Genomic DNA, 115343 nt, shown 5'->3' with positions numbered 1-115343 from the left:
CCCTGGGTTCGGTGGTGGCCTTGAAATCCCGCTTCTGGCGATAGGTCTTCAGCGTGGCGGGCATGGTCAGGCCGCCTTGCGAGCGCGGGCCCCTGCCTTGGCGGCCGGTTTCTTCGCCGTCCGCTTGGCGGGCGTCTTCTTCGCGGTCTGCTTGGCGGCCGGTTTGCGCGCCGCCTTCGCCGATGCCCCCCGCTTGCCCTTCAGGCTGCGCTGCAGCAGTTCGGTCAGGTCGATGACGTTGTCGCCCTCATAGCGCGGCGTCTCTTCCTGCGGCTCGATCACGGTCTTGGTCTTGCCGGCCTTCACCTTCTTGTCCACCAGACTCATGATGGCTTCGCGGAATTCGTCCTTGAAGTCCTCCGGATTCCAGTCGCCGGACATGTCGTCGATCAGCATGCGCGCCATCTTCAGTTCACTGGCGCTCGGCGCCATGGCCCGGGCCCCGGCGCGGGGCAGATCCAGGTCGGATACCGGCTTGACCTCGTCGCCCCAGCGCATCAGGTTCAGGATCAGGGCATCGCCCGACGGCACCAGCGCCGCCAGGTGCTGCTTGGTCTGGATGACGACCTTGGCGATGCCGATCTTGCCGCTCTTGGCCAGCGTGTCCCGCAACAGGGCGTACACCTTGTGGCCTTTGTTGATCGGTTCGATGTAGTAGGGGCGTTCCAGATACACGAAAGACACCTGCGCCGCCTCGACGAACATCTGGATCTCGATGGTCTGCGTGGTGCGGGGATAGGCCTGCTCGATCTCTTCGGGCGAGATGATGACGTACTCGCCCTTTTCGTACTGGACGCCCTTGACGATGTTGTCCCGGTCGATTTCCTTGCCGGTGCGCTTGTTGATCCGCTTGTAGCCCACCGGGTCCATCGACCGCTTGTCCAGCCAGTCGAAGTCCACGCCCGATTCCGTGGCGGCCGTGTGCAGGCCGACCGGGATATGAACCAGGCCGAACGAGATCGCGCCTTTCCAGAGGGTGCGGGTGGCCATCGTGTCCTCCAATCCTGACGGGGCGTATAGGGGGACATTCAGTCAGCAATCGGCGTGCCTGGCCGCGCGGCGTGGACAGGGAAAATGGGGCGGCCGCGCCCAGGGCGGTACGTTATGCTCGAACGATCCACCCCGCGCCAGGACTCACTCAAATGGATATGCGATTCCGCGGCAACAAGACTCCGGACAACCCGTCCGGCGGCCTGTGCGACGAATACCGGATCGGCGGCATCGGCAGCCTGGACGAACTGGTGGCGGCCTACCGCCAGATCGCCGCCCGCCATCCTGCCTGCAAGCCGCTGTTCTCGCTGGATGACTTCCCGCAGGCCTGCTACACCTCGGGCCACGCGCGGGGCCGTTTCGCGCTGACCGACATCACCGGCCTGGATCCCGCCGGCATCCCGGAGAACTGCTTCCAGGACGGCGTCTACGTCGGCGATCTGGACTCCAAGGCGGAATTTCCGGTGTGCGCGCATGGGTTCGCGCGCTTCGCGTCGCACGCCACTTTCGAGCAGGCCTGCGCGCATGGACTGACGCTGGATACGCAGGCGCTCCAGGAATGGACCGCCTTCCAGGACGATCCGGTGTCGCTGCTGGACCAGCCGGTATCGGCGCTGCTGGTGCCGGTGGCCTATACCTACGATGCGATGGCCGCTTTTCCCAACGGCTATTTCACGTGCGACCTGGGGCCGGACCAGACCTTCGCGGTGGCGCGGCACTTCTGCCGCGAGCATGGCTATGACCTGATCGGCATCGGCGCGTCGTACCTGGGGCTGTTGCGCGACGCGCCGCCCGATGCGGCGCGGGCCGAGGCCATCGCCGCCGACGCCTGCGCGCTGTACAACGCCCGCGGCCACGACCGGCAGGCGCTGGCGGCCGCGGTGATCGAAGGCGTGGCGGGGCGCAGGCATCTCTGGCTGCGCTATACGGAATGACGGTGGGGGCGGCGGGCAGGGCGCGGCCGGGATGCCGGCCGGCCCCGCAGGCGATAGTCAGTAGCGATATCCCAGCGTCATCATCGCCGTGCGGCCATCGCCCAGCGCGATCGCCTGCGCCAGGCCGCCCGAGTAATAGTCCTTGTCGAACAGGTTGCGCACGGTCAGCGCGGCGCGCCAGTGCGCGGCGTTGTACGCCACGCCGGCATCGAACACCGTGTATCCCGGGATCTGGTAGCCGTAGGCATGCCGCGTGCTTTCGCCGCGCAGTCCGCCCGTGAACTCCCAGCCCAGCGCCTGGCCGCGCGGACGGAAACGGGCCGTCAGGGTGTAGCTGTGGCGCGGCACGTTGTTCAGCCAGTCGCCTTCGGTCGAGACCGTCTGGCCGCCGTCGTCGGTGATCACCGCCGCCGTGTAGGCATAGCCGCCCATCAGGCTCAGGCCGTCGCCCAGGTCGGTCACGATGCCGATCTCGCCGCCGCGCGTGCGCTGCTCGCCGACGGCGATGCTGAAACCGTCATTGACGGGATCGGACTGCAGCACGTTGCGCCGCCGCAGGTCGAAGGCCGCCACGGTCAGCGAGGTGCTGCCGTCGCCCAGGTCGATCTTCATGCCGGCTTCCCATTGCGAGCCCTTTTCGGGGTCGAAGAGGTTGCCGTTGGCATCGGTGCCGCTGTTGGGATAGAACGACGAGGCGTAGCTGAGGTAGGGTCGCACGCCGGGCAGCCATTCGTACATCACTGCCGCCGAACCCGTGGTGGCCTGCGACGGGTTGTCGCCTCGGCTGCCGTCCAGATGGTTGTCCGTGTAAGTGGCCGCGTCGTCGCGGCGCAGGCCCGCCACCACGCGCCAGCGTTCGCCCAGGCGCATCTCGTCGCGCAGGTACACGCCGACCGAGCGCACTGTCGTCGCACTCTGGGTGCGCGGCGTGGCCGGGCAACGGATGGGCGAACCATAGACCGGCTCATACACGTCCAGCGAGGCCAGCGTGCAGTTGTACTGCAGGGCGTTCTCGCGGGTGCGCAGGTAGTCCGTGCCCACGGTGATCGTGTGCTCGCCCAGCGCCGTATCGAAGCGGCGTTGTGCATGGGTGTCCACGGTGAACGTGTCGCCGTTCCAATACTGGTCCTGGGCGCTGCGGCGCAGCGTGCGGTGGTCCGCGCCCAGCGCCCCGTTGGTCGCAAGCTGGCCGGTCATCGAGAACTCCTGCCAGCGCAGGTTCTGGTTCACGGTCCAGCCGTTGTCGAACCGGTGGGTCAGGGCGTAGCCCACGCGGGTCTGGAAGGCGCGGTACGGATCCTGTCCCGGTTCGCCGGTGAAGCGCCGGCGCGGAATGTCTCCCAGCGGGTTGGGCAGGACCGAACCGGCCAGCGGCAACCCCTGCTGGCGGATGTAGCGGCGTTCCTGATAGCTGGTCAGGATGGTGAAATCGGTGCGCGCACCCAGGTCCAGCGACAGCGACGGGGCGATCCAGCGGTTCTTGAACCACACGTAGTCGGTGGCGTCATCCGAGTTCATGGTCAAGGCGTTGAGCCGGAATGCCGCGCGGCCGTTGTCCGACAGCGGCGTGCCCATGTCCACCGTGCCCTGGTAGAGGCCGTGGCTGCCCACGGTGACGTCCGCATTGGCGAAGGCGTCGGCCCGCGGGCGCTTGCTGACCATGTTGACCAGCCCCCCCGGCAGCACCAGGCCATACAGCATGGATGCCGGGCCCTTCAGCACTTCGACCTGCTCCAGGCCGAACAGCTGCTCGGCGACGCGATTGGAGGCCGCGGTGCGCAGGCCGTCCAGGTACAGCGAATCCGATGCCACCTGGCCACGGATGATGAGATCGTCCCAGCCACGCCGGCCGAACTGGTTGCTGACCACGCCGGGCACGTTGTGCAAGGCATCGGCCAGCGTCTGGGCCTGCTGGCTGTCCAGCACGGCGCGCGGCACCACGGTGATGGACTGCGGGGTTTCCGACAGCGGCGCCGAGGATTTGCCCACCCGAGGCGGCTGCACGGGATTGAAGGTGTCGGGATCGCCGCCGGCCGTCACCTGAACGGAAGGCAGTTCGGCGATGGGGGCCGCGGATTGCGCCAGGGCCAGGGCGGGAGGAAACAACGACAGGCCGGCGAGGGCGCCGCGCAGCAGAGGGGAGGGCATGGGAGGAAACGGCAGCTTATTCAAGGACGACGGGCCCGCCGAGCTGCGGGCGAGCCGGCGGCGGGAAAACCAGGCATTTTATTGGTAATGGTTATCGTTTGCGTTATTTTGTTGTTGCGTCGCAACAATATGATCGCCGGATAGGGTTTTCGCGCGGCGCAGGCATGGGCCTTGCGGAAGAAAAACCTCCCAACCCGGAGCACTTTTCCATGAAGAACGACCATTCCAACCAAGCGGATTCCCAACACCGTCCGAAGCCCGCCAGCGGGGCTCATCAGAAGGACCGGAACGAGCGCATACGCAGCCGCAGCGCGGATCCCGGGCAAAGCAGCTATGGCGGATTCAAGGGCGAGGACACGCGCCGACAGGCCCAGGATCTGGGCAAATCCGGCCACGGCGAGCACTGATTTATTGCGGAGTCCCTACAGGGAAAATACTGCTCTGTCCCTGTAGCGGTACTGCGACATTCGTGCGTTTATGACGGCCATTGCGCGGTATGCTCGACGTCAGAGAGGACGTCCGAGTGAACCAGAACAATTTGATTTACAAGGGTTATCGATTGACGGCCAAGGTCGTCAGAGGTCCCCTTGAACCGCTGGCCGAAGCGCCCAGCGGTCCGGTGTTCAGCGCCACGGTAGTGGTCGTTCCGGCCAGCGCGGTGCAGGATCCGGGCGACGAATATCCGGTGCCTTGTTTCGACAACGGCGGTTTCGTCTACAGCCCGCGCGAGGCGGTGCATGCGGCCGTATGCCACGGCCAGCACATCGTCGACGGGATGATGGGCGTGCAGTCCTAGTCCAGCCGCGTCGCCTACAGGCGCTGCGCGCCGAAGGTGTCGCACTGGCTCAGGTCGCCGCTGTCGTAGCCCCGCTTGAACCAGCGCACCCGCTGCGCGGAACTGCCGTGGGTGAACGCATCCGGTACCACAACCCCCTGGCTGCGCCGCTGCAGCGTGTCGTCGCCGATGGCGCTGGCGGCATTCAGGCCTTCCTGGATGTCGCCGTCGTCCAGGATGTGCCGCGCCTGGTCTGCGCGCCGCGCCCACAATCCCGCATAGCAATCCGCCTGCAGTTCCATGCGCACCGACAACGCGTTGGCCTGTTCGGGATTGCGCTGGCGTAGCTGCGCCACGCGGTCGGCGGTGCCCAGCAGGTGCTGCACGTGGTGGCCGACCTCATGGGCGATGACGTAGGCCTGCGCGAAGTCGCCTGGCGCGCCCAGCTTGCGGGACATCTCGCTGAAGAAGCCCGTGTCGAGGTAGACCTTGCTGTCGCCCGGGCAATAGAACGGCCCCATGGCCGACTGGCCGGTGCCGCAGGCGGTCGGCGTGGCGCCACTGAACAACACGAGCGTGGGCGGACGGTATTGCCGGCCGAGCTGCTGCTGGAAGATCGTGCTCCAGGTGTCTTCCGTCTCGCCCAGCACGCGCGCGACGAACTTCGTCTGCGGATCGGTGGCCGTCGGCTGGCGCGGCTGCTGCACGGCGGGGCCATCGGCCATCTGCAGCACGATGGACGGATCGACGCCGAAATAGGCCGCGACCAGCGCCAGGACGATGGTCCCGATGCCGATGCTGCCGCGGCCCAGGCGGGGGCCTCCGCCGCCTCGGCGGTCTTCGATGTTGCGGCTTTCCCGTGAATCGTCCATGCGCATGATATGTCTCCGGGCGGAATGTCGCCCCCTGGGCGGTGTTAGCATAATCGCATGGCTCTGCTTCTTTCCATCCATCCAGAAAACCCGCAGCCGCGGCTGATCAAGCAGGCGGTCCAGTGGCTGCGCGATGGCGGCCTCCTGGCCGTGCCCACCGATTCCAGTTATGCGGTGGTCGCGCGGCTGGACGACAAGGCCGCCGCCGACGCGCTGCGCCGGCTGCGCGGGCTGGACGAACGTCATCATCTGACGCTGCTGTGCGGCGACCTGGCCGAGATCGGACAGGTCGCGCGCGTCGACAACCAGCAGTACCGGCTGCTGAAGGCCGCCACGCCGGGCCCCTGGACCTTCATCCTCGAAGCCACGCGCGAGGTGCCGCGCCGGGTGTCGCATCCCTCGCGCAAGACCATCGGCATCCGCGTGCCCGACCACAAGGTGGTGCACGCACTGCTGGCCGAGGCCGGCGAGCCGCTGCTGTCGACCACGCTCATCCCGCGCGGCGAGGAAGATGCCCTGAACGACCCCGAAGACATCGCCTCGCGCTACGCCCACGAGCTGGCCGCGGTGGTCGATGCGGGCGCCTGCGCCCAGTCGCCCACCACGGTGATCGACCTGACGGGCGCTACGCCGCAAGTCGTGCGCGTGGGCCGGGGCGACCCCGCGGCGCTGGGGCTGGCCGCTTGAGGCGCCGCGCCGTCTCGGCTTTCCTGTCCGTTTCCCGAATCGTTGCCAGGGCCACGCCGTCATGGGCGTGCCTTGGCCGCGCACTACAATCGCGCTCGCTATGAACGACATCATCCAGACCATCGCGGTCTATGCCATTCCGGTGATCTTCGCCATCACCCTGCATGAGGCCGCCCACGGCTATGTGGCGCGCATGTTCGGCGATCCCACGGCCTATCAGGCCGGGCGCGTCAGCCTGAATCCGGCCCGCCACATCGATCCCATCGGCACGCTGCTGGTGCCGGCGCTCATCCTGCTGACCTCCAAGGTGCTGGGGGGCGCGGGCCTGCTGTTCGGCTGGGCCAAGCCCGTGCCCGTGGATTTCGGGCGGCTGCGCCGTCCAAAGAAGGACATGCTGTGGGTGGCGCTGGCCGGGCCCGCCGCCAACATGGTGATGGCGCTGCTGTGGACCTTCGCGCTGCGCGCCTATCTCGAAAGCGGCACCCAGGAGGGCTTCTGGTTCGAGATGGCCATGGCCGGGGTCAACGTCAACCTGGCGCTGATGGCGCTCAATCTGCTGCCCGTGCCGCCGCTGGACGGGGGACGGATCGTCTACAGCCTGCTGCCCAATCGCGCCGCGTATCAGTACGGCCGCATCGAGCCCTATGGCCTGGTGATCGTGCTGGTGCTGCTGGCCACCGGCACGCTTTGGGTGGTGCTGGGGCCGATCCTGGCCCTGGGCCGGCAGGTCGTCACCTGGTTCCTCTAGCGCCGGTTTTCATAGGGAGGGGGCGGATATCCGCCCCGGACAATATCCGGTAAAATCTTCCGTTTAATTGGTTCAGCCTGGGGCCGCGTGTGCCCGGGTGGTTCGGCCAGGTGGCGGGAAATGGGGTGCGGCATCGCCGTATCGCATGGGCGCCAGCCAGGTTGGTCATGGTCAAGCCGGGGACGACGTATCCCTGGTGTTACGCCGGGAGCGGTAGGTTCCCGGATGCGGAGTTACCCCGAATGGTCTCTACTGCTCGCGCTGCGGATCCCGTCTTCCAAGGCAGCATGGTCGCATTGGTCACGCCGATGCGTCCGGATGGCAGTCTCGATGTCGACGCCTATCGCGCGCTGATCGACTGGCATGTCGCCGAAGGCACCGATGCGCTCGTCGTGGTCGGCACCACAGGCGAATCCCCCACCGTGTCGATGGACGAACACGCCGAGCTCATCCGCATCGCGGTCGAGCACGCGGCGGGCCGCATCCCGGTCATCGCCGGCGTGGGCGCCAACTCCACCGACGAAGCCATCCACCTGGCGCGCCATGCGCTGGCCGTGGGCGCGCACGCCGGCCTGTCCGTGGTTCCGTACTACAACAAGCCCACCCAGGAAGGCATCTACCGTCACTTCCGCGCCGTCGCGGAAGCGGTCGAGCTGCCCACGGTGCTGTACAACGTGCCCGGCCGCACCGTGGCCGACATGAGCAACGACACCGTGCTGCGCCTGGCGCAGGTGCCCGGCATCGTCGGCATCAAGGACGCCACCGGCGACATCGCCCGCGGCGCGCTGCTGCTGCGCGAACTGCCGGACACCTTCCAGGTCTTCAGCGGCGACGATCCCACCGCCGCCGCCCTGATCCTGCTGGGCGGACGCGGCAATATCTCGGTCACCGCCAACGTGGCGCCCAGGCTCATGTCCGAGCTCTGTGCCGCCGCTTTGGCTGGCGACGTGCCGCGCACGCGTGAACTTAATGCGCGCCTGGCCCGTCTCAACAAGGCTTTGTTCGTCGAAGCCAACCCGATCCCGGTCAAATGGGCGCTCGCCCAGATGGGCCGCACCGAACTGGGCTATCGCCTGCCGCTGGTCGAACTTGGGGACGCACACCACGCTACGGTGCGCACCGCCCTTCAGGAAGTCGGCCTGCTTTAATACGTGAGGACTTGTATGAACAAACGTCATGCCGGCTTGTCGGCATTGATGGTCTTGACCCTGCTGTCGGGCTGCAGCGAGGTCAATCAGGTGCTGGGCACCGATGAAGCGATCGACTACAAGAGCACGCAGCGCGGGCAGCCCCTGAGCATTCCGCCCGACCTGACCCAGGCCGCGTCCGATCCGCGCTATCGCGCGCCGGCCGGTGCGCCGACCACGTATTCGCAATACCAGCAGCAAGGCCAGGCCCAGCAGCAGGCCGCCGCCACGCCGCAAGGCTCGAACGTGCTGCCGTCCCGCGCCGACATGCGTGTCGAGCGCGACGGCAACGTGCGTTGGCTGGTGGTCGATCGTCCGCCCGAGGAAGTGTTTCCCAAGGTGGTCGACTTCTGGACGGACACCGGTTTCGCGGTCAACCAGAACAACCCGCAGGCTGGCCTGATCGAGACCAACTGGGCCGAGAACCGCGCCAAGATCCCGGAAAGCTGGCTGCGCCAGGCCCTGGGTTCGGTCATCGACATGGCCTTCGATAGCGGCGAGCGCGAGAAATTCCGCACCCGCGTCGAACGCGTCAACGGCCACACCGAGATCTACATCAGCCACCAGCAGATGCTGGAGAAGCGCTATGGCGCCGATCAGGGCCAGGTCGAGTGGCAGCACGGCAAGGAAGATCCGGGCCTGAACGCCGCCATGCTGGCGCGCCTGATGGTCTACCTGGGCACCGACACCGATCGCGCCCGCCAGTTGCTGCAACAGGCTGAAGCGCATCCGCAGCAGGCCGTGGTGCAGCAGGAAGTGCGCGCACAGGGGGCTCAACTGGTGGTCGACGAGTCCTTCGAGCGCGCGTGGCGCCGCGTCGGCATCGCGCTGGATTCCGGTGGCTTCACCGTGGACGACCGCGATCGCACCGCGGGCGACTATTACGTGCGCTATCTGGACACGGACACGGGCGCCAAGCGCGAAGATCCCAACATCTTCAGCCGCATGTTCGGCGGCAAGCCGGCCACCGCGCCGCAGTACCGCATCCACCTGTCGTCCAGCGGTTCGCAGACCCAGGTCACGGTGCTGGACGCCAATGGCGCGCGCGACACCGGCACCACTGCCCAGCGCATGCTGAGCGTGCTGCGCGACAAGATGTTGTAAACCTCCAGCCGCTGGCCCGCTTAGGCGGGCTGACGGCGGGCAGCGCGGTCGTCGCCGCGTTGCCTGAAAAAAACCGGCGAGCATTGCGAAATGCTCGCCGGTTTTTTTTGTCTGGTGAGGATGGATACGGCCCGGCATCGTGAGGCCGTGTTCGCCCACCGTTCAGATGTGATGCAGCTCTTCTCGCAAGATGCGCCGAAGTGCACTTTCTGTCAGTGGCGCGGAACCTGCCGCCAGAGCTCGCCGCAGGAGGTCGTTTATCAGCGTTTGGTAGCCCATGCCTTGTTGTGCTGCCTGGGCCTTGGCGGCATCGATAACCTCGGCGTCCAAGCGGATCGTGACGCTGACTTTTCCCGCCTTCATCACCCGGGCATGGCTGAAGTCTTCTTTTGCCCATTCTGGATTTTCCGGATCCGCAGCAATTCCTCGATTGATGGCTGCATCTTCTTGTTCGGTCGGGGATATGTGGCCGGGTTTAAGCTTCGGCATACAGTCGTTCCTCACGTCTGTTGGCTTTTCGCAAGCTGATAACGCGACGACTAAGGGCTCGGTCCGTAAAGATCACGCAGTCGATCACCGATGTAGTGGCTTCCGACAAAGGTAGCGCCTACTCTTCTGCCGAAGATTCGAGCTTGCGATCTTTCAGACGGGATACCCCCTGGCGATGGTGGCCGCCAAGGTCCGTTGCCTTGCAGATGAAAGGGTGTCGGCAGATATCAATGCAGGCCCACAAATGATCAGCCCGCGTGTCGTGTGGACACGCGGGCTGATCGCGAGATGGGCGCGGAGAGGATGCTCAGGCGGAACCGGCGTGGGGGTCGCGGTGACTCTGATACGCGTCACCGGTCCGTGCGTCCTGGCATCCAGCCTGCCGATACGTGGCCTGCAGGCTGGGAGGACGATTACGACGAAGGCGTCGTCGAACCGCCCGAGCCACCGGTACCGCCGGTGCCGCCGGCGGGAGCGGGCGTGGAAGGCGCCGGGGTCGACGGAGCAGGGCTGCTGGTGGACGGGGCCGGGGTGCTGCTGGCCGGGGGAGCTGCCTCTTCACTCTTCTTGCAAGCGCTCAGCGAAACGGCGGCAACCATGGCGGCGGCGAGAATCAGCGATTTGCGCATCATCATGTCGAACTCCTCTTTGATTGAGATATATATGGGCCCCTAGGGGAAACCATGATCCAGACTACAGGAATCCGTCAGACGCGACCGTTTGGAAATTAAAGCGGTGGCATCCCAATCGCAACAAATCTTGCGTGTCCGTGTCTTGGATGTGGAAATGTCACCGCCGCTTCAGAGTCGCTAGCGTTCTGTGGGATGCGGACACGCGCAGGTGTCAGGATGCTACGAAAACGGCTTGTGACGGCCGTTCCGTGTTGTTTTCGCGCCGCAAGGGCTGTTTCAGGCGCCTCAGGCGGGCCGGTAGTGCAGCCAGCCGTCGTCCAGCCATTGCGTCAGCAGGTCGCGGGCGTCGTCGTCCAGCTTGCGGCATGCCGGGTCGGCGCAGTGCAGTTCGCGCGCATCGGCCAGGGCGCGCAAGGCCGCCGAGGGGGCAATGGGCGCGGTCTCGCCGTTGATGAAGAGCTGCTTGCCGCGATACAGCATGCGGGTGCGGCGGTCGAGCACCAGGCGGCCGGCGTCGGGCCAGTCCTGCGCCAGGTCGGGCGCGTCTTCGCCGGGACCGTCGAACACGCTGATGCTGTTGGGCTCGGTCAGCCAGCAGCCCAGGAAGCGGGCCGCCAGGGCTTCGTCGAAGCGCAGCTTGTCCAGGGTGTCCAGCGTGGCCTGGAGCAGGGCGTCGGGCAAGGCGGCCGGGGTCGCCGTGGCCGGCTGGCCGGGATCGCGGTACAGGCCGGCGGGCGCCGGGCCGGGCAGCGGCGGCTCGCCGTACGGACCGCTGGGCTGGCCCAGCCGCGCCATGGCCTGGTCACCCGCGGCTTCGAGCAGGCCGCGCACCAGCGTGGCCATCGTGGGGGCGCGGAAACCGATCGAGATGGTCATGCAGTCGTCGTCCAGCGCCACGCCGTCGTGCGCGGCCTGGGGCGGCAGGTAGAGCATGTCGCCGGGTTCGAGGATGTGTTCTTCCTCGGGCTCGAAGTTGCCGAGGATCTTCAGCGGCAGGCCGGGCTCCAGCGACAGGTCGCGCTGGCGGCCATAGCGCCAGCGGCGCCGGCCGGATGCCTGCAGCAGGAACACGTCATAGCTGTCGAAATGCGGGCCCACGCCGCCGCCGGTGGAGGCCAGGCTGATCATGATGTCGTCCAGCCGGGCGTCGGGCACGAAACGGAAGCGCTGCAGCAGGTGGCTGGCGGCATCGTCGTGCAGGTCCACGCTTTGCACCAGCAGGGTCCAGTCGGGCTCGGCGGGCTTGGGCAGGCGCGCGAAGGGGCCGTTTTCCATCTGCCACTGGCCGTCCTCGCGCCAGATCAGGCGGGACTCGACATCGTCGCGGCGCGCCATGCGCTTCAACGCGGCGGCGGGCACCGGCGGCCTGAAGCCGGGGATGGCCTGGCGGATCAGCAGCGGCTTGCGCTGCCAGTAGCGGCGCATGAAGGCCTCGGGCGTCAGGCCGCCCAGCAGCGCGTTGGGCTGGTCGGGCGCCGGTGGCATGCGGGGAGCGTCGGACTGCGGGGCAGCGGTGCGGGAGGGTCGTTTCATGCCAGGTGGGCCTTCAAGCGGTACAGGGCGTCCAGCGCTTCGCGCGGGGTCAGGGTGTCGGGGTCGATGCCGGCCAGTTCGTCGCGCAGGGCGTCCAGCGCGAAGGCGGCGTCCTGGCGGTCGGTCTGGGCCTGCGCCTGCGCGTCGGCATCGATGGCGGCGGCGAACAGGCCCAACTGCGGCGTGGGCGCGCCCTGGGCTTCCAGGCGCTCGAGTTCGCGCGAGGCCTGGCGGATGACCGCGGGCGGCACGCCGGCGCGTTGCGCGACCTGGATCCCGTAGCTGCGGCTGGCGGGGCCTTCGCGCACTTCGTGCAGGAAGACGATGCCGCCGGCCGATTCTGCGGCGGCCAGGTGCACGTTGGCGGCGGTGGGCTGCTCGGAAGGCAGTCGCGTCAGTTCGAAATAGTGCGTGGCGAACAAGGTGAGCGCGCGGTTGTGCGACAGCAGGCGGCAGGCGATGGCCCAGGCCAGCGCCAGGCCATCGTAGGTCGAGGTGCCGCGGCCGATCTCGTCCATCAGCACCAGGCTGTGCGGCGTGCTGGCCGACAGGATGGCGGCGGCTTCGGTCATCTCCATCATGAAGGTGGAGCGCCCGCCCGCCAGGTCGTCGGCCGCGCCGATGCGGGTGAAGATGCGGTCGATGGCGCCGATGCGGGCGCGGGCGGCGGGCACGAAGCTGCCGGTGCGCGCCAGCAGCACGATCAGCGCGGTCTGCCGCATGTAGGTCGATTTACCGCCCATGTTCGGGCCGGTGATCAGCAGCATGCGGCGCGTGGCGTCCAGGCGGCAGCCGTTGGGCGTGAAACGCTCGATGGCGTGCTCGACCACGGGATGGCGGCCGGCTTCGATCTCGATCTCGGCGTCGTCGGTCAGCTCGGGCGCGATCCAGGCGTGGCGGCGCGCGTGCTCGGCCAGCGCGGCCAGGGTGTCCAGCTCGGCCAGCGCCACCGCGCACCAGGACAGCGGCATCACGTGGCGGGCCAGCGCGTCCAGCAATTGCTCGTACAGCCATTTCTCGCGCGCCAGCGAGCGGTCCTGCGCCGACAGCACGCGGTCTTCCCAGGTCTTCAGCTCGGGCGTGATGTAGCGCTCGGCGTTCTTCAGCGTCTGGCGGCGGCGGTAGTCGTCGGGCACCTTGTCGGCCTGGCCGCGCGTGACTTCGATGTAGAAGCCGTGCACGCGGTTGAACTCGACGCGCAGGTTGTGGATGCCCGTGCGCTCGCGCTCCCGGGCCTCGATCTTCATCAGCACGTCGCCGCCGTCGGTGGCCAGGCCGCGCAGTTCGTCGAGTTCGGCGTCATAACCCTGGGCGATGACGCCGCCGTCGCGGATCTGCACCGACGGTTCGGCGGCGATGGCGCGTTGCAGCAGGGCGGCCAGTTCAGGATCCGGACTGAGGTGGCCGGCCAGTTCCTGCAGGCGCGGCGTGGCGGGTTGCAGTTGCCCCAGCAGGGTATGCAACGCGGGCAGCGCAGCCAGCGCGTCGCGCAGGCTGGCCAGTTCGCGCGGGCGCACCGAGCGCAGCGCCACGCGCGAGGAGATGCGTTCCATGTCGGGGAACGGATGAAGCGCCTGGCGCAGGGAGTCGAGCAGTTCGTCGGCGCCGAAGGCCTGTTCGGGATGCAGGCGGGCCTCCAGCAGCGCGGTGATGGCCTGCTGGCGGGCCTGTGCCGGCGCGTTCTCGCGCAGCGGATGATGCAGCCAGCGGCGCAGCAGGCGGCTGCCCATGGGGGTGCGGCAGCCGTCCAGCAGCGAGAACAGCGTTGGCGAGTCTTCGCCGGCCAGCGTCTGCGTCAGCTCCAGGTTGCGGCGCGTGACCGGGTCCAGCACCACGTATTGGCCGGGACGTTCGGCCGTGATCAGTTGCACGTGCGACAGGGCCTGCGACTGCGTGCGCGCCGCGTAGCGCAGCAGCGCGCCCGCCGCGCAGATGGCCGCGGGCATGTCCTCGATGTCGAAGCCGCCCAGCGTATCGGTCTTGAAATGCGCCAGCAGGTGCGCGCGGGCGCCGTCGCGTTCGAAATGCCAGTCGGGCACGCGCGACAGGGCGCCGTCGAAACCCGCGACAGCGTCGGCGCCGTCTGCGCAGATCAGTTCGGCCGGCGCGATGCGGGCCAGTTCGGATTCGAGCTGCGCGGGCGCGCATTCGGTGACGCGGAATTCGCCGCTGGCCAGGTTCAGCCAGGCCAGGCCCACGCGCGGATCGCGCGCCTTGCCGCTGGCCCACACGGCGGCCAGCGCGCGGTCGGCCTTGGCGGGCAGGAGGGCGTCGTCGGTCAGCGTGCCGGGCGTGACGATGCGCACGATGCGGCGTTCGACAGGGCCCTTGGATGCGGCCGGGTCGCCTATCTGTTCGCAGATGGCAACGGATTCGCCCAGGGCCACCAATTTCGCCAGATACGACTCCATGGCATGCACGGGCACGCCGGCCATGGGGATGGGCGTGCCGTTCGATGCGCCGCGCTTGGTCAGCGTGACGTTGAGCAGGCGCGCGGCGCGTTCGGCGTCTTCATAGAACATCTCGTAGAAATCGCCCATGCGGTAGAACAACAGCAAGGGACCTGCCTCGGCTTTCAAGGCAAGGTATTGCTGCATCATGGGAGTATGTCCAGACACGTCTAGTTTTTTCATTAACATCAATGGCTTAAGGATTTCTACGGCTTCGTGGTGCTGTTTGGGCGTGGATTCGGGCCACGGGGTTCATGTCCATGCATCACGCGCTGACGGTGGCTCCGTCTGCGTCTGCATGCGGTATGCGCATGGCGGGCGCGCCTGGACATGATGAAGAAGGCGCGGATTCAATGGCCGCGCTTCTGGACACCTGTGCAGCCTGCATGGGTCGTTGCCCGCGCCATTTGCCTTGCCTCATGTTGAATCGTCATGGTTGCGGTCGAGCGCCCATTGATTGGTCTTGAGCATGAACAGCTCGAACAACCCTGGCGGCATGGCTCGATCCCCAGCCTCCCATTGCTGCCAGCCGCGCAGCGAAGACCGGACGACATTGGCGGCTTCTGCTTGCGTGAGCCCCACGACGAGGCGGGCATGACGGATGGCATCGGGTTTCGGGGTATGAGGTTTCGCGGCGTTCATGGTGCCGATAGCAAGGCGCGCTGCGCGGAAGCGATCAGGGAGGTTCTGCGGGGCAATGTTACGCTCATTGCGCGTAATCGTCCATGCCGGCTTCCGCGCCTATTTTCGTGCTTCTCAGCGAACGGGTAGGGGTTTAGGATTCCGCTGGACGCAACCGGACTGAGGCACGCGATGGAGCATCCCGATCTGAACCTGCTGCTCGCGCTCGACACCCTGCTGGAAGAGGGCAGCGTGGTCGGCGCGGCCAGGCGCATGAACCTGAGCCCGCCGGCCATGAGCCGCACGCTGGGCCGCATCCGCGAGACACTGGGGGATCCGGTGTTCGTGCAGGCGGGGCGCAAGCTGGTGCCGACGCCGCGGGCGTTGGCGCTGCGCGAGCAGGTGCGCGCAGCGCTGGAGCAGGCAACCCAGGTGCTGGCGCCCACCCCTGACATTGATCTCAAGGCACTGGAACGGCGCTTCAACGTGCGGGCCAACGACGTATTCGTAGGCTTGCACGCGGGCCGCCTGCTGGAGGCGCTGGCGGCCGAGATGCCGCGCGCCGTGCTGCGCTTTTCGCCCGAGGAAGACGACGTGGACGATGAGGCGCTGCGCAGCGGACGGATCGACCTGTTCATCAGCGCGTCACGCAAGCTGGGCCCGGAAATCCGCGTGCAGCCTTTGTTCACCACCACCTTCGTCGGCATCGCTCGCCAGGACCATCCGATCTTCGAGGACGACATCACGGCCGAGCGGCTGACGCGCTGGGGCCACATCGGTGTGTCGCGGCGCGGCAAGTCTTCCGGCCCGATCGATGCCGCCCTGGAGGCCCTGGGCCTGCGCCGGCACGTCGCCCTGGTCGTCTCCACGCCGTTCACCGCCTTCTTCGCGTTGCAGGATTCCGACCTGCTGCTGCCGCTGCCGGAGCATCTGGTGGGCAGTGCGCTGGCGGCAGGCCTGCGCATCCGCGCCTTCGATCTGCCCATCCCGCTGGAGACGGTGGTGTTCACCCAGGCGTGGCATCCGCGTTTTCAGAACGACCCCGCGCACCAGTGGCTGCGCCGCACGATCCGTGATCTCTGCAATGACGCTGAAGCCCTGGATTCCAGGCGCGGCAAGGCCAGGGCGTAGGATCGGATCGCGCGTTCGATCAGTGCGTCGTGTGCAATTGTGGACTCAGATAAAGTCACTTTTCTGAATGGTAGGTCCGCCCTACAGTGATGCAAAGAATCACTGCAGGAATGCATCATCGTGCGGCCAGCGACAGTATCGCCGGTGCCTTCGGGCACTCCCATTTCGGCCCGTGGCCGGCTGATCGCCGCGCTTGCGGCTGGGCTGGCGCGGCTGGATTTCACCACGCCGCGCGCGGCCTATGTCCTGCGCTCGACGCTGGCCGCGTTGCTGGCGCTGACGGTCGCCTATTCACTTGAACTGGAGATGCCGTACTCCGCGGCGACGACGGTTCTGCTCGTGCTCAACCCGCTGCAGGGGGCCGTCATCGGCAAGGGCAGTTGGCGATTGCTCGGTACGCTGGTCGGCATGGTCGCGGCCCTCGCGCTGATGGCCGCATTCGCGCAGATGCCGTGGCTGTTCGTGCTGGCCGATGGCTTGTGGCTCGGAATGTGCGTGGCGGCCATGAGCCTGCTGCGTCACTTCCGAGCCTACGGCGCGGCGGTGGCGGGTTACACGATTGGCTTGGCCACGCTGGGAGCCATGCAGCATCCCGAGCACGCGTTCGAGCAGGCCGTGGGCAGGGCGGCCACCGTGGCAATCGGCGTCATCTGCCTGGGGTTGGTGTCCGCGCTGTTCAGCCGGCGCAGCGTGCGGGGCAAGCTCGAAGCACTCGTTGGACGGCTGGCCGCCGGGACGGCAAACGCCATCGCGTCACGGCACGACACCTCGAACGAAGGCAGCGGCGCCGGCACGTCTGCACGGACTGCGCCGGAACAGCGCAGGCTCATGACCGAAATCTATGGCGTCGACGATCTGCTGGCGCTGGGCAAAGCCGAGTCGGCCGACCTGGCGCAACGCGCCGTGGCCGTACGCCATGCGATGGCATCGCTGTTCGCCGCGCTGGTCGGCGGGGCACCGCCGTTGCCGGCACACGGCGCCAGTACGCGGGCATGGCGCACCTTGCAGCCGGCACTGGAAAACGCATGGCGGACGGCGGAACAGGCCCTGGCGGGCGGCGCGCAAGGAATCGATCCGGCGATAGCGCAATTGCGCCAGGCCCGCGCGCGCCTGACCGCGGCCCTTGACGAGTCGACCCTGAATGACCCCGCGCAAGAGGCCGCATGGCTCATCGTTGGCGACCGGCTGGTCGAGCAGATCGACGACTATCTGGCCGCATTGGCTGGCATCGCCGCGCTGCATCGCCCGAGCCCGCGCGGCGCGGCACGTTCCGTACGCTTTCACCGGGACACGACGGCGGCGCTGGAGAACGGCTTGCGCGCGATGCTGGTGATGGTGTCGGCAGGCGCGCTCTGGATCGCAACCGGCTGGCCCGCCGGGGACGTCATGGTGTTGATCATTGCCCCTTATTGCGCGCTGCTGTCGCCATCGCCCAATCCCGCCGCGGGTGCCGTTCAGTTCTTGAAGGGAACCCTGTACGCCATCCCCGCGGCGTTCCTGTGCGCGTTCGGCGTGCTGCCGCATACAGAGGGGATGCCGCTGCTGTCGGTCGTGCTGGCCCTGTTCTGGCTGCCCGGCATCTATGCCACGAGCGTTCCCGCCCACACCCTGGCGGGGCTTGCCTATCTCGTTGGGTTCAATACGCTGGTGGCCGCGGACAATCCCATGCATTACGACCTTGCGCGGTTCATGAACTGGTCGTTGGCCTGGTTCGTCGGCACCGCGCTGACGCTGCTGGGATTCAGGATTTTCCTGCCGCGCGATCCGGTTCGCGACATCGAGCGGCTGCGCCGCCGCATCCGTGACGAGGCCTTGGCTCTCTTGCGTGGAGCAGCGGCCGACCGCCGCCTGTGGCAACTGCGCCAGCAGCATCGCATGGCACAGCTCGGCGCCATGCTCAAGGCCCGGCCCGCCACGATGGACCATGCGATTGGCGACGCGCTGGCAAGTTTGCACCTGGGCCGCGAACTGCTGCGGTTGCGCCAATGGCTCCGGCAGGCGCCGCCCGCATCGGCCATGCGCCCGTTGGTGGCGGCTGCGCTGGACCGGATGGCTCGCCGGGCGGACGCTCCCCTCAAGGCCGCCGGCCACGCACGCCGCGCCGCGCTCGGCCTGCGCCGAATCGTCATCGACGGCGCCCCGGGCGGCGACCGGCACCGCCTGGCCGCCGCGCTGACCGACATTGCCGCGCTGCTGGAAGCCCACGCCGGCTATTTCTCCACGCTATCCCGGGGGCCTGCCCATGCTCAGTGAAGTCGCCGTGGCCGGCATTTATCTGCCGCCATTCCTTGTCTACGCCTGCATTGCCGTACCGCTTTTCCTCGGGCTGCGTTTCCTGCTCGCGCGCACCGGCGTGCTGCGCTGGGTCTGGCATCCCGCGCTGTTCGAGTTTGCCCTTTCACTTTGCCTGGTTTCGCTGCTGATTCTGTATGTCTAGTGCCTCCTCCCTCTTGAAGCCCGCCGCGAAGGCGGCCCTGACACTGCTGGCCGTCGCCGCCGCCGTGATACTCGTCACCGCGCTCTGGCGGGCCTACGTGCTCGCCCCCTGGACCCGCGACGGCCGTGTGAGCGCGCAGATCGTGGGCATCGCCCCCGAGATAAACGGCACCGTGATCGAGGTGCCGCTGATGGATGACCAATACGTCGAGCGCGGCGACGTGCTCTATCGCATCGATCCCGAGCGTTTCGAGCTCGCCGTCGCCCAGGCCGAGGCGCAACTGGCGGCGGCCACGGCCGCGCTGAGCCAGAAGCGGGACGATGCGCAGCGCCGCAAGGGCATGGATGGCCTGGTGCCCCGCGAGGACATCCATCACGCCACTCAGGCCGTTGCCATTGCCGAAGCCGAGCAGCGCCGCGCGCGGGTCGCGCTGGACGTGGCCCGCCTGGACCTGGCGCGCACGACCTTGCGGGCTCCCGTGGATGGCTACGTGACGCACCTGCGGTTGCGCCAGGGGGACTACGCGGTCGCCGGGCATCCCAATATCGCCTTGCTCGACGCGCACAGCTTCTGGATCACGGGTTACTTCGAGGAAACCAAGCTGCACGGCATCCGTCCCGGCGCGCCCGCACAGATCCGCCTGATGGGATTCGACGACCTGATACATGGGCATGTCGCCAGCATCGGACGCGGTATCACGAACGCCAACGAACTGGCCGATGCCCAGGGCCTGCCCAGCGTCGAGCCGAGTTTCAGCTGGATACGCCTGGCCCAGCGGATTCCGGTCCGGGTCGAAATCGATCACGTGCCCGCAAGCATTGTCCTGGCCGCCGGAATGACGTGCAGCATCGGGGTCGGCCAGCCGGGACAGGACGTCGTGCCCGAAGGGCGCCTGGCCATGCTGCTGCACCGTTGGTTGTAGGCCGTCGTCATGAAATCCCCATTCTCGTCATCCTTGCGCGGCGCAGCCTCGCGCCGCGCCCGGTTGGCCGCGCTTGCCAGCGCGCTGCTGACGGCCCTGCCAGGCTGCACGACGGTCGGCCCGGACTATCGACCGCCCCAGGTCGACGTGCCGGCGCGGTGGACCGAAACCCACGGGAATTTCGCGGTGGCGGATCGTGCGCGCCTGCGGACATGGTGGCGGGCATTCGGCGATCCGATGCTCGATCGCCTGGTCGATCAGGCGTTGGCCAACAACCAGGACCTCGGCATCGCCCAGGCGCGGCTGCAACAGGCGCGCGCCGAGCGCGTCCAGATAGCCTCCAATCTCGAACCGAGCCTTTCGGCCGGAGGCACTGCGGATGCTCTGCGGTCCAGCAAGGCCCTGGACTGGCCGCCGGGGATCGGTCGATCCCGCACCTGGCGCGCGGGCTTCGATGCGAGCTGGGAGTTGGACGTGTTCGGTGGCGGCCGGCGGGCCGTGGAAGCGGCCGACGCGGGTATCGACGCCCTGTCCGATGACTTGCATGCCTTGCAGGTGAGTCTGCTGGCCGAGCTCGCGGCCGACTACGCCGAGCTGCGCACGGCGCAGGCGCGCCTGGCCATCGCCCGCGACAACATCGGCAACCTGCGCGAAGGCGAACGCCTTGCCGAGCGGGCATTGCGGGGCGGGCTGGGCACGTCGGCCGAAGTGGCCCAAGCCCGTGCCGAGCGCGAAGCCGCGCAGGCGCAGCCTCCCGTGCTGGAGGCCGCGATTGCGCGCCTGAGCCACGCCATCGGCGTGCTGGCCGGCGGATTTCCCGGCGATTGGCGCGCCGCGCTGGCCGAGTCCGCGCCTGTGCTGCCCGTGGCGCCGGCCTTGCCGCTGGCATTGCCGTCAGAGGTGATCCGCCAGCGTCCCGACCTGCAGGCCGGCGAACGGCGCCTGGCCGCGGCCACGGCGCGGATCGGGGTGGCCGAGGCCGCACGGCTGCCTCACTTCACCATCCCGTTGAGTCTCGGCACCACCGCCAGCCTGTTGCACGACCTGTTCTCCGGCGCGAGCCTGGCATGGTCGGCGGGTGTGCAGGCGGGCCAGACGCTCTACGACGGGGGCCGGGCACGCGCTGGCGTCGCCGTGGCGCAGGCCGGCGCGGCCGCGGCGCGGCTGGCCTACGAACGTGACGTGCGGCTGGCGCTGCGCGATGTGGAAGACGCCTTGACCACACTGAACAGCGAACGTCAGCGGCAAGCATCGCTGATGGCCGCGGTCGACGACAGCCAAAAGGCGCTCGATCGCGCGACCCGGCTCTATCGCGGTGGCCTGAGCGCCTATCTGCCGGTGCTCATCGCCCAGCGAGCGGCCAATCAGGCCCGTGACGCGCTGGCGCTGAGCCGGGCCGGCGAAGTGCGCGGCGCCATCGCACTCTACAAGGCGCTGGGCGCGGGCTGGCAGGACACGCCGATGGTCCGCTCCACCGGCGCTTCCGATTCATCCGGCCAGCCTGCCGTGGCGCACACGGCTGCCGGCCTGTGAGCACCTTCCCTTTGCGCCAAGGAGAGTCCCTCGACATGAGCCTCGATCCGAGTATCTTCGCCGTTCACGACATCCGCGAGTTTCCCTTCGTGGTTTTCGACCAGGCCGCGGCAAAGCCGGGCCATGCGCTTCAGTGGGAAGCGGAAATGGTGGCCCTCATGCGGCACGCCCAGCCGTTCGTCGTGGTGTACGACCAGCTCGACACCGACGAGACCCACGAAGATCGCAAGCACCGTGGCGTCTGGCTCAAGCGCAACAAGGAACCGCTGGGCCTCGTCTGCAAGGCGCTCATCAGCATCGAGCCGGACAATGAGCGGCGGGCCGGCATCCAGGCCAAGTCCGAGGGCACCGTCAAGGCCTTCGGAGCCGTTGCGACCGGCTGGCAAACGGTGCAGTACGGCAACCCGGTGGCGTGCGGCTCAAGGTCGAGACTTGCTCTGGATCGGCGGATAACCATACTTGCGTGAAAACGCGCGCGAAAAGGCGGCTGGGCTACCGAAGCCGACCATTGCCGCCACCGCCTTGACGCTGCGCCCGGACAGTAGCCTGGCGCGTCCCAACGCCAACCGCCATCCGTTCAGGTAGGCGCCGGGCGATCGGCCGACGGTCTGCTTGAAGGCTGCGATGAACTGTCCGCGCGACATGTCCGCCAGGGCCATCAAATCCGCGATCTGCCAGTTGCGCGCAGGATCGTCATGCATCGCAATGAGGCTGACATGCAGCTTGGGATGGGCAAGCCCCGCCAGCAACCCGGCATCGACCGTGCCAATCGCGATGGCCTTGCGGATGGCCAGCACCACGACGACCTCGCACAGCCGCGCCCGGATCGAACCTGCCCCGCAACGGGCCACTTTCACTTCCGCCACGATCAGCTTCGACAACTCGCGCAATGGCAAGTCGTCAGCCAGCGAGAAACACAATTCATCAGGCAAGGCGCCGACAAGCGGATTGGCATTGCCCCCGAAATCCACTTTCGTGGCCGCGCACAGGGCCGCGACGTCCGGCAGCGTGGCAGCGGAACGCGCCCGATAGAGCAAGTGGGTGGGTTCCCCCGAATGCTCGGCATCGACGATGAGGAGATTTGCCTCGTCCACGCTGTCGCAATGCGTGGCGCTCAGGGAAAAGGCATTCAGGAATGCCACGAGCCGGTCATGCTTTCGCTCGATTTTTGAACTTTCGATCATGCATATTCTCGATATGTTGATCGTAAATCTTTTATCATGATGAGCAGTGGCGCGCTAGCCGCCCACGAGGCAAACACACCATGCAAGAGGCTGTATGACGCAGAGTTCCGCCAGCAAATTCGATGCTGCCCGCGCAGGAGAATATGCGTCCCAGAGCCGGATCGCGCTCGCTGGTTATGACGCTTGCCACGAACTCTCCGCCTGCATGCTGTCGGCCGTCCTGGGCGCAGGAAAGCCCGCGCGGGTGCTGGTGATCGGCGCCGGCGGCACCGCGGGTGAAATCATCACCGCCGCGCGGCTGGAGCCAGCCTGGTCGTTTGTCGCTGTCGATCCCTCGCCGCCGATGCTGGAACTGGCGCGCGCCTATCTGGACGACGCGGGTGTCTCGGATCGGGTGCAAACCGTTCCGGGGACGGCGCAAGAGATCGATTCAACCCCCTCGTTCGATGCCGCGATCATGATCGGCGTGCTGCATCACCTGCCCGGCAATGAGGCGAAGCAGGAGATCCTGGCGCAGATTGCCGCGCGCTTGCGGCCCGGCGCCCCGTTGGTCATCGCCGGAAATTATCGGCCTTACGCTTCGCAACCCTTGCTGATGGCGGCCTGGGCCGCGCGGTGGCGAATGAACGGTGCGGCGCCGGACGAAGTCCAATCCAAGATGAACAAGATCCTGCACGGGGCGCAGCCGCCCGAGTCGGAAGAGGCGGTGATTTCCCTGCTCGGGCAATCCGGTTTCGTGACGCCTCTGCGCTTCTTTGCCAGCCTGTTCTGGGGAGCGTGGCTGGCTCGGCGTACTTCAACCGCAACGTGAACGGTCAGCGGCGTCTGGTCGCGCGATGCGGACTGCAATGGCCTCGACGAGGCCTTGCCTCCCACCCAAGTAACGAGAAGGAAAGCAGTCCATGAATGGCCAGAAAATTCTCAAGCACGCGCTGTTCAGCGCCGTCCTTTCAACCAGCCTGTCGTTGGGCGCGGTCTTGCCTGCCGGGGCAGCGACAGTCGATCCCTCGATGGTCGGCACCTGGACGTTGGTCGCTGCCGACGTGCTGCACCCCGATGGCTCGCGGGCACGCGACTACGGCGCCGCGCCCAAGGGCATGCTGGTCATCGATGCGCAGGGACACTACTCGCTGCAGATCTTCAAGGCCGAACGCCCGCGATTTGCCTCCGACGACAAAAGCGCGGCGACACCCGCCGAGTACAAGGCGGCCGTCATGGGCTCCAGCACGCACTTCGGCACCGTCAGCATCGATCCGGCCAGCGCCACGCTGGCCTTCCATATCGAAAACGCCTCCTTTCCCAACTGGGAAGGGCAGCAGCAGAAGCGGAACTACGAGCTCAAGAACGACGAGCTGAGTTATCGCGTCGTCCCGCGGCCCAATGGGGATGTGCCGATCTCTGTGTGGCGGAAAGTCCACTAGGAACGGCGAAGCCAGGAGCCGCATTCGCGATAGCCTGTGCATGGGCGGTCATGGTGTGATCGCCCCTGCCATGCGGGCAAGCCGCGCTCCTTCGCGGGCGACCCTGGCCACGTCGTGGCTGAGCGCCAGCTCCGACGCCTCCAGCGCATCGAGTGCAAACCACTGCGCGTCCAGCGCATCGTCGCCGCCAACCGGCTCGCCGCCCAGGTAACGGCACAGTACGGCCACCAGCAGAAAATGTTGGCGAAGCTCGCCAGACAGGGCGTGGTCGAAGACATCGACCGCCGTGAAAACCCGTTGCGCTTCGCCGCGGACACCCGTTTCCTCCAGCAGTTCGCGCTGCGCTGCCTGCTCGATGCTTTCGCCGAAGTCGATCTTCCCTCCCGGGAATCCCCAGCGGCCTGCGTCTGGCGGGTTGGCGCGCCTGACCAGCAGAACCTGGTGGGCGCGGATGACGACGGCAATCGCCGCGGGAACTGGACGACGCCCCGGGTTGAGCGCCCTCGGCAATCGGGCCATTGGATATTCTCTGCAGGGAACAGGGGTTGCGCGATGAACTATGGGGAATGGCGGGTATCGGATGAAGACGAACCGTCAGCCGTGCGCCGTTCGAGGGCGCGGATGACTGCGATCATGTCTTGGGTTCCCAGGCCCAGCGCTTCCGTTTCGCCGTAGAGCGCATGACAGACGTCCAATAGCGGCGATGCGATGCCCAGGTGCCGCGCGGATTCCGCAACCAGGCGGCTGTTTTTCAACACATCGGTAATGGCCGCCTGCACGGAAAAATCCTGCGTGGCGAGCTTGCCTATCTTCACGCGCGATACGTCGCTTGCCATCGGGCCGGCATTCAGCGCGTGCGCATACTGCGCCAGGGGGATGCCGTGGCGTTGAGCAAAGTGCGTCGCTTCGGCCAGTCCCGTCACCATGGTGATGAGAAACAGGTTGACCGCGAGCTTCATCGTCAAGGCGTTCGGCACGTCGCCGCAGAGCACGCTCTCCCGATACAAGGGCCGGACGAGGTCTTGCACCGTCCGCACAGGTTCCGGCCGGCCTGCCAGCATCACGACCAGCTGCCCGGTTTCCGCCGGCTTGCGGGAGCCCGATACCGGCGCCTCGACATAGTTGCCATTGTGGGCCTCGATCTCCGCGGCCAGCGACCGCGAGTACTCGGCGGAGGTCGTGCTCATGTTGACGATCAGGTGTCCTCTGACCAGATCCGCAAACTTGGGCGTGCCTCTGCCCAGAACATCGTCTATTGCTCCTTCGTTGGCCAGCATGAGCAGAATGGTCTCGCACTGGGAGGCCAACGCTTCAGGGCTGTCGGCAACGCTGGCCCCCGCTTCGCGCAGCGTGTCGTACTGCGTGCTCGATCGGCTCCACACCATCAAGGGTATTCCGCCATGCGCCAGATTGAGCGCCATGGGAGTCCCCATCACGCCCAAACCGATGAATCCGACATTCGTATGCATCTCGCGGCTCCAGGAAAAGTGGAATCAGACCGATCCGGATCAACCAGGCATGGCGGCTCATGGGCAGCCCGCTGATTGATTGCAGTTGCAACCGTCAGGGATGCAATTCTAAGTCCGATACAATTGCAAATGCAATAGAAAATAGGGAAGGAACTTGCCATGACGAAGGGCGGAACGGATCTCTGGTTCTCGTTTGTGCGTGCCCATCGTTTGATGATCCGCGAGGTGGAGCGTCGTCTGGCGGCAGCCGGGTTGCCCGCCTACGCCTGGTACGACGTGCTTTGGGGCCTGGAAAGCGGGCCGGACGGAACGCGGCGCATGCACGAGCTCGCCGACGCCCTGGCGATAGAACGCTACAACCTCACGCGTCTGGTCGATCGCCTGGAACACGAGGGGCTGGTCACGCGTGCGCGCTCGGCCGAGGACGGCCGTGCCGCGTATGCGACGATCACGAAAGAAGGGCGCGCGCTACGCAGGAAAATGTGGAAAGTCTACGAAGGCACGGTTGCAGAGGTCTTTCTGAGCCAGTTCAGCGCCGATGAGCAAGAGAGGGCTTCCGAGGCGCTGGACCGGGCCGCCGCGGCGGCGCGTGCCCAGTAAGTGACGCGCCCCATAGGGGCGTGACCGGATTTCAGGCCAGTGCATATCGCTTCAAGGCTTCCCCTGCCCGCCGCGTGGGCAGGCGGCCCTCATCGCAGAGCGCCTTGATGGCGGCAGCCACCATCCACTGAACGCCACGAAGGCCGCTCGCTGCCTGGTGGGAGTCCGCCCCCAGGGCAATGAAACGGGCCGGGACGAAGCCGCCGATCTGCTGGGCTATGTGTTGTCCATATCCCGTGACGGCCAGTGCAGGCAGTGGCTCCGGTCCAAGGCAATGCTGGAGATGAGACGTCTTTTTCGCCGAGAGGGGATGAAGCATGTTCCAACGCTGGACTTCGTAAGCTTCCCGGGCCAGGCGGGTATAGCTCGGGCAGCTCCAGACCTCACAGGCTACGCCCCAGTCTTCTTGCAGCAGATCCGCGGCCTGGATCACTTGTCCCAGGGCCTTGCCGGCGCCCAGCAATCGGATGGCGGGGGCATCGGGTCCGGATGCTGCCGTGATCCGATACATTCCCTTGTAGGCATCATGCACATCGGCTTGCGATGGCCGGGGGAGGTTGCCGCCGTCATCGTGCAGGGTCAAATAAAAGAACCCCGGCTTGTTGTCCACGTACAGCGCTTGCAGGGCCGCGCGCAGAATGGCGAGCGCTTCCTGGCCCGATGCGGGGTCGTAGGGAATGCCGTTCAGGCCGCTGGCCAGCCAGAGGGGAACGGCCGGCTGGACGCTCTTCGGCCACTGTGACGCAGTGGTCTCGGCATCGTTGCACAGGATGCCGCGATCGGCCGTTTCGTACATCGCCGCACGCAGTCCGGCGACGGACTCGCATCGCAGCAGGTACAGCAAAGGAACCTCGAAACGGCCTGGCCCCTCTCGAAACCAGAGAGGCCAGGCGCTGATGTTGCGCGGTGCGATGGCGAGGTCGCCAGCCGAAGAGGCTTCTGCCGTCGGTGCTCCTGGAGAGGCCTTCACCAACCAGACGTTGCCGGTGGGGGCTTCGTCTTGAGCCAGGCGCCGGGCGATGGCTTGGACGGCGGTGTAAGGGGTGGCGCCGCGGCACGCCCGTTCGAGATCTTCCACTGCGAGTTTTTCAAGGCAGGCAGCGGCCGCCCGCCGCGTCTGCGGTGTGGGCGCGGGCGGACGCAGGCGTTCCCAATTCATGATCGACCTCTGCGGTTGGACTGATTGCACGACCTGGCTTCGTGCCTTACGATTGCATATGCAATGATTGCAATTGCAATTCAATTCGTCAACGGGGATGACTATGACGCAAGGCCGCGATCTCGCCTTTTATACGGCGGACACGCCCAATGGGCAGAAAGTCAGCATCTTTCTCAAGGAGGCCGGACTGGCCTATGAGCAGTTCGACCTCGATCTCGACAGGGGCGACCAGCATCGGCCGGATTTCCTGAAGATCAACCCGAACGGCAAGATTCCAGCCATTGTGGATCGGGAGGCCGGCGTGACCGTCTTCGAGTCCGGCGCCATTCTTTCCTATCTTTCGTCGAAGACCGGGTGTCTGCTGCCCGCGACGCAAGCCGAGAACACTGCCGTACAGCAATGGCTGCATTTCCAGATTGGCGGCATCGGCCCGATGCTCGGGCAGCTATGGTGGTTTCTGCACGCCTCGAAAACGGGGAATGCCGAGGCGATACAGCGATATCGGAACCAGTCGCTTCGTCTCTACCAGGTGGTGGATACCCGCCTGGGCGATTCCGCCTTCATCGCCTCGGATCACTACAGCATCGCCGATATTGCCGCGTTCACCTGGCTGAGGACCTGGGGCGAGTTGAACCTGGACATCACGCCCTACTCGCATGTGCGGCGCTGGCTCGATGTGATCGCCGCACGGCCGGCGGTGCATGCCGGGCTGCTGGCAAACCAGCCGGCCTGCAGGGCCGCCGCTGGCCGTTCAGCTTCCGGGGAGGATTGAGACCGTGGCGTGGCTGTATCTGCTCATTGCCGCGGCCCTGGAGATCGTGATGGGCCTTTGCCTCAAGTTGAATGCGGGGTGGACTCGGCCGGGGCCGAGCCTCGGCGCCGTGATCGCCGGGTTGGGCAGTATCTATCTGCTGGCTTTGGCGTTGCGGTCATTGCCTGTCGGGACGGCTTACGCCATCTGGACCGGCATCGGCACGGTCGGGCTGGTTCTGGTGGGGGTGTTCGTATTTCGAGACGAGATGAGCTGGCTGCAGGCCTTCTTCCTCGGCCTGACATTCATCGGCGTCATCGGATTGCGCTTCTGCGCAGCGGCGGCATGACACCGCAGGCAGGCGTACGTTTCGGTTCGCACCCGGCTGTGCGAGGCTCCTTTTAGTGTGAACAGGCCCTAGGCCGCCGAAGCGGGTTGCGCTTCCGCCCGCTCGTTGTCCACCGCGCCCTGCACCATTTCTTCGGTCACCCGCAGCTCCACCCCCACCGGCGTCATCTGCGCGGCCGAGGCGAACGGCGCCACGGGGGTAGGCGGTGCATACTTGCTGCGCTGGCGGATGAAGGACGCCAGCAGGGCCACGTTGAGCATCGCGAACGACAGGAACAGGCCGCTGGCGCCCACCTGGTCCATCAGCCACGAGATGGCCAGCGGGCTGGCCGCCGAGCCGATGGAGTTGATCAGCAGCAGGCCCTGGATCATGCGCACCAGTTCGTCCGCCGGGGCGCGGTCGGCGGCGTGACTGACCGCCACCGGATAGACCGCGAAGATGCCGCCGCCCAGCAGGAACAGCAGCACCAGCAGCAGGGTGGGCGAGGGCGGCAGCGCGACGATGGCCAGCGACAGCGCCAGGCAGAAGGCCGCCAGGGCGATCAGCACGGTGCGGCGGTCGCGGCGGTCGGACCAGCGGCCCACCGGATACTGCAGCACCATGGCGCCCAGGATGGTGGCGGCCATCATCTGGCCGATCTGCTCGACGCTCATGCCGATGCGTTGCAGGTACAGGGGCAGCAGGGTGTAGACGGCCGCGATGGCGATGCCCGAGCCGAAGCAGCCGGCCACGCCGGTGGGCGAGGTGCGCAGCAGCATGCGCGGCGACAGCGGCTCGATGCGCTCGACCAGCGGCGACACGCGCGGGATGATGACCATGGGCATGACCGACAGCGAGGCCAGCATGCCGGCGACCATGAAGGGGGCGGCGTCGCCCCAGCCGTCGATGGTGCCCAGCTTCAACTGGCCCAGCATGCCCGAGCCGTACAGCACGATCATGTAGACCGCCAGCAGGCGGCCGCGCAGTTTCTGGTCACCCGCCAGCAGCAGCCAGCTTTCCACCACCAGGAACACGCCCACGATGGCCCAGCCGCAGATCAGGCGCAGGATGAACCAGGCCGTGGGGTCCAGGTACAGGCCCTGCAACAGCACGGTGACGGCGATCAGCGAGGCGAAGCTGCTGTAGGCGCGGATATGGCCGATGCGCACGATCAGGCGGTCGTTGAAGACGGCGCCCAGCGACAGCCCGATGAAGTACGAGGCGGACACCATGCCGATGACGGTGGCCGAGACGCCCGCGGCGTCCAGCCGCAGGGTGGTCAACGAGGAGATGAACCCGTTGCCGATACAGACGATGAACAGCCCGAGCAAGGGCCCGAGCACCAGGGCAAGCAACTGCCGTGACATAGCGTTCCAGAAGCGAGGAATGGCCGCGGAAAAGGCTCCGCGCGCCGGATGGTTCCCCCTGGCAACGCCCGCATCGGATTCTTGGTGCCGGTGCTGGAAAATTGCGCCGCGAATTTTACTCTCAAGAGGCGCTCGGGAAGGAGCGGCATGAGTGCGGCTGTTGCGGCGATGCCGCAGTAACGGATCGGGCCACGCGTGGTGGCCCGGTCGGTAGGCAAAGCGGGCCGGCGCGATGGCCGGTCTGGCTTCGCAGCGGGGGGATTACGCCTCGGGGGCGGCTTCCTGGGCGGCGGCCGGCTGGATCTGGTTGATCAGGGCGGGCCAGGTATTGATCGACAGCAGGTGGCAGTAGACCAGCGGCAGCCAGCCGTTGGCGCGCCAGCGCAGGAAGGTCTCGTCCGGCAGCTTGTTGAACTTGGCTTCGTCGATGACCTTGAAGCCCGACATGGCCAGGCGCTCGCCGCCGGGCAGGGTGATGTCGGCGCGGTTCTCGATCAGCAGGTCGGCTTCGGCCAGCGCGCGGGCGAATTCCAGCGTATAGGCGTGCTGGTTCTGGTAGTCGCGGCAGAACTCCAGGGCGCTGCGCGCCATGGCGGTGGGCTCGCCGGCGTCGTCGAAGAACGGGTTGTCACGGCCTTCGACCACCGAGGCGGCCTTCTCGTCCACGCACAGCGTGAACTGGCTGCGGTCTTCGTTCTCCATGAAGATGAAGGGATAGCGGCGGACGTAGGCCGGGATGTAGGTGCCGGCGCGCCATTGGCCTTCGGCATCGACGAACAGGTTTTCCTGGCCGCGCACGCCCAGCACGGCCACGGGCGTGGGCTGGTCGCCGTCGGTGAAGACGATGGGGAAGTGGCGGCACGCCGTCGGCAGTTCGGTGGCCACCAGCGGCACCGCGTTGGTCTTGGCGGCGTAGGCGAAGCCCGTATTGCCGGCCAGCGACAGGTTGGCGTGCACGCCGGCAGCCAGAGGACGGGGTTGCTCGTAGAACAGCGGAAGCGAAGTCGAAGTCATTTCTGGGTATCAGAGAGAGCGTTGGGCATCGGTCTGGCTGCTTTCGTCGTCGGACGATTGCGAGCCATTGCCGGCCGGTTGTTGCGACGATCCCGTCGGCGCCTGCAATACCGAATCGTTGCCCGCGGGCACATTCAGCATGTTGACGTCGCCGGCGGGCAGTTGCCACTGGGTGGTGTCGGCGAAAGCCACCGTCAGAACCTGCGGATCGAGATAGGCGCCGAGCGCATCAGGACCATAGGCATCAGGTGTCACCGTACCACGGAACAGCGAATCGGCCGTGGGCTTGGACGGCGCGATCCAGCGCGGCGCCGTCACGGCGGCCACGCGGTTGACGATGTCGGTCGGGCCCCAGACGGCGCCGTTCATGAAGAACGGCGATCCGGCCAGCGAGCTGGTGACCAACGACGCGGCGAAGGCGCCGGTCTTGGTGGCCAGCGTGCCGTAGACCTGGGCCGAGCCGGCGGAGGGCACGGCCAGGACGGCGACGTCGAGCTTGTGGCTCGGGTCGGCGTCGTTCAAGCCGATGGCCAGGTTGCCGGTGGCGCCCAGGGCGACGTTCAGCGTGGCTTGCGGTCCGATGATGCCGGTGGCCGTGAGGTCGCCGTTGGTGCGGATGACGGCGCTGTCGCCCTGGATGCGCGCGACGGCGCCCAGGTTGATCGCGCCCTGGTCCACCAGCAATTGGGCCGGCAGCAGCAGGGTGGCGCCGCCGGTCTGCGAGAAACCGGTGGCGGCATGCACGGTGGCGTTCTGGGTGAAGGTCACGGTGCCGGCGTCGTCGGTGTTGACGATGCGGATGGCGCCGTTCTCGGCACTGACATCGCCGCCGAAGGCCAGGCTGCCGCCGGCCAGATCGAGGCTGTCGGTGGCGGTCAGCTTGCCCTGGTAGGTGGCCGACTGGGCCTGCAACTGCTGGACGCGGTAGGCGCTGACGTCGCCGTTGAACACGATGGTGTTCACGGCCTGCAGGGTCAGCACGCCCAGGCCGGTGGCGTTGCCGGCGACGCGGATGTCGCCGTTGGCGCTCAGCGACAGGTTGTTGCCCGCGCCGTCGAGGGTGCTGCCGAACACGATAGAACCGTTGCTGCTGGCCAGGTCGCGCGCACCCGTCAGGGCCACGGCGCCGGAGTAGGCCTGGTTGCCGGTGGTGGCGACCGAACCGGCGTCCATGGCGGTGGCGCCATCGACGGTCAGGTCGCGCAGCGCGGCGACCGCGCCCAGGTTGCCGCGCACGTCGGCGTTGCCGGCGATGCGCAGGCCTTGCTGGCCGGCCTGCGTGGCGTCGGCGCCGGACAGCAGCGTGACGGTGGCGCCGGTCAGCACCGTGTCGGCACCCAACACGGCACGTTCGCCGTAGGTCTGGTTGCCGGTGGTGTCGACCGAGCCGCCGTTGATCTGCAGCGTGCCCGCTTCGCTGGTCGCGACCGACGCGGCGCGGACGGCGCCGTCGAAGCGCGTGTCGCCGCTGGCGTCGATGACCAGCGCGCCCAGGCGGTTGGCGGTGCCGATGGTGTCGGCGAAGGCGATGTCGCCGCCGGCCTGGACGGAGAAGTCCGCCGTGCCGTCTACCGGGCCCTCGAAGCCGATGTCGCCGTTCGCGCTGGCCAGGGCTTGCGCCGCCGTCAGGGTGACCGCGCCCAGGTAGGACTGGTCGCCCGTGGTGGCCAGGCTGCCGCCGTTGAACGTGGTGGCTCCGCTGACGGTCAGGCTGGACAGCGGGGCTGTGGTGCCGAAGGCGCCGGCCAGGACGGCGTCGCCGTCGATGACCAGGGCGTGTGTGCCGTCGCCACCGTTCAGCAGGGCGACCTGCGTGCCGGTCAGGGTGGTGTCCGCGCCCAGCAGCACTTGGCCGTCGTACTGTTGCGTGCCGGTGGTGTGGACCATGCCGCCGTCGATCAGCGTGGCGCCATTGCCGAGCGTGGCCACCGATGCCGCGTAGACCGCGCCGCCGACGCGCGTCGTGCCCGACGTGTCGACCGTCAGGTTGCCCAGGGCCGCGCCTTGCGCGCCGACGGCTGCCGTGAATTCGACGTCGCCGTCCTGCGTGGCGATGCCGAGGTCATGGCTGCCACCCAGCGTGTCCGCGAAGACGATGTGGCCGCCTTGCGTGGCGAGCTGCTGCGCGCCGGCCAGGGTGACGGTGCCGTTGTACGACTGGTCGCCGGTGGTGGCGATGCTGCCCTGGTTCAGCGTGGCGTCGCCGTTGATCGTCAGGCTGGCCAGTGCGGTGGTGGCGCCGAAGGCGCCGCCCAGCATGGTGTTGCCGTTGATCGTCAGCGCGTGGCCGCCGTCGGCGCCGGCCGTCAGGCTGACGCCGCTGCCGGTCAGGACGGTGTCCTGGCCCAGCGTGACATGGCCTGCGTACCACTGGCCGGCGGTGGTCAGGATGCTGCCGCCGTCGATGGCAACGCTGCCCGAGCCGGTCTTGGACAACATGGCTGCCTGCACCGCCGCCGAGAAGGTGGTGGCGCCGGTGGTGTCGATGGTCAGGTTGCCGATGGCTTCGGCCGCGCCGATGGCGCCGTCGAACGAGACGTCGCCGCCGTTGGCCGCGATGGCCAGCGCGTGACCGCCTTCCAGCGTGCCGCCCAGGTGGACATCGCCGCCTTGGGTGGCCAGCGAGACATCCTGGCCCAGCGTGACCGCGCCGTCATAGGACTGGTCGCCGGTGGTGGCGATGCGGCCGGTATCGATGGCGGTGGCGCCGGTGACATCCAGGGAGGCCAGCGCGCGGTTGGCGCCCAGATTGCCGCCGAGGGTCGCGTCGCCGTCGATGGTCAGCGATTGCGCACCGGCCGTTGCGGCGTCCGCGCCCTGGGACAGGTTCACGGACGACCCCTTGAGCGTGGTGTTCGCGCCCAGGACGGCCAGTTCGCCGTAGGTCTGCGTGCCGGTGGTGTCGACGCGGCTGCCGTTGATGGCCAGCGTGCCGCCGACGTTGGTATCGACCGACGCGGCGTAGACCGCGCCGCCCAGGGTGGTGGCGCCGGTGCTGTTGATGGCCAGCGCGCCCAGGCGGCCGGTGGTGGCGTTGCCCACGGCCTGGGCGAAGGTGACGTCGGCGGCGCCGGCATTGACCGTCAGGCCACTGCCGGTGTTTGCGGCGCTGGTCACGGTGCCGCCGAACCCGACATCGCTGTCGGTGGTGCCGATCAGCAGCGCCTGGCCCAGCGTGACGTTGCCCTGGTAGGACTGGGCACCGGTCGTCTGGATGGCGCCCGTGTTCAGGGCAGCCGTGCCGGTGATGGTCAGCGCGGCCAGGGCGGCGTTGCTGCCCACGGTGCCGCCGATGTGGGCGTTGCCGTCGATGGTCAGCGATTGCTGGCCGGCTGCCACGCCATCGACACCTTGCGCCAGCGTGACGGTGGAACCCTTCAGGGCGGTGTCGGCGCCCAGCACCGCGCGTTCGCCATACGACTGCGTACCCGTGGTATCGATGCGTGCGCCGTTGAGGAACAGCGTGCCCGGCGCATCGGTGGTCACCGAGGCAGCATAGACGGCTTGGTCGAAAGTGGTGGCGCCGCTGCTGTTGACCACGACCGCGCCCAGGCGGCCGCTGCCGGCGTCGCCCAATGCTTGCGAGAACTGTGCATCGGCGCTGCCGGACGAAACCGTCAGGCCATGGCCGCCGTTGGCGGCGCTGATGACGGTGCCCGAGAAGGTCACTGCGCTGTCCACGGTGCTGGCCGACAGGTCGTCGGTCAGCGTGACATTGCCTTCGTAATGCTGCGCGCCGGTGGTGGCGATGGTGCCCGCGCCCAACGTGGCGGTGCCGGTGATGGTCAGCGAGGCCAGGGCGGTATTGGCGCCCACGGCGCCGTTGACCACGCCGTCGCCGGTGATGGTCAGCGCATGCGCGCCGTCCGCGCCGGCCAGCGTGACCGTCGTGCCCGTGAGCTGCGTATCCGCGCCCAGCACGGCCCGTTCACCGTAGGACTGGGTTCCGGTGGTGTCGACCAGGCCGCCGTTGATGGCCAGGGTGCCCGGCGCGTCGGTGGTGACCGATGCCGCGCGGACTTCGCCATCGAAGGTGGTCAGGCCGGCGGTGTTGACCGTCAGGTGACCCAGGCGGGTGGGCAGGGGATCGATCGAGCGGGTATAGATGATGGCGCTGTTGCCGACCTCGTTGAAGGTCACGTCGCCGGCTTCGGTGGAGGTGACGGTCAGGTCGTACTCGCCGCCCAGCTTGGCGGCGAAGGTGACGTTGCCGGTCGTGGTGCTCAGCGTGTGGTCGTCTTCCAGGGTGACGTCGCCGCCGTAGACCTGGTCGCCGGTGGTCTTGATGGTGCCGCCGCTCAGGCGCGCGTCATCGTTCAGGGCCAGCGAGGCGAGCGCCGCGTTCGCGCCGATGGCGCCGCCAATGAAGGCGTAGCCGTTGACGGTCAGCGACTGGGCGCCCGCCGTGGCCGCGTCGGCGCCCTGGCTCAGCCTGACCGAGTTGCCGGTCAGCGTGGTGTCGGCGCCCAGCACGGCGCGTTCGCCGTACGACTGGCCGAGGGTCGTGTCGACCAGGCCGCCGTCGATGGCCAGCGTGCCGACGGCATCGGTGGTGACCGATTGCGCGTAGACCGCGCCGCCGAAGCGGGTGAGTCCGGCGGCGTTGATGGTCACGTCGCCCAGGCGGTCCACGCCGTTGCCGCCGATGCCGCTGGCGAAGCTGACGTTGCGGGTACCGGCGTTCACTGTCAGGCCGAAGGTGCCGCCCTTGACCGCGTCGGAGAACGACACGTTGCCGCCGCTGGTCAGCGTCAACGAATGGCCCAGCGTGACTTCGCCCTGGTAGGACTGCGTGCCGGTGGTGTCGATCGAGGCGGTGTCCAGCGTGGCGTCGCCGGTGATGGTCAGCGAGGCCAGGGCGCGGCCCGCGCCGATGGCGCCTTCGATCACCGCGTTGCCATCGATGGTCAGCGACTGCCCGCCCTGCGTGGTGGCATCGGCGCCGGCCGCCAGGGTCACTTCGGATCCCCTCAGCACGGTGCCGGCGCCCAGCACGGCCAGTTGTCCGTAGCGCTGCGTGCCCGTCGTGTCGACCACGGGGCCGTTCAGGGCCAGCGTGCCGGTGCTGCCGGTATCCACGCTGGCGGCGTACACCTGCCCGTTGAAGGCGATGGCGCCACCGGTGCTGATGTCCAGGTCGCCCACGCGGTTGGGGCCGGACGTCCCCAGTCCGTTGACGAACGTGACATTGCCCGAGGTGCTGCCGATCGTCAGGCCATGACCCTGATCGATGTCGCCCATGATGGCCTGGTCGAAACGGATGTCGCCCGTGGTGCTGGTGAGCGCCACCGTGTTCGACAGGCTGGCGGTGCCCTCGTACGTCTGAGCGCCCGTGGTGGTGATGTCGGCGCCCAGGTTGGAGCCGCCCGTGACGGTCAAGGCTTTCAGGGCCACGTTGCCGCCCAGCGCGCCCTGGATCAGCGCGACGCCGTCTACGGTCAGCGATTGCTGGCCAGTGGCCGTGCCATCCACGCCGCCGATCAGGTCGACGACGTCGGACGTGAACGTGGTGTCCGCGCCCAGCGTCACGTGCCCGTAGTAGCTCTGCCGGTCGGTGGTGTCGATCAGGCCGCCATTGATGGTCGTGTTGCCGGACGCGCTGGTGGACAGCGACGTGCCGTACACGCTGCCGTTGATCGTGGTGGCAGCGCTGCTGGAGAGCAGGATCGCGCCCAGGCGCGCATCGCTGCTGCCCAGATCCTTGGCCAGCAGGATGTCGCCGGCGTCGGCCAGGATGCGCAGGCCGTACGCGGTGTCGGCGTCACCGATGACCTTGCCCGACAGGGTGATGCCGTCGCGATAGGACGACATTTCCAGCGAGCTGGCCAGCGTGATGTCGCCCTGGTAATCCTGGGCGCCAACGGTCCGGATGGTGCCCGCGTCCAGGGTCGCGTCACCGGTGATGGTCAGCGACTCCAACGCGAAGCGGGATCCCACCGCGCCGCCGATCGCGGCGTCGCCGGAAATCAGCAGGGTTCGGTAGGCATTCGAAGACGAGTCCACGCCCGCGCTCAGGGTCACGGCCGTGCCCGTGAGTTCGGTGTTCGCGCCCAGCACGGCCCGTTCACCGTAGGACTGGGTTCCGGTGGTGTCGACCAGGCCGCCGTTGATGGCCAGGGTGCCCGGCGCGTCGGTGGTGACCGATGCCGCGCGGACTTCGCCATCGAAGGTGGTCAGGCCGGCGGTGTTGACCGTCAGGTGACCCAGGCGGGTGGGCAGGGGATCGATCGAGCGGGTATAGATGATGGCGCTGTTGCCGACCTCGTTGAAGGTCACGTCGCCGGCTTCGGTGGAGGTGACGGTCAGGTCGTACTCGCCGCCCAGCTTGGCGGCGAAGGTGACGTTGCCCGTCGTGGTGCTCAGCGTGTGCTCGTCTTCCAGGGTGACGTCGCCGCCGTAGACTTGGTCGCCGGTGGTCTTGATGGTGCCGCCGCTCAGGCGCGCGTCATCGTTCAGGGCCAGCGAGGCGAGCGCCGCGTTCGCGCCGATGGCGCCGCCAATGAAGGCGTAGCCGTTGACGGTCAGCGACTGGGCGCCCGCCGTGGCCGCGTCGGCGCCCTGGCTCAGCCTGACCGAGTTGCCGGTCAGCGTGGTGTCGGCGCCCAGCACGGCGCGTTCGCCGTACGACTGGCCGAGGGTCGTGTCGACCAGGCCGCCGTCGATGGCCAGCGTGCCGACGGCATCGGTGGTGACCGATTGCGCGTAGGCCGCGCCCTTGAAGGTGGTCTTGCCACCGGTGTTGACCGTCAGGTCGCCGATGCGGCCGGTACTGGGGGCAACGGACGCCACGAACGTCGGCAGCACTTCGGCGCTGCCGATCTGGCCGAAGGTGACGTTGCCGTTGCCGGTGGAGGTGACCGTCAGGTCGTAGGGGCCGCCCACCTTGCCGTCGAACGTGACGTTGCCGTTCTGCGTGGTCAGCGCCTGGTCGCCATTCAGCGTGACGCTGCCCTTGTAGTGCTGCGCACCGGTGGTGGCGATGGTGGCGCCTCGCAGCAGCGCCGCGCCGTCGATGGTCAGGCTGCTCAGCTTGGTGCCGGCGCCGATGGCGCCGCCGATCGTGGTGTCGCCCACGATGGTCAGGTCCTGGTTGAAGTCGTGGCTGTCGACGCCGCCGTCCAGCGTCACGTAGCTGCCGCTCAACACGGTGCCCGAGTACAGGATGACCTTGCCGTTGTAGTACTGCGTGTCCGTGGTGGTGACGCCGCCGCCGCCGATCAGCGTGATCGTGCCGGTGCCGATGCTGCTGAACGAACCGACGTCGATTGCGCCCTTGAAGAGCGAGTCGTTCGTGGTGTCGAGCGTCAGCGCGTGGGCGCCGGTGACACCGGTTTCGAAATCGATCGTGCCGGCGCCGGTGGAGATCATCACGTCGCCGCCCAGGGTCGCGCTGCCCCACAGCGTGAAAGAGCCGTCCTGGGTGGTGTAAGTGCCGTCCAGCGTGACGTTGCCGTTATAGCCCTGGCCATTGCGGGTCGTCACGTTGGCCAGCGAGATATCGCCGCCGACGACGTCCAGTCCGCTCAGGCCGACGACATCGCCGTTCAGCGTCACGCTGCCCGTACCGGCCAGCAGTTGCGTATATGCATTGCCGCCGGTGACCGTGCCGTCGATCTCGATGTCGCCGTTCTGGGCTGCCACGCTCAGCACGTGGTAGTAACCGGTCAATGCCAGGTCGCCCTGGATGTCGACGCCGCCCGCGGTCAGGCTGCCGTTGAGCGTCACGTCGCCCACATAGACCTGATTGCCCGAGGTATCCACAGAGCCGAGCGTGATGTTCTGGCCGGTGAAGGTGACGCTGGTGGCGTCGGTCTCGGCGATGTCGGCGGCGGCCGTGAGGTCGCCATCCGTGGCGGTCAGCGAGATGTGGCCGCCCTGGCCGAACAGCGGGTCGGTGACGTCCCGCGTCTTGCCGGCCTTCAGCGCGCCACTGACTGTCAGCTCGTCGGCGGCCACCACGTACACGTCGCCGTTGGCGGTGGTCGCACGGTTCAGCGTCAGTGCGCCCAGGCCCTCCAGGTAGATGCCACCCGTGCCGAGCACGTTGGCGCTGACCTGGGTCGCACCGGTGGTGAAGTAGGCGTCGGCGGCGCCGATGGCGCCCCAACTGGTCAGTTGCAGCGTGGCGGCGGTGATGCCGGCGCCGTGGGCCGTGTCGAGCAGGCTGCCCTGCGCGGCGTTCAGGACGACCGTGCCGGTCGCGCCGCTGTCGATGCTGCCGACGGCGATGTCGCCGTTCTGCGCCGTGACCGTGATCGTCCTGCCCGCGCCGGTGCTGGACACCGACCGGGCGTCGACGCCGCCCGTGGCGGTCAGCGTGACGTCCGCCGCGCTCTGGACGTCCGTGGCGGTCAGGTTGCCGTCGGCGTGAACGTCGAGGGCGCCTTGCCAGTCGGCCGTCGCGTCGAGATCGCCGGTGTTGGACACCGACAGCTTGCCCGTGCCAGTGCCGGTCTGGGTGGCGTCCAGGCTGGCCACCTGGGTGTCCAGCGTGGTGTCGCCACCCGCGGTGCCGCTGTTGAACGACAGCGAACCGGCCTTGACCGACAGCGCGCGCGGCTCGGCGCCCGCGGCGACCACATCGGCCGTGCCGGTCAGCGTCACCGCGCCGGCAGCCTCGATGCCCGTGGCCGCCAGCGTCAGCGTGCCGCCGGAAACCAGCGACAGGTTGTTCTGGCCGGTCTGCAGGTTGGTGGCATCCAGGTCGCCGCGGCTACGGACGTAGGCCGAGCTGTCGGCGCCGGTCTGGGTCAGGTGATCCAGCGACAGGGCGTTGGTGTTGATGTTGTACAGCGCGATCACGCCGTTCTCGCCGGCCGAACTGATGTTGCCCAGCACCGAGACATTGATGTTCAGTTCGCTGGCGGTCGAGCCGATGCTGCCGCCAGCCGAGGCGTTCAGGGTGCGCGCGCGGATGGTGCTGTCGTAGGGCCGCAGCGCGGAGATGTCACCGCCGGCCTGCAGCGTGACGTCGCCTTGCAAAACGCCGTCGATGTAATTGACGATCAGGTCGCCGTCGGTGGCGATGGAGATGTCGTTGCCCGCCGTATTGGTCGTCACGCCCACGTCGTAGGCGATCGTGTCGCCCGCGGTGGTGATGCCGATGGGACCGCGGTAGGCCTGTATCGAGGTCAGCGTGATGCCGCTGGCATTGTCGTCGTCGATGTAGATGGCGCCGTCGCCGGTCACGGAGGCCGACAGGTTGCCCGTGGTGGTCTGCACCGTGTCGCGGCCGCCGGCGACCGTGCCGCCGATGCCGGCGCCGGATCCCAGCACGACCGCATTGCCGACGATGCGCGTGTCGGCGTTGCCGTCGTCGACGATGGTGCCGCCGGCCTGGCTGTACTGGAGCGTGACCATGCCGCTGCCGGCGTCGATGTTGCCGACGGTCAGGCGCTTGTTCGCCGTGCTGGCGTTGCCCACGACGGAGATGTCGCCGTTGCTCGCGATGGCGTTGGCGATCTGCAGGTTGCCCTGTGCGATGACGTCGATCGCGCGGCCCGACACGTACGCGAACACCGTGTCGCTGGTGTCCGACTTCAGGTACAGCGTGCCGGATTGGCTGCGGGCGTCCACGTGCTGCCCGCCCAGCGTCAGGCGGGCCGCGCTGTGGCCGATGTCGCCCGTGGCGGCCACGGTAACGGTGTTGGCGCGGATCGTGGCGTCGCTGCCGTCGACGTAGATGTTGCCGTTGCCCGCGGTCATCGAGATGCGGCCATGTTCGGCGCCGGCGGTGACGTTGCCGGTGACGATGTAGCCGCCCACGCTGACGGTGATGTCGTTGCCCGCCGCGTCGGTGAGCGACTGCGCGCTGGCCAGCACCAGATTGCCGGTCGAGGTGATGACCGTGGCGCCGTTGTTCACCGAGGTCGTCAGCCTGCCGAGCAGGTCGCCCTGGTTGGCCAGGTACAGCGAGCCGTCGCCGGTCACCGTGGCCGTCACCTGCTTGTTGCCGCCCTGGATCAGCAGCGCGGCGTCGCGCGTGCCGATGCCGTCGGACGCGGTCAGCGTGATGCTGCCGCCGCCGCTGCCGCCGATCGCGGCGGGATTGGCATTGCCCTGGATGCTGCCGGCGTCGGCCAGCAGCGTCAGGGCATTGTTGGCGCCGTACTGCAACTGGCCCACCAGGATGTCGCCGCTGGTGGTCCAGACCGACAGGCCGCCGCCCGCCTTGACGTTTTCCAGGTCGAGGGTGCCGTTCTGCTTCAGCCAGATGCTGCCGCCCGCGGTCGCGGTGATGCTGCCCACCTGGGTGTAGAGCGGGCGCAAGCCGTCGCCGATGCCATACAACGCCGATTCCCCCGCATCCAGGACCAGCTTGCCCGCCGTGATCAGCGAGCCGGTGCCGGCGGCGCCGATGCCGCCCGCGCCGTCGGCCGTGTCCGGGGCCGCGCCCGCGGTCAGCGAGACGGTCCCCGTGTTGCCGACATTGACCTGGTCCACGCGGATGCCGCCATTGGCCACCAGCGCGAAGTTCAGGCCGGTGGTGTCGGTGAGCGTGGTCAACGTGACGGTGCCGAGATTGTCCGTGCCGTCCAGGACGATGTGATCGCCGGTGATGCTCAGCGTGCCGTTGCTGCCGTTGCCTGTCGGCGTGCTGGTGCGGTCGATGACCAGGTCGGTCAAGTCGGCCACGCTGTCGAGGTAGAAGCTGCCCGGCGTGCGCACGGTCAGCGAGGCCGTGTCGACGTTCAGGCGGTTGCCGCTGTTGCCGATGCTGCGGAACGAGTCGTAGCCCGCCTGCAGGCTGACGCTCTGGCCCTTGACCAGATTGGACGTGCCGGCGGCATTGATGTCGCCGCGTTCGGACGACAGGGCGACCGCGCCGCCTGCCGTCACGTTACCCACCGTCAGGTTGGCCTGGACGTTGCCAATGTCCGCCTTCAGAGTGACGTTGCCGTCGGCGGTGACGTTGGTCGCATTCAGGCCGTACTGTTCCTGCAGCGCGATGCTGCCGTCCGCGCCGTTGGCGGCCACGGCCGTCAGCGTCACCGTGGTGGTGCCGCCGCCGTAGGCGTAGGTCTGGATGGCGCTGTCGTTGCCGATCGAGCCCGCGGCCTTCAGCGTGACGTTGATGGTGTCGCGGATGATGCCGCTGAGGATCGAGCCACCCTGGTTGTCGATGTCCAGCGAGTAGCCGTTCAGGTTGATCGAACCCAGGGCGATGTCGCCCACGTAGTTCACCAGCGAGCTGTCGCCCCGGCCGGTCAGGCCTTGCAGCGAGGTCGTGCCGTTCAGCGTGATGTTCACGCCGCCATCGCGCGAGTTGGCGGTCAGGCTGTCGACCTTGCTGTCGATGCCATGGCCGGCGGAGCCGATGCTGGTGTCGCCGGACAGGCGCAGGTTGCCCGCCAGGATGCGGGTGTCGGCGTCGCCGTCGTCGACCAGCGAGCTGTTCTGCGCGTACAGCGACACGTCGTCGTTGCCGACGTCGATGGCGCCCACCTTGATGCCGCGCGAGCTGGTGACGTTCAGGGCCATGCCGTCGGCGTCGCCGGCGTTCTTCAGGTACAGCGTGGAACCGTCGTCCTCGGCCTCGAAGGCCAGGCTGCCCAGGCCGTCGCGGGTGGGGGCGTTGATGCCGTAGCCACGCGCGTCGCTGCCATACGCGTAGAGCGTCAGCGAGTCCAGGTGCGTGTTCGAATCGACGTAGACGTCGCCGGTGTTGTTGATGGTCAGCACCGGCGCGGTGATGCGCAGGCCGGCGCCATCGGCGCCGATGGCCGAGCCGCCGGTCGCGGTCAGGTTGACCTGGGCGGCGGTGATGCGGTCCGTGCCCAGCGGATCCAGCATGGAAATGCCTTGGCTGGATTCCAGGTTGACCGTGCCGCTGGTCAGCACGTCGATGTTGCCGACCCGCAGGGCGTGCGTGGAGCGGAACGTGAAGTTCAGGCCCGTATCGTCGGTGACGTTGCTCAGCGTCGTGGCGGTGCCGTCGTCCGTGGCGGTGAACGCCAACTCGGGGGCGGTGATGCCGTACGACACGGCCGTGCCGGGCGCAGCGTTGGCCCGCACCGACAGCGACAGCAGGTCGCGGTCGTTGGTGACGTACGCGCTGTTGCCGGCGTTGATGGTCAGGTCGCGCGTGGCCGTGCTGATGGCCGAGCCGGACGTACCGATCGCGCCGGTGGCGGACAGCGTGATCTTGTCGCCGCGGATGACGGAGGCCGGAGAATTGTAGTTGTTGATCTCCGTGCCGCTCAGGGACAGCGAATGGCCCGCGCCCACGTCGATGGGGTTCATGCGCAGGATGTTGTCGCTGCTGAGCGTGAAATCGATACCGGTGGTGTCCGACAGGCCGACGAGCATCGCCACGCCGTTCGAGTTGTCGCCGAGATCGAGCGACAGCCCCTCCGCCGTGACGCTCAGATACTTGTCGCCCACCGTGGCGTGCGAGACGCCGACGTCCAGGCTGAACAGGTTGCTGGCGTTCTGCACGGCCAGGCTCTCGCCGGTGCGCGTGGTCAGGCGGCGCGTGTCGGTCAGGATGGCCGCGCCGGCGGTGCCGATGGATTGCTGCGCGCTCAGCGACAGCACCGGCGCGACGAAGCGGCCGGTGCCCGATTGGGTGATCGAGCCGCTGGTGACGGCTACCGTGGCCGAGCTGCCGGCCTTGTTGTTCAACAGCGCCAGGTCTTTGTCGTTCGATACCCACAGGTTGTTGGCCACGTCCGACGACAGCGTATTGACGCTGATGTAGAGCGGCCGGGAGGGGATCTCGTTGTAGCGGCCCTGCACCGAACCGGCGATCAGGGTCAGGTCGCCGGTGCTGATGTCGGCCCCGCCGGGATTGCTGCCGCCCGTACCGGTGCTGGTGCCGTAGAGGGTCCCATCGGTCTGGAGGGTGACCGAACCGCCTGCGCCGGTCTGGACGTTGTCCACCGTCAGCGCGCGGTCGGAGGCGAAAGAGAAATCGAGGTCTGCGCTGGTGCTGACGTCGGTCAGCGTCACGCCGGCCACGGAGCCCGAACTGGGCGAGTCCGATACCGAGAACGTCAGGCCGTCGGAGGTGACGGAATAACTGTTCTGTTGCGAATATTCGCGGTGCAGCGCTTCGATCGACAGCGAATCCAGCGTGCTGCCCCCGTTGTCCACCGCGATGCTGCCTTTGGAGGACAGCGCCAGGTTGGCGGTCACGGTGCGCGCGGAGATCGAGGCATAGTCGCCCGTCGTGCCCAGTGCGATGCTGCCGGCGGTGATGGCGCCGTTGCCGCCGATCGAGGTATTCACGCCCGTGGCGGCTTCGCGCGTCGTCAGCGCCACGGAACCCGCCGCGCCGGTGTTCAGGTTGTTGACCTGCAGGCGGGTGTTGATGTCCAGCGAGAAGTCCACGCCGGGCAGGGTGGCGTTGATCGTCGTGAGATACGAACCCTGGCTGATCTGCAGGACCTGCCCGGCCCCCAGGCCCTGGAACGAATACGAGTTGGACAGCGGCGCCGAGGCGTAGCTGCGCTGCGTCAGGTCCAGGTCGATGCTCTGCAGGGCGGTGCCGCCGTTGTCGATCTGGACTCTGTCGGTGGCCGTGATCTTCAGCGCCTGGGTGTTCAGGCGCATCATGGTGCCGCCGATGCTGCCCGCGCCGGCCATCGCGCCGTCCGGCGCGATGGCCGACAGCGACACCGAGGCGCTGGTGATGCGCCCCGTGCCGCCGCTGACGCTGCGGATGTAGGAGTAGTAGCCGCCGCCTTCGGTGGACAGGCTGACCGAATTCGCCGCCGCGACGGTGTCGGTCTCGATGCTCTTGCTGTTGGTGAAGCTGAAGTCGGCCAGGCCCGTGCCGCTGACGTTCGACAGCCGGTGGATGTAGCCCAGGTCGGTGATCGTATAGGTCTGGTCCGGCGCCGTGATGGCGAAGGTGCTGACGGCCTGCGCCATATCGGTGCTGGTGATGGCCAGCCGGGACAGGGCGGTGTCGCTGGCCACGAACATGTTGCGGCCCGCGGTCAGGTCCAGGTCGTTGGTGCCCGACACCTGCAGGGCGCCGCCTTCGTCGGACGAGCCCAGCGAGTAGCCCCTGCCGGCCGACAGCGTGACCTTGCCCGCGCGGATCGCGCCGGGGTTCTCCAGGTCTTCGTTGGCGACGTTGCCGTTGGTGGCGGTCAGCTTGACCGAGCCGGCGGTGCCGACGTCGATGTCGCCCACCAGCACGCTCTTGTAGCCGGCCGTGAAGCTGAACGCCAGCGGGCTGGCGCTCAGCACCTTCGTCAGGTGATAGTAGTTGCCGTCGTCGCTCAGCGTGAACGTCTGGCCGGTGCCGGTGATGGCCAGCGTGCCCGTGCCGACGCCGGTGCGGGTGATGTCCAGGCTGGTGTAGGCCTGGTTGTTGTCCACCGCGATATGGCCCGGCGCCGTCACCGTCAGGGCCGGCGTATCGACTTGCAGGTGCTGGTCGGCGGTGCCGAGGTTGCCGCCGGCCGACAATTGGACGCTGTTGGACGTGATGCGGGTGCTGGTGTTGCCGTCGTCCAGGATCGAGCCGATGGTGTTGACCAGGCTGGCCGCAGCGGTGCCGCGCACGTTGCCGACCACGGTGTCGCCGCTGTTCTGCTTGTAGTCGAAGCGGCCCGTCGCATCGATGGTGCCGAGCGTGGTGGTGCCGCTGCCCAGGTTCGACAGGAAGATGTTGCGGCCCGATTGGCGCGCATTCACCGTGAGGGTCAGCGGCGTGGTGCCGTCCAGCAGGATGGCGCGGCGGTTGCTGTTGCCGCCGCCGGGGTTGGTCAGGTCGGCGGCGCCGATGTCCTTCCACGCGGTCAGGCTGACGTTGCCGTTGGAGCGGATGGTGCCGTAGCCATTGCCGTTGGTGATGGCGCCGGTGTCCGCGGCCAGCGTGACGCCGCCGCCGTAGCTCTGCACCGTGCTCGTCAACGCCAGGTCGCCCTGGAGCGCGCTGATGGAAACGTCACCCCGGGCGTAGATCCCGCTGAGGTTGATGGTGTCGGTGTAGTTGCTGATGCCGGCCGGGCGGGGCAGGCGGACGTAGTAGCCGCCGTTGCTGGCGTTGCCGCTCAGGTTGGCGGTCATGACGTCGATCGCATTGCCCGAGGCGCCGACCGCCTGGTTCGCGTACAGCGTGACCGAGTTCGCCAGCAGCCAGGTCAGTCGGGAGCCGTCGTCCTTGATCGAGCCGTTCTCCGCGTTCAGCGTGAGGGAACCGCTGGAGCTGGTGTCGACATTGCCGACCGTGATGTTGCGGTCGCTGGTGAAGTTGAAGTACAGCGAGCTGCTGTCGCGCACGTCGCGCAGCGTGTAGCCGTCGGTGCTGTCCAGCACGTCGAACAGCAGGCTGGGCGCGCGCAGGCGCAATTCGTTGACGTCGGTGTCCGATGCATGGCGCGCCTCGATGGTCAGCGAGCCGAGGTCGGCCACGCTGGTGGCGTACAGATTGCCGCGGGTGACCAGGGTCAGGGACGAGGCATTGGTCTCGACTTCGCGCACGCTGGTGCCGATGCTGCCTTGCAGGGCGGACAGCGTGATGTTGCCCGCCGTGACGCGCGTCTCGTCGTTGCCGTCGTCCAGGATGTCGCCGGCGCGGGCGGTGAGCCGGACCGAGCCGCCGCCCTTGATGTTGCCCAGGATCAGGTTGCGGTCGCCGCTGAAGCTGAACGTGGTCAGCGGCGTGCTGTACACCTTGTTCAGGTGATAGCCGTCGGCCAGGTCGGTGACGTCGAAGTCGAGATAGGGCGACGTGACGCTCAGCGTGTTGAGCACCGTGTCGTCGGCGTGCGTGTGGACGATCGACAGTTGGTCCAGCGACTTTTCGGTATTGTCGACGTAGATGTCGGCGCCGCCGGTCAGCGACAGGATGGCGGTGCGGGTGCGCAGGCGCGTGGCGGCGTTGCCCAGGTCTTGCGTGGCTGACAGCGCGACGCTCTGGCCGGACAGCAGGTTGCCGGTCTGGCCCAGGATGGAGCCGTTGCTGGTCTGGATCGACAGCGCGCCCGTGCCGGCGTCGACCTGGTCGGCCGTGATGTTGGCCTGCGAACGGACGATGATGCCGCTGTAGGCTTTCAGCGAGCTCAGGCTCGTGGCGTTGGCGCCTGTGCTCAGGTAGATGCTGCCGGCCTTGGCGACGACCGTGCCCGCAGCCAGGCGCAGCAGGGTGTTGCTCTTGCCGATGGTATAGGTGCCGGTGGCGTCCGGCGCCAGCAGCGTGACCACGCTGCCGGTGATCAGAGAGGTGCTGGTGCCGGTGATGTCGCCTTGCGTGGCGCTCAGCGCCACCGTGCCGGTGCCCGCGTTGATGGTGCCGCCATCGCCCATGGCGATGCTCTTGCCGCCCAGCGAAATGGCGCCGCCGCCCGAGGCCACGCTGCCGACCGTCAGGCCGCCCGAGCCGGTGATGGTGATGGTGTTGTTCTGCGTGCTGGCCTGGACGATGTTGGCGTTGGTCGCCTCGATGGCGATGCGGCCAGCCGTCGTGACGGCATCGATGTCGGCCGCGTCGGTGCGGATGGCGGCGTACGGACCGATGCCCGTCTCGGCGCGCAGCGTCAGGCTCGCCGCCGAGACGAGCGTGTTGGCGTTGCCGTCGTCCTGAATGTCGCCCGTCGTCGACCGCAGCGTTGCGCTGCCGGCCTCGATGCTGCCCAGCACCAGCGTGCCGCGCGTCGTCGCGGACAGGGTGCCGGCGGTGTCGATGGCGCGCAGCAGCACGGGGGCCGCGCTCGTGTTCTCGACGTAGATGCCGGCGTTGCCGGCGCTGGCGGCCAGCGTCGCGGTGGAGATGTTCAGCGCCTGGCCCGCGGAGCCGATCGCGCCATTGGCGGCGCGAAGCGTCACGCTGCCGGCCTTCAGCACCGACAGGTCGTCCGTGGACGCGATGCTGCCGTTGGTCGAGGTCAGCGCGGCCTGGCTGCCGCCCGTCAGGTTGATTTCGGTCACGGCGATGGAACGGTCGCCCGTGAAGGAGAAGTTCAGGTCCGTGGCGCTGCGCACGAGATCCACCGTGTACCGCGAACCATCCAGCAGGCGGATGATCTGCGACGGCGTCTTGACCTGCAGCCAGTTGATGCGGTTGGCGTCGGCGTGGCGGTGGGTCAGCGTCAGGTTGGACAGGTCGACGTAGTTCTCGACCGCGATGTCGCCGCCCGAGCTGACCGCCAGGGTCGGGGCCTGGGTCTTGACGAAGGCCGGGGTCGAGCCGACGTTGCCGTTCTCGGCGCTCAGCGTAATCGAGCTGCCCTTGACGCGTTGCGGGTTGCCGCCGGTGTTGTAGATCGAACCGGAGGTGCTCTGGACCAGTGCGGCGCCGCTGCCGGCATCGATGACGTTGGCCAGGTTGATGTCGCCCGAGGCGCTCAGCGTGATGGCGCCGCCGTTGCTGGTCAGCTTGCCGATGTTGTCCAGCTTGCTGCCCACGCCCAGCGCTTCCAGGGTGATGTTGCCGCCCTGGGTGCTGATTTCGGTGTTGCTGTTCTCGAACTTGATGCCGCCCGATTGGCTCGAGCGCAGCGTGAAGGTGTTGCCGGTGACGGTCTGCAGTGCGATCGCGTCCACGTCGCTGGCGATGGATACCAGGCCCGTGGCTTCCAGCTTGATATTGGCGTTGCCAGCCAGGCTTTCCAGCAAATCGACCGACACGGTGTTGTCGGCGGTGTTGTCATCGCCGTTATTGATGGTGCCGTCGCCGGCTGCGCCATCCTGGTCGCCGCCGCTGCCGGCGACGATGCGCAGGTCGGTGGGGTCGATCAGCAGGGTGCCGGTCTTGCCCTTGGGCGCGCGCAGGTCGGCGTTGCCGGTCAGGCCGATGTTCTTCTTGCTGGAGACTTCGGCGAAGCCACCGTCGCCGCCATTGGCGCCGCCGCGAGCCGACAGGTCGCCGGCGAAGGCGGTGGCTTCGTTCGACCACATCGTGACGTTGCCGCCGTTGCCCTTGTCCGTTGCGTCGGCCTTGAGCTTGGCGCCCTTGGCCACGCTGACGGTCTGCGACTTGCCGCTGAAGGCGGCCGAGCCATCATCGGGCTTCACACCCAGGCTGCCCAGGGCGATCTCGCCGCCGCCGGCCGCGCCGGAGACGTCCACGACCGCATTGCTGGCGACCTTGACGTGTTCACCCGTGACGACGACCTTGCCGCCGGTCTCGCCGGTCTTGGTGCCCGTGGCCTCCACGGTGCCCGCGACGTTGACGATGCCCGCATCGCCGCCCGACAACACGATCTTGCCGTTCTGCGTACCCACGGACTTGGCGCTGACGATGCCCTCGGTGTTGATGACGTTGTCGACCACATTCTTGACGGCACGCGCCGTCATCAGCACGGTGCCGCCATCGGCGCGGATGACGCCGGTGTTGTGCACCAGCGCGGTGACCGCCTTGCCATCGGCGCCGACGGGCTGCTGGTCGACGACCGAGCTGGCGTCGAAGCTGAGCAGGCCGTCGCCCTGGAAGTCGACGGTGACGGTCTTGGCGCCGGCCAGCGCCACCTTGCCCAGCTTGGCCTGGATGACGCCCGAGTTCTTGACCGAGGGCGCGACCAGGGCGGCCAGGCCGCTGTCCTTGATGCTGATGGTGCCTTCGTTGACGATGGCGGCGTTGAGGTTCTTCGAGGCCTGGTCGAACTTGTAGTTGCCGGCCAGGAAGTCGCGGTCGTTGATGTTGGCGGTGGTGGCGACCAGGCCACCGACGTCGATGCGCGCGCCCTTGCCGAAGACGACCCCGTTGGGGTTGACCAGCATGACGGTGCCGTTGGCGTTCAACTTGCCGAAGATGGCCGAGGGATCGTTGCCGACCACGCGGTTGAGGGTGACGCTCTTGCTGCCCGGCTGACGGAAGTTGACCGTCTCGTTGGCGCCGATGCTGAAGTCCTTCCAGTTGATGATGGCTTTGCCCGTGGACTGGTTGATGTCGACGGTGCCGTTGCCGCGATCCACGATGTTGGCCGAGCCGGCGACGACGTTGCCGCCGGTGGGGTTGGCGTGGGCGGCGGGCGAGGCCAGGGAGCCGAGGACCATGGCCAGCGTGCTCAACGCGGGCAGGGCGGAGACGGCGGTGTCTTTCTTCAGGTGCAGACGGCGGGCAGGCTTGGCAGCGGAACGCTTGAGGGTGCGGGCTTGGGTCATGGTCGGTCTCGTCTCGGGTTCGCTGCGGTGCTTAGTACTGGGCCGAAATGCTGAAGAAAACGCGGGGGTTCTTGTCGCCCTGGGTGAGCACGTCGGAGCTCATGGGCTTGGCGACTTCGAGGGTGGCGTACAGGTTCTTGGTCAGGTTGGCGCGCATGCCGGCGCCATAGGACGAGAGCTTGGCGCGGGCCAGTTCGGGGCTCTCGCTGCGCGACCAGAGTCGTCCGCCGTCGATGAAGGAATACACATGCGCGCCGTGCGGCAGGAACGACTCCGAGGACACGGCGTAGCGCAGTTCGAGCGAGCCGGAGACGCCGCTGTCGGCGGAGATCTCGCCGTCGTCGTAGCCGCGAGCGAAGCTGGGGCCGCCGAGCGCGAACTCTTCGCTGGCCAAGAGCGGGCTGGCGCTGTACTGGCCGGCAAAGGTGGCGACCAGGCTTGCGCGGTCGGTGAGCTGCTGCAGGCGGGTCAGTTCGGCGGTGAACTTGAAGAAGTCGGGGCGGCCCTTCACACGCGAGGCCAGCTCGTTGCCTTCCTTGGAAGCGCCCAGGCCGTCGATGCCCTTGTGGAAGGTGCCGCGCAGGGCGGTGATGCCGTTCCAGCTGTCGGTGCGGTCGTAGCTCAGGCCCATGCGCAGCACGCGCAGCTTGTCGCGGGTGAACGGCGTATCGGTGATGTCGGTGGTGACGTTGCGGACTTCGAACTGGCCGACGGCGCGCAGGTTCTGCAGGCGCGAGCGGATGAGGGGGTAGCTGGCGGTGGCGGCGTAGGACTCGACGTCGCTGGCGACGTTGAGGTCGGCGAGTTCGCGGCCGGGGCGGCTTTTGGCGTAGCTGGCGGTGGCGCCGAGCGTCAGGCCGCTGCTGGTGGCGAGCATGTCGTAGCCGACGGAAGCGGCCTTGCTGCGGTAGGCGGGGGTGCCGAGGCGGCCGGTGACGGTCAACCGGTCGGCGTTGGGGCCGAACGAGTTCAGGCTGAGCTGGGCGAGGGCCTCGCCCCAACCCAGGTAGGGCGAGCCGCGGTTGTCGAAGCCGATGGAGGCGTCGAAGGGCTTGCGCTCGCTGTGGACGACGAGCGTGGAGCCGCCGACTTCCTTGGGGGAGGCCTCTAGGGATGCGCGCACGGTCATGCCGGCCAGGTCGTTGGCCAGCAGCAGTTGGCGTTCGACCTCGGCGACGTTGATGGGGCGCACGCCGCGCAGTCGTTGGACGAGCTTCTCGATGGCGGCCTGGGCGGGACCGATGTCGTCGTCGTACTTCACGTCGGAGATATAGCCCTCGACGACACGGATGCGGAAGACGCCGCCGTCGATGGTCTGTTCGGGGACGATGACGCGGGTGGTGACGAAGCCGTCGTTGCGGTAGCGCAGCTCGATGTCGTTGGCGACCTTGAAGGCGTCGGCGACAGAGATGGTCTTGCCCAGCAGGCCTGCGTACAACGCGCGGATGTCAGTGGCGGGGTACTGCGTGACGCCTTCGACCCGCATGTCGGTCAGGGCGAAGGTGAGCTTGTCGGCGCCGGCGGGGGCTTCGGAAGCGCTGCCTTGCTGGACGGAGACCGAGGGCGCGCCGGTCGTGCTCTGCGGCATGACGGGCTGGGGCAGCGAGCGGCCGGGCTCGGCGCCCGAGGGCAGTTGCGGCACGGTTTGCGCGGCCACCGGGCCGGCCAGCGCCAGGGTCAGGGCCAGTGAACTGCCGAGTCGGGTGGCCAACGGGGTCAGAGAGCAGGCGGACGGGCGGGCGGAAGCGTAGTGGCGCGACATGAGGACTCGGGCGGCGAGGGTCAGACCCAGACAGGGCGGCAGCGACATTCGCAAACGGCGGAATGAGCCAATTACAAATGGTCGCATCTTTACAAAGGCTGGATGCTATTTGACATATGTTTCAATCTTGAGTAAACAAAATTTTTACATATCGCCTGCGTGTTAGATATTTATGCCTCCTATTTCCCTCTGGTAAGAGTCGGTTTTTAAAATCAAAAGCCGGGAAAAACGTTGCAAAATGTCAACTGCAAAGGAATGCAAAGTCCGCCGGCAGCCTGGAAACGAGGGCGTGAAGGGGCCGCCAATGTCATTCGCTTGCGCTTGCCGAGCGCCGTGAAGAAGCACGGACCCTTCATCGGGGTCGCGTCTGCTCGATGCGGTGGCCGGATTTCCTGGAGGCACGCGACATGCTGGTGACCGCAAGCCGGCCGACGGCGCGGACCGTTCCGCTGCCGGGAATGCGCTGGTACAGCCAGGAGGCCATAGCCATGTCCAATCACGTCTACAAGCAGATCGAACTGGTCGGTTCGTCCACGAAGTCCTCGGACGACGCCATTGCCCAGGCCATCGAGCGCGCCTCGAAAACCCTGCGCAACCTGGATTGGTTCGAGGTGACCCAGGTGCGTGGCCACATCGAGAACGGCAAGGTGGCGCACTGGCAGGTCGGTCTCAAGCTCGGCATGCGGCTGGAAGAGTAGGCCGCAGCGCCGCGCAATTCGGGCACATTGGAAATATTGCGGCAATATTTTGACCACGCTTTCCAAGTGCCTGTTATTGCGAAGATTTTCTGAATTGTCAGATACCTGTGCAGAGGCTTGTCCACAATGCCGGTGGATAAGCGCCGGCGGCGATGAAGACCCGGTAGGGGCCGGTATGGGCCGCGAACGGGTCCCAGCCCTCCTGAACCACCGGGTCAGGCCTTCGGAAACATGACGGAAAGAATTTGACCAGCACGTCCAAGTGCTTGTCCGGAAAAGGCTTTTCGGCCTTGTCAGACACCTTTGCAGAGGCTTGTCCACAACACCGGTGGATAAATGACCTGGGGATGGGCAGTAGAAAGCGCCACCCCGGCCTCGGTGCTGGAAGAAGGTCTGGACGGGGCTTTTCCGAGGCTGCCCGGAAGCTTCGGAAAGAATTTAACCAGTTCCTCTAAGCCCCTGTTCCTTAAAGTTTTTTCGGGCTTGTCAGATAGCTGTGCAGAGGCTTGTCCACATCGCCGGTGGATAAGCTGCTTTCAAGAGAACGGGCACGCCTTTTATGACACCCTCCTGTGGATAGCAGCCCCACTGCGCGGTTTCTGCGCGCCATTTATAACTGCTTGAAGCGCAAGGACTTTCCCGATCTGCCCGCAGGCTGTCCTCAGCCTTATCCACATCTGCGGTGGAAAACCCTTTACTGTTCTTGACCTTTTTTTGCCCAGGGAACTCAGACCATTGATCTGTAACGGAAAATCTCCGGGTTCCCCCCACTGGACACAGGGTTTTCCACACGCGACGGGGATAAATAGGGGGCGACCCTTGCCTCCCCGCCGCGGGGTGTCATCAGGCTGTCTTCTTCACCCAGGCGACATAGCGGTCCATCCAGCCCTGCAGGAACTTGCGCGTGTCTTCGTTGGTGATCTGGAACTGGTCGTCGATCAGGCCTTCCTTCATCTGCAGGAACACCTCGGGAGTGGTCAACACGTTCACGCCTTCGGCGGCCAGCACGTTGCGCAGGTGTTGTTGCGCCATGGCCGAGCCCGCGGCGCTGGGCGAGGTGCCGACAATGCCGCCTGCCTTGCCCATCCAGACGTTCTGGCCCCAGGGACGCGTTCCCCAGTCCACGGCGTTCTTCAGTGCGGCCGGGATCGAGCGGTTGTGTTCGGGGGTGACGAACAGCACGCCCTGCGACTGGCTGATGAGCGTCTTCAGCTTGGCGACCGCGGCCGGCAGATCGTTTTCCAGGTCTTGATTGAACAGGGGTAGGTTCAGGTCCGCGAATTCGACGCTGACATCTTCGGGCGCCAGCTTTTCCATGGCCCGGGCCAGGCGCAGGTTGATGGAACCGGAACGCAGACTGCCGACCAGGACGGCGATTTTGGTGGTGCTCATGGGCGGATTGCTCCTAGGTGAGGGGTCGCCCCAGTGTAGAGAACGCTTTCCGACCGTTCAACGGGCTTGTGCCGTCATTGCGCAATCCCTTGTGAGTATTGTCGGGACAGGCGCGCGGGAATGCACCATTATGGTGCGTAATATGCGGGTAATCCCTGGTCTGGGGATTTGTGCGGTGCAAAATAACAAAGGCATCGCAAGCAAGCCGCAAGGCTTCTTCCTTGTTCAAGGGGGGCATGCTGCACCGCAAGGTTGGCACGTCTCTTGCTGGGGTTAACACGGACGCGCCAGCAGGCGTTTCCAGGCTGGCCCGCTGCATAGGAGTTCATCATGTCCGCCGCCCGACCCCCCGTACCCGCGCCTATTCCCGTGACGATGTTGGTGACCCGCCACATCTCGCCGGATCGCTACAGCGACTTCCTGGCCTGGATGCGCCAGGGAGAGATCCTGGCGGCGGGATTTCCAGGATTCCTGGGCTCGGGCGTGCTGCAGCCGCCCGAAGGCGGCGACCAGTACCAGATCGTGCTGCGCTTCACCGACGAAGCCAGCCTCACGCGGTGGGAAGGCTCGTTGCCGCGCCGCATGTGGCTGGAGCGCGGCGCCTCGCTGGTGCGCGCCACGCACGAAACCCGCGTCAGCGGCATGGATAGCTGGTTCGGCCCACGCGTCTCGGCGCCGCCGCGCTGGAAGCAGGCCGTCAGCATCTGGGTGGCCTATTTCCCGATGCTGCTGCTGTTCTCCACCCTTTTCAATCCCATCCTGAGCGCCTTGCCGCTGTTCTGGCGCGTGCTGGTCACCACGGCCTGCATGACGCCGGTGCTGTCGTTCGTCTGTATGCCCGTCATCACGCGCTTGCTGCGCGGCTGGCTGTATGCGGGCAACAGCCCGCGCGCCCTGAAAGCGCTGCGTTCCTGACGCCTGGCGGCTCGTTGGGCGGGCCCGATGAAAATCGCCCGCGCCGAAACCTCGGCGCGGGCGATTCTTTTCATTGCGAGGAACTGTCCCGATGCCTTAGCCACGCTCCCCGGCCGGCGCGGCCGGCACGCGCGCCAGTTGCGGCAAGCGCTGGGCGGGCGCGGCGTGCTGCGGCGGGTTGCCCAGCAGCTTCAGGAAGCGGCTTACATAGCGGTCGATGGTGTCCTGGGTCATGGCAACGCTCCGTAAAGATCAGGCGCAAGGTTTTCGGGCCTGTACAGCCTGTCAAGCAATACCCGTGCCATGTCTGCGTTCACGATCCTGCGTGGGCAGGACGGCGGTGGGGTCCGATCTTTCGGGCAGGAATGCACCGATCAGGTGCCATTTCGGGGATGCTCCAGCGCGCCAGGCAACCCGTCTTGCCTCGCCCTGGGGCATGGCCGTCCGCCTGCCGCCTGCGCGCGGCAAGCCATTGTTTTCGCTGACATCACGCTAAAAACCAACTGACATCATTCTGAACAAAGAACGAATCTCGTTTACACTGCATCCCTCGTGAGTTCACCTACACGCCGTCCGTCGCGGGGCGGTCGTGCAAACAACGGAGTTTGTCGATGTATCAGTCGCTGCGAGGCCTGCTGTACGGTGTTGCCCTGGTGGGTACGCTGGCAGCGGCTGGCGCCCACGCCGCGGTCGAGCCCAAGGCCGTCACGCGCATCTATTCGGACATCGCCCTGGCGGGTTATGAAGATTCGCTGGCCACCGCGCGCACGCTGCGCAAGGCGGTCGATGCCCTGGTCGCCCAGCCCAGCGAGCAGACGCTGAAGGCCGCGCGCGAAGCCTGGATCGCGGCGCGCGTGCCCTATCAGCAGACAGAGGCTTTCCGTTTCGGCAATCCCGTGGTCGACGACTGGGAAGGCCGCGTCAACGCGTGGCCGCTGGACGAAGGCATGCTCGACTACGTCGACGCCTCGTACGGCACCGAGAGCGACGCCAACGCCTATTACGTGGTCAACCTGATCGCCAATTCCAGGATATCGGTGGGCGGCAAAACCATCGACGCCTCGCGCATCACGCCCAAGCTGCTGTCCGAAGTGCTGCACGAAGCCGATGGCAACGAGGCCAACGTGGCCACCGGCTACCACGCCATCGAATTCATGCTGTGGGGCCAGGACCTGAACGGCACCGGCCCCGCGCCGGCCGACCGCAAGGGCACGCCGCAGGAGCGTCATTCGGGCAATCGTCCGCACACCGACTTCGACACCAAGCACTGCACCGGCGGCCACTGCGACCGCCGCGTCGCGTTCCTGAAGGCCGTCAGCGCCCTGCTGGTCACCGACCTGGAAACCATGGTCGGCAACTGGAAGGCCGGCGGCGCCGCCCGCAAGGCCGTCGAGGCCGATCCCAAGGCGGGCCTGAACGCCATGCTGACCGGCATGGGCAGCCTGTCCTATGGCGAACTGGCCGGCGAGCGCATGAAGCTGGGCCTGATCCTGGGCGATCCTGAAGAAGAGCACGACTGCTTCTCGGACAACACGCACAATTCGCACTTCTACAACCAGATCGGCATCCGCAACGTCTATACCGGCGCGTATACCCGCGTGGACGGCAAGACGGTGCAGGGCGCCAGCCTGTCCGACCTGGTCAAGGCGCGCGACGCCAAGCTCGATGCCGAAGTGCGCGCGCGCCTGGATGACACCGTCAAGGCCATGCAGGCGCTGAAGACGCGTGCCGAAACCGTCGAGACCTACGACCAGATGATCGGCAGCGGCAACGCCGAAGGCAATGCGGTGGTGCAGAAGGCCATCGATGCGCTGGTCGCCCAGACCCGCAGCTTCGAGCGCGTGATCACGCTGCTGGACGTGGGCGAGGTCAAGGTCGAGGGATCGGACAGCCTGGACGACCCGGCCGCCGTATTCAAATGAAGCCTGTGATGGTTGCGGCGGCGCTGGCAGCGCTTGCCGCGGTAACGCACGGGGCGGCGTCGGCCGCCCAGCCGGCCCAGGCGCGCGCGCAGCAGCACGAGGCTGCCAGGGATCCCAACGTTCCGGCCGGTCCCTCGCCAGCGCCGCAAGGCATCGCCGAGGCGGGCGAGGCTGCCGCCAAGCGCAAGCGCACCGATCTCAATTCCACGGATCAGGCGCGCGTGCGCCAGGTCACCCAGGCCACGGACGATTTCAGCCGCGCCGAGCCTTTCGAGCTGATGCAGGCCGGCGCGGCCACCGTGCGCCCGCTGATCAACGCCGATGTCTTCTCGCTGCCCTCGGCCACGCTGGATTTCGAAGGCCGGCAACGCTTCCAGATGGGCAACAGCCTGTTCCGCAAGGACTGGGTCTCGTCGCCGTCTTCCACCCAGGCCTCGGATGGCCTGGGGCCGCTGTTCAACGCGCGCTCCTGTCAGGCCTGTCACGTGAAGGACGGGCGGGGCACGGTGCCCGGCTTCGATCCCGTCGAGCGCAGCGATGCCGTGGCCTTGCTGATGCGGCTGGCCGTGCCGGCATTGACCGAGGCCGACCTGCGCCGCATCCATACCGGCGAAATCCATTTCCTGCCCGATCCCGTCTACGGGGTGCAACTGCAGAATTTCGCGGTGGCGGGCCTGCCCGCCGAGGGCAGCCTGGAGATCGATTACTCGCCGGTGGAAGTCAAGCTCAATGGCGGCGAAACCGCCACGTTGATGCGGCCCGCCTACCGTATCGAGAACCTGGGCTACGGCCCCATGCGCGCCGACGTGCGGATGTCGCCGCGGCTGGCGCCGCCGATGATCGGCCTGGGCCTGCTGGAAGCCGTGCACGAGGCCGACATCCTGGCCAATGCCGCGGCCGACCACGGCGACGGCGTGCGCGGCAAGCCCAACTGGGTGATCGATGCGCGCACCGGCAAGCCGGCGCTGGGCCGCTTCAACTGGAAGGCCAGCCAGCCCACCGTCGAGCAGCAGTCCGCCGTGGCGTTCTCGAACGACATGGGCCTGTCCACGCCGATGTTCCCCAGCCATTACGGCGAATGCACCCAGGCGCAGGCGGAGTGCTTCAAGCTGCCGCACGGCGCGCAGCCGCACCTGGGCGAGCAAGAAGTGCCGGCGCCGTTGATGGACCTGGTCGCCGACTACGCCACCAACCTGGCCGTGCCGCAGCGCCGCGACGTCGACGATGCGCGCGTGCTGGCGGGCAAGAAGCTGTTCTACGAGGCCAACTGCGTGGCCTGTCACGTGCCCAAGTACGTGACGCGGCGCGATGCGGCGCGGCCGGAACATCGTTTCCAGCTGATCTGGCCGTATACCGACATGCTGCTGCACGATATGGGCGACGGCCTGGCCGACGACGTGTCCGAGGGGCTGGCCTCGGGCCGCGACTGGCGCACGCCGCCGCTGTGGGGCATCGGCCTGACCAAGACCGTCAACCCCAACGCCACCTGGCTGCACGATGGCCGGGCGCGTACGCTGCTGGAGGCCGTGCTGTGGCACGGCGGCGAGGCGCAGCCCGCGCGCGATCGCGTGGTGAACATGACGCCTGAAGAGCGCGCCGATCTGGTGCGCTTCCTGGAGTCGCTGTAAGTGAAGGGCCCGTCGAGCGTGACGGGTCCTCGATGGGCGCGGCGGGACGCCGGGCGCGGTAGCGGGCATGCGCCCGAGTCGCGCCTCGCCAGCCCGCCCAGTCATGCAAAAGGAATCCACACCATGTCTCTTCCCCTTCCGTTACGCAAGAGGCTGGCGTTCGCCGCATTGGGATGCGCCTGCGTGGCGCCCGCCGTGCAGGCCGCCGCCACGGCCGAGAGCCTGGGCCAGCGCCTGTCCGAAGGCTATGCCCGTCCGGCATTCGCCGACTTCGGGAAGGCGGTCGACCGCTTGCAGGCAAGCCTGAAAGACTGGTGCGCGGGCGGCGAGGCCAAGGGGGCCGAGCGTGTCTCGGCCGCTTTCGGCGAAACCGTGCAGGCCTGGACCGGCATCGAATTCCTGCGATTCGGTCCCCTGGTGCAGGGCAACCGCTACGAGCGCCTGGCCTTCTGGCCGGATCCGCGCGGCGTGGTGCTGCGCCAGGTGCAGGAGGCGCTGGCCAGGAAGGACGAGGCCTTGCTGGCGCCGGGGGCGCTGGCCACCCGCAGCGTGGCCGTGCAGGGCCTGCCGGCGCTGGAGTTCGTGCTGTATCGCGACGGCGGCGTGCTGCAGTCGCGCGATGCGCCGGGCTTCGCCTACGAATGCCGCTACGCGCAGGCCATCGCCGCCAATGCCGGCGCCGTGGCCGCCGAACTGGTCCAGGCCTGGAGCCCGCAGGGCGATTTCGGCCGCCAGTTCGCCGCGCCCGCCCCGGGCAACGACCTGTACCGCAACAGCCAGGAAGTGGCCGCCGAGGCGATCAAGGCCCTGTCCACCGGCCTGCAGTTCGCGCGGGACATCAAGCTGCTGCCCGTGCTGGGCAAGACGCCCGCCGACGCCCGCCCGCGCCGCGCGGCCTTCTGGCGCAGCGACCTGACCGTGCCTTCCCTGATGGCGGGGCTGGATGGCATGGGAGCCTGGGCCGGGCACCTGACCGAGGCGTTGCCGCCCGATGGCCGCTGGACGGGCCAGGCCGTGCGCGACGAACTGAACCGCGCGCGCCAGGCCCTGACGGACGTGTCCAAGCCCATCGAACAGGCCGCCGGCGACGAGGCGTCGCGCCAGCCCTTCACGCTGGCCGCGCTGGTGCTGAAGAACGCCAAGGACATCGCGGACCAGGATTTCGCCGCCGCCTTCGGCGTGTCCATCGGCTTCAACGCGCTGGACGGGGATTGAGCGTGCGGATCGACCGCCGCCGCTTCCTGGCCCTGTGCGCCGCGCTGGGCCTGCCCGGCACGCCGGCGGCCTGGGCCGCCGCCGCACCGCGGACGGAGCGCGCCGATGGCGAACCTTGCTATGTCACCGCGCGGCGGCGCGCGGGCCGCTACGAGGCCGTGGTGCTGGACGCGCGCGGCGCCGATCTGCTGCGGGTGCCCATGCCGGACCGCGGCCACAGCTTCGCGCTGGACCCGGCGCGCGGCCGGGCGGTGGTGTTCGGCCGCCAGCCGGGTTTCTTCGCCGTGGCGTTCGACGTCACGGGCCGCCGGCCGCCGCAGCCCTTGCAGGCCGCCGAGGGCCGCCATTTCTACGGCCACGGCGTCTTCCTGCCGGATGGCAAGCGCGTGCTGGCCACCGAGAACGACTACGAGCGCGGCCGTGCGGTGCTGGGCGTGTACGACGCCTCGCCGGGCGGCCAATACCGCCGCCTGGGCGAATTCGACGTGGACGGCATGGGCTCGCACGAGGTCGTGCTGCTGCCCGACGGCAAGACGCTGTGCGTGGCCAACGGCGGCATCCTCACGCATCCCGACTACGGCAAGCTGGAATTGAACCTCGATTCCATGCGGCCCTCGCTGGTCTACCTGGACGCGGCCGACGGACGGATCATCGAGAAGGTCGAGCTGGACGCCTCGCTGCACCAGTTGTCCATCCGCCACCTGGGCCTGGCGGGAGACGGGGCCGTGTGGTTCGGCTGCCAGCACGTGGGCCCCGAGAGCGAACAGCCGGCGCTGGTCGGCCGCCACCGGCGCGGCCATACGCCAGAACTGTATCCCGGTCCGGCCGAGGTGCTGCGCGACATGCGCCACTACATCGGCACCGTGGCCGCCGATGCCAGCGGCCGGATCATGGCCACCTCCAGCCCGGTGGGCGGCCAGGTGATGTACTGGGACGCAGACAGCGGGCGCTACCTGGGCGTCACGAAGCTGCCCGACGGCTGCGGCGTGGCGCCGCGCGCCCGGGGCCATTTCCTGGCCAGCAGCGGGCTGGGCGCCATGATCCACACCGGTCCGGGCATCGAGCCGCGTCCCGTGCGGCCCACCGATGCCGGCCTGGCTTGGGACAACCACTTCCGCCGCCTGTAAGGCTTTGCATCGCCGTGCGCGCTTTGCCGCAGCTTGCCGCTTCCATCTGCTAGAGTCGCCGATGCGTCCGCGCACGCCAACCGCATGCCTCGGTGCGCGGCGCCTTTATTTCTTTTTCCACGGGAGCAATCATGGAAACAACCTGGAACGGGCTGGTCGGGATCTGGCCGCGCGTGTTCGACCTGGGCGTCAACCTGGCCGTTGCGCTGCTGATACTGTGCGTGGGCTGGTGGGTGTCCAGCCTGCTGGGCAGTTGGGTGCGCCGCATCGCCAGCCGCTCTTCGCACATCGACCGCACCATCATCCCGATGTTCTACGGCGCCGTCGTCTGGGCCGTGCGCGTGTTCACGATCATCGCCGTGCTGGCGCGCTTCGGCGTGCAGACGGCCAGCCTGATCGCCGTGCTGGGCGCGGCCGGCCTGGCCATCGGCCTGGCGCTGCAGGGCACGTTGCAGAACATCTCGGCCGGCATCATGCTGCTGATCCTGCGCCCCATCCGCGCGGGTGAATACGTGGCGCTGAGCACCGGTATCGACGGCACGGTGGACGAGGTCGGCCTGTTCCTGACGCGCCTGGTCAAGGTCGATGGCATCACCGTCACGCTGCCCAACAGCACCGTGTGGAATGCCACCATCACCAACTACGCGCGCAACGCCACCCGTCGCCTGGACGTGCCCGTGATCGTCCAGTACGGCGATGACGTCGATGACGCCATTGCGCGGTTGCAGCAGTTGGTGGCCAGCCACGAAGATGTCCTGGATACGCCCGCGCCGGTGGTGAAGATCGAGGACTACCGCGACCACGGCGTGGTGGTCAACGTGCGCGTCTGGACCCAGGCCTCGAAATACGGCGACCTGCGCTGGGCGATGCTGCACGAGGTGCGCAAGACGCTGGACGACGCGGGCTTCCAGTCGCCGGTACCGATGCAGCGCGCCGTGTACCTGCCCGGGGCCGACAACGGCCAGCGCCTGGCGGACGCCGCCAGGATGCCGGGCGCGAGGGGCGGTCCTGCCGATCCGGCGGGCAATCCTGGTAATCCACAGGGTACGCCCGGCACGTCCGCCTGAGGTCTCTCGACATTTGCCAGGGGCGGGATTCTCGGATCCCGCCGTCCCTGGCGGGACGGCCTCAGGCGCGCGGCGCCAGCCGGCCCAGTTCCGCCTTGATCCAGCCCGCGATCTCGCGCTGGCGCTGCGCCGGCATGCGGTCGATGATGGCCGTCACGCTCACCGCCAGCACCGGCGCGCCTTGGGCATCCAGCAGGGCGCAGCCCACCCCCAGCGCCCCGCGCACCGCGTGGTTGCCCACCACCGAATAGCCGCGCGCGCGGGTGTTCTCGATCAGGCGCAGCATTTCGTTGGCGGTCATGCCGCCGTATTCGTCCAGCTTGGCGGAGTTGCGCATCACGATGCCGTGCGCGGTGCGGTCGGGCAGGGCGGCCAGCAGCGCCATGCCGCCCGATCCCACGCCCAGCGGCTGCCGCTTGCCCGCGTACGTGGCCAGGATCTGGACGGGATAGCTGCCGATCTCGCGATGCAGGCTGACGGATTCGTCGCCATCGCGCACCACCAGGAACACCGCGTCGCCCGTGCGTTCGGCCAGGCGGCGCAGCGTGGGCAGCATCTGCCGCACGCGAGGATCGGGAGGGGTCAGTTCGGGTTCGCTGTCCAACTGGGCGCGGTAGCGCTTGCTGCCTTCTATGGCGGTCACCAGCCCGGCTTCCAGCAGTGCCGCCAGCAGGCGGTAGATCGTAGGCCGCTGGATGGACGTCAACCGGGCGATGTCGGTCACGCTCAGGCCGGCGCCACCTTGGTCTCGCAGGGCCGCCAGCACCATCAAGCCGCGTCGCAGGGTGCGTGGACCTGCGCCCGCCGCATCGCCGGGCGCATCGGCGGTACCCGCCGAATCGAGTTCTTGCATCGTTGAGTCGCCTTCCTAGTGTTTATCGGGAGGGGAAAACGCTAACAAGTTGTATGTCCATCGTATGGACTTTGCCTTGCTGGGCGCTGCGATGGTAGCGGACAATCGTGTCAAAGCATCTCAAACGTCCACGAGATGGACAATATTACTGGAGACTGATCCATGAACATGGATTCCAAGCCCCGTCGCGGCCGCGCGGTGGCCACACTGTTCGCGGGCCTGGCTGCTGCCTTCGCTTTCCAAGCTCCCGCTCAAGCCGAATATCCCGATAAGCCTGTCCGCGTCATCGTCGGCTTCAGCGCCGGCGGCACCACCGACGTCATCGCCCGCATCATGTCCAAGGAACTGACCCAGGCCCTGGGCCAGTCGTTCGTGGTCGAGAACCGTCCGGGCGGCGGCAGCAACATCGCCACCGACATGGTGGCGCGCGCCAATCCCGATGGCTACACGCTGCTGTTCGTGGCCGTCACCAGCGCCATCAACCAGACGCTGTACAAGAACGTCAACTTCAACCTGATGAAGGACTTCACGCCCGTGGCGCTGGGCGCCAAGGTGCCGAACATCCTGGTCGTCAATCCCTCGGTGCCGGTGAAGTCGGTCAAGGAACTGGTCGACTACGCCAAGAAGAATCCGGGCAAGCTGAACTTCGCCTCCTCGGGCAGCGGCACCTCGATCCACATGGCGGGCGAACTGTTCAAGCAGCGCGCCGGCATCGACGTGCTGCACGTGCCGTACAAGGGCAGCGCGCCGGCCTTGACCGACCTGATCGGCGGCCAGGTGCAGTTCATGTTCGACAACATGCCGTCGGCCTGGCCGCACGCCCAGTCGGGCAAGCTGCGCGCCCTGGCGGTCACGACCGCCCAGCGCTCGCCCAGCGCGCCGGACCTGCCCACGATGCAGGAATCGGGTTTCGCCAACTTCGACGTGTCGTCGTGGTTCGGCCTGATCGCCCCGGCCGGCACGCCGCCCGAGGTCGTCAACAAGCTCAATGCCGCCATGGTCAAGGCGCTGGACAAGCCCGAAGTGCTGAAGGCCTACGCCGACCTGGGCGCCGTGGCCCAGAAGACCACGCCGGCCGAATTCGGCGCCTTCATCAAGTCGGAAGTCGAGACCTGGGCGCCGGTGGTGAAGAACTCGGGCGCGACGGTCGACTGATCGCCCGTGTCACGCCGACGCGTCCTGGTGCGCGTCGGCAAGAACAAGAGCTCCCGGCAGGCCTTGCGCGGGAGCTTTTTAACGTCTGGCGGGCGGGTGTCAGTCTTTCCGCGGCTTCGCCGTGGCCAGCATGGCCGTGCAGACGCCGCGCAGCATGTCGACTTCGTCGCGGGTCAGCGCCTGGCGGCTGAACAGGTGGCGCATGCGCGGCATCAGTTTCTTGGGATGCGCCGGATCCAGGAATTTCACGGCGATCAGCGCCTCTTCCCAGTGGGCCAGCAGCCCCTGCACGGCCGCGCCCGGGGCCGGTTCGGCGCCGGTTTCGGCCTGGCTGGGCGGGGCCGGCGGCAGCATGGGCGCGCCGCTGGCCGCCAGCAGGGCATAACGCATTTCCCAGGCGGCCAGTTGCAGCGCCTGCGCGACGTTCAGCGAGCTGTATTCGGGGTTGGCCGGGATGTGGCAGATGCGGTGGCACAGGGCGATCTGGGCGTTGGTCAGCCCGGCGCGCTCGGTGCCCAGCACGATGGCCACGCAGCCCTCGGACGTGTCGTCCAGGTGGCGGCGGGCCAGGTCGGCGGCCTGGCGGATGTCGCAGGGCGGGGGCCCCAGGTCGCGCACCCGCGCCGTCAGGGCGAAGGCCAGCGTGACGGGCGCCAGGGCCTCTTCCAGGGTGGCGTACACCTGTGCCCGCTCGAGCACGTCGCCCGCGCCGCTGGCCAGCGCCAGGGCTTCCGGCTGCTCCAGCATGTCGGGAAACCGGGGCTCGACCAGCACCAGTTCAGAGAAGCCCATGGTCTTGATGGCGCGTGCCGCCGAGCCCACATTGCCAGGGTGGCTGGGCTGTACCATGATGAAGCGGACGCGGGAAAAAGCTCGAGTCATTTAAAATGCTGTGTTTGGCCCTGTTGGCCTACCTGATTTCTTGCCTGCGGCGGAGAATCCGGCAGGCGGCCCTTATCGCTTCTCCGTACGGAATTCTATGCATCCGATGCTCAATACCGCCATCAAGGCGGCCCGGCGTGCCGGCACCATCATCAATCGCGCCAGCCTCGATCTGGAACACCTCACCATCGCGCGCAAGGGGCCGCGAGATTATGTCACGGAAGTCGATCGCGCCTCGGAAGAGGCCATCATCGAAGTCCTGCAGACGGCCTATCCCGACCACGCCTTCCTGGGTGAAGAGTTCGGCCAGCAAGGCGACGAGAACGCCGAATTCCAGTGGATCATCGATCCTCTGGACGGCACCACCAACTTCATCCACGGCCTGCCCATCTACGCCGTGTCGATCGCGCTGCTGCACCGCGGCCAGGTCTCGCAGGCGGTGGTCTACGACCCGACCCGCAACGAACTGTTCACGGCCAGCCGCGGCAGCGGCACCTTCCTGAACGACCGCCGCGTGCGCGTGACGGGCCGCACCCGCTTCCACGATGCGCTGCTGGGCGCGCACTGGCCCGGCTCGGCCGGCCCCGATGGCGGCGCCGCGCGTTTTCGCGACATGGCGCAGGGCTGCTCGGGCGTGCGCCGCCTGGGCTCGACCGTGCTGGACCTGGCCAACGTGGCGGCCGGCCGCCTGGACGGCTTCTGCGGCGTGGGCCTGAAACCCTGGGACGTGGCGGCAGGCAGCCTGCTGGTGCTGGAGGCCGGCGGCCTGATCTCCGACTTCGACGGCGAGCAGGGTTGGCTGAAATCCGGCGACGTGCTGGCCGGCAGCCCCAAGATTTTCACCCAGATGATGAGCAGCCTGCAGCCCAAGCCGGCTGCCTGACAAGGTTCCGCATCGAGCAAAGCCGGCCGCGTGCCGGCTTTTTTCATGGGGTCCGCCCGTGAGGGCAGGCGGCGAGCGCCTGCGGCGCTGGGCCTGGCCGGAGCGGTAGAGCCGTGTCGCCGTGTCGTGCGAAAAAAGCGTGCTGTTTCCGAGCACTGCCGGGCCGGTTTCGGGCATCCGGCATCGATAGAATCGCGGCCTGCTTCTGCGCGCATCGGCTCGGGCGGTCTGCTCGACGGTGTCGATCAAAATTTATGCTCGTGATAAAATGACGATGTCTCTTTGGCTTTGTGCTCCTGGGGAGCTTCCCCCTCACGACGGCAAGAAGAAATCCTTGGCGGGGCCGCTTTTCGATTTGGCCTCCTTGCAGAAGCTGCTGGCGGCAGGCGCGCTCGACCTTGCCAACGACAGTCATTTCTACGTCGCGACGGACGATTGCTGGGCTGACATGAAAGCCCTTAAATGGGTGCCGGCACGGCATCTCCGGCAGGCGCTCATGCTTCTGGTTCCAAAGCCGAGAAAAGACCAAGGCGACTATCTCAATTCACAATGGGCAGAAGACAGCGACGGCAACTGGCACCCGTGTGATGCCTATGCCATTTGCCTCGACGAAAGCAATGAAGACGTGTTCGTCCGTGCCAAGGGGGCGCCGCAGACCTACATCAAGTTTTCGATTGACCAGAGTGGCTGTGTTTGTCTTTTCCTGCTGTCCTGCCACGCGTCGTCGTGACCAAACCCGGAGACGGATCAAATGGATAACCCCGTGATGTGCCGCCGCTGCCGGAACGGTCGCATGCAGACCGTCGAGCGCATCGAGACTTTCACGCCTCCGACCGGCGCGGTGGTCGAGGTTCGGCAGGTTTGCTCGCGCTGCGATGCTTGCGGCAACGAGCGCGTGCTCGCCTCGCAGATCGAACAGAACCTGGTTTTGCGCGCCGCACGCAAGGCGCACTACGGCGAGTATCTGCTTGGTGAGGATATCGCGGCATTTCGGCGCCGCTGGGGACTGACGCAACGGGACTTCTCCGCCATATTCGGCCGGGGCATCATTGCTTTTTCCCGCTTCGAGACAGAGAAAAGCTATCCGGATCTGACGCTGACGCGCTTGTTGAAAGTGGCCATGCGCAGACCCGAGGTGTTCAAGGAACTGGCTGACGAGGCGGGCATCCGCATCCCGTTCAGGCAGGCTCCGGACAAGGCCGGCGCCGAGCTGAAGGCGCTCGTCCAGCGGGTCGGGCAACGGCACACCTTCGAGCCTGCACGGATCGATGCCACGGAGGACGGCGCGTCCGATACGGTTTTTTCCAGCCATCGGGCTGCGCGATGAAACCGCGCGAGCAGATTTAACCCCTTGCCGCGCGCATGGCGCGGGGGCCGGTACGGCTGCCCGCCGTACATTTCCCGGACGGGAATATCGGCATGCGCGCGACGCCGGTGGCCAGACAGCGGCGCCCGCGGCATTTCCCCCCTCGCCGGCGGTGCGCTCGCGCCAAGGCTGTCACACGATTTCTTGTACGATTACCGGTTTCCTACTTCCCGGAGCTCCTGATGGAGTGGCTGCTGGACCCCGCTGCGTGGGTCGGCCTCCTTACCCTGGTGGTCCTCGAGATCGTCCTGGGTATCGACAACCTAATCTTCATCGCCATCCTGGCGGACAAGCTGCCGCCGTCCCAGCGGGACCGCGCGCGCATCCTGGGCCTGAGCCTGGCGCTGGTCATGCGCCTGGGGCTGCTGTCCGTCATGTCCTGGCTGGTCACCCTGACCGAGCCGCTGTTCTCCGTCGGACCTGCCTCGTTCTCCGGGCGCGATCTCATCCTGATGATCGGCGGCCTGTTCCTGCTGTTCAAGGGCACCATGGAGCTGCACGAACGCATCGAGGGCGGCCATGGCGAGCACACCGGCGGTTCGCGCGTCTATGCCAGCTTCTGGGTCATCGTCACGCAGATCGTGGTGCTGGACGCCGTGTTCTCGCTGGACTCCGTCATCACCGCCGTGGGCATGGTCGATCACCTGGCCATCATGATGATCGCCGTGGTCATCGCCATCGGCATCATGCTGATCGCCTCCAAGCCGCTGACGCGCTTCGTCAACAAGCATCCCACCGTGGTGGTGCTGTGCCTGGGTTTCCTGCTGATGATCGGCTTTTCGCTGCTGGCGGAAAGCTTCGGCTTCAAGGTGCCCAAGGGCTACCTGTACGCCGCTATCGGCTTCTCCGTGGCCATCGAGGCCCTGAACCAGGTGGCGCGCCGCAACCTGCTCAAGCTCGATGCCCGCCGTCCGATGCGCGAGCGCACCGCCACGGCCGTGCTGCGCATGCTGGGCAAGCGTCCGCCGGCCGCGGGCGACGAACCCGCCGAACCGGCCGCCGAGATGCCCGACATGCAGGCCTTCGGCGTGGAAGAGCGCAACATGGTCAGCGGCGTGCTGACCCTGGCCGAGCGCAGCATCCACTCGATCATGACGCCGCGCAACGACATCACCTGGATCAACATCGACGACGGCGTCGACGAGATCCGCGCACGGCTCGACGCTTCCCCGCACAGCTTCTTCCCGGTGTGCCGCGGCTCGCTGGACGAGGTCATCGGCATCGGCCGCGCCAAGAGCATGGTGGCGCAACTGATCACCGAGGGCCGCATCCGGCGTGACGGCCTGCGCGATCCGATCATCGTGCACGAGAACACCGGCATCCTGGTGCTGATGGACACGTTGAAGCGTTCGCGGGGCCAACTGGTGCTGGTCACCGACGAGTTCGGCGCCATCGTGGGCCTGGCCACGGCCATCGACGTGTTCGAGGCCATCGCGGGCGAATTCCCCGACGAGGACGAGATGCCCGACATCGCCGCCGAGCAGGACGGCGTCTGGAAAATCGACGGCGCGGCCGATCTGCATCATGTGGAACAAGTGCTGGAGGTCGATGGTCTGATCGACGAGTCCCAGGACTACACGACGCTGGCCGGCTACCTGCTGGCGCGCTTCGGCCACCTGCCGCAGCCCGGCGACGCCTGCGAATTCGACACCCCGTACTCGCGGCTGCGCTTCGAGGTGCTGCAGCTCGACGGACGCCGCATCGCGTCCGTCCGGGTCGAGAAACGCCCCTACGAGCCCTCCGATCCCGATGCGGCCCCCGAGGGCAGCGACGTTTAACCTTTTCGGTCCCCATCCATCTACATGTCAGACGGCACGCTTTACCTGATCAAGGCCTTCATCCTCGGTGTCCTGGAGGGCCTGACGGAGTTCATCCCGGTTTCCAGCACCGGGCATCTCATCCTGTTCGGCGACCTCATCCATTTCGAGTCCAGTTCGGGCAAGGTGTTCGAGGTCGTCATCCAGCTCGGTTCCATCCTGGCCGTCATGTGGATCTTCCGCGCCCGCCTGTGGCAGCTCGTTTCGGGCACGCTGCGCGGCGAGCGCCAGGAAGTGGCCTTCACGCGCAATCTGATCATCGCCTTCCTGCCGGCGGCGGTCGTCGGCGCCATCTTCATTTCCGCCATCAAGCGCCTGTTCTACGCGCCCGAAGTGGTGGCCGTGACGCTGGTGCTGGGCGGCCTGATCATGCTGTGGGTCGAGCGCCGCACCCATCACACGCCGGGCGACCAGCCCGGCGCGGCCGACGATACCGCCTCGGACGAGCGCGCGACCGCGCACACGCTGGAACAGATCACCTGGAAACAGGCCCTGGCCGTGGGCGTGGCGCAGTGCCTGGCCATGATTCCCGGTACCTCGCGTTCGGGCGCCACCATCATCGGCGGCATGATCGCCGGCATCCAGCGCAAGACGGCCACCGAGTTCTCGTTCTTCCTGGCCATGCCCACCATGCTGGCCGCCGCGGTCTACGACATGTACCGCAACATGAGCCTGCTGACCTCGCACGACCTGTCGGGCATCGCCGTGGGCTTCGTGGCGGCATTCCTCAGCGCCTTGCTGATCGTGCGCGCCGTGCTGCGTTTCGTGGCCAACCACACCTACCGCATCTTTGCCTGGTACCGCATCGCGCTGGGCATCGTGGTGGCGGTCGTGCTGATGGTCTAGGCTGTCGTCGCGCCACGGCGCGCAGGATGATCGAGCGAACCGGCAGCGCCCGGCGACGCAGCGGCGGCGAAGTGTCGGGGCTTCGCCGCCTTTTTTGCAACGCAAAATGACGTCTGCTACGAATAAGGGTTTACCCTAAACGCATCGATGCACGAATTTTTTTCGTGAATTCCTCAGAATTTATATCGTTTTGAGGAAGCGGCTCCCAGGGCTTGTAATGCATGCCTTCTCCAGTACGGCATGAGTTCATCCCCATGAGTTCCATCGGTTTTCGCATTCTTCCCTTGCCGCAGCCCCCGGTGGCGGACGAGATCGTGGCGGGTTTCGCCGAGATCGGTTCGGCCCAGGTCAGCGATTGCATGGGCCGCCTGTACGGCGTGCGCGGCCTGCGCGCGCTGCATGCCGGCGCGGCCCGCATCGTTGGCCGCGCGGTCACGGTCAAGACCCGCCCGGGTGACAACCTGATGATCCACAAGGCGATCTCGCTGGCGGGGCCGGGCGACGTCATCGTGGTCGACGGCGGCGGCCAGACGGCCAACGCCCTGGTCGGCGAACTGATGGCCATGGACGCCGAATCGCGCGGCATCGTCGCCTTCGTCATCGACGGCATGATCCGTGACCTGGACGTGTTCCAGCAAGGCAGGTTCGGCTGCTTCGCGCTGGGCGCGGCGCACATGGGCCCCTACAAGGACGGCCCGGGCGAAATCAACGTTCCCGTGAGCATCGGCGGGCAAGTCGTGTGCGCCGGCGACGTCATCCTGGGCGATGCCGACGGCGTGCTGGCCATTCCGGCGGCCCAGGCCACCGGCGTGCTGGCCGCCGCCCGCAAGAAGGAAGCGGACGAGCAGGTCACCAAGGAAAAGCTGCGTTCGGGCACCTACAGCAAGCCGTGGGTCGACCGCACCATCGCCGAGAAGACCGGAGGCGCGCAATGAGCATCGTCGCCGACAAGATCAAGCGCATCAAGCTGTCGCCCAGCGTGGCGACCCGCGCCATCGTGGCCAAGCTGCGCGAGGAAGGCCGCCGCATCATCGACCTGACGGTGGGCGAGCCCGACTTCGCCACGCCCAAGCACATCTGCGACGCGGCCATCGCGGCCATGCAGCGCGGCGAGACCAAGTACCCGAATTCGCAGGGCACGATGCCGCTGCGCCGCGCGGCGCGCGCGCGCCTGCTGGAAGAAACGGGCGTCGACTATCCCGAAGCCCGCATCATCGTCGGCACGGGCGCCAAGCAGGTCATCTACAACGGCCTGGCCGCCACGCTGAACGACGGCGACGAGGTCATCATCCCCGCGCCGTACTGGGTGTCCTATCCCGACATGGTGGTCGTCAACGGCGGCGTGCCCGTCGCCGTCGCGGCCACGCCGGCCGAACAGTACAAACTGACGCCAGCCGCCCTGGAGGCCGCCATCACGCCGCGCACCAAGTGGCTGATGATGAACGCGCCCAGCAACCCCACCGGCGCCATCTATACGGCCGACGAGTGGCGCGGCCTGGTCGAAGTGTTGAAGCGCCATCCGCACGTGTGGCTGATGACCGACGACATCTACGCGCGCCTGAACTTCACCGACACGCCCACCGTGCATCCGCTGCAGCTGGCGCCGGAACTGGCCGACCGTACCCTGGTGGTCAACGGCGTGTCCAAGGCCTATGCGATGACCGGCTGGCGCATCGGCTACGGCGCCGGCCCGGAAGCACTGATCAAGGCCATGGCCATCCTGCAGTCGCAGAGCACGTCGGGCGCCTGCTCGATCAGCCAGGCGGCCGCCACCGAGGCCCTGTCCGGCCCGCAGGACTGCGTGGCCGAGTTCGCCCGCACCTACAAGGCGCGCCGCGACGCCGCCGTCGCCGCGCTGAGCGGCGCGCCCGGCCTGTCCGTGGTGGTGCCCGAGGGCGCGTTCTACGTGTTCCCGGACTGCAACGGCGTGATCGGCAAGCGCACGCCCGACGGCACGGTGCTGGCCACCGACACCGACTTCGTGCACTACCTGCTGCGCGAGGCCGGGGTGGCCGTCATCGACGGCACGCCCTATGGCGTGCCGGGCACGTTCCGCCTTTCTTTCGCGGCCGCGCTGGAAGATATCCAGCAAGGCTGCTCGGCCATCCGCGCGGCGTGCGAACGCCTGGCCTGAGCGCAAGTCGGGCCGGCGGCGCGCGCCGCCGGCCTCTCGTTCTGCATCACCATCACACAAGGGGATTCACAATGAAGTTGCTGGCTACTGTCACCCTGGGTCTGAGCCTGGGAATGGGCCTGTTCAGCGCCGCCGCGCACGCCGACCAGCTGGCCGACATCAAGTCGCGCGGTTCGCTGGTCTGCGGCACGCTGGGCACCTCGCAACCGTTCAGCTTCCAGGACAACGCCACGCGTACCGTCGTGGGCTATGACGTCGACATGTGCAAGCTGGTCGCCGACAAGCTGGGCGTGAAGGTCGAGTACAAGCTGCTGTCCGTCGCGGCCCGCGTGCCCGAACTGAACGAAGGCCGCGTCGACATCCTGGCCGCCAACCTGGGCTACTCGCCGGACCGCGCCGAACAGATCGCCTTCAGCCGCGCCTACTACGTCAGCCCGCAGAAGCTGCTGGTGCGCAAGGATTCTGGCCTGGACACGATCGAGTCGGTCAACGGCCGCCGTATCGCCGCCACCAAGGGCTCCAGCTCCGAGCGTGAAATCAAGCGCATCATGGACAAGTCCCGGGTGCTGGGCTACACCGACAGCTCGGCCGCCTATCTGGCGCTGCAGCAGAAAAAAGTCGACGCACAGTTCGCCTCTGAGCTGGTGCTGGTCCGCCTGGTGCTGCAAAGCCCGCCCACCGCGCCCGTCACCGTGATCGACAAGTCGGTGTTCGACGAGTCGTGGGGCCTGGGCATGCGCAAGTCCGAGCCGGCGTTCATCGCCGCCGTCGACAAGATCCTGGACGAGGCCGAAGCCTCGGGCGAAGCCGCCAAGCTGTTCGACAAGTGGTTCGGCGACGACACCCCGTACAAGCTGAAGCGTTCGTTCAAGATCGCGCCCATCGCGGGCTGATCCGCCATCGGCGCCGCCTCGCGCGGCGCCGTTTCCGGAGTTTTGCGTGTTGCTAGAAGCACAATTTCTTTCTCAGCTCGCCGACGGCATGCTGACGACGGTGCAGCTGTTCCTGGTGTCGTGGGTGCTGGCCTTCACCCTGGCGGTGCTGCTGGTCGTCATCCGCAGCACCGAGCTGTGGCCGTGCCGCCTGTTCGTCAGCGCCTACGTCGAATACCACCGCAACGTGCCCCTGCTGGTGCAGGTGCTGTTCTGGTACTTCGGCATGCCCGAACTGCTGCCCGAGGTCGTACGCGAGTGGCTGTACGCGCACAACGCCGAGCTGTCGCTGGCGGCGATCGCGCTGGGCCTGGGCTCGGCCGCCTATATCGCCGAGGACATCCGCAGCGGCCTGCGCGCCATTCCGTTCACCCAGTTCGAGGCCGCCCGCGCGCTGGGCTCGTCCTATCTGCAATGCATGCGCCACGTGATCGTGCCGCAGGCGCTGCGCATTTCGATTCCGCCGCTGGTGGGCCGCGCGCTGCTGCTGTTCAAGAACACCAGCGTGGCCATGGCCATCGGCGTGGTGGAACTGACCTACCAGGCGCGCGAGATCGAGAACGAAACCTATCGCACCTTCGCCACCTTCGGCGCCGCCACGATCATGTATCTGCTGGGCTCCTTCCTGTTGATGTACATCGGCTCGCGCATTTATGCGCGCTACAGCCTGGGCAAGGGGGGCCGCCGTGCTTGATATCCTGAATCAATACTGGCCCATGCTGCTGGTGGGGCAATACCCCAACGGCCCGCTGGGCGGCCTGGCGCTGACGCTGTTGCTGGCGTTCCTGGGCCTGGTGCTGTCGTTCCCGCTGGCCCTGCTGATCGCCATCGCGCGGGTCAGCCCGTACCGCTGGATCGCCGTCAGCAGCCGCCTGTTCGTCAACACGGTGCGCGGCATGCCGCTGCTGATGCTGATCTTCTGGGCCTACTTCGCCGTGCCGAAACTGACCGGCGAGTCGATCAGCGGCTTCTGGACGCTGGTCTGCGCGCTGGTCATCTACGAAAGCGCCTATCTGTCGGAAGTGGTCCGCTCGGGGATCGAGGCGATCCCCAAGGGCCAGATCGAGGCCTCGCGCTCGCTGGGCGTGGGCTACTGGACGACGATGCGGAAGGTGATCCTGCCGCAGGCGCTGTTCAACGTGCTGCCCAGCATGACCAGCCAGTTCGTGTCGACCATCAAGGAAACCTCGCTGGGCTACGTGATCAGCGTGAACGAACTGACGTTCGCCGCCAACCAGATCAACAACCTGGTGCTGACGCAGCCGCTGCAGGTGTTCGGCATTCTGGCCATCATTTACTTCCTGGTGTGTTTCAGCCTGAGCCGCAGCGTGGCCTGGCTGGAAGGCTGGGTCCGCCGCAGCCGCAGCATGCCGGCCTGACGGTCAAAGGAATCGAATCATGATAAAGCTCGAAGGCGTCAACAAGTGGTATGACGCGCATCATGTCCTGAAGGACGTCGACCTGGACGTCGCGCGCGGCGAAGTGCTGGTGGTGTGCGGCCCCTCGGGGTCGGGCAAGTCCACCCTGATCCGCACGATCAACCGGCTGGAGCCCATCGGCGGCGGCCGCATCCTGGTCGACGGGCAGGATATCCACGCCAAGGGCGTGAACATCAACCGCCTGCGCCAGGGCATCGGCTTCGTCTTCCAGCAGTTCAACCTGTTCCCGCACATGAGCGTGCTGGACAACGTGACGTACGCCACGGTCAACATCCTGAAGACCCCGCGCCGCGAGGCCGAGGCGCAGGCCGCCCAGTTGCTGGAGCGCGTGGGCATGGGCCACAAGGCCGAGGCCTATCCGGGCGCCCTGTCGGGCGGCCAGCAGCAGCGCGTGGCGATCGCCCGCGCGCTGGCGCTCAAGCCGCCGGTGATGCTGTTCGACGAGCCGACCAGCGCGCTGGATCCGGAAATGGTCGGCGAAGTGCTGCAGGTGATGAAGTCCCTGGCGCGCGACGGCATGACGATGGTGTGCGTGACCCATGAAATGGGCTTCGCGCGCGAGGTCAGCGACCGCGTGATCTTCATGGATGCCGGCCAGATTCTCGAGGCCGCCACGCCCGAGGAATTCTTCACGGCGCCGCAGCATCCGCGCGCCCAGCGCTTCCTGGCGGACATCATCGCGCATCATCCGGCATGACCGGTGTACGTGACGCCCCGGACGGGTTTTCTGGCGCCGGGCAGCCGGGGCCGGCCGGGCGCGATGCGGCTTCGCCGAGCGCGGCGCGGCCTGACGCGGCGCGGCGGGCTTTCACCGAGGAGCAGGCGATTGCCGCCGGTGGTATGGTTGGACTCTCCCACCGCCCGACCTCCCATCCGGCCATGTACACCCTGAAGCAACTGGAGGCGTTCTATTGGAGCGCCGTGCTGGGCAGCTTCAGCGCCTCGTCCCGCAAGCTGCACGCCACGCAGTCCGCGGTGGCCAAGCGCGTGGGCGAGCTCGAAGGCTTCGCCGGCATGCCGCTGTTCGAGCGGCGCGCGAAATCCCTGGTGCTGACGCAGCATGGCCGCAAGCTCTTCGAGCGCGCGCGCGAGATGCTGGAGCTGAACAGCCGCATGGTGCTCGAGATGGCCGATCCGTCGCGCTTCGAGGGCAGCGTGCGCCTGGGCGTGACCGAACTGGTGGCGCTGACCTCCCTGGCCGGCGTCATCGGCGAGCTGAACCGGCTGTATCCCAAGGTGCAGTTGCTGCCCGAGATCGATGGCGGCATCACGCTGTACGAGCGCCTGCAGCGCGACGAACTGGACCTGGCCATCATGCCGGGGCCGTTCTGGAGCTACGAATACGAGTGCGTGCACCTGGGCTCGGTGGTGAACGTGTGGATGGCCAGTCCGTCGCTGCCGCTGGATCCCGCGGCCGACCTGTCGCCCGAGGACCTGGCGCCGTTTCCGGTGATCAGCCAGCCGTCGAGTTCGGCGCTGTCGCATCTGTACGATGCCTGGTTCACCGAGCAGAATCTGTCGGTGAAACGGGTGCTGACCGCCAACAGCCTGGGCATGATGGCGCAGTTGGCCATGCTGGGGCTGGGGATCAGTTATCTGCCGGGGGCGTATTTCGCGCCGCTGGTGGCCAGCGGCGCGTTGTGCAGGCTGCGCGTGCAGCCCGATCTGCCCACCATCAACTACTACGCGGTCTACAAGAAAAGCGCCATCAATCCGGTGATCAATACGGTCATCGACATTGCGCGGCAGGCCTGCGATTTCGAGGTGGCGGGGTCGTTCCTGCCGATGGCGCCACCCAGGGCAGGCTGACGCCCGGCGCAAGGGCGCGCGGCGAGACCTGGCCGCCATCCGGGCGCGGCGGGTCGGAAAGCATTCGAGACGCAGGAGGAGAGCGGCAGCCGTCTTCCGGCAGGCCGCCGTCTTCCGGACTCAGTCTTCCGTCTCGTCGCCGAGGTCGTAGCGTTGCGGGCCGTCCTGGTCGATGACCAGCCAGCCACCGCGCGCCGAGCCGTGGTCGCAGTCCCAGTCGGGCAGCACCCAGCGTTCGCGCTTCTTGCCGTCGATCATCAGCACGTGGCGATCGGGGCGGTGCGTGTGGCCATGCACCATGAAGGCCACGTCCGCGTCACGGAAGGCGGCTTCCACCGCGCCCGCGTTCACGTCCATGATTTCCGTGGTCTTCGCCTGGTTGGCCGCCATGCTTTCGCCGCGGGCCTGCTGGGCCATCTGCAGGCGCTCGGGGATGCTCTTGGCCAGGAACTGCTCTTGCCAGCGGGGATCGCGCACCATGGCGCGGAACTGCTGGTAGGCCGCATCGTCCGTACAGTACTCGTCGCCGTGGCTGAGCAGCACGCGGCCGAATTCGGTGTCCAGCACCGCCACGTCGGGCAGCAACTGCGCGCCCACGGCCTGCGCCAGTTCGGCGCCCATCAGGAAATCGCGGTTGCCGCGGCCCAGGTACACCGGCACGCGCGCCGCCGTGGCCTGCAGGCCACGCAGGGCCTGCGCCAGCCAGGGCGGCGCGGCGCGGATCACGTCGTCGCCGATCCAGGCGTCGAAGAGATCGCCCGGCAGCAGCAAGGCGGCCGCTTCGTTCGCCGCCACATCGAGAAAGGCCAGGAAGGCTTCTTGCGTGGCGGGTGTGGCAGGACCCAGGTGCACATCGGAGGCCAGCCAGACCGGCCCCTTCGGCAGCACCAGATTATTCAAGGATCTCAGCCTTGGTGATGACCACGTCCTCGGTCGGCACGTTCTGGTGGAAGCCGCTGTTGCCCGTCTTCACGCCCTTGATCTTGTCGACCACTTCGGTGCCTTCGGTGACCTTGCCGAACACCGCGTAGCCCCAGCCGTTGGGGGTGGGGGCGGTGAAGTTCAGGAAGTCGTTGTTGGCGACGTTGATGAAGAACTGGGCGGTGGCCGAGTGCGGATCGCTGGTGCGGGCCATGGCCAGGGTGTACTTGTCGTTCTTCAGGCCGTTGTTGGCCTCGTTCTCGATGGGAGCGTGCGTGGGCTTCTGCTTCATGCCTGCTTCGAAACCGCCGCCCTGGACCATGAAGCCGTCGATCACGCGATGGAAGATCGTGCCGTTGTAGAAGCCTTCCTTGACGTAGGCCAGGAAGTTCTCGACCGACTTGGGCGCCTTTTCGGCGTCCAGCGTGATGACCATGTTGCCTTGGTTGGTTTCCAGTTTGACGCGGGGATTCGTGCTCATTTGTGGTGTGCCTTTGGAAGTAGAGGGTGAGGGGGCGGCCGGCTGGGCGCCGGCGCCGACGGGCAGCAGGGCCGCCACGGTGACCGCGCACGCCGTCAGGCGTCGCAGGGAGAGCGGGAGGCGAAAACTCATTATTGCCGTTTTTCCTTCAGCAGATTTTCGATTTCCTGCGCTTTGTCCTTCGCGCCGGGGGCGCCTTGGCCACCGGCCTGCCGGTACGTGCGCAGGGCCATCAGAAGTTGGAGCTCGCCCATGTTGGCCCGCGCGTCGGCGTAGGTCGGATCGGCGCGCAACGCCATGTTCAGGGCATCTTGCGCGCGGTCCAGTTCGCCGCGGGCGGCATACAGGGCAGCCAGGTTGTTCCACGGCTCGGGCAATTCCGGAAAGCGCGTGGTCATGTCAGTGTAGACGTCAATCGATTCCTGCGCGCGGCCCAGTGCGGACAGGGCGCGCGCGTGCTGGAACATCAGCTGGACGTCGGTGCCGCGCGTGCCCTGCCGGTCGCGTTCGGCCTGGCGCTTCTCGATCAGCGCCAGGGCGTCGGCGGTTTGCCCCTTGGTCAGCAATTGCTCGATGCGGTCGGTGACTTGCGAGGGGGCGGGGTCCAGCCGCGTGTCGACGCCGGGCTTCAGCGTTTCGAGCAGGTTGGCCAGGCCCTGCCAGCCGCCTTCGGGAGCGGGCGTGTCGAGCGTGGTGAGATTGGCGTTGGGCGAAAGGTGCCCGCCGCCAGCGCCGCTGCCGCCCCCGGCGGATCTCGCATGGGCGAAAAGCGGGGCGGCGCCGAGCACCGCCAGCAGCAACGCGATGGGAAGACGCGGCATGTTGGGTTCCGTTATGGCGGCATCGGCGCACACGCTGGGCGCGCAGCCGGGCCGCTTGCTATACTTGACGACCGCCATTTTAGCCCCGGTTGCGTTTCTGGCAGTGCATGCCCCGACAACGCCTCCGGCATTGCCTTTGGCATGTCCTCGGCCTGGGGCCGATGGGCAGCCGGAAGGATGCCGCCGCCGGGGGCTTTGCCGCCTCGCGTTTTCGGGGCGGCTGCCGTCCAGGCCGCCGCTCGCCGGGCAGGGCTCGGCCGTTGCGCGGGGCGGTTCATCCCGACGCCATCCGAAGAATACATTTGCCACACACACAGGGCGCCATGCTTCACATCTACAACACACTGTCGCGTGCCAAGGAACCGTTCAAGCCGGCTACTGCCGGTCAGGTGGGCATGTATGTGTGCGGCATGACGGTCTACGACTACTGCCACCTGGGCCACGCGCGCATGCTGGTGGCGTTCGACGTGGTGCAGCGCTGGCTGCGCGCCAGCGGCTACCGGGTCAACTACGTGCGCAACATCACGGACATCGACGACAAGATCATCCGCCGCGCCGTCGAGACCCACCGCCGCATCGGCGAGGTCACCGAGTTCTACATCGACGCCATGCATGCCGATGAGCGCGCGCTGGGCGTGCAGACGCCCGACAACGAACCCCGGGCGACCGAGTATGTGGGTGAGATGCTCGACATCATCGGCCGCCTGCAGGAAAAGGGCCTGGCCTACCAGGCCGACGACGGCGACGTGAACTACGCCGTGCGTGGCTTCGAGGGCTACGGCAAGCTGTCCGGCAAGACGCTGGACGACCTGCGTGCCGGCGAACGCGTGGCGGTGGGCTCGGCCAAGCGCGATCCGCTCGATTTCGTGCTGTGGAAGTCGGCCAAGGCCGAGGAACCCGAAGACACCAAGTGGCAGTCGCCATACGGCATGGGCCGTCCGGGCTGGCACATTGAGTGCTCGGCCATGAGCCGCTCGCTGCTGGGCCTGCCCCTGGACATCCACGGCGGCGGTCCCGACCTGAAGTTCCCGCACCACGAGAACGAGATCGCGCAGACCGAAGGCGCCTTCGGCGGCCACCTGGCCAACGTCTGGATGCACTGCGGCCCGCTGATGGTCGACGCCGACAAGATGTCGAAGTCGCTGGGCAACTTCCGCACCATCCGCCAGACCGTGGCCGATGCCGCCGACCTGTCCGACACCGAGGCGTCCTACCAGGCCAATCCGCGCGAAGCGGAAATGCTGCGCTTCTTCATCGTGCGCAACCATTACCGCAGTCCGCAGAACTACACGCCCGACAACCTGCTGGACGCGCAGAACGCGCTGGACCGCCTGTACCAGGCGCTGCAGAACGTCGCGCCCGACCAGTTGGGCATCGACTGGAACGAGCCCCAGGCGCAGGCCTTCAAGGCCGCGATGGACGACGATTTCAATTCGTCGGGCGCCGTGGCCGCGCTGTTCGAACTGGCCTCCGAGGCCAACCGCACGCGCGGTGCGCGCAGCGCCGGGCAGTTGAAGGCGCTGGCCGAACTGCTGGGCCTGCTGCAGCAGGATCCTGTCGAGTATTTCCAGAGGCCGACTCGTTACAGCGCCTCGGCTCTCCGTTTGTCCAGCCTGTCGGTGTCCGTGTCTATTTCCAAGGAAATGCCGGATCCTGCCTCCATTCCGCTTGGCGCCGATGATATCGAGGCATTGATTGCCGAGCGTACCGCAGCTAAGCAGGCGCGTGATTTCACGAAGGCCGACAGCATTCGTGGTCAATTGCGCGCGGCCGGCATCGAACTCGACGACAAGCCGGGCGGCGTGACGCAGTGGCGCCGCGCCTGACCGAACCCGGAAGCTTTTTTCTTCATGTCCAGCGCTGAACCCGCCATCGTCAAGCCCGACTATTGGGAAGAGGCCGTCGCCCACCTGGTGCGCGACCGCATTCTCAAGAAGGTCATTCCGCAGCACCCCGAAACCTGGCTCAAGCCGGCGGCCACGCCGTTCGTCACGCTGGCGCGCGCCATCGTGGGCCAGCAGGTCTCGACCAGCGCCGCCCAGGCCACCTGGACGCGCTTCATCGAGGCCGCGGGCAAACGGCCCACGCCTGCCGCCGTGCAGCGCCTGGGCCTGGAAGGCCTGCGCGAGGCCGGCCTGGCCAAGCGCAAGGCCGAGTACGTCCAGGATCTGGCCGAGCATTTCGCCCAGCGCAAGGTGCATCCCGAGAAGTGGGCGGCCATGGGCGATGAGGACGTCATCGCCGAGCTGGTGGCCATTCGCGGCATCGGACGCTGGACAGCGGAGATGTTTTTGATCTTCAATCTGCAGCGACCGGACGTCCTGCCCTTGGACGACCCTGGGTTGCTCAAGGCAATCTCGTTACACTACTTCAGCGGCGAACCCGTCTCGCGCTTCGAGGCCCGTGAGGTCTCGCTGGCGTGGCAGCCCTGGCGTACCGTGGCAACCTGGTATCTGTGGCGCAGCCTGGATTCCCTCCAGGACTGAGCCGCCCCGCCAGGCGCCCTTCAACGGAACCACACACATCGATGCGCAATACTTTCCTTGAATTCGAACAACCGCTGGCCGAGCTTGAGAACAAGATCGAGCAGCTGCGCTACGTGCAGGCCGACTCCGCCGTCGACATCTCCGACGAGATCGGCCGCCTGCAGCAGAAAAGCCAGACGCTGGCCAAGGAAATCTACGGCAAGCTGACGCCGTGGCAGACCGCCCTGGTCGCCCGCCACCCCCAGCGTCCCTACACGCTGGACTACGTGCGCGAGATGTTCACCGACTTCCACGAGCTGCACGGCGATCGCATGTATGCCGACGACCAGTCCATCATCGGCGGCATGGCGCGCTTCAACGGCACGCCCTGCATGGTCATCGGCCACCAGAAGGGCCGCGACACGAAAGAGCGCGCCGCGCGCAATTTCGGCATGCCGCGCCCCGAGGGCTATCGCAAGGCCCTGCGCCTGATGCGCCTGGCCGAGAAATTCCAGATGCCCGTGTTCACCTTCGTCGACACGCCGGGTGCCTATCCCGGCATCGGCGCCGAGGAACGCGGCCAGTCCGAGGCCATCGGCCACAACCTGTACGCCATGGCCGAACTGAAGGTGCCCGTCATCTGCACCATCATCGGTGAAGGCGGTTCGGGCGGCGCGCTGGCCATCGCGGTGGGCAACGCCGTGCTGATGCTGCAGTACGCCACCTACTCGGTCATTTCGCCCGAGGGCTGCGCGTCCATCCTGTGGCGCAGCGCCGAAAAGGCGCCCGACGCCGCCGAGGCGCTGGCCATCACGGCCCCGCGCCTGAAAGACCTCGAACTGATCGACCGCGTGGTCAACGAGCCCATCGGCGGCGCGCATCGCGATCCCCGCGTCATGGCCCGCCTGCTGCGCCGCGCCCTGGGCGACTCCCTGCGCCAACTGCAGGGCATGACCGCCGACCAGCTCATCGAGCAGCGCGTGCAGCGCGTGATGTCGTACGGCCGCTTCCAGGAAGCGCGCGCCTGACGGGCGCATGGCGCAGGCCCGGCTGGTGAAACCCCCTCCGAGCCCCGCCATGCTTTCCTCCGAATTGCCCGATTGCCCGGCTGCGCTGATCCAGCCGCTGCGCGAGACGCTGCTGGCCCTGCCCAGCCGTCCCGCGCGCATCGCGGCCGCCGTCAGCGGCGGCGCCGATTCCGCGATGCTGGCCGTGGCCGCCGCCCACGTCGCGCGCGGGCAGGGCATCGAACTCCAACTGTTCCACATCCATCACGGACTGCAGGCGCAGGCCGATGGCTGGGCCGAGCACGTCCAGGCCTTGGGCGCGATGCTGGGCGTGGCCGTCATGCAGGCGCGCGTGCAGGTGGCGGGCGACAGCGGCAAGGGCATCGAGGCCGCCGCGCGCGAAGCGCGCTACGCCGCGCTGGCCCGCCTGGCGCGCGAACAGGGCGTGGCCGACGTGCTGCTGGCCCATCATCGGGACGACCAGGCCGAGACCGTGCTGCTGCGCCTGCTGCGCGGCGCCGGCCTGCAAGGCATGGCGGCGATGGCCGCCGCCAGCATCCGCGACGGCGTGCGCTATCTGCGGCCCTGGCTGGGCACGGGCCGCGAGGCCATCCGCCTGGCCGCCGTCCGGCTGGCCGACGAGCGCGGCTGGCATGCCGTCGACGATCCCACCAACGCCGATCCCCGCTATACCCGCGCGGCCGTGCGCACTCGCCTGGCGCCTGTGCTGGACGAGCGCTGGCCCGGCTGGCAGGCCATCGTGGCGCGGCATGCGCGCCATATGGCCGAGGCTGCCCAGGTGCTGGACGAAGTGGCCGAGGCCGATCTGCAAGGGCTGGAGCCCGGTCCGGACCGTGGCAGTTTCTCGCTGGCCGCGTGGCGCAAGCTGTCGCCAGCGCGCCAGACGCACGTGCTGCGCCATTGGCTGGCCGGGCAGGGCGCGGCCATGCCCAGCGATGCCCGCCTGGCCGACCTGCTGCGCCAGTTGCGGCAACTGCATGCGCTGGGACACGACCGGCAATTGCGGGTCGTGCACGCGGGGCTGGCGGTGCGCTGCCATCGTGGCCGGGTGTGGGTCGAGCCGGCCTGATCGCTCCCCGGTTCATGGGCGCGCCCGGAATTTCGGTGCCGCAGCGGCGGTATGGTCTGGTCCCTGCCAAAACGCTCGAAATCGTCGCAATCCGGCCGGATTCCGCGAAGTTTTCTGCGGAAAATAGGGCATTCCCCGGATATCCCGCGCCCAAATCTTTACCAGCGCGTTAAAATCCTGGGTTTTGCCCGTCTTTGCCAGCAGTCGTGTGGCGGGCTTCCAGCCAGAGTACGAGATAGATGTCCCTCATCGTTCATAAGTACGGCGGTACCTCGATGGGCTCGGTCGAGCGCATCAGGAATGTGGCGCGCCGCGTCGCGAAGTGGCACGCCGCCGGCCACCAGGTCGTGGTCGTTCCCTCCGCCATGGCCGGCGAAACCAATCGCCTGCTGGGCCTTGCCCGCGAAATCGCCTCGCAGCCCGACGGCCGCGAACTCGACATGATTGCCGCCACCGGCGAGCAGGCCAGCAGCGGCCTGCTGGCCATCGCGCTGCAGGCCGAAGGCGTGCAGGCGCGCAGCTACACCGGCTGGCAAGTGCCCGTGCGCACCGATTCGGCCTACACCAAGGCCCGCATCACCTCCATCGACGACGCGCGCATCCGCGCCGACCTGGACGCCGGCCGCGTGGTCGTGGTCACGGGTTTCCAGGGCATCGATGAAGACGGCCACATCACCACGCTGGGCCGCGGCGGTTCCGACACCTCGGCCGTGGCCGTGGCGGCCGCCATCGGCGCCGACGAGTGCCTGATCTACACCGACGTCGATGGCGTCTACACCACCGACCCCCGCGTCGTGCCCGAGGCGCGCCGCATGTCCGTCGTCTCGTTCGAGGAAATGCTCGAAATGGCGTCGCTGGGTTCCAAGGTGCTGCAGATCCGCTCCGTCGAGTTCGCGGGCAAATACCGTGTGCCCACCCGGGTCCTGTCCTCGCTGACCGACCCGCTCATCCCGCTCGAAGAAGAAATGGTCTCGGGCACGCTGATTACTTTTGAGGAAGACGAAAAAATGGAAGCCGCCGTTGTCTCCGGCATCGCCTTCAGCCGCGACGAAGCCAAAATCACCCTGCTGGCCGTGCCGGACAAACCCGGCGTCGCCTACTCGATCCTGGGCCCGGTCGCCGCCGCCAACATCGACGTCGACATGATCGTGCAGAACCAGTCCGTCGCCGGCACCACCGACTTCTCGTTCACGGTCAACCGCAACGAATACCAGCGCGTGGTCGACGTGCTCAAGCGCGACGTGATCCCCGCCGTGGGCGCGCGCGAACTGGCCACCGACGAGAAGGTCGCCAAGGTCTCCATCGTCGGCATCGGCATGCGCTCGCACGTCGGCGTGGCCAGCCTGATGTTCCAGACGCTGTCGCAAGAGGGCATCAACATCCAGATGATCAGCACCAGCGAAATCAAGACCTCGGTGATCATCGACGACAAGTACATGGAACTGGCCGTGCGCGCGCTGCACAAGGCGTTCGGCCTGGACCAGGCGCCGGCCGAGAAGGCCTGAGACCGAAAGATTTTGCTCCCGGGTGCGTAAATATCGGCACTTGTGGAACAAAAGGGCCAAGAAAGTCTGATAGAATCTTGGTCTCTCTGGAGGCGTGGCCGAGTGGTTGAAGGTACTCCCCTGCTAAGGGAGCATGTGGGCAAAAACCTGCATCGAGGGTTCGAATCCCTCCGCCTCCGCCAGAATTGAAAACCCCGTGACGAAAGTCACGGGGTTTTTCTTTGGTGCGCTATGTCTCCGGGCCGCCCGTCAGTAGTGGCGTCGCGCCTGCACCACGTAAATGGTTCCGCCTTCAGGCAAGTAAACCAGGCGGTTTTCCTGATCGATTCGGCGAGACCAGAAACCACTGAGTTCGCCTTTGAGCGGCTCGGGCTTTCCCGTTCCTTTGAACGGATCCCTTCGACACTCCTCAAGCAACCGATTGATGACGGTTACCTTCGCAGGGTCGTGTTGCTGCCAATATAGATAGTCTTCCCAAGCATGCTGGGTCCAGCAGAAGGCGCTGCCTTTGGCTTCATTCTTGTTCTTGCCTTTCTTTGTGCTCATTACCTAGCAATTCCCGAAACTGGGCGTGACCAGCCTTGAGCTGAGCGATCGACTCCATCAATCGAGTTGCGTTCTTGGCATTACCCAACAAATGCATGGTCTCGACCATGCTGTTGTAGTCTTCCAGGGACATCATCACTACGTGTGCTCCCCGCTGGCGGGTGATCACGGTAGGTTCATGGTGCACGCAAACATCGTCCATCGCTTGCTTGAAACTGGCGCGTGCCTCGCTAAAAGTTAAGACGTTCATGTTGTTCGGCGTATCTAACGCCGCTCTCATGCAGAAGTTCCGAAGAGTGCGTTTCGCACCCATGTGGACCAGGCTTCCCGTTTCGTTTCGCCCAGTCATGACAGGGTTTGCCTGTCCTGCCAGCATTGTACTATGTTTTGTACTAAATTAGTACAATGATTTGTACCATGATGGCGCGTTCATGCAGTTCTTCTGAAAGGTGAGGGAAATGTCGATCTATAACGCCTTGCATGAGCCCTTGAAAGAAGGCGTCAAAGCCGCCTGGCGGCAACTGTGCCAGGAAGCCGATCCACGGGACATCTACGTGTTCGCCATCGATCCGGGCGACGACCTGGGCACGTCTGTGTCCATCGCCGCCAATACCGAGTCCACGTTGTCCGATTGCGATTCGGAACTCGAACGGCTCGAGTTGCGCTGGTCCATGCCGGATTGGACGTACGCCTTTTTCGGCGACGAGGAACTGTCGGCATTCAACGACGCGTTCAGCGCCGATCACCCCGATCCTTATGCGCTGGACGATGAGCAGGCCGAGACGCACATCGAAGCCTTCTTCGGACTGTGCGTATCCGTATTGCGGGAGCTCGATGCCGAAGGCCTGTTCGGCACGGGCGCCCAGCGTGAACGTCTGCTGCTGGGCGTGATCTGGTCCGATCAGTCGGACGACAGTATGGTCGACTTCGCGAGCCAGACCAATGCGGCGCCGCAGGTCGAGGCGTTTCGGCAAGCGCTGATGCGGCTGCGCGAGCTGCAAGGTGCGGCCTACCGCTGAGCGCACCGGGGCGGGCAGGCACGTCCACTTTCGGCGTGTGGCGGCGATCGCATTCGGAGTATGATTGGACTGGATAAATATCCAGTCATCCGGCACACTCTCTTCCGCGTTCGGCATGTTCCCCGAGCACCGCTACTACTACCTGCACAACTTCCAGCAAGCCTTGGATTGGCTGGCCGCGCGCTATGCCGATGTGTTCAGCCCCGGCGAGCAGGAGTTCCTGCGCGTGTTCCCGGGCCTGCCCAGGCCCGCGCGGGCGTTGCTGGTCCGCCTCGTCATGCGCCGGCACACGGTGTTCCGCGCGCAGCGCTTGCAGTACGAGGAAATCGGGCCGGTCGTGCCGGCGGCCGAACCCTTGCTCGCGCTGGGGTGGCTGCGCGCCGATCCCGTTCTGCCGTGGTCCGACTGGGCGGCCTTGCACACCAAGGACGAGCTGGCCAGGCGCTATCCCCAGGCAGCGCTGCGCGTGTCGTTGCGCAAGGCCGAACTGCTGGCCGCGCTCGAAGCCGCACTGGGCGAGCCGAACAGCCGGCCCTGCAGCGGCTGGGGGGCCGGGCCCGACGAAGCCATCTGGTCGGTCGAGGTCGCGCCGCTGGTGCGGCGGCTGCGCCTGATGTTCTTCGGCAATCTCGACCAGGCCTGGTCCGAGTTCGTGCTGGCCGACCTGGGCATCTTCCAGTACGAGCAGGTCGCCATCGATGCCGGCAACCGGGCCTTCCTGTGCGCGGCCGACGTCGACGTCTATCTTGCCTTGCAGGATGTCCGCGATCAGCTCGACGCCGCCCAACCGGATCAGGCCGCCGCCTTGCATGCGCAGGTGGCCGCCTGCGCAACCGCCGTGCCCTGGCTGGCGCGCCGGCAGGCCAAGGTGTGGTTCCGCCTGGGGCAATGGTGCGAGCGTGCCGCAGATTGGGAGCAGGCCGAACGGGCCTATCGCGCCAGCGTCCATTCCGGGGCGCGCCAGCGGCTGATCCGCGTGCTGGAGCGCCAGCAACGGTTTGCCGAGGCCCACGCGCTGGCCGGACAGGCGCTCGATCATGCCGAAAGCGAGACCGAACGGCAATTGGTTCGCCGCATGATGCCGCGCCTGGCGCGCCAGACGGGCTTGGCCGTTGCGCCAGGACGCGCCGGCCCGCCGTTGACCCCTTCGATGCTGACGCTGTCGCGGCCCGTCGATGATTGCCGCGTCGAACTCGCCGCGCGCGATCACTTTGCCGGCGAGGGCGCCCGCGTGCATTGGGTCGAGAACGGCCTGATCAATTCGCTGTTCGGGCTGCTGTGCTGGGATGCCGTTTTCCAGCCGGTGGCCGGCGCCTTCTTCCATCCCTTCCAACGCGGGCCAGCCGACCTGCACGAGCCCGGCTTTCGCGCGCGCCGGGCGCAGGCGTTCGATGCCTGCCTGGATACCTTGCGCACGGGCGGCTATCGCGAACGCATCCTGGCGCGCTTCCAGCAGAAAGCGGGCATCCAGTCGCCTTTCGTGTCCTGGGGCATGCTGACGCCCGAGTTGCTCGGCCTGGCGCTGGACTGCATCCCCGCCGAACACCTGGCGCTGTGGTTCGCGCGGCTGCTCGACGACCTGGGCGCCAACCGGTCCGGCCTGCCCGACCTGGCGCGCTTCTGGCCCGCCGAGCGGCGCTACGAACTGATCGAAGTGAAGGGCCCCGGCGACCGTCTGCAGGACAACCAGATCCGGTGGCTGGAATACGCCGTGGCGCACGGCTTGCCGGTACGGGTCTGCCACGTGCGTTGGGCCGTGCGCCAGGAACAGGCCGCATGAAACTCGAAGTGGCCGTACGCACGTTGTGCGACTTCACCGCGCGCGCGGGCGACCTGGATTCGCGTTTCACGCCCGCGCCCACGGCGCTGGAAGGCATGGCGGGCCATGCGGTCATCGCGCAACGGCGGCCCGACCATTTCGAGCACGAGATCGTGCTGACGGCAACCCACGCCGGCCTGACGGTGCGCGGCAGGGCGGATGGCTACGATCCGCGGGAATCCCGTGTCGAAGAGGTGAAGACCTATCGCGGCGATCTCGATGCGCTGCGCGACAACCAGCGCGCGCTGCACGGCGCCCAGGCGCGCGTGTATGGCCACATGCTGTGCGTGGCGCGCGAACTGACCGAAATCACCGTGGCCGTGGTGTATTTCAATCTCGACACCGAGGCCGAAACCGTGGTTGCCGAGACCCTGCAGGCCAGCGCATTGCAGGCCTCGTTCCAGGACATGTGCGAACGGTATGCCGACTGGGCCGGGCGCGAGCGCGCGCACCGCGAAGGGCGCGACGGGGCGCTGGAGGCCATGGCTTTTCCGCACGGCAAGATGCGGACCGGGCAGCGCGAGCTTGCGGTGGCCGTGTATCGCGCCGCGCGCGATGGCCATCCCGTCATGGCGCAGGCGCCGACGGGCGTGGGCAAGACGCTGGGCACGCTGTTTCCCTTGCTCAAGGCCTGCGCCACTCAAGGGCTGGACAAGGTGTTCTTCCTGTCGGCAAAGGGACCGGGCCATGCACTGGCGCTGGACGCCGTGTCGCGGTTGCGCGCTTCGCATGCCGAGGGGCTGCCGCTGCGCGTGGTCGAGCTGGTGGCGCGCGAGAAATCGTGCGCGCATTCCGACCGCGCCTGTCATGGCGAGTCCTGCCCGCGTGCGCGCGGGTTCTACGACCGCCTGCCGGCCGCGCGGGCCGCTGCGCTGGCGGACGCCGGCGCCACGCTGACGCGCGTGGCGGTTCGCGCGGTGGCCGATACCCACGACGTCTGCCCGTATTACCTGGGCCAGGAACTGGCGCGCTGGAGCGACGTGGTGGTGGGCGACTACAACTACTGGTTCGATGCGAACGCGATGCTGTACGCGCTGACGCTGGTGCACCAATGGCGCGTGGCGGTGGCCGTGGACGAGGCGCACAACCTGCTGGACCGCGCCAGAAGCATGTACAGCATCACGCTGTCCACCGATGATGTCCGCGCCGCGCGCGCCGCCGCGCCCAAGGCCCTGCGCAAGCCGCTGGATGGGTTGCTGCGTTCGTGGCGGGCCTTGCAGAAAAAACAGCAGACAGACTACGCCGCCTACGACATGGTGCCGGGCGGCCTGCGCGACACCGCGCAGCGCGCCAGCGCGGCACTGGCCGAGCACTTTGCCGGCGTCGCCGGATCGCCGGACGATCCCGCGCTGGCGCTGCATTTCGCGTTGCTGCAATTCGGGCGCCTGGCCGACGGCTTCGGCAATCACGCGCTGTTCGACCTGACGGTCACGGGCGAGGCGAGCCCGCCTGGCGGGCCCGCGTCGCAGATCTGCATCCGCAACGTCGTGCCCGCGCCGTACCTGGCCGCGCGGCATGCGGCGGCGCGCTGCACCGTGCTGTTCTCTGGCACGCTCAGTCCGCCGGATTTCCACCTGGACACGCTGGGCCTGCCCGCCAGCACGGGCTGGGTCGACGTCGCCGCGCCGTTCTCGGCCGAGCAGTTGCGCGTCAGTGTCGTGGCGGGCGTCTCCACCCGCTGGCGCGACCGGGCGCGTTCATTGGCCCCGATCGCCGACCTGGTCGCCGCGCAGTATGCGGCCCGGCCCGGCAACTACCTGGTGTTTCTCAGCAGCTTTGCCTACCTCGAACAGGTGGCGCGGCGCATGGCCGCCGCGCATCCCGACGTGCCCCAATGGTCGCAGGCCCCTCGCATGAGCGAAGACCAGCGCGCGGACTTCCTGGCCCGCTTCACGGAAGCGGGGCGCGGCGTGGGGTTCGCGGTATTGGGCGGCGCCTTCGCCGAGGGCGTGGATCTGCCCGGGCGGCGGCTGATCGGCGCCTTCGTCGCCACGCTGGGCCTGCCGCAGGTCAACCCGGTCAACGAGCAGATCCTGGCCGCGATGGGCGCGCGCTATGGCCAGCAGATGGCCTATGACTACACCTATCTGTATCCCGGATTGCAGAAGGTGGTGCAGGCCGCCGGGCGCGTGATCCGCACCGAGACGGATACCGGAACGGTGCATCTGATCGACGACCGTTTCCGCCAGCGCAAGGTGCGGGCGTTGTTGCCGGAATGGTGGCGCGTGGACGAGTCTTCCGGGGGCGTTATTCTAAGGGCACAGACAGCTTGAACGTGCTTGCGCCGGGGGCCGTGCGATGAGCAATGCACCCGCGTCATCGCTGGCAAACACAGGATTCAAAAACGATGGCAAACGGCCAGTTTCACACAGTGCGTTTTCTCAACAACAATCCTGCTGATATAGAAATGCGGGAAGACCAGGGTTATGAAGAAGAGACTCACAACGGTTTTGTGGCACCGGATGTCGGCTGGCAAGTTATTTTCGCGAATCCCGCCAGATATCTGGCTTGGGTGAGAAGAGCTGCGTTTGCCAACGTCAATCCGGACGGTTCTTTCGGGCCGGGTTTCCGGCCTGATTCTTCCAAGTTGGCCAAGTTGGATTCTCTGCGCCAAGGCGTACGAGGATGGCTTGGAATCACGCTGGTCAGTGAAAAATCCGCCAACACGTATTCCTTTATTGACGGTCGGCATCGCGCATATTGGTTGGCGATAAACAACGCGGTTTCGGTGCCGCTTCTCGTTCCCGCACATCAGGTCGCTCATTTTAAGGATTTCTTGTAGGCGTTCGAGCCGGTGCATGCCGTTGGCGAGCATACGGTGATCTGTTCGTCCTGCGTCGTCGCCGCTTCGAACTGGGCCATCTCCGGCTCAGGCGTCATGAGACACACATACAAAAAGCGGCACTGCCCGAAGCCAGTGCCGCTTTTGTTTCACCGACTCACCCCTGAGGGTGACTCAGCGGCCGGGGATCAGAAACCCGACACTTCGATCAGCGTCTTGCCCATCGGGCGCGGGTTCAGCGGGTCTTGCTTGATGCTGTCGTTCAGCTGGTTCACGATGCCGGGCTTGAACACTTCCTGGGCCTGGATCAGCTCGTTGGAGAAACGGCCGCCTTCGACCAGCGTGCCGCCGACCGGCAGGTCGGAGAAGCGCACCACCGTCAGCTGACGCGTGTCACCCAGCAGCGAGCTGGCCAGATCGGCGTTGGCGTTCGGCGAGTCGATGTTCACGACACGGCCTTCCACCGCGTTGCCGCTGGTGTTGCCGTTGACCACGTTCTGGCCGCGCAGGGTCACGGTGCCCACGTTGCCGCCCTGGCCCGTCGAGATGCTGTTGACGGTGACCGTGTTGGCCGCTGCGTAGGTGATGTCGCCCGTGCCGGACGAGGTCTTGGCCGAGTTGGCCATGTCGATGTTGCCGCCGCTGTTGACGGTGACGTTGCCCGATCGCGTGGCCACGACATTACCCGACTGCCTGACGTCGCCAGCGGCCTGCAGCGTGATGTCGCCGCCGCCGGTGTTGCTGACGTTGCCGTCGACGGCCAGCTGGCCCGCCGTGTTCACCACCACATTGCCGCCCGTGGCCGAGGTGTTGCCCAGCGACAGGGTGCCCTGGTTCAGGTTGTTGAGCTGGGCGCCGCCGTTGCCGGCTTGTGCCGAGACCGCGTTGGTGCGCAGGTTCAGCGCGCCGTTGGCATCGCCCAGGCCCACGCCGGCGTTCAGCAGCACGTTCTGCGCCGTGATCGCCGAGGAGCCCTGCACCGCGTTGCGGATCGAGCCCTGGACGGCGTTGATGGACGCCGTCTGCGTGCCGGCATTGACCTGGTCGACAATCACGTCGCCGGTGCGGCTGGTCACGTTGACGTCGCCGTTGCTGGCGGTGGCCGTCAGCCTGGCCAGGCCGTCCTGCTCGTCGATGGTGATCGCCTGGCCGTTGGCGGTCAACGTGTTGACGCGGGTGCCAGCGTTGACGTTGCCCGAGGCGGTCAGGTTGGCCGAGTCGGCCACGATGCGGGTGTCGGCGTTGCCGTCGTCCTGCTGCGAACCGGCTTCGGTGGTCAGCATGGCCGTGCCCGTGGCGCTGACGTTGCCGACCGTGGCGTCGCCCTGGCGAACCACCAGGGTGGCGTCGCCGCCGCCGGTGCTCAGGTTGGACACCGTCACGGCGTTGGCCTGATCGATGCTGGCGTTGCCGGTGGCGGTGCTGGCGTCGATCGTCTTGACGTCGGTGACCAGCGCGCCGCGCTCGCCGTTGCCGATGCCGGTGCCCGCGGACAATTGCAGGTTGTTGGCCACGACGTTGGCCTGCGAGACCGGCAGGGACAGCACGGCAACGCGGTTCAGCACGTTGTTGCGGGCCTGGCCTTGCGTGATGGCTTCGCCGGCCTGCAGCGACACGTTGTTCGCGCCGTAGCCCGCGTTGACGCTCTGCACGTCGATGCTGCCGGCCGCGCTGACAGCGATGTCGCCGCTGTCGGTGCGCACCGAGCGCAGGGTGGCCGAGCCCGAGTCGCGCAGCGCGATCGTGGCGCCGCCGCCGTAGGCGTTGGCGTTGATCGTGTTGGCGCGCGTCGCGGCGTCGATGCCGTTCTGGGCCGTCAGGGTCAGCGTGTCGGCCTGGATGCGGCCGTCGGCGCTGCCCATCTCGATGCGGCCGTCGCTGTACAGATCAGCGGTGCCCTGGGTGGCCCGCACGTCCTTGGCGCTGATGTTGCCGCCCGCCGAGAGGTAGACCGAACCGTTGGCGGCGATCAGCTTCTCCAGCGAGATGGCATCGGCTTCGCTGACGTTGATGTCGCCGGCGCCGGTGTTCTCGGCGGTCAGCTGGTTCACCGAGGTGTTCAGCATGGAGCCGCCCGCGCCGATGCCGGTCGCGGCCTTGGCGTTCAGCGTGGCGGCCTGCACGTGCTGGCCGACGCCCGCATTGGCGAGGATGGCGCCCGCGTCGGACGTCAGCGCGACGTTGCCGCCGGTGGTGCGGATGTCGTTGACGGCGATGTTGCCCTGGGCCTTGTAGGTCACCGAGCGAGCGGCGCCCGCCGTGGTGCGGGTGCCCTCGGCCATCGTGATGCCTTCGGCGCCGCCGGTGACGGACACGTTGCCGGTGGTGGCGGTGACGTGGGCGTTCTGGGCCACGTGCTTGCTGGCCGAGACGGTGACGTCGCCGGTCGCCGATTGCACCTGGTCCTGCAGCGTGACGTCGCCGCCGGTGGACTTGACGTCCACGTTGCGGCCGGCCTGCAGGCCGTAGGTCAGGACGTTGCCGGAGGCGTCGTAGGCGAGGGTGCCGTTGGTGCCCGCGACCGAGCGGGTGCCCTGGGCCATGGTGATGCCGTCCAGGCCGGCGCGCACCTGCACGCTGCCCGCGGTGGCCTGGGTGTTGGCCTGCTGGCTGATGCCGCCGTTCAGCGCGGCCAGCGCCACGTTGCCCGTGGCCGAGGTGATGGCCGCGTTCTGCGTGATGCCGCCGTCGTTGCTGGTGACGTTGATGTTGCCGCCCGCCGTCAGCACCTGGGTGCTGACGTTGCCATCGGCGGTGTAGGCGATGGTCTTGCCGGCGCCCGCCGAGGTGGTGGTGCCGGCGGCCATCGTGATGCCCTGGCTGCCGCCGGTGACGCTGACGTTGCCCGCGGTCGCCGTGGTGTTGGCGTTCTGGGTGACGCCGCCGGCCGAGCCGGAGGCCAGCGCGATGTTGCCGGCCGTCGAGGTGATGGTGTTGAACTGCGTCACGCTGCCGTTGTTGCTGGTGACGTTGACGTCGCTGCCGGCCGTCAGGGTGCGCGCGGCGATGTTGCCATCGGCGGTGTAGGCGATGGTCTTGCCGGCGCCCGCCGAGGTGGTGGTGCCGGCGGCCATCGTGATGCCCTGGCTGCCGCCGGTGACGCTGACGTTGCCCGCGGTCGCCGTGGTGTCGGCGTTCTGGGTGACGCCGCCGGCCGAGCCGGAACTCAGCAGGATGTCGCCGGCGTCCGACGTCAGCGTGCCTTGCTGCAGCACGTTGCCGGTGTTGGACTTGACGCCGATGCCGGTGCCCGCCTGGATGGCGCGGGTGGTGATGTTGGCGTCGGCCACGTAGTTCACGGCGGCGCCGGCGGTCGTGCGGGTGCCGGCGGCCATCGTGATGTTGCCGGTGCGGTTGGCCGAGGAGGCGTTGCCGGTGGTGGCCGACAGGTCGACCTTGCCTGCGGTGGCCGTGATGTCGGCGTTCTGCGCCAGCGCGCCGCGGGTCGTGCCCAGGGCGATGTCGCCGCGATCGGCGGTGACGGCGGCATCCTGCGTCAGGCCGGTGGCGGCCTGCAGCGAGATGTTGCCGGCCAGGTCGTCCGAACCCGTGGTGGCGACCGCGTTGGACACGGTCATCTTGCCGCCCAGGGCGGTCACGTCGATGTCGCCGGTGGCTTGCAGGCCGATGACGTCGTCGGTCACGGGAGCGAGCGGGGGCGGCGGCGGCACGTCGGAGAACGCTTCGTTCGCGCGGGCCAGCTGGCCGATCGTCAGGTCGCCCGTCAGGTCGTTGACGGCGATGCCGCCCGTGCCGCCGTCGGCGGCCAGGGTGGCGACGTTCACGTTCAGGGCCTTCGTGCCGCCGATGCCTTGATGGCCGCGCATCGCCAGCGTGCTGGCGGTGATGTTGGCCTGGGCGTCGGTGCGCGCGTTCAGGATCTGGCCGTCCACGGCCGCCAGCACGACGCCCTTGCCGGCGCCGCTGGCTTCGATGGTGTCGACGTTCATGTTGCCGGTGGACACCAGGCTGACGTTGCCTTCGGTCGTGGCGACACGCTTGACGGTCAGTTCGCGGTCGGTCAGCTCGGCGTTGCCGGCCTCGATGATGTCGATGTTGCCGCTGCCGGTGGCCGTCAGGTTGTTGGCGCTGACGCGGATGCGGTCCTGGTCGCTGGTGACGCCGGTGTCGCCGATGTAGCTGCCGGCCTTCAGCACCAGGTTGTCGGCGCTGATGTAGCTGCTGGCCACCGTGCGGCCCAGGTCGCGCGAGATGCCTTCGCTGGCTTCCAGCGTGGCGGTGCGGTTGGCGCCTTGCAGCGAGACCTGGCCGACCGTCATGTTGCCTTCGGTCTTGATCGAGGCATTGCCGTCCAGCAGCGCGACCTCGTCGGCCAGCAGGTCGCCGCCCGTGTTGACCACGGTCAGGTTGCCCGGCACGTCGATGCCGGCGGCCAGTTGGCGCACGTTGGTGTCCAGCGTGGCGTTGCCCTTGGCGACGATCTCCAGGCGATGGCCCGACACGTCGGCCACGTCGTCCTGGCCGTTGGTGATGGCGCCGCCGCTGACCAGGCGGACCGTATCCGTGGTCTTGTTGCCGCCGGCGATGGCCTCGTCCACGGCCAGGTCGCCGTCCGTGGCCAGCGTGATGCTGTCGGCGGCGGTGACGCCGCTGACGGCGCCGGCCGTGCCGATGGTCAGCAGCGCGCCGCCGTTGGCGTTGGAGATGTAGGCGCCGCCATCCGCGGCCTGCGCGGCCAGCGTGGACGTCTGGGTGAAGACGGTGTTGTCGGTCAGCGGGTTGGCGTCGACGTCGCCGCCGATGCTGCGGCCAGCGATCAGCGACACCAGCGGCGAGATCAGCTTGCCGCCCTGGCCGACGATATCGCCACGCGCGTTCAGCGTGATCGACTTGTCGCTGGACACGTTGCCGACGACGCCGATGTTGTTGGCGGCATAGGCATCGATGACTTTGCCCGAGGCCACGGCGATGTTGCCCAGGCCCAGGTTGCTGTCCGACTTCAGGTACAGGTCGGTGTTCAGCGTGCCGTTGATGTTCAGCTGATTGGCGCTGATGCCCAGGGGCTTGGCGGCCGAGCTGTCGATGTCCTTGTTCAGGACGACGGCGGTCTGGCTCTGCTCCAGCACCTTCAGGGCCGCGTCGCGGGCGATCTGGGCGCGGTACAGGGCAACGCCGAGCGTGTTGTACGAGGTCGCCGTCACGTCGCGGTCCAGTTGGGCCTTGAGCATGTCGCCCAGCGACGAGGTCACACCGGCCAACGCCTGGTCCAGCTGGTTGTTCATGTCGGCCAGTTCGCCTTCCTTCGGGTCCAGCGTCAGGCGCTGGAACACGTCGACGGCGGTCTGGGCGACGGACAGCGCCAGGTCGATGCCGGCGAACACCAGGTCGGCGCCGCCGTCACCCGAGAACGGGATGGCCTGCGCGCCGGCTGCCGCGAACGAGGCGGCGTCCTTGGCGATGCCGGCGGCGGTCAGCACGTCGTTCAATGCCTGGAACGTGGCGCTCAACGCATCCACTTCCGCCTGAAGATCATTCACTTCCTTCTGCGTGGCATTGGCGTTGGCCTGTGCCTGCGCGAGTTTCTGCTGGGCTTCGACCAGGGCGCGTTGATACGTGCGCAACTCGGCCTCGTAGACGTCATAGACGGTCTGCGTGCTGTTGACCTCGGCAACCTTCTGGTCGTGGTTGTTGCCCATGGTCTCCCGGACGTATTTCGCATCCTCCAGGTCGGGCGTATGGGCTTCGAGCGTGACCACGTTGCCGCGGATGTTCTCGGTGGTCCCGTTGCCGTCGATGATGATGCCCTTGCGTGCGATGACCGTGACGTCGCCCGTCGTGCCGGCATCCAGCAGGCCGATGCTGATGTTGGAAGCGGCCTCCAGGCGGATGTCGCCGCCGTGCGTGCGCACGTTGCCTGCCACGATGGCGCCGAGATAGCCCAGGCGCGACTCGCCCAGCGCGCTCATGGTGACGTCGCCGCCGTTGCCCTGGGCGTCGGCCCACAGTTCGATGGTGTCGGCCGTGTTCAGGAACACGATGTGGCCCACCGTGGCGATCAGTTCCAGCGAGCCGCCCGTGTCCATCTGGATCGTGCCGCCGTTCTGGTTCAGGATCGTGATGTCGGTGGCCGTGATGGAGACCTTAGAGGCGCCCTTGCCCTGCAGCGAGTCGGCGTCGACGATGATGGCGCCGGTATTGGCGGCGTGCACGGCGCCCGAGCCGCCCGACGCGGCCAGGTAGTTCACGTTCAGGGCCAGTTCGCCATTGTTGCCCACGCCGCGGTCGGCGGACACGTTCAGGCGGCCGGCCGAGATGTTGGCGGCCGTCTTGTCGGTGCGTGCGTCCTCGATGCTGCCGGTGCTGGCCAGCGTCACGGTGGAGGAGCCCGCCGTGATCTTCTTCACCTGAATGCCGGCGTTGGCGCCGCCACCGTTGGCGATGCTGATGTTGCCGTCCGATCCCGCGCTGGTGGCGCGCTCGATCAGCAGGGGGCGGTTGCCGTTGTTGACGACATAGATACCGCCATTGATGGTGTCGATGACCAGCTTGTCGACCTGCATCTGGATGGCGTTGGCGTCACCGTTCTGGCCAAAGGAACGGGTGTTCGCGGTCAGGGTGCCGGTGATGATGTTCTGGGCGGGGCTGCCGGAGGCGCGGGTGGCGCCGCCGACCATCGTCAGGTTGATCGCGCCTCCGGCCTGCAGCACGCCGATGGCGGCGTCGCCGGACAGGTTCAGGTCGATCGTGGTGTTGGCGCCGTTGGCGATGGCGTCCAGGCGGGCCAGCGAGCCGATGTTGGCGGCATTGATGTTGCCGTCGGTGGCCGTCAGGTTCAGCGCGCCGGTGGTCGTGGTGCCCAAGGCGCGATCGGCCGAGCCCAGGCTGCTGCCCGAGACGGTGATCGCGGCGCCGCTGATGCGGCGGTCTTCGGCGGTCTGCACCGAACCCGCGGCGGTCAGGGACACGTTGCGCGTGGCGTTGACGTTGTCGATCACCAGGTCGCCGCTGGTGTTGCCCAGCGTGACGTCGCCCGTGGCGCCGGCGGTGGTCGCGTCCAGCGTCAGCGTGGCGGCCGTGTTCTGGGCCACCGTGAAGGCGCCGTTGCCGGCCGCGCCCTTGATGTAAGAGGCCGCGGTGCGGTCGAAGGTGATGGCGCCGGTGGCCGTGGCGCCGATCTTCTCGGCGGTGACCAGCGTGCCGGTCTCCTGCGTGATCGAGCCCAGCGCGCTCAGCGTCAGGCTCTTGGCGGCGGTGATGTCGCCGCGCAGGTCGATGGCGTCCTTGGCCGTCAGGCTGAGGTTCTGCAGCGTGCCGCCGGCGCTCAGTTGCCGGGTGGCGCTGTCGTACTTGGTCTCGCCGCCGGTGTAGGACACGGCGACGGTGCCGCGCACGGTCGTCGCGTCCAGGTCTTCCAGGGCGCGGTCGTTGGCGATGTAAGTGCCGGCGGTGGTCGCGGTGGTCGCGGTGGTCAGGCCGCGGACGCTGGTTTCCAGACGGTTGGAGGCTGCGCCGATGTCGTTGCGCGCACGCATTTCCAGCGTGTCGGCGGTCACGTTGTTGGCGTCGCCGTTGTTGTCGGAGATGCTGCCTTGTGCTGCGCCCAGGGTGACGTTGCCGCCGGCCGCGTCGATGCTGCCCAGGCGCAGGTTGCCCTGCGTCACGTCGACGCTGACGTCGTTGCCCGTGCCTTGCGCGGTGATCGACTCGACCGTCAGGCCGTTGTTGTCGCTGAGGTGCACGCCGCCGTTGCCGGCGGTGGCGGCCACGCTTTCGGTGCGCAGTTGCGCCGCCGAGCCCGCGCTGCCGATGGCGCCCGAGGCCTTCAGGTCCACGCGCTTGGCGGTCAGGGTGGCCGCCGCGTTGGCGGAGGCGTTGGTCTCGCTATCGTTGCTGGCCACCGTGGTGACGATGCTGCCGCCGGTGGTCTCCAGCGCAATCTCGGCGCCGGCCGCCAGGGCGCCGCCCAGGGTGACGTTGCCGTCGGACTTCAGGCGGATCTTGGTCGTGCCCGGATCCCCGTTGCTCAGGGTCACGGTGCCGTCGGCCTGGGCGATCGGCAGCAGCGAGCTGTTGCTGCCGTTGATGCTGACCATCTGGCCGGCCGACATGGCGCCCAGCACCAGGTCGCCGCCCGTGTTGGCGATGTTGATGCTGCCGTCCTGCGTCGACGCGGCCAGGCTGCGCACGCTGGTGCTGACGGCCTGGCCGTCGGTGCCGATGCTCTGGTCGGACACCAGGTTGGCGCCCCACGCGGTCACGTTGGTGGCGCCGCTCAGGCCCGTCATCGCGCCGTTGCGCGCGGTGATGATGGCGCGGTATTGCGTATCGCCGTCGACGACGCCCGTGGTGACTTCCTTCAGTGCCACGCCGCCGTCGGTGTCGGTGACGATGACATGGCCGCTGGCGGCCTTGGCGGTCAGCGTCACGGCATCCACGCGCAGGGCCTGGCCCTCGGCGCCTACCGATTTGCCCGCGCCGGTCACTTCCAGGCGCAGGTCGTTGGCCTTGGTGACGCTGTCGGCGCCCGTGGTGATGCTGTCGGTGGCCACCAGATTGGTGTTCACGCGGCCCACGTCCTGGCCGACGGTCAGGCCCTGGATCTTGCCGTTCTGGGCGATCTCGGCGCCCTTGACGTCCACCAGCGACGTGGCTTCGACCACGCCTTCGTTGGAGACCAGCGAGGACATCAGGCCGCTGACCTGGTTGGCCGTCAGGGCCACCGTGCCGGCGGTGATCTTGCCGGTCGCGGTGTTGGTCACGCCGGCCTTGGTGCCGCCGGTGCCCGTGGTGCCGGTGGCCGTCAGCGCGTCGGCCGACAGGTTGATCAGGTTGTTGCCCGTCAGGTCGATCGTGGCCTTGTTGCCGGCGGCCAGGGTGACCTTGCCCAGCTGGGCGACGATCTCGCCGTTGTTGTCGACCGAGGTGGCGACGAGGTAGACGAAGCCGTTGTCGGCGGCGGTGATCTTGCCGTTGTTGGTGATCTTCTGGCCGGCGGCGGTGTCGGAGAAGGCCAGTTGGCTGCCGTTGGCGATGAAGGCGTCGATGGCGCCCTGCGAATCGTCGCTGAGCTTGAGCGTGGTGGCCAGCAGGCTGCCCACGTTGATCTCGGCGCCGGCGCCGATCAGGATGCCGTTGGGGTTCAGCAGGAACAGCTTGCCGTTGGCCTTGAGCTGGCCCATGATCTCCGAGGCGGCCGGACCGGTCACGCGGTTGACGGCGATGGAGTTGGCGTTGTTCTGGATGAACTGGACCAGGTCGCCGGCGCTGACGCCGAACTTCTGCCAGTCGATGAACGCGCGGTCCGTCGTCTGGTTGATCTGCAGGCCGTTCAAGATGGCGGTGATGGCCGCGTTGCCGCCGCGCACCGTGGCGTCGCCGACGGTGGGCGTCTGGGCCGCGGCGCCGAAGCCCGCGCCCATCAGGGCGGCGGAGACGGCGGACAGAATGAAAGTCTTGCGCACGTCCGGGCGTGCTTGCTTCTTGCTGGACATTGTTCTTTACCTGAAATTTTTGCGTAGATGAGGCGCGGTGCCGCTGCCCTTGATCAGAAGCGGTAGCGCGCTTGCGCGTACACGGCTTCGCCCTTGCCATCGCGGTCGCCCAGCGGCGTCGTCACTTCCAGGCGCAGTTCCACCGAATCGATGGGCAGCGCCTGCACGCCGAGGGTGGCGCCCGTCAGGTGGGCGTTCGAATCCTGGTTGATGAACGGGGTGCGGATGAAAATCCGGCCGTGGTCCACGCGCGCGAAGGCCTGGTAGCGGCTGCTCTCGGGCAACACCTGGAAGCGGGCTTCCAGGCTGGCCAGGTAGCCGCTGTCGCCGGCGTAGTACGAGGGCACGTAGCCGGCCACCGACGACACGCCGCCGATGGCCCACTGCTCGGCCGACACCAGCGGCGCGGTCGAGTACTGGCCCGACAGGCGCGGGGTCAGCGTCCAGCGCGACGACAGGCGCTCGATACGCGCCAGGTCGAACGTGAACTTGGTGAACTTGTTGTCGGCGCGCGAATAGGCGCGGCTGGACATCGGGCTGTTGTCGTCCATGCCGCCCAACGCGTCGCCCAGGCCGTAATGCACCTGGAGCTGCGCCAGCGTGCGGCCGGACAGGCCGGTGTCGTCGAAGGTCAGGCCGAAGCGCAGCTTGCGGATCTCGTCCTTCGAGGTCGTGGTCGACAGCATCTTCTGTTCGAGGTCCGAGCTTTCGAACCAGGCTTCAGCCGTATAGATGCGGCGGGCCGAGCGCACGAAGTCATGGCTGACGCCCAGGCCCCAGCCCGAGTTGTCGCCCTTGATGTCCAGGACCTGGTATTCCTTGCCGACGTTGACGTTGCCCTTCGAGTAGTAGCCCATCACCTTGGTGCCGAGCGCGTTCACGGGCAGGGAGTACATCACCGAGCCGTACTTCAGGTCGCCGGCGCCCAGGGACTTCATGCCCACGAAGCCCAGCTCGTCGCCTCGGCCCGTCAGGTCCTCGAAGTTCACGCGCGGAATCAGGCGCCAGCGGCCCGTATTCTCGCTGCCGTAGTTGTTCACTTCGACCATGCCGGTGATGCGATTGGCTTCGGTCACGTCCACGAACAGGTCGGTCGAGCCGGCTTGCGTGCCGGGTTGCAGGCGCGAAGTCACCGTGATACCCGACAGGCGGTTCAGGCGCGTCAGCGCGCGTTCGATCTGTTCCAGCGCGAACGGCTGGCCCTGCACCACGCCTTCGGCGGCCAGCGCGCGTTCGACGCGGTAGGACGGGAAGCGCGGGTTGTTCTGGACCGTGATGTTGCCGAGCCAGCCTTCCAGCACCGTCAGTTGCAGGGCGCGGTTGTTGCCGAACTCCTGCTGCGGCACCACCACCTTGACCAGGGGGTAGCCCTGGGCGTGGTAATGCGCTTCGATCTTGGCGGCCAGGCCGCGCATGCCTTCGAGTGTCAGCGGACGGCCGATGTCATTGGCGATGATCGCGCTGAGCTGGCCGCTGGTGTAGGCCTTGTTGCCGGAGAAGGTGACACTGCTGACCATGACACTGGCTTGAGCGGCGTTGGCTTGGGTCTGGGCTGCGGCGGCGAGGGTGGCCAAGGCGAGGGAAACGCCGAGGGCGCAGCTGGCCAGCCGGACGGAGAATTGCTTGGTGGACATAAAACCCTGTTGTGACTTCGACACTGAATCGATGGCGCGCAAAGACCCGGCCCGCGGCACGCGAAGGCCGCTGGAGAGGGAAAGCGCAGTGGAAATTGAAAAGGGGGGCAGAGCCCGGCGTGCGGACTTTGTCTACGGGAGGAGTCGGCTCCTTTTCCTGCTGGAAGACGGGGCCGGGCCGTAGGGGATCAGCGATGGAACAAGAAAGCTCACGATTGCGAACATATCTGCCTCCAGCAGGGGAAGCCAAAGCGGGGCTTGCTGCCGGTTTCGTTGCAAGGAAAGGACACCAAATACAACAAAACGTGTCTTAACTATGTTCGCACATCTATGACGGTTCACACAACAATATACTTCAAATCTTTTTTTTAATAAAAAAAATTTCTACTAAAAGGCGAGTTTTATCAGTTTATTTCGCTTTTTTGCACAAAAAATCACCTGGATTGCGGTAACAAGACGAATCGTCTGTTGTTGGGTGGCAACGTGTAGTTACATTCAGCCGTCTTGTGTGACGGAGAGACCGGGCTCGGATAATTTTCGGGACGGGTTGTTGGCGCCATGCCCGGACCGATACCGCGAATCATCGGTGGGCGGCCCGTCAGGCCAGGCCGAGGCTCTCCATCGCCCGTATTAGGAGGGGGAACGGTTTTTGGGGACGTATTCTGGCAACGCGGCATCGCCGCGCTTGCGTCGGCTCGGGACGAGTCTTAGCCAGCCGTGAAGATCACGCTCAGGTTGTTCGCCGGCATCTCGATCACGGGGCCGGCGGCCAGGCCGCGTCCGGCCGCCTCGGCTTGAACGTCCTCGAGGTTCCGGACGCCGAAGGCCGGGTCGCGTTGCTTCAGCCAGTGATCGAAGGCTTCGTTGCTGGGAGCGGTGTGCACGCCGCCACGGCGATACGGGCCGTACAGGTAAAGCACGCCGCCCGGCCGCAGCAGGCGGGCCGCGCCGTCCAAGAGGGCAGGCGTCGTTTCCCACGCCGAATAGTGGATGACGTTGCAGCAGACGATGGCGTCCACGGGCGGGACGCCCCAGTCCATTGCCTGCACGTCGATCACCCTGGGCGGTTCGACGTTGTCTGCGCCGGCGTGGTCGATCCAGGCCTGGATCGACGGCAGCATTTGCGCATCCCCTTCGCTGGGCAGCCACGTCCAGCCCGGCAGGGCCTGTGCGAAGAACACGGCGTGTTCGCCCGTGCCGCTGCCGATCTCCAGCACCCGGCCCGAGTCAGGCAGGATGCGCCGCAGCACGTCCAGAATGGGCTGGCGGTTGCGTTCGGTGGCGGGCGCGTAGCGGCGCAGGTCGGGATTCGGCACGTTGGGCGGCAAGACGAGGTCGATACGCGATGGTAGCAGCGGCGCGGCGATTCGCCATGCCGCTTCGTGTAGGGCACGGCGTCGGCCGCCTTCGCGAGAACATCGGCAAGCCATTGATTGCAATCACGGTTTTTCCAGCCTTAGCTCCGCTTTTGAAATTCAAAGTTGCCCCGCGCCCATCCCCGGTGCCACGCTTGCGGCAGGAGGAATGTGACGACCATGAGCTGGCAACCCGAGATCGACGAGCTGCACCATCGCAGGCAACTGGCCCGCCGGATGGGCGGCGAAGACAAGGTCAAAAAGCATAAGGACGCGGGCAAGCTGACGGTGCGCGAGCGCATCGAGGCCATCGCCGACGACGGCTCGTTCCATGAGGTCGGCAGCCTGACGGGCTTCGCCGACTACGACCGGGCCGGGGCGCTGAAGGCCTACATGGCGTCGAACATGGTCATGGGCCGCGCGCGCATCGATGGCCGGCCGGTGGTGCTGGTGGGCGACGACTTCACCATCCGCGGCGGCGCCAACGATGGCGCGGTGTCCGAGAAGCTGGCGCACGCCGAACGCATGTCGCACGACCTGCTGCTGCCCATGATCCGGCTGGTGGACGGCACGGGCGGCGGCGGTTCGGTGAAGAACATCGAGACCAAGGGCCATACGCTGTTGCCGGTGATGCGCGACTGGCAACTGGTGGCCGAGAACCTGACGCGCGTGCCCGTCGTGGGCCTGGCGCTGGGGTCGGTGGCGGGCAAGGGCGCGGCCCGCGTGGCCGCCAGCCACTACTCGGTGATGGTGAAAGAGACGGCGCAACTGTTCAATGCCGGGCCGCCGGTGGTGGCGCGCGTCAGCGGTCCCATCACCAAGAACGAACTGGGCGGCAGCCACATCCACACGCGCAATGGCGTGGTGGACGACGAGGTCTCCACCGAGCAGGAAGCCTTCGAACGCGTGCGGCGCTTCCTGTCCTATCTGCCGCGCTCGGTGCACGAGCTGCCCGCGCGCGTCGAACCCACCGACACGCCCACGCGGCGCGACGACGCCCTGCTGGAGATCATCCCGCGCGATCCGCGCAAGGTCTACAAGGTGCGCAGGATCCTGGACAGCGTGTTCGACCAGGATTCTTTTTTCGAGATCGGGCGGCACTGGGGCAAAGGCATCGTCACCGGGCTGGCGCGGCTGGACGGCTGGCCGGTGGCGGTGCTGGCCAGCGATCCCTATCACTACGGCGGCGTGTGGGACCGGCCCACCACCGACAAGTTCACCCGTTTCGTCGACCTGGCCGAACTGTTCCACCTGCCGGTGGTGAACTTCGTGGACGTGCCCGGTTTCCAGATCGGCCTGGATGCCGAGGTGTCGGGCGTGATGCGCTCGGGCGTGCGCGCGCTGTCGGCCATCTACCAGACCACGGTGCCGTGGTGCACGATGATCGTGCGCAAGGCCTATGGCGTGGCGGCGGCGGGGCACCAGCATCAGGGCCGCTATGCGTTGCGCTACGCCTGGCCTTCGGCGAACTGGGGCTCGCTGCCCATAGAAGGCGGGCTGGAAGCGGCCTACAAGGGCGAGATCGCCGCCAGCGAAGACCCCGAGGCCAAGCTGCGCGAAATCGAACAGCGCCTGCGCGGCCTGTCGTCGCCGGTGCGCGCCGCCGAGGCCTTCGTCATCGAGGAAATCATCGATCCGCGCGACACGCGCGCCATCCTGTGCGACTTCGCCAACCTGGCCGCGCCGCTGCGCCAACCGGGCATGACGACGCTGCGCTATCGGCCGTAGGCCCATCGAGCCACCCGGCGGGCCTCCATGCCGGGCTTTTGCTGCAACCACACATATACCGATCAGGAGACGGGCATGCAGAAGAGAACTTTCGTCAGGACGGCGCTGGCAGGCATCCTGGCGCTGGGCGCCGCGTTCGGCGCGCCACCGCGGGTGCTGGCAGCGGGGTATCCCGACAAGCCCATCAACGTGATCGTGCCGTTTCCGCCGGGCGGGCTGACGGACCTGATCGGCAGGCGGTTCGCCGCCTACCTGGAAAAGCAGACCGGCCAGACGGTGATCGTGCAGAACAAGCCCGGCGCCAGCGGCCAGTTGGGCGCGCAGCAGGTGGCGCGGGCCCATCCCGACGGCTACACGGTGCTGGTGACGGCCACGCACTTCGCCATCAGCGCGGCGGTGCGCCGCGACCTGCCGTACGACCCGGTCAAGGACTTCAGCCCCATCGCGCTGTTCGTCACCACGCCGAACATCCTGGTGGTCAACAGCAAGGTGCCCGTGCACAACCTGCAGGAGTACCTGAAGTACGCCAACAGCCGGCCGGGCGGCCTGTCGTTCGGCTCGTCGGGCGCGGGCGGCTCGACCCATCTGTCGGGCGAACTGCTCAAGCTCAAGACGCACGCCAACCTGCAGCACATTCCCTACAAGGGCATGGTGTTGCAGGTCAACGACCTGGTGGGCGGGCAACTGGAGTCGGGCTTCGTCGATGCCAGCTCGGTGCTGCAGTTCATCGAGGCGAAGCAACTGCGGCCCATCGGCGTGACCGGCAGCGCGCGCTTCGACATCCTGCCCGACGTGCCCACCATCGCCGAACAGGGCGTGCCGGGCTACGAGGCCACCACGTGGATCGCCCTGGCCGCGCCGGCGAATACGCCGCCGGACATCCTGAAATTCCTGAACAAGGCGGCGCTGGACAGCATGCAGACGCCGGATTCGGCGGCCTTTCTCAAGCAGATCTCCGCCACGCGCTCGGCGCTGACGCCGCAGGAGGTGTCCGACTACCTGCGCCGCGACATCGCCAAATGGACCGAAGTGGCCAAGGCCGCGAACCTGCAAACCGGGAGCGAATAGTGACGCACACGCTGACTCGCCTGCTGGATCCCGCCGTCATCGCCGTGCTGGGGGCGTCCGATGATCCCATCAAGCCCGGTGGCCGCGTCATCGAATACGCGCAACGGTACGGCTACCGGGGCAAGCTGTTTCCGGTGTCGCGGCGCGACACGGTGCAGGGCCTGCCCGCGTATGCCCGCCTGGAAGACCTGCCGCAAAGCCCCGACCTGGTGGTGATCGCGCTGCCCGAGGCGCAGATCGCCGATGCGCTGCGCAGCGCCATCGCCATGGGTGCGGGGGCCGCCATCATCTTCGCCTCGGGCTACGCCGAGATGGGAGAGCAGGGCCGTGCGATGCAGGAAGAGATCGCCGCCATCGCGCGCGCCGGCAACCTGCGCCTGATCGGGCCCAATACCCAGGGGGCGGCCAACTTCGCCACCGGGGCCATCGGGCATTTCGGCACCATCATCGACCAGCTGGAGCCGCGCCCTTCGCCCATCGGCATCGTCAGCCAGAGCGGCGCGGGTTCGCAGATCATCTATACCCGATTGCACGCGTTGGGGCTGGGCGCCAAGTACATGGTGGCCACGGGCAACGAGGCCGACCTGGACGTGGCGGACCTGATCGAGGCCTACGTGGCCGACGATGGCATCCAACTGGTGCTGGCGTATGCCGAATCCATCAAGCAACCGGCCAAGCTGGCGCGGGCCGCGCGCCGGGCACGGGAAAAAGGCGTGCCTATCCTGATGGCCAAGGCCGGCCGCACGCAGAGCGGCCAGCGCACGGCGGCTTCGCATACGGGGGCGCTGGCGTCGGAAGACCGCGTGGTGGATGCCTTCCTGGAAAAGCACGGCATCCTGCGCGTGGCGGATTTCGAGGAACTGGCCGTGCTGGCCCCGTTGTTCCTGGGCCCGCGCGGGCGGCCGGGCAAGCGGCTGATCTCCATCAGCAACTCGGGGGCCAGTTGCGTGCTGTCGGCGGATGCCGCCGAGGCGTGCGGCTTGCAACTGCTGCCGTTCGATGATGGATTCAAGGCCACGCTGGCCGAGGTGCTGCCTTCGTACATCGTGCCGGGCAATCCCATCGACATGACCACCGCCACGTTGCGCAGCCCGGACCTGTTCAACCAGATCCTGCAGCGCATCGCCCGGGCGGACAACGCCGATCTGGTGTTCGTGGGCTTTCCGATCGGCGGGCGCGGCTACGACTTCGACAAGTTCGCGCGCGAGCTGCGGGCGTTCTCGGACGCCTCCGGTATTCCCGCGGCGGTCAGCATCAACCAGGATTGGGCGGCCGAGTGCTTCCTGCGCCACGGTATCGCTGCGTTCACCAGCGAGCGGCGCGCCGTCCAGGCATTGGCCATGGTGGCGGCATACCACGACCGGCTGGCTTGGGCGCCGGACGGCGCATCCGCCGAGGCGGACGCCGCGTTCGCCGCCGGGCCCGAGTCCGGGGCGCTGGACGAGGCCGCCAGCATGGCGCTGCTGGCCCAGGCGGACCTGCCCGTGGTGCGGCATGCCGTGTGCGGCGGCGTGGACGAGGTGCTGGCCGCGTGGCGGCAGTGGGACAGCGTGCCCGTGGTGCTCAAGGGCGTGAGCGCCGCCATCAGCCACAAGTCGGAATACGGCCTGGTGAAGGTGGGCCTGAAGACCGGGGAAGCCTTGCGCGCGGCTGCCGGCGAGTTGCTGGAGGTATTGGCGCGCCACGGCGAACCGGCGCCGCGCCTGATGCTGGCCGAGATGGTTCCGGCCGATGTCGAGATCATGGTGGGCGCGCACGTCGATGCCGCGTTCGGCCCCGTGGTGGCCGTGGGCCACGGCGGTGTGCTGGTCGAGGCATTGGACGACATCCAGTTCCTGGCTGCGCCGGTCACGCACGAGCAGGCGCTGGCCGCCATCGGGCGCTTGCAGGTGGCGCGGGCCTTCCAGGCCACGCGCGGCCTGCCGGCGGTGGACGCCGATGGCCTGGCGCGGGTGCTGGTGCGGCTGGGCGCCTTGATCGCCGATGGCAGGCACGGCATCGAATCCCTGGACATCAATCCCGTGCGCGTGCGGCGCGGCCCGCATGCGCCGGTGATCGTCGATGCCCTGGTGGTGCGCGGGGAGGCCCGTCCATGAAGCGCGTGCTGATCGCCAATCGCGGTGCGGTGGCCTCGCGCATCGTCCGCGCGCTGGATGCGCTGGGCGTGGAGTCGGTGGCGGTGCATTCGGATGCCGACGCCGAACTGCCCTACGTGCGGCAGGCCACGCGCGCCGTGCGCATCGGCGGCCCCAGCGCGTGCGAGAGCTATCTGGACCAGCAGGCGATCCTGCGCGCCGCCATCGACCAGGACTGCGACGGCATTCATCCCGGATATGGCTTTCTGTCCGAGAACGCAGGCTTCGCGCGCGGCGTGGAAGAGGCAGGGCTGACCTTCATCGGCCCATCGTCACGCTGGATCGCCTTGCTGGGCGACAAGATCCGGGCACGCGAATACTTTCGTCCATTGGGCATGCCCATGCTGGCCAGCAGCGACGAACTGCACAGCTTGCAGGATCTCGAAGACGCCGTCGCCCGCATCGGCCTGCCGGTGCTGCTCAAGCCGTCGGGCGGTGGGGGCGGCATCGGCATGACGCCGATCCACCAGGCCGACCAGATGGCCGCCGCGTGGGAGCGATCCAGCAGCGTGTCGGCCAAGGCTTTCGGCGCCAGCAGCCTGTATGCCGAGCAGTTGGCCGTGCAGCCGCGCCACATCGAGTTCCAGTTCCTGGCCGACCGGCATGGCGCGGTGTGCTGCCTGTTCGAGCGCGACTGCAGCGTGCAGCGCCGCCACCAGAAAGTGATCGAGGAGGCGCCCGCCAGCGGCATCCCGGTCCAGGCGCTGTCCGCCATCACCGCGCGGCTGGAAGGCATCATGGCCGACATCGGCTACGACGTGATCGGCACGGTCGAGATGCTGTACGACCCGCGGCATGGCTTCAGCTTCCTGGAGGTGAACACGCGCCTGCAGGTCGAACACGCGGTCACCGAGGAAATCACCGGCGTGGACATCGTGGCCGCGCAGATCCGCCTGGCCTACGGCGCGCGGCTGGACGACGTGCTCGGCGCCTCGCCGCAGCGCCACGGCCACGCCATCGAGGCGCGGCTGTACGCGGAAGACCCGGTGCGGTTCTTTCCGTCGTGCGGTGTGCTGGAGGCCTATGAGTTTCCGGACGGCGACGGCATCCGCGTCGAACGGGCCTATGGTCCGGGCAACCGCATCACGCCTTACTACGACCCGCTGCTGGCCAAGGTGATCGCGCGCGCCGAGGATCGCGCCGCGTGCATCGCCCGTCTGAAGCAGGCGCTGGCCGCCACGCGCATCCAGGGCGTCAAGACCAACATTCCCTTCGTGCTGCGGGTGCTGGACGATCCGGCCTTCCTGGGCAGCGCCTACTCCACCGACAGGCATTGACAACGATATGGCAACTTCTCCCCTCACCATCCTGTCGCCCGTCTCGGGCACGCTGTTGCGCATCGAGGTCGCGCCGGGCGACACCGTGCAGCCCGGCGACGTGCTGGCCGTGATCGAGTCCATGAAAATGGAGATCCCGGTCGAGGCCGAGCAGGGCGGCGTCATCGCCGGCATCGCCGCCAGCGAGGCCGCCGCCGTCCAAGAGAATCAGGCGCTGTTCACGCTGCGGCCTGCGTAACGTCGCCGGGGCGTGCGCTCACCCAGTGGTCCACCACGTACGACAGGAAGTCGTTGACGTAGTGCTGCGAGCGCGCGCCTTCCGCCACCAGCGCATAGCGCCGGTGCTGCGACCACGCGGCATCCAGCGCCACCGCGCGCACCTTGCGGCTTTCGTAGCGGTGCAGCAGCGAGGCATGCACCACGCCCACGCCGATGCCCGACGCCACCATTTCCAGGATGGCGCGGTAGTCGGCCACGGTGGTGCGCACGTTCAGCTTCAGGCCGTCCTCGGCCAGCCTTGCGCGCAGGTAGTACGTCAGCGTGCTCTGTTCGCCCAGCACCACGTGGTCGCAGGCGGCGAAGCGGCGCATGTCCATGCGGTCCAGGCCGGCCAGCGGCGAGTCGGCCGACACGATGGCCACCAGCGGGTCGGGACCGAAGTCGATGGGTTCGGTGCAGAAGTTGGCCGTGTACGACGAGACGAAGCCGATGTCGATGCGGTCTTCCATCAGGCTGGCGTCGATGTCGCAGTTGCGCGCCGATTGCACGTCGATGCCCACGCCGGGGTGCGCGGCCAGGTAGTCGCGCACCAGCGGCGGCAGGTAATCCGTGACGTACGAGGTATTGGCCGCCACGCGCAGGAAGCGGCGCCCCTTGTCCTTGAAGCCGCGCAGATGCGTGTGCAGGCCCTCCACGTTGGCCAGGATGGTCTGCGCATGCTGGATGAAGGCGTGTCCGGCCTCGGTCGGTTCCATGCCGTTGTGGCGGCGGTGGAACAGGCGCAGGCCCAGTTCACCTTCCAGGGATTTCAGGCGCAGGCTGGCTGCCGGCAGTGAGAGGAACGTGTCGCGTCCGCCGTGCGTGAGGCTTTGAGAGCGGGCGATGTTGACGACCAGCCGGCAATCTACGAGATCCATGGGGCGCCCTTTGGCCGGGCGCGCGGATGGCGTGCGGGCACGCCGGCGGCCCGTGCCGGCCCGCTTGCTGCGGTGTCGTTCACGATGCTTGTCTCCGTTTTTTCAGGACCGTCGTGGCGGCACGCGGGCCCGGCCCGGCTTGCGGGCGCGCAAGAGTGCGGCCTGGCCGGTGTGTCGCTCAACGTAGACCGGCGCGCAATGGGGGCGCAATTCCGTTTTGGAGAATGCGTGGTTAAGCGATGGCGAAGTCATGGTGTCGGGCGGCATGAGATGACTTGCCGGCCGCTCGTCCCACGGAGAGGAGGCTGCGGCAGCCCGGTGTTAAGCCCCGCAAAACCCGGCCTAAGCAAAACGAGATTGCTGCGTGCTTGCCGTGCGCCGCACAATCGATGCACGGTTACAAGAGGAGACGCGAGCCATGTCGCAGAAGTCGGCCATTCCAGCGGGCGCTACGTCCGTCGGCCCCGAAAAACACTATCACGACCTGCTGTCGCAGGGGCAGTTCCAGATCCAGCGCTGCCAGGGCTGCAAGCAGGCCGTGTTCTATCCGCGCGCCATCTGCCCGCACTGCGGCGATCCCAGGCTGGACTGGTTCACGCCCTCGGGCAAGGGCACGGTCTATTCCACCACCGTGGTGCGCCGCCGCGCCGAACAGGGCGGCGACTACAACGTCGCGCTGGTCGACCTGGCCGAGGGCCCGCGCATGATGTCCCGCGTGGACGGCATCGCGCCCGACGCCGTGAAGATCGGCATGGCGGTACAAGTGCAACTCGTCGACACGCCCGACGGCAAGCTCGTGGTGTTCAAACAGGAGGACCGGGCATGATCGATCCGAAACTGCGCGGCGCCACCGCCATCGTGGGCGTGGGCCATGCCGGCCTGGGCGAGGCCCACGGCTATACCGAAATGGAAATCCTGGTGCAGGCGGCGCAGCGCGCCGTGGCCGACGCCGGCCTCACCATGCAGGACATCGACGGCATCGCCACCGCCAGCGTGGCCTCCACCATGTGGGTCATGCCCGTCATCGAGCATCTGGGCATCCGCCCCACCTTCATGGACAGCACCATGATCGGCGGCTCCAGCTTCGTGGCGCATCTCATGCCCGCGCTGCAGGCGCTGGCCAGCGGGCAGTGCAACGCGGTGCTGGTGTGCTACGGCAGCACGCAGCGCACCTCCACGCTGAACCGCGCCGAGATCGGCAGCGCGCGCCGCAAGCTCGACCCGCAACCCTACGAAACGCCGTACAACCCCCTCAGTCCGCTCAGTTCGTATGCGATGGCGGCGGCGCGGCACATGCATCAGTACGGCACCAAGCGCGAACACCTGGCCGAGGTGGCCGTCGCCGCGCGCAAGTGGGCGCAGCTCAATCCCGAAGCCATGATGCGCGATCCGCTGTCCATCGACGACGTGCTGTCCGCCCGCATGGTGTCCGATCCCCTCACCGTGCGCGACAGTTGCCTGGTTACCGATGGCGCGGGCGCCTATGTGCTGGTACGCGCCGACCGCGCGCGCGATCTGCCCAACAAGCCGGTCTACGTGCTGGGCAGTTCCACCGCCTGCTGGAACCGCCAGATCTCGTCCATGGACGACCTGACCGTCACGGCCGCCGCCCAGTCCGGCCCCATCGCCTTCGGCATGGCGGGCCTCAAGCCCGCCGACATCGACGTGCTGGAGCTGTACGACGCCTTCACCATCAACCCCATCCTGTTCCTGGAAGACCTGGGCTTCTGCAAGAAGGGCGAGGGCGGCCCGTTCGTCTCCGATGGCGCGCTGGCCCCGGGCGGGCGGCTGGCGGTCAATACCAATGGCGGCGGGCTGTCGTGCACGCATCCGGGCATGTACGGCATGTTCATCACCATCGAGGCCGTGCGGCAACTGCGCGGCGAAGCCGGCGAGCGCCAGGTCAAGGGCGCCAGGACGGCGCTGGTGCATGGCAACGGTGGCACGCTGTCCAGCCAGTCCACAGCCATTCTGGGGACGGGCGAGACTTTGTAATACGGAGCCGATCAATTAAGGGTTTCTACTAGTTTTTACCTGTCGGGATGGCAACATCCCCTAGTGCCACGCATTATTCCGATAATGCGTGGCATTTTTTTCTGGGTCTTACATGTTTTTTGGAACTTGTTGCTTATAAGGGTTACTGATCCCGGGCATCGCGTAGGGGCTTCTTTGTCCCGAGCCGTGTCTCTCTCGAAATACTGCGACGAAAACGACGCCGGTTGCGGCCAGGGGCCTTGGTTGAAGGTCAGCAGCCCGCGAGCCTGAGACATCCACGTACACGCATCACCGAGATAAAGAAACCCATGCAAATAGCAGTCTGGCGCCGTTCGCGTCTTCTGGCGGTCGCGGTGATCGCGGCGGTTCCCTTGCAATCGGTCTGGGCCCAGGCCGCCATCGAACGCCACGAACCCGAAGTGCCGCGCCAAGCGCCCGCGCCGCTGCGCATCGATGAGCAGGATTACGGCAAGGCGGACGACACGCCATTGGGCGTGGACCTGGCCGGCGTGCACCTGATCGGCCAGGATGCGCCCGTGGCGCAGCAGCCTGCGGCCGGCATCACGGGCGTGCCCGCCAATGCCGATGCGGTGCAGATGCAGGCCGCGCTGTCGCCTTTCCTGGGCAAGCCGTTGTCGCTGTCCCTGGCCGGCAGCATCCAGGCCGCCATTGCCAAGGTATACCGCGACAGCGGCTATCCCTTTGTCTCGGTGACCCTGCCTCCGCAGGAACTGACGGGCGGCGTGCTGCAGGTGCGCATCATCGAATTCAACATGGGCCGCGTGTCGGTGGCGGGCGGCGACCAGGCCGAGGCCGCGCTGGTGCAGCGCGGCCTGCGCGTCAAGCCGGGCGGCCGCATCGACGCGGGCGCCTTGCAGGAAGACCTGGACTGGCTGAACCGCACGCCGTACCGCCGCGCCGAAGGCGTATTCCAGCCGGGCGAGCAGACCGCGCTGAGCGACCTGGGCGTGAACCTGACCACGGCCAAGTCGTGGCAGGTGTTCGCCGGCTGGGCCAACAACGGCTCTGAAGGCACGGGCAAGGACCGCTACTCGCTGGGCGCGAATGCGTGGTTCCCCAGCCTGAACGGCACCATCGTGTCGTACCAGTTGACCACCAGCGACAACGCCTGGAGCCAGGGCCGCATGTCGCTGGAAGGCGGCGAGTATCCCAAGTACCTGAGCCACGCCGCGCGCATCATCATCCCGACCGCGCCGCGCCAGCAACTGGAGATCGCGCCGGGCTTCGTGGCCACGCGCGAGCGCGCCAACGCGTTCTTCGCCTTCGAAAGCCGCGCCTTCGAGCTGCCGGTGATCTACCGCTCGGCCATCTCGAACATCCTGCCGGGGCATTACTGGGGCGATATCTACGGCGGCTTCGAGTTCAAGTCGTTGTCGCGCACGGCGTATTTCTACGACCTGAACATCGGCAGCGGCAGCGCCAAGCTGTTCCAGTTCGTGCTGGGCTGGAACCGCGACCTCACCGACGATTATGGCCGCACCTCGATCGATGCGCGCCTGAAGTACAACCCCGGTGGCATCGCGTCGGACAACAACGCGCGCACCTGGAGCCGCTTCACCAACGGCCGCATCGACGACGTCACCTACGCCTATCCGGCGCTGGACCTGCAGCGAGTGACGACGTTGGCTGACAACCTGAGCTGGGTCAGCAGCTTCTCGGGCATGCTGGCCAGCCAATCGCTGCCGGACACCGAGCGGATGTCGCTGGGCGGCTTGTACGCGGTGCGCGGCTACAACTTCGACGACGTCAGCGTGGACAGCGGCTTCGTGTGGCGCAACGAACTGCGCCTGACAGGCATTCCCGTGTTGTCGCGCAGCACGGGCGTGGCCGACGGGCTGTCGCCGTTCCTGTTCGTGGACCTGGGTTCGGGCAAGGACCGCTATACGAAGGAGCGCACCACCGTCAGCGGCGTGGGCGCGGGGCTGGACTACGACCTGGCGCGCTACCTGTCCACGGGCGTCACGTTCGGCTATGCGCTGCGCGATGCCGGGCTGACGCAATCCGGCGACTGGAACGTACAGGCGCGGGTCACGTTGCGCTATTGACGTATTGCCCGGCAGGCGCCGCACCGCGGCGCGCTTCGGGCTCATCGACACAACAAGCAGGCTGAAGCAGCATCTCCAGAGGAATGGCAATGGCTATCCAGGCACGCAAGACCGCAATCCGTCGCACGTCCATCAACCGTCTTGCTTCGGCTCGCCCTGGACATCGGCCATTCACGTTGACGCTGGGCGCCGTGCTGGTGGCCAGCGCCTTCCTGCCGCAGACGGCCACGGCCGGCGGCGGCAACCTGCCCACGGGCGGCAAGTTCGCCGCCGGCAGCGGCACGATCAGCCAATCGGGCAACACGCTGACGGTGAACCAGGCGTCGAACCGGGCGATCATCAACTGGAACGGCTTCTCGGTGGGCGAAGCGGCGTCGGCGCGCTTCAACAACGGTAGCGGCGCGACGCTGAACCGGGTCACGGGCAACACGGCCAGCCGCATCGACGGCAACCTGTCGTCGTCGGGCAGCGTCTACCTGATCAACCCGTCGGGCGTGGTGGTGGGGCCGAAGGGCACGATCAATACGGGCGGCACGTTCGCGGCGTCCACGCACGACGTGGACAACCAGCAGTTCATGAACGGCGGCGACCTGACGTTCAAGGGCGACAGCCAGGCGCAGGTGATCAACGCGGGCACGATCCGCTCGGCGCAGGGCGACGTGGCGCTGATTGCGCGCCGGGTCGAGAACAGCGGCACCATCGAAGCGCCCAACGGCACGGTGGCGCTGGCGGCGGGTTACGAAGTGCTGATGCGCGACGCGGCCGACGCGGACGGCAAGCTGTCGGTCAAGATCGGCGGCGGTGATACCGAGGCGTTGAACAGCGGGGCGATCCGAGCGGCGCAGGCCGAGCTGCGGGCCAACGGCGGCAACGTGTATGCGCTGGCGGGCAACACGCAGGGGGTCATCAAGGCCACGGGCACGGCGTCCAAGGGCGGGCGCATCTTCCTGACGGCAGGCGATACGGGCACGGTGCAGTCCACCGGCACGCTGGAGGCGCGCCACGCCAGCCAGGGCGGCACGGTTACCGTCACGGGCGGCAACGTCGAGGTGGCGGGCGTGATCGACGCGTCGGCCACGGCGGCGGGCGGGCAGGGTGGCCAGGTGGTGGCCATCGCCGGGAATACGGCGAAGTTCTCGGGCAAGATCAAGGCCGAGGGCGGGCAGGGCGGCAAGGGGGGATTTGTCGAGACTTCCGGCAAGAAGCACATCGAGATCGCGGATTCCACTCGCGTATCCACGCAGGCCAAGGGTGGGCAGACTGGCCGATGGCTGCTCGACCCCGACGACCTGATCGTCGACGACATCGCCAACGGCGGCAACGTGTCGGCTGACACGATCGTGACCAGCCTGGCCCAGACCAACTTCGAACTGGTTACCGGAGACGGCTCGTCGGGCAACGGCGACATCGTCGTCAGGCAGGCGATCACCTGGGACAGTGGCAACACGTTGTCCTTGCTGGCGGCGCGCAACATCGCGATCAACGCCGCCATCACGGGCCGCAATGGCGGACTGACCCTGACGCCGGCGGCGGCGGGCCAGGTCACCACCGGCGCGGCGGGCGCCATCGACGTCGGCACGTTCACCCTGACGCAGGGCACCTGGAACCAGATCGGGCCGGCCTTGCCCTCGTTCGCCGCACGCGATTTCCGCG

At 67.3% G+C, this 115343-nt stretch carries 86 protein-coding genes and 1 tRNA gene (1 of these 87 cut by a window edge); 58 read left to right on the top strand and 29 right to left on the bottom strand.

Going from position 1 to position 115343, the window contains the following annotated elements; genetic code table 11:
• Together ligD and ku are read right to left on the bottom strand one after the other, a co-directional pair.
• A protein-coding gene (ligD, locus tag A7W11_RS26540; RefSeq protein ID WP_066421335.1) for a DNA ligase D crosses the window boundary here: on the bottom strand, positions 1-64 show its start. Its footprint begins 2480 nt before the window's first position; the window shows 64 of its 2544 coding nt (coding positions 1-64); the start codon lies at positions 62-64; its stop codon lies beyond the left edge, outside the window.
• Between the two features lie 2 nt (positions 65-66).
• Positions 67-990: a non-homologous end joining protein Ku gene (gene ku, locus A7W11_RS26535; RefSeq protein WP_066421332.1), complete on the bottom strand. Its 924-nt coding sequence runs from the start codon at positions 988-990 to the stop codon at positions 67-69.
• Between the two features lie 152 nt (positions 991-1142).
• Between ku and A7W11_RS26530 the strand changes: the two genes are divergently transcribed.
• On the top strand, positions 1143-1925 hold the full coding sequence (locus tag A7W11_RS26530) for a DUF4253 domain-containing protein (protein ID WP_066421329.1): 783 nt from the start codon (positions 1143-1145) through the stop codon (positions 1923-1925).
• Between the two features lie 57 nt (positions 1926-1982).
• Here A7W11_RS26530 and A7W11_RS26525 read toward each other — a convergent pair whose 3' ends face one another.
• Positions 1983-4073, bottom strand: a complete 2091-nt coding sequence (locus tag A7W11_RS26525; RefSeq protein ID WP_066421322.1) for a TonB-dependent siderophore receptor — start codon at positions 4071-4073, stop codon at positions 1983-1985.
• Positions 4074-4282: 209 nt separating this feature from the next.
• Between A7W11_RS26525 and A7W11_RS26520 the strand changes: the two genes are divergently transcribed.
• A complete protein-coding gene (locus A7W11_RS26520; protein WP_066421319.1) occupies positions 4283-4480 on the top strand; it encodes a hypothetical protein in 198 nt (65 codons plus the stop codon).
• Positions 4481-4596: 116 nt separating this feature from the next.
• Positions 4597-4869: a hypothetical protein gene (locus tag A7W11_RS26515; protein ID WP_156523246.1), complete on the top strand. Its 273-nt coding sequence runs from the start codon at positions 4597-4599 to the stop codon at positions 4867-4869.
• Between the two features lie 14 nt (positions 4870-4883).
• On the opposite strand, the gene ypfJ is transcribed toward A7W11_RS26515, so the two are convergent.
• Complete coding sequence (gene ypfJ / locus A7W11_RS26510; protein WP_066421313.1) at positions 4884-5726, bottom strand: KPN_02809 family neutral zinc metallopeptidase; 843 nt, start codon at positions 5724-5726, stop codon at positions 4884-4886.
• 51 nt (positions 5727-5777) lie between these two features.
• Between ypfJ and A7W11_RS26505 the strand changes: the two genes are divergently transcribed.
• The 4 genes from A7W11_RS26505 to bamC all read left to right on the top strand — a co-directional run bounded on the left by A7W11_RS26505 (position 5778) and on the right by bamC (position 9446).
• Positions 5778-6407: an L-threonylcarbamoyladenylate synthase gene (locus A7W11_RS26505; protein WP_066421302.1), complete on the top strand. Its 630-nt coding sequence runs from the start codon at positions 5778-5780 to the stop codon at positions 6405-6407.
• Between the two features lie 100 nt (positions 6408-6507).
• Positions 6508-7155 carry a site-2 protease family protein gene (locus tag A7W11_RS26500; protein ID WP_066421296.1) on the top strand — a complete coding sequence of 216 codons (648 nt, stop codon included), beginning with the start codon at positions 6508-6510 and terminating at the stop codon, positions 7153-7155.
• A 242-nt stretch (positions 7156-7397) separates the two neighbouring features.
• Positions 7398-8303 (top strand): 4-hydroxy-tetrahydrodipicolinate synthase, encoded by a 906-nt coding sequence (gene dapA / locus A7W11_RS26495; protein ID WP_066421293.1) that lies wholly within the window; start codon positions 7398-7400, stop codon positions 8301-8303.
• Positions 8304-8318: 15 nt separating this feature from the next.
• Positions 8319-9446 (top strand): outer membrane protein assembly factor BamC, encoded by a 1128-nt coding sequence (bamC, locus tag A7W11_RS26490; protein WP_066421291.1) that lies wholly within the window; start codon positions 8319-8321, stop codon positions 9444-9446.
• Between the two features lie 162 nt (positions 9447-9608).
• Here the strand turns inward: bamC and A7W11_RS27785 are convergent, their stop codons facing one another.
• Positions 9609-9935, bottom strand: coding sequence for a BrnA antitoxin family protein (locus tag A7W11_RS27785; protein ID WP_082887502.1), 327 nt, complete (start codon positions 9933-9935; stop codon positions 9609-9611).
• Between the two features lie 360 nt (positions 9936-10295).
• Here A7W11_RS27785 and A7W11_RS28225 point away from each other — a divergent pair, with 360 nt between their 5' ends.
• Positions 10296-10610 (top strand): hypothetical protein, encoded by a 315-nt coding sequence (locus A7W11_RS28225; RefSeq protein ID WP_156523245.1) that lies wholly within the window; start codon positions 10296-10298, stop codon positions 10608-10610.
• A gap of 242 nt (positions 10611-10852) precedes the next feature.
• On the opposite strand, the gene A7W11_RS26475 is transcribed toward A7W11_RS28225, so the two are convergent.
• The 3 genes from A7W11_RS26475 to A7W11_RS27775 form a co-directional block, all read right to left on the bottom strand.
• A complete protein-coding gene (locus A7W11_RS26475) occupies positions 10853-12052 on the bottom strand; it encodes a cupin domain-containing protein (RefSeq protein WP_066421282.1) in 1200 nt (399 codons plus the stop codon).
• Positions 12053-12096: 44 nt separating this feature from the next.
• Complete coding sequence (gene mutS, locus A7W11_RS26470) at positions 12097-14733, bottom strand: DNA mismatch repair protein MutS (RefSeq protein ID WP_412778752.1); 2637 nt, start codon at positions 14731-14733, stop codon at positions 12097-12099.
• A gap of 234 nt (positions 14734-14967) precedes the next feature.
• Entirely contained in the window at positions 14968-15192 is a 225-nt protein-coding gene (locus A7W11_RS27775) for a helix-turn-helix transcriptional regulator (protein ID WP_082887501.1), read from the bottom strand.
• A 171-nt stretch (positions 15193-15363) separates the two neighbouring features.
• Between A7W11_RS27775 and A7W11_RS26465 the strand changes: the two genes are divergently transcribed.
• From A7W11_RS26465 to A7W11_RS26440, 6 genes are all read left to right on the top strand, one after another.
• Positions 15364-16302: a LysR family transcriptional regulator gene (locus tag A7W11_RS26465; protein ID WP_066421271.1), complete on the top strand. Its 939-nt coding sequence runs from the start codon at positions 15364-15366 to the stop codon at positions 16300-16302.
• 120 nt (positions 16303-16422) lie between these two features.
• Positions 16423-18555: an FUSC family protein gene (locus A7W11_RS26460; protein ID WP_328587242.1), complete on the top strand. Its 2133-nt coding sequence runs from the start codon at positions 16423-16425 to the stop codon at positions 18553-18555.
• On the top strand, positions 18545-18739 hold the full coding sequence (locus tag A7W11_RS26455) for a DUF1656 domain-containing protein (protein ID WP_066421269.1): 195 nt from the start codon (positions 18545-18547) through the stop codon (positions 18737-18739). Before A7W11_RS26460 ends, A7W11_RS26455 begins: the two co-directional genes overlap by 11 nt.
• Positions 18732-19661 carry an efflux RND transporter periplasmic adaptor subunit gene (locus tag A7W11_RS26450; RefSeq protein WP_066421268.1) on the top strand — a complete coding sequence of 310 codons (930 nt, stop codon included), beginning with the start codon at positions 18732-18734 and terminating at the stop codon, positions 19659-19661. The genes A7W11_RS26455 and A7W11_RS26450 overlap by 8 nt, the downstream gene beginning before the upstream one ends.
• 9 nt (positions 19662-19670) lie before the next feature.
• The gene (locus tag A7W11_RS26445; protein WP_066421267.1) at positions 19671-21194 is read left to right on the top strand and encodes an efflux transporter outer membrane subunit; all 1524 of its coding nucleotides are present in this window, start codon (positions 19671-19673) and stop codon (positions 21192-21194) included.
• A 35-nt stretch (positions 21195-21229) separates the two neighbouring features.
• Entirely contained in the window at positions 21230-21661 is a 432-nt protein-coding gene (locus tag A7W11_RS26440; RefSeq protein WP_066421265.1) for a hypothetical protein, read from the top strand.
• Here A7W11_RS26440 and A7W11_RS26435 read toward each other — a convergent pair.
• Positions 21614-22378 (bottom strand): AraC family transcriptional regulator, encoded by a 765-nt coding sequence (locus A7W11_RS26435; RefSeq protein WP_066421262.1) that lies wholly within the window; start codon positions 22376-22378, stop codon positions 21614-21616. The genes A7W11_RS26440 and A7W11_RS26435 overlap by 48 nt on opposite strands.
• Before the next feature lie 94 nt (positions 22379-22472).
• Between A7W11_RS26435 and A7W11_RS26430 the strand changes: the two genes are divergently transcribed.
• Both A7W11_RS26430 and A7W11_RS26425 read left to right on the top strand, forming a co-directional pair.
• Complete coding sequence (locus A7W11_RS26430) at positions 22473-23189, top strand: class I SAM-dependent methyltransferase (protein WP_066421253.1); 717 nt, start codon at positions 22473-22475, stop codon at positions 23187-23189.
• Between the two features lie 91 nt (positions 23190-23280).
• Positions 23281-23799, top strand: coding sequence for a lipocalin-like domain-containing protein (locus tag A7W11_RS26425; RefSeq protein ID WP_066421244.1), 519 nt, complete (start codon positions 23281-23283; stop codon positions 23797-23799).
• Between the two features lie 48 nt (positions 23800-23847).
• Here the strand turns inward: A7W11_RS26425 and A7W11_RS26420 are convergent, their stop codons facing one another.
• Both A7W11_RS26420 and A7W11_RS26415 read right to left on the bottom strand, forming a co-directional pair.
• Positions 23848-24318 carry an NUDIX hydrolase gene (locus tag A7W11_RS26420; protein ID WP_066421242.1) on the bottom strand — a complete coding sequence of 157 codons (471 nt, stop codon included), beginning with the start codon at positions 24316-24318 and terminating at the stop codon, positions 23848-23850.
• A 38-nt stretch (positions 24319-24356) separates the two neighbouring features.
• Entirely contained in the window at positions 24357-25268 is a 912-nt protein-coding gene (locus A7W11_RS26415) for an NAD(P)-dependent oxidoreductase (protein WP_066421240.1), read from the bottom strand.
• Positions 25269-25427: 159 nt separating this feature from the next.
• Here A7W11_RS26415 and A7W11_RS26410 point away from each other — a divergent pair, with 159 nt between their 5' ends.
• Complete coding sequence (locus tag A7W11_RS26410) at positions 25428-25868, top strand: MarR family winged helix-turn-helix transcriptional regulator (protein ID WP_066421238.1); 441 nt, start codon at positions 25428-25430, stop codon at positions 25866-25868.
• Positions 25869-25899: 31 nt separating this feature from the next.
• Here the strand turns inward: A7W11_RS26410 and A7W11_RS26405 are convergent, their stop codons facing one another.
• Entirely contained in the window at positions 25900-27027 is a 1128-nt protein-coding gene (locus A7W11_RS26405; protein WP_066421231.1) for a transketolase-like TK C-terminal-containing protein, read from the bottom strand.
• A 103-nt stretch (positions 27028-27130) separates the two neighbouring features.
• On the opposite strand from A7W11_RS26405, the gene A7W11_RS26400 reads away from it, so the two are divergent.
• Entirely contained in the window at positions 27131-27799 is a 669-nt protein-coding gene (locus A7W11_RS26400) for a glutathione S-transferase family protein (protein ID WP_066421898.1), read from the top strand.
• Positions 27800-27803: 4 nt separating this feature from the next.
• Positions 27804-28127 (top strand): DMT family transporter, encoded by a 324-nt coding sequence (locus tag A7W11_RS26395; protein WP_066421228.1) that lies wholly within the window; start codon positions 27804-27806, stop codon positions 28125-28127.
• Positions 28128-28195: 68 nt separating this feature from the next.
• Here the strand turns inward: A7W11_RS26395 and A7W11_RS26390 are convergent, their stop codons facing one another.
• From A7W11_RS26390 to A7W11_RS26375, 4 genes are all read right to left on the bottom strand, one after another.
• A complete protein-coding gene (locus tag A7W11_RS26390) occupies positions 28196-29473 on the bottom strand; it encodes an MFS transporter (protein WP_066421224.1) in 1278 nt (425 codons plus the stop codon).
• Between the two features lie 261 nt (positions 29474-29734).
• A complete protein-coding gene (locus A7W11_RS26385) occupies positions 29735-30487 on the bottom strand; it encodes a SapC family protein (RefSeq protein WP_066421221.1) in 753 nt (250 codons plus the stop codon).
• Between the two features lie 9 nt (positions 30488-30496).
• Complete coding sequence (locus tag A7W11_RS26380; RefSeq protein ID WP_066421215.1) at positions 30497-49546, bottom strand: two-partner secretion domain-containing protein; 19050 nt, start codon at positions 49544-49546, stop codon at positions 30497-30499.
• 31 nt (positions 49547-49577) lie between these two features.
• Complete coding sequence (locus tag A7W11_RS26375) at positions 49578-51308, bottom strand: ShlB/FhaC/HecB family hemolysin secretion/activation protein (RefSeq protein ID WP_173678838.1); 1731 nt, start codon at positions 51306-51308, stop codon at positions 49578-49580.
• A gap of 488 nt (positions 51309-51796) precedes the next feature.
• On the opposite strand from A7W11_RS26375, the gene A7W11_RS26370 reads away from it, so the two are divergent.
• On the top strand, positions 51797-52006 hold the full coding sequence (locus tag A7W11_RS26370; protein ID WP_066421891.1) for a dodecin: 210 nt from the start codon (positions 51797-51799) through the stop codon (positions 52004-52006).
• A gap of 843 nt (positions 52007-52849) precedes the next feature.
• On the opposite strand, the gene A7W11_RS26365 is transcribed toward A7W11_RS26370, so the two are convergent.
• Positions 52850-53398 (bottom strand): NADPH-dependent FMN reductase, encoded by a 549-nt coding sequence (locus A7W11_RS26365; RefSeq protein WP_066421212.1) that lies wholly within the window; start codon positions 53396-53398, stop codon positions 52850-52852.
• Between the two features lie 330 nt (positions 53399-53728).
• Between A7W11_RS26365 and A7W11_RS26360 the strand changes: the two genes are divergently transcribed.
• Positions 53729-54313, top strand: a complete 585-nt coding sequence (locus A7W11_RS26360; protein ID WP_066421205.1) for an antibiotic biosynthesis monooxygenase — start codon at positions 53729-53731, stop codon at positions 54311-54313.
• Between the two features lie 96 nt (positions 54314-54409).
• Here A7W11_RS26360 and A7W11_RS28220 read toward each other — a convergent pair whose 3' ends face one another.
• Complete coding sequence (locus tag A7W11_RS28220) at positions 54410-54547, bottom strand: hypothetical protein (RefSeq protein WP_156523244.1); 138 nt, start codon at positions 54545-54547, stop codon at positions 54410-54412.
• A gap of 389 nt (positions 54548-54936) precedes the next feature.
• On the opposite strand from A7W11_RS28220, the gene A7W11_RS26355 reads away from it, so the two are divergent.
• The 5 genes from A7W11_RS26355 (at position 54937) to A7W11_RS26335 (ending at position 61272) form a co-directional block, all read left to right on the top strand.
• On the top strand, positions 54937-56235 hold the full coding sequence (locus A7W11_RS26355) for an imelysin family protein (RefSeq protein ID WP_066421889.1): 1299 nt from the start codon (positions 54937-54939) through the stop codon (positions 56233-56235).
• A gap of 278 nt (positions 56236-56513) precedes the next feature.
• Positions 56514-57863 carry a di-heme oxidoreductase family protein gene (locus tag A7W11_RS26350; protein WP_412778757.1) on the top strand — a complete coding sequence of 450 codons (1350 nt, stop codon included), beginning with the start codon at positions 56514-56516 and terminating at the stop codon, positions 57861-57863.
• 123 nt (positions 57864-57986) lie between these two features.
• Complete coding sequence (locus A7W11_RS26345) at positions 57987-59078, top strand: imelysin family protein (RefSeq protein WP_066421202.1); 1092 nt, start codon at positions 57987-57989, stop codon at positions 59076-59078.
• A 2-nt stretch (positions 59079-59080) separates the two neighbouring features.
• Entirely contained in the window at positions 59081-60205 is a 1125-nt protein-coding gene (locus A7W11_RS26340; protein WP_066421881.1) for a DUF1513 domain-containing protein, read from the top strand.
• Between the two features lie 131 nt (positions 60206-60336).
• Positions 60337-61272 (top strand): mechanosensitive ion channel family protein, encoded by a 936-nt coding sequence (locus A7W11_RS26335; RefSeq protein ID WP_082887498.1) that lies wholly within the window; start codon positions 60337-60339, stop codon positions 61270-61272.
• 61 nt (positions 61273-61333) lie between these two features.
• Here the strand turns inward: A7W11_RS26335 and A7W11_RS26330 are convergent, their stop codons facing one another.
• Complete coding sequence (locus A7W11_RS26330) at positions 61334-62125, bottom strand: IclR family transcriptional regulator (RefSeq protein WP_066421200.1); 792 nt, start codon at positions 62123-62125, stop codon at positions 61334-61336.
• 162 nt (positions 62126-62287) lie between these two features.
• On the opposite strand from A7W11_RS26330, the gene A7W11_RS26325 reads away from it, so the two are divergent.
• A complete protein-coding gene (locus A7W11_RS26325) occupies positions 62288-63280 on the top strand; it encodes a tripartite tricarboxylate transporter substrate binding protein (RefSeq protein ID WP_066421199.1) in 993 nt (330 codons plus the stop codon).
• Positions 63281-63379: 99 nt separating this feature from the next.
• On the opposite strand, the gene A7W11_RS26320 is transcribed toward A7W11_RS26325, so the two are convergent.
• Positions 63380-64162, bottom strand: coding sequence for an RNA methyltransferase (locus tag A7W11_RS26320; protein ID WP_082887497.1), 783 nt, complete (start codon positions 64160-64162; stop codon positions 63380-63382).
• Positions 64163-64259: 97 nt separating this feature from the next.
• On the opposite strand from A7W11_RS26320, the gene A7W11_RS26315 reads away from it, so the two are divergent.
• The 12 genes from A7W11_RS26315 (at position 64260) to A7W11_RS26260 (ending at position 75388) form a co-directional block, all read left to right on the top strand.
• On the top strand, positions 64260-65045 hold the full coding sequence (locus A7W11_RS26315) for an inositol monophosphatase family protein (RefSeq protein ID WP_066421193.1): 786 nt from the start codon (positions 64260-64262) through the stop codon (positions 65043-65045).
• A 268-nt stretch (positions 65046-65313) separates the two neighbouring features.
• The gene (locus tag A7W11_RS26310) at positions 65314-65775 is read left to right on the top strand and encodes a hypothetical protein (protein WP_156523243.1); all 462 of its coding nucleotides are present in this window, start codon (positions 65314-65316) and stop codon (positions 65773-65775) included.
• Between the two features lie 21 nt (positions 65776-65796).
• Positions 65797-66372, top strand: a complete 576-nt coding sequence (locus tag A7W11_RS26305; protein ID WP_082887496.1) for a type II TA system antitoxin MqsA family protein — start codon at positions 65797-65799, stop codon at positions 66370-66372.
• Between the two features lie 221 nt (positions 66373-66593).
• Positions 66594-68189, top strand: coding sequence for a TerC family protein (locus A7W11_RS26300; protein WP_066421177.1), 1596 nt, complete (start codon positions 66594-66596; stop codon positions 68187-68189).
• A 24-nt stretch (positions 68190-68213) separates the two neighbouring features.
• Positions 68214-69074, top strand: coding sequence for an undecaprenyl-diphosphate phosphatase (locus A7W11_RS26295; RefSeq protein ID WP_066421175.1), 861 nt, complete (start codon positions 68214-68216; stop codon positions 69072-69074).
• Positions 69075-69328: 254 nt separating this feature from the next.
• The gene (locus tag A7W11_RS26290) at positions 69329-70009 is read left to right on the top strand and encodes an RraA family protein (protein ID WP_066421172.1); all 681 of its coding nucleotides are present in this window, start codon (positions 69329-69331) and stop codon (positions 70007-70009) included.
• Positions 70006-71208 (top strand): aminotransferase class I/II-fold pyridoxal phosphate-dependent enzyme, encoded by a 1203-nt coding sequence (locus tag A7W11_RS26285; RefSeq protein WP_066421169.1) that lies wholly within the window; start codon positions 70006-70008, stop codon positions 71206-71208. The genes A7W11_RS26290 and A7W11_RS26285 overlap by 4 nt, the downstream gene beginning before the upstream one ends.
• Positions 71209-71384: 176 nt before the next feature.
• The gene (locus tag A7W11_RS26280; RefSeq protein ID WP_235816993.1) at positions 71385-72101 is read left to right on the top strand and encodes an ABC transporter substrate-binding protein; all 717 of its coding nucleotides are present in this window, start codon (positions 71385-71387) and stop codon (positions 72099-72101) included.
• A gap of 46 nt (positions 72102-72147) precedes the next feature.
• Entirely contained in the window at positions 72148-72834 is a 687-nt protein-coding gene (locus A7W11_RS26275; protein ID WP_066421166.1) for an amino acid ABC transporter permease, read from the top strand.
• Complete coding sequence (locus A7W11_RS26270) at positions 72827-73519, top strand: amino acid ABC transporter permease (RefSeq protein WP_066421163.1); 693 nt, start codon at positions 72827-72829, stop codon at positions 73517-73519. The genes A7W11_RS26275 and A7W11_RS26270 overlap by 8 nt, the downstream gene beginning before the upstream one ends.
• A gap of 19 nt (positions 73520-73538) precedes the next feature.
• A complete protein-coding gene (locus A7W11_RS26265; protein ID WP_066421160.1) occupies positions 73539-74276 on the top strand; it encodes an amino acid ABC transporter ATP-binding protein in 738 nt (245 codons plus the stop codon).
• A gap of 143 nt (positions 74277-74419) precedes the next feature.
• Positions 74420-75388, top strand: coding sequence for a LysR family transcriptional regulator (locus tag A7W11_RS26260; protein WP_066421156.1), 969 nt, complete (start codon positions 74420-74422; stop codon positions 75386-75388).
• Positions 75389-75508: 120 nt separating this feature from the next.
• Here A7W11_RS26260 and A7W11_RS26255 read toward each other — a convergent pair whose 3' ends face one another.
• The 3 genes from A7W11_RS26255 to A7W11_RS26245 form a co-directional block, all read right to left on the bottom strand.
• On the bottom strand, positions 75509-76288 hold the full coding sequence (locus A7W11_RS26255) for a UDP-2,3-diacylglucosamine diphosphatase (RefSeq protein ID WP_066421150.1): 780 nt from the start codon (positions 76286-76288) through the stop codon (positions 75509-75511).
• Positions 76281-76790 (bottom strand): peptidylprolyl isomerase, encoded by a 510-nt coding sequence (locus tag A7W11_RS26250; RefSeq protein WP_066421148.1) that lies wholly within the window; start codon positions 76788-76790, stop codon positions 76281-76283. The genes A7W11_RS26255 and A7W11_RS26250 overlap by 8 nt, the downstream gene beginning before the upstream one ends.
• Before the next feature lie 131 nt (positions 76791-76921).
• A complete protein-coding gene (locus tag A7W11_RS26245; RefSeq protein WP_066421876.1) occupies positions 76922-77611 on the bottom strand; it encodes a tetratricopeptide repeat protein in 690 nt (229 codons plus the stop codon).
• A gap of 323 nt (positions 77612-77934) precedes the next feature.
• Here A7W11_RS26245 and cysS point away from each other — a divergent pair, with 323 nt between their 5' ends.
• The 6 genes from cysS (at position 77935) to A7W11_RS26215 (ending at position 83860) form a co-directional block, all read left to right on the top strand.
• Positions 77935-79437, top strand: coding sequence for a cysteine--tRNA ligase (gene cysS / locus A7W11_RS26240; protein ID WP_066421144.1), 1503 nt, complete (start codon positions 77935-77937; stop codon positions 79435-79437).
• A 24-nt stretch (positions 79438-79461) separates the two neighbouring features.
• Complete coding sequence (locus tag A7W11_RS26235) at positions 79462-80097, top strand: DNA-3-methyladenine glycosylase family protein (protein WP_066421142.1); 636 nt, start codon at positions 79462-79464, stop codon at positions 80095-80097.
• 41 nt (positions 80098-80138) lie between these two features.
• Positions 80139-81104, top strand: a complete 966-nt coding sequence (locus A7W11_RS26230) for an acetyl-CoA carboxylase carboxyltransferase subunit alpha (RefSeq protein ID WP_066122197.1) — start codon at positions 80139-80141, stop codon at positions 81102-81104.
• Positions 81105-81153: 49 nt separating this feature from the next.
• Positions 81154-82173 carry a tRNA lysidine(34) synthetase TilS gene (gene tilS / locus A7W11_RS26225; RefSeq protein WP_066421873.1) on the top strand — a complete coding sequence of 340 codons (1020 nt, stop codon included), beginning with the start codon at positions 81154-81156 and terminating at the stop codon, positions 82171-82173.
• A 239-nt stretch (positions 82174-82412) separates the two neighbouring features.
• Positions 82413-83678, top strand: coding sequence for an aspartate kinase (locus A7W11_RS26220; RefSeq protein ID WP_066421135.1), 1266 nt, complete (start codon positions 82413-82415; stop codon positions 83676-83678).
• An 88-nt stretch (positions 83679-83766) separates the two neighbouring features.
• Positions 83767-83860, top strand: a tRNA-Ser gene (locus tag A7W11_RS26215).
• A gap of 67 nt (positions 83861-83927) precedes the next feature.
• Here A7W11_RS26215 and A7W11_RS27770 read toward each other — a convergent pair.
• Positions 83928-84224, bottom strand: coding sequence for a Txe/YoeB family addiction module toxin (locus A7W11_RS27770; protein WP_082887494.1), 297 nt, complete (start codon positions 84222-84224; stop codon positions 83928-83930).
• On the bottom strand, positions 84193-84504 hold the full coding sequence (locus A7W11_RS26210) for a type II toxin-antitoxin system Phd/YefM family antitoxin (protein ID WP_328587241.1): 312 nt from the start codon (positions 84502-84504) through the stop codon (positions 84193-84195). Before A7W11_RS26210 ends, A7W11_RS27770 begins: the two co-directional genes overlap by 32 nt.
• Before the next feature lie 178 nt (positions 84505-84682).
• On the opposite strand from A7W11_RS26210, the gene A7W11_RS26205 reads away from it, so the two are divergent.
• The 4 genes from A7W11_RS26205 to A7W11_RS28215 all read left to right on the top strand — a co-directional run bounded on the left by A7W11_RS26205 (position 84683) and on the right by A7W11_RS28215 (position 89844).
• Entirely contained in the window at positions 84683-85243 is a 561-nt protein-coding gene (locus A7W11_RS26205) for a DUF4303 domain-containing protein (RefSeq protein ID WP_066421133.1), read from the top strand.
• A gap of 64 nt (positions 85244-85307) precedes the next feature.
• Positions 85308-87023 carry a VRR-NUC domain-containing protein gene (locus A7W11_RS26200; RefSeq protein WP_328587240.1) on the top strand — a complete coding sequence of 572 codons (1716 nt, stop codon included), beginning with the start codon at positions 85308-85310 and terminating at the stop codon, positions 87021-87023.
• Positions 87020-89335, top strand: coding sequence for an ATP-dependent DNA helicase (locus tag A7W11_RS26195; RefSeq protein ID WP_066421122.1), 2316 nt, complete (start codon positions 87020-87022; stop codon positions 89333-89335). The genes A7W11_RS26200 and A7W11_RS26195 overlap by 4 nt, the downstream gene beginning before the upstream one ends.
• A gap of 74 nt (positions 89336-89409) precedes the next feature.
• Positions 89410-89844: a hypothetical protein gene (locus tag A7W11_RS28215; protein WP_156523241.1), complete on the top strand. Its 435-nt coding sequence runs from the start codon at positions 89410-89412 to the stop codon at positions 89842-89844.
• A gap of 188 nt (positions 89845-90032) precedes the next feature.
• On the opposite strand, the gene A7W11_RS26190 is transcribed toward A7W11_RS28215, so the two are convergent.
• From A7W11_RS26190 to A7W11_RS26180, 3 genes are all read right to left on the bottom strand, one after another.
• Positions 90033-99296, bottom strand: coding sequence for a beta strand repeat-containing protein (locus A7W11_RS26190; RefSeq protein WP_066421119.1), 9264 nt, complete (start codon positions 99294-99296; stop codon positions 90033-90035).
• Positions 99297-99349: 53 nt separating this feature from the next.
• The gene (locus A7W11_RS26185; RefSeq protein WP_066421116.1) at positions 99350-100930 is read right to left on the bottom strand and encodes a ShlB/FhaC/HecB family hemolysin secretion/activation protein; all 1581 of its coding nucleotides are present in this window, start codon (positions 100928-100930) and stop codon (positions 99350-99352) included.
• A 707-nt stretch (positions 100931-101637) separates the two neighbouring features.
• Complete coding sequence (locus A7W11_RS26180) at positions 101638-102246, bottom strand: DUF938 domain-containing protein (RefSeq protein WP_235816974.1); 609 nt, start codon at positions 102244-102246, stop codon at positions 101638-101640.
• A 219-nt stretch (positions 102247-102465) separates the two neighbouring features.
• Between A7W11_RS26180 and A7W11_RS26175 the strand changes: the two genes are divergently transcribed.
• From A7W11_RS26175 to A7W11_RS26155, 5 genes are all read left to right on the top strand, one after another.
• Positions 102466-104013: an acyl-CoA carboxylase subunit beta gene (locus tag A7W11_RS26175; protein ID WP_066421105.1), complete on the top strand. Its 1548-nt coding sequence runs from the start codon at positions 102466-102468 to the stop codon at positions 104011-104013.
• A gap of 75 nt (positions 104014-104088) precedes the next feature.
• The gene (locus A7W11_RS26170; RefSeq protein WP_066421102.1) at positions 104089-105081 is read left to right on the top strand and encodes a Bug family tripartite tricarboxylate transporter substrate binding protein; all 993 of its coding nucleotides are present in this window, start codon (positions 104089-104091) and stop codon (positions 105079-105081) included.
• A complete protein-coding gene (locus A7W11_RS26165; protein WP_235816973.1) occupies positions 105081-107177 on the top strand; it encodes an acetate--CoA ligase family protein in 2097 nt (698 codons plus the stop codon). Before A7W11_RS26170 ends, A7W11_RS26165 begins: the two co-directional genes overlap by 1 nt.
• Positions 107174-108493 (top strand): acetyl-CoA carboxylase biotin carboxylase subunit, encoded by a 1320-nt coding sequence (locus A7W11_RS26160; RefSeq protein ID WP_066421097.1) that lies wholly within the window; start codon positions 107174-107176, stop codon positions 108491-108493. Before A7W11_RS26165 ends, A7W11_RS26160 begins: the two co-directional genes overlap by 4 nt.
• Before the next feature lie 7 nt (positions 108494-108500).
• On the top strand, positions 108501-108731 hold the full coding sequence (locus A7W11_RS26155; protein ID WP_066421087.1) for an acyl-CoA carboxylase biotin carboxyl carrier protein subunit: 231 nt from the start codon (positions 108501-108503) through the stop codon (positions 108729-108731).
• Here the strand turns inward: A7W11_RS26155 and A7W11_RS26150 are convergent.
• Positions 108712-109629: a LysR family transcriptional regulator gene (locus A7W11_RS26150; RefSeq protein WP_066421085.1), complete on the bottom strand. Its 918-nt coding sequence runs from the start codon at positions 109627-109629 to the stop codon at positions 108712-108714. The genes A7W11_RS26155 and A7W11_RS26150 overlap by 20 nt on opposite strands.
• Positions 109630-110047: 418 nt before the next feature.
• Here A7W11_RS26150 and A7W11_RS26145 point away from each other — a divergent pair, with 418 nt between their 5' ends.
• The 4 genes from A7W11_RS26145 to A7W11_RS28330 all read left to right on the top strand — a co-directional run.
• Positions 110048-110455, top strand: a complete 408-nt coding sequence (locus A7W11_RS26145) for a Zn-ribbon domain-containing OB-fold protein (protein WP_082887491.1) — start codon at positions 110048-110050, stop codon at positions 110453-110455.
• Positions 110452-111624, top strand: a complete 1173-nt coding sequence (locus A7W11_RS26140; RefSeq protein WP_066421082.1) for a thiolase — start codon at positions 110452-110454, stop codon at positions 111622-111624. Before A7W11_RS26145 ends, A7W11_RS26140 begins: the two co-directional genes overlap by 4 nt.
• Before the next feature lie 308 nt (positions 111625-111932).
• Positions 111933-113690, top strand: coding sequence for a ShlB/FhaC/HecB family hemolysin secretion/activation protein (locus A7W11_RS26135; RefSeq protein ID WP_066421080.1), 1758 nt, complete (start codon positions 111933-111935; stop codon positions 113688-113690).
• 89 nt (positions 113691-113779) lie between these two features.
• Positions 113780-115343, top strand: a 1564-nt coding sequence (locus A7W11_RS28330) for a two-partner secretion domain-containing protein (protein WP_162270313.1), incomplete at its 3' end; no start/stop codon positions are given.

It is taken from the genome of Bordetella ansorpii (assembly GCF_900078315.1).
Lineage (GTDB): Bacteria > Pseudomonadota > Gammaproteobacteria > Burkholderiales > Burkholderiaceae_B > Bordetella > Bordetella ansorpii.
This window is presented reverse-complemented; position numbering and strand designations above follow the sequence as displayed.

Coding starts and splice junctions, on each gene's coding strand:
- A7W11_RS26405 (WP_066421231.1), bottom strand. CDS start 27,027: ATGAATTGGGAACGCCTGCGTCCGCCCGCGCCCACACCGCAGACGCGG.
- dapA (WP_066421293.1), top strand. CDS start 7,398: ATGGTCTCTACTGCTCGCGCTGCGGATCCCGTCTTCCAAGGCAGCATG.
- A7W11_RS26195 (WP_066421122.1), top strand. CDS start 87,020: ATGAAACTCGAAGTGGCCGTACGCACGTTGTGCGACTTCACCGCGCGC.
- A7W11_RS26450 (WP_066421268.1), top strand. CDS start 18,732: ATGTCTAGTGCCTCCTCCCTCTTGAAGCCCGCCGCGAAGGCGGCCCTG.
- A7W11_RS27785 (WP_082887502.1), bottom strand. CDS start 9,935: ATGCCGAAGCTTAAACCCGGCCACATATCCCCGACCGAACAAGAAGAT.
- A7W11_RS26210 (WP_328587241.1), bottom strand. CDS start 84,504: ATGAGAGCGGCGTTAGATACGCCGAACAACATGAACGTCTTAACTTTT.
- A7W11_RS26365 (WP_066421212.1), bottom strand. CDS start 53,398: ATGAGCACCACCAAAATCGCCGTCCTGGTCGGCAGTCTGCGTTCCGGT.
- A7W11_RS26285 (WP_066421169.1), top strand. CDS start 70,006: ATGAGCATCGTCGCCGACAAGATCAAGCGCATCAAGCTGTCGCCCAGC.
- A7W11_RS26465 (WP_066421271.1), top strand. CDS start 15,364: ATGGAGCATCCCGATCTGAACCTGCTGCTCGCGCTCGACACCCTGCTG.
- A7W11_RS26350 (WP_412778757.1), top strand. CDS start 56,514: ATGCAGGCCGGCGCGGCCACCGTGCGCCCGCTGATCAACGCCGATGTC.
- A7W11_RS27775 (WP_082887501.1), bottom strand. CDS start 15,192: ATGAACGCCGCGAAACCTCATACCCCGAAACCCGATGCCATCCGTCAT.
- A7W11_RS26230 (WP_066122197.1), top strand. CDS start 80,139: ATGCGCAATACTTTCCTTGAATTCGAACAACCGCTGGCCGAGCTTGAG.
- A7W11_RS28220 (WP_156523244.1), bottom strand. CDS start 54,547: ATGACCCAGGACACCATCGACCGCTATGTAAGCCGCTTCCTGAAGCTG.
- cysS (WP_066421144.1), top strand. CDS start 77,935: ATGCTTCACATCTACAACACACTGTCGCGTGCCAAGGAACCGTTCAAG.
- A7W11_RS26300 (WP_066421177.1), top strand. CDS start 66,594: ATGGAGTGGCTGCTGGACCCCGCTGCGTGGGTCGGCCTCCTTACCCTG.
- A7W11_RS26265 (WP_066421160.1), top strand. CDS start 73,539: ATGATAAAGCTCGAAGGCGTCAACAAGTGGTATGACGCGCATCATGTC.
- ku (WP_066421332.1), bottom strand. CDS start 990: ATGGCCACCCGCACCCTCTGGAAAGGCGCGATCTCGTTCGGCCTGGTT.
- bamC (WP_066421291.1), top strand. CDS start 8,319: ATGAACAAACGTCATGCCGGCTTGTCGGCATTGATGGTCTTGACCCTG.
- A7W11_RS26370 (WP_066421891.1), top strand. CDS start 51,797: ATGTCCAATCACGTCTACAAGCAGATCGAACTGGTCGGTTCGTCCACG.
- A7W11_RS26345 (WP_066421202.1), top strand. CDS start 57,987: ATGTCTCTTCCCCTTCCGTTACGCAAGAGGCTGGCGTTCGCCGCATTG.
- A7W11_RS26425 (WP_066421244.1), top strand. CDS start 23,281: ATGAATGGCCAGAAAATTCTCAAGCACGCGCTGTTCAGCGCCGTCCTT.
- A7W11_RS26220 (WP_066421135.1), top strand. CDS start 82,413: ATGTCCCTCATCGTTCATAAGTACGGCGGTACCTCGATGGGCTCGGTC.
- A7W11_RS26380 (WP_066421215.1), bottom strand. CDS start 49,546: ATGACCCAAGCCCGCACCCTCAAGCGTTCCGCTGCCAAGCCTGCCCGC.
- A7W11_RS26175 (WP_066421105.1), top strand. CDS start 102,466: ATGAGCTGGCAACCCGAGATCGACGAGCTGCACCATCGCAGGCAACTG.
- A7W11_RS26330 (WP_066421200.1), bottom strand. CDS start 62,125: ATGCAAGAACTCGATTCGGCGGGTACCGCCGATGCGCCCGGCGATGCG.
- A7W11_RS26530 (WP_066421329.1), top strand. CDS start 1,143: ATGGATATGCGATTCCGCGGCAACAAGACTCCGGACAACCCGTCCGGC.
- A7W11_RS26250 (WP_066421148.1), bottom strand. CDS start 76,790: ATGAGCACGAATCCCCGCGTCAAACTGGAAACCAACCAAGGCAACATG.
- A7W11_RS26155 (WP_066421087.1), top strand. CDS start 108,501: ATGGCAACTTCTCCCCTCACCATCCTGTCGCCCGTCTCGGGCACGCTG.
- A7W11_RS26310 (WP_156523243.1), top strand. CDS start 65,314: ATGACGATGTCTCTTTGGCTTTGTGCTCCTGGGGAGCTTCCCCCTCAC.
- tilS (WP_066421873.1), top strand. CDS start 81,154: ATGCTTTCCTCCGAATTGCCCGATTGCCCGGCTGCGCTGATCCAGCCG.
- A7W11_RS26185 (WP_066421116.1), bottom strand. CDS start 100,930: ATGTCCACCAAGCAATTCTCCGTCCGGCTGGCCAGCTGCGCCCTCGGC.
- A7W11_RS26385 (WP_066421221.1), bottom strand. CDS start 30,487: ATGACTTCGACTTCGCTTCCGCTGTTCTACGAGCAACCCCGTCCTCTG.
- mutS (WP_412778752.1), bottom strand. CDS start 14,733: ATGAAAAAACTAGACGTGTCTGGACATACTCCCATGATGCAGCAATAC.
- A7W11_RS26500 (WP_066421296.1), top strand. CDS start 6,508: ATGAACGACATCATCCAGACCATCGCGGTCTATGCCATTCCGGTGATC.
- A7W11_RS26190 (WP_066421119.1), bottom strand. CDS start 99,296: ATGTCCAGCAAGAAGCAAGCACGCCCGGACGTGCGCAAGACTTTCATT.
- A7W11_RS26525 (WP_066421322.1), bottom strand. CDS start 4,073: ATGCCCTCCCCTCTGCTGCGCGGCGCCCTCGCCGGCCTGTCGTTGTTT.
- A7W11_RS26205 (WP_066421133.1), top strand. CDS start 84,683: ATGTCGATCTATAACGCCTTGCATGAGCCCTTGAAAGAAGGCGTCAAA.
- A7W11_RS26335 (WP_082887498.1), top strand. CDS start 60,337: ATGGAAACAACCTGGAACGGGCTGGTCGGGATCTGGCCGCGCGTGTTC.
- A7W11_RS26160 (WP_066421097.1), top strand. CDS start 107,174: ATGAAGCGCGTGCTGATCGCCAATCGCGGTGCGGTGGCCTCGCGCATC.
- A7W11_RS26390 (WP_066421224.1), bottom strand. CDS start 29,473: ATGTCACGGCAGTTGCTTGCCCTGGTGCTCGGGCCCTTGCTCGGGCTG.
- A7W11_RS28215 (WP_156523241.1), top strand. CDS start 89,410: ATGGCAAACGGCCAGTTTCACACAGTGCGTTTTCTCAACAACAATCCT.
- A7W11_RS26400 (WP_066421898.1), top strand. CDS start 27,131: ATGACGCAAGGCCGCGATCTCGCCTTTTATACGGCGGACACGCCCAAT.
- A7W11_RS26150 (WP_066421085.1), bottom strand. CDS start 109,629: ATGGATCTCGTAGATTGCCGGCTGGTCGTCAACATCGCCCGCTCTCAA.
- A7W11_RS26305 (WP_082887496.1), top strand. CDS start 65,797: ATGGATAACCCCGTGATGTGCCGCCGCTGCCGGAACGGTCGCATGCAG.
- A7W11_RS26235 (WP_066421142.1), top strand. CDS start 79,462: ATGTCCAGCGCTGAACCCGCCATCGTCAAGCCCGACTATTGGGAAGAG.
- A7W11_RS26260 (WP_066421156.1), top strand. CDS start 74,420: ATGGTTGGACTCTCCCACCGCCCGACCTCCCATCCGGCCATGTACACC.
- A7W11_RS26295 (WP_066421175.1), top strand. CDS start 68,214: ATGTCAGACGGCACGCTTTACCTGATCAAGGCCTTCATCCTCGGTGTC.
- A7W11_RS26440 (WP_066421265.1), top strand. CDS start 21,230: ATGAGCCTCGATCCGAGTATCTTCGCCGTTCACGACATCCGCGAGTTT.
- A7W11_RS26410 (WP_066421238.1), top strand. CDS start 25,428: ATGACGAAGGGCGGAACGGATCTCTGGTTCTCGTTTGTGCGTGCCCAT.
- A7W11_RS26290 (WP_066421172.1), top strand. CDS start 69,329: ATGAGTTCCATCGGTTTTCGCATTCTTCCCTTGCCGCAGCCCCCGGTG.
- A7W11_RS26145 (WP_082887491.1), top strand. CDS start 110,048: ATGTCGCAGAAGTCGGCCATTCCAGCGGGCGCTACGTCCGTCGGCCCC.
- A7W11_RS26140 (WP_066421082.1), top strand. CDS start 110,452: ATGATCGATCCGAAACTGCGCGGCGCCACCGCCATCGTGGGCGTGGGC.
- A7W11_RS26505 (WP_066421302.1), top strand. CDS start 5,778: ATGGCTCTGCTTCTTTCCATCCATCCAGAAAACCCGCAGCCGCGGCTG.
- A7W11_RS26475 (WP_066421282.1), bottom strand. CDS start 12,052: ATGCCACCGGCGCCCGACCAGCCCAACGCGCTGCTGGGCGGCCTGACG.
- A7W11_RS26435 (WP_066421262.1), bottom strand. CDS start 22,378: ATGATCGAAAGTTCAAAAATCGAGCGAAAGCATGACCGGCTCGTGGCA.
- A7W11_RS26360 (WP_066421205.1), top strand. CDS start 53,729: ATGTCCGCCGCCCGACCCCCCGTACCCGCGCCTATTCCCGTGACGATG.
- ypfJ (WP_066421313.1), bottom strand. CDS start 5,726: ATGCGCATGGACGATTCACGGGAAAGCCGCAACATCGAAGACCGCCGA.
- A7W11_RS27770 (WP_082887494.1), bottom strand. CDS start 84,224: ATGAGCACAAAGAAAGGCAAGAACAAGAATGAAGCCAAAGGCAGCGCC.
- A7W11_RS26245 (WP_066421876.1), bottom strand. CDS start 77,611: ATGCCGCGTCTTCCCATCGCGTTGCTGCTGGCGGTGCTCGGCGCCGCC.
- A7W11_RS26520 (WP_066421319.1), top strand. CDS start 4,283: ATGAAGAACGACCATTCCAACCAAGCGGATTCCCAACACCGTCCGAAG.
- A7W11_RS26170 (WP_066421102.1), top strand. CDS start 104,089: ATGCAGAAGAGAACTTTCGTCAGGACGGCGCTGGCAGGCATCCTGGCG.
- A7W11_RS26420 (WP_066421242.1), bottom strand. CDS start 24,318: ATGGCCCGATTGCCGAGGGCGCTCAACCCGGGGCGTCGTCCAGTTCCC.
- A7W11_RS26315 (WP_066421193.1), top strand. CDS start 64,260: ATGCATCCGATGCTCAATACCGCCATCAAGGCGGCCCGGCGTGCCGGC.
- A7W11_RS26135 (WP_066421080.1), top strand. CDS start 111,933: ATGCAAATAGCAGTCTGGCGCCGTTCGCGTCTTCTGGCGGTCGCGGTG.
- A7W11_RS26325 (WP_066421199.1), top strand. CDS start 62,288: ATGAACATGGATTCCAAGCCCCGTCGCGGCCGCGCGGTGGCCACACTG.
- A7W11_RS26415 (WP_066421240.1), bottom strand. CDS start 25,268: ATGCATACGAATGTCGGATTCATCGGTTTGGGCGTGATGGGGACTCCC.
- A7W11_RS26455 (WP_066421269.1), top strand. CDS start 18,545: ATGCTCAGTGAAGTCGCCGTGGCCGGCATTTATCTGCCGCCATTCCTT.
- A7W11_RS26445 (WP_066421267.1), top strand. CDS start 19,671: ATGAAATCCCCATTCTCGTCATCCTTGCGCGGCGCAGCCTCGCGCCGC.
- A7W11_RS26375 (WP_173678838.1), bottom strand. CDS start 51,308: ATGTCGCGCCACTACGCTTCCGCCCGCCCGTCCGCCTGCTCTCTGACC.
- A7W11_RS26320 (WP_082887497.1), bottom strand. CDS start 64,162: ATGACTCGAGCTTTTTCCCGCGTCCGCTTCATCATGGTACAGCCCAGC.
- A7W11_RS26430 (WP_066421253.1), top strand. CDS start 22,473: ATGACGCAGAGTTCCGCCAGCAAATTCGATGCTGCCCGCGCAGGAGAA.